Consider the following 115,343-nt stretch of genomic DNA (forward strand, 5'->3'; position numbering starts at 1 on the left):
AGCACGTCGCGCAGGCCCACCAGCCGGGACTCGGCGTCCTTGCGGACCCCGAACACGGCGTCCACCTCGCGCCGGATGTCGTCGAGGGTGCGGGCGGCCGTGTCATAGCGGGTGGTGTCGGGGCGGCCACCGCCGGGGGCACTGGAGCCGCCGGCCGGCAGCCAGAACGCCAGCGGGTCGGCGATCACCTCGGCGCGCAGCGCGGTCAGTTCGCCGGTGACCCGCTCCAGGTCGTCGCCGGCCGGGTGGGTGCCGGGGCGCACTCCGGCGGAGTGGGCCAGCTCGCTGACCCGGCGCAGCTCGGCGGCCAGCAGATCTATCCGGGCGGGCAGTGCGGACCATACGGAGTCGGCGGCGGCGACCACGTCGAGGACTTCGGCGTAGCCGCGGTTCATCCGGGCCACCAGCTGCTGCCAGCTGGTGTGTTCGGCGAGGAGTTCGCCGCCGGAGATCACCAGGTTGCGGCCTTCCAGCAGCAGGCTGAGCCGGGTCAGCTCCTCGCGGCCGGGGAAGCGTCGCCGGCCGCGCAGCTCGCGGGCGGTGGTGAGGGTTTCGGTGCAGGTCTCGAACCAGGACCACAGGTCGGTGACGGTGGCCTCGGCGTGCCGCCAGCGTTCGAGGGTGAGCCCGGTGAGCTGCGCGCCTTCGAGCAGCCGGCGGCCCGCGTGGTCCTGGAGCGTCAGCAGGGAGGATTCGATCGCCTCGTGCTCGGCGGCGAGCCGCGTCAGGGCGCGGTCCACTTCCTCCCGGCTCAGCACCCGTTGACCGGAGTCCGGGGCCATCGCTCTCCCCTCTGTCCTCGCCTGTGGCTCTGCCTTCGCTGCATGTGCGCTCGTTGATCCTTCCCCCGTACGGATGCGGTTCACCGCTCAGTCCCGGTACCGGGGTGCCGCCGGCTCGGGGGACTGGTCCGGCGGGAAGTAGTCGGCGAGCCAGGCCCGGTACGAGAGCCGCCAGTCGCTGCTGTCGCCGCCGGCCCGGTAGTCCTCCAGTATGGCGTTGACCCGGCGGACGAGGTCCTCGTCCGCCAGATTCATCGCGATGCCGTAGGACTCTTCCTTGATGGGATCGCCGACCAGCCGCATGGTGGGGTCCTGGGCGGCGTGGGCGGCGGCCAGTGCGCCGTCGGTCATCAGGGCGTCTGCCTCGCCGAGCTGGATCCGTACCAGGCAGTCCAGATGGCCGCCTGCCTCGACCAGTTCGGCGCCGTGCGGCTCGCTCTCCAACAGGGCCCGGGCGGTGGTGTCGTTGCCGCTGCACACCCGCATACCGGCGAGCGAGGAGTCGAATCCGGTGATGGTGGACCAGCGGGGCGCCAGCAACTGCTGGCCGGTGTCGAAGTAGGGGGCGGAGAACGCCACCGAGTCCCAGCGCGCGCAGGTGATGGACATGCTGCGGATCACCATGTCCACCTCCCGGTTCTCCAGGAGCGGGATCCGCTGGTCGGTGGGGATGGGGCGCAGGGTGACCAGCTCGGGGTCGCCGAGGAGGTCGGCGGCCACCGCGCGGGCCAGATCGATGTCGAAGCCGATGACCGTCTGCGGGTCGTCGGGGGCCCGGTAGCCCCACAGGTAGCTGTTCTGGTCGACGCCCACGATCAGTCGGCCGCGGTCGATGATCCGGCGCACCGCCTCGCCCTGGTCGCGGGACGGGGACCAGCTGTTCGCCGCCGGGTCGAGGCCGCTCGCGCAGGTCTCGCGGGCGGCGAGCGAGCCGATCCCGTCGGTGTCGGTGCCGGTGCCGTCGTCGCCGTCATCCACCTGGATGACCTGTCCGCCCGCCACCGGGGGCGGTGGGGCCGCGTCGTCGTCCGCGGCGGGCAGGGAGCCGGCCAGCATCCAGCCGGCCAGCGCCAGGCCGCACACCGCCGCGAGCAGCGGGCGCCCGCCCCGCCGTGTCATCGCTGCCATCGCTCCCATCGCCGCACCTTCTGCCCTCGTCCTCACCCGTACTCCGCCAGCCTGCGGTTGATGCCCAGCACGGTGCCTGCGGCGGCCAGCACCGCCAGGGCCGGTGCCCCGGCGGGCAGCCCGGTGCGCGCGGTGGCGGCCCGCTCGGCGGCGCGGGTGAACTGGCCCTGCTCGTGCGCGACGGCCGCCGCCAGCGCCTCGTCGACCCGGTCGAAGGACTCCCCGGTGGAGGTGTCGCCGATGACCAGCTCCACCGCCTCCTGGTAGGCCCCGGCGTTCTCCTGCTGCCGGGCTTCCTCGTGCAGGCTCCGCCACTCGCCGATCGCCGTGTGGGCCGCCTCGATCGGGGCCCGTCCGTCCTCGTCGTCGGCGAGCCGCCAGGCCGCGCCGACCCTGCCCCGCGGATCCGCTCCGCCGTCCGTACCGCCGTCCGTACCGCCGTCCGTACCGCCGTCCGTACCGCCGTCCGTACCGTCGTCCGTACCGTCGTCCGCCTCGCCCTCCGCTCCATCGGCGGGCGGCCCGGCCAGCTCGGTCATCCGTTCCTGGTAGCTCTCCTCGAACCCGGTGCCGGAACCACGCGCCACCAGCGTCATGCTCTCCGCACCCCGGGCCTGGAGCGCCGCGATCCAGGCGTCGTTGAGCGCGCTCAGCGACTGCGCCCCGCCCCGGTCGGCGTCGTCCAGCGCCGTACGGGCGACGGTGTGGGCGCCCACCAGCCACAGCAGCAGCACCAGTGCCGCCCCGGTGGCCGCCAGCAGCCCCTGGTTGAACACCCGGTGGGTGCGCAGCCAGTGCCGCCGCTGGACCCAGGCCAGCACGGCGAGCGCCAGCGCGGCGGCGGCCAGTGAGAACCACGGCCACTCCCCGGCCCGCCGGGCGTCGCCCTGGAAGCGCTCGGTCTCCAGCGCGTACAGCGATTCGGCGGCCGGCAGCAGTACCTCCTGCATCCGGCCGTCGGCGTAGCGCAGATAGGCGCCGCCCAGCGGCAAGCCCTGCCGGTCATTGGCCCGCGCGGTCTCCACCAGGCCCGTGTACACCGGCAGTTCGGCGTTGAGCAACGCGATCAGCTGCTGGGCGCGCGCGGAGTTGCCGGTGTGGGCGGCGGCCCGGGTGAGGAGCGCGGCGGCGGTGGCGATCCGCTCCTCGTAGCGCTCGCGCACCTGCGGATCGGAGCCGGTGCCGGTCAGAAAGGCCACGGCCGCCGTGGTGTTGGCGTCGGCCAGTGAGCGGTAGATGTCGGCCGCCTCCGCGCTGAGCGGCTGGCTGCTGTTGATGAGGGTGTCGGCCGCCTCCGAACGGTCGGCGATCTGCCAGGCCGTGGCCGCCCCGAACAGCAGCAGCGCCGCGACCACCGCGGCTCCGATGATCCGCAGCCGGCCGGGCTCGGTACGTGCCGCGGCGCGCAGCGAGCGCGCGCCCTTCGCCCAGTCCGACAGCCTCGGCTGCCGGGACGCCCGGGACGCCCGGGGTGACGGCTCCGGGGCCGGCGGCGCGGGCAGCACCGGCGGCACCACGGGCAGCGGCGGAGGCGTGGGCGGTGACGGTACCGAGGCCGGCGGAGTGTCCGGGGGCAGGCCGGGCGGTGCCGGGGTGTGCGGTGGCTGCGTCACGGTCGGGCCCTCCCCCCTCGTGTGTGGCCACGGCCAGCAGTATGGCCGCTGGGCCGGGATCCAGACAGTCTTTGCGGGGATCTTGTCGCGATCGCGATGTTGCCCGCGGCGCTTCGCGGGGCTGGCCCCGCTTTGCCTCCCCTCCTCAACTCTTCCCTTCGCGTCCTTGCGTCCCCTTCACTGTCTGACACGCATTGACCGCCCGTCAGGTTGCACCTACCGTCGCATCGATCTTTTGTCCGTCCCCCCACCACGAATGCGAGAGATCCGATGAGTCGCTCCTTACCCCGTCACACCCGCCGCCCCCGCCCCATCCGCGCGCTGGCCTCGATCGCCGCGCTGCTCACCGCCACCGGCGCGGCTGCCGCGCTCTGGCTCGGCGGCGGCACCGCCACCGCCACCGGCCCCGAGTCCGACGCCGAGGCCGCGCCGCCCCCCACCACCGAGGCCGTCACCCCGTACCAGCAGTACGGCGCCCTGGAGATCTGCGGCCTCAGGCTGTGCGGCGAGAACGGCACCCCCGTACAGCTGCGCGGCATGAGCAGCCACGGCACCCAATGGTTCGAACACTGCCTGACCGATGGTTCGCTGGACGCCCTCGCCTACGACTGGGGCGCGAGCGTGCTGCGGGTGTCCACCTATGTGCAGGAGGGCGGCTACGAGACCAATCCGGCGTACTTCACCAACCTCGCCAGCCGCGTCATCAACCAGGCCACCGCGCGCGGCCTGTACGTCATTGTCGACTGGCACATGCTCAGCCCCGGCGACCCCAACGTCAACACCGCCCGGGCCAAGCAGTTCTTCACCGACATCACCGCCCGCCACGGCCACCAGGACAATATCCTCTACGAGATCGCCAACGAGCCCAACGGCGTCAGCTGGCAGAGCATCAAGAGCTACGCCGAGGAGCTCATCCCGGTGGTACGCGCCGGTGACCCCGACGCCGTCGTCCTGGTCGGCACCCGCGGCTGGTCCTCCCTCGGCGTCTCCGAGGGCTCCGACGAGCGCGAGATCATCAACAACCCGGTCAACGCCACCAATATCGCTTACACGTTCCACTTCTACGCCGCCTCGCACCGCGACGCCTATCTGAACGCCCTGGACCGGGCCTCGGACCGGCTGCCGATCTTCGTCACCGAGTGGGGCACCCAGGACTACTCGGGCGAGGGCCCCAACGACTTCGCCAACTCCCAGCGCTACCTCGATCTGATGGCCGCCAAGGGCATCAGCTGGACCAACTGGAACTTCTCCGACGACTGGCGCACCGGCGCCGTCTTCCGGACCGGCGCCTGCGCCGCCGGCCAGTGGACCGGCACCGGCGCCCTGAAGGAAGCGGGTATCTGGGTCCGCGACCGGGTCTGACACACCGCGGCACGGCGGTCGGCCGGGAGCGTACGGCACGCGCCGTTCTCCCCGGCCGGCCGCCACGCCATGTTCCGTGATGCGATCGACCGCTTCCAAGATCAGTGATCACCGGGCAAGATCACCAGCATGAGCGGCGACGAACCCGTATATGTGCTGCCCCTGGCCCCGCTGCTGCTGGCCGGCCACGGCGTGCGGCTGCGCGAGTGGACGGTGGCCGACGGGGCCGCCATGGTGGCGCTGTTCGACGATCCGGCGATCGCCCGCTGGACCCCGCTGCGTTCTCCGTTCGACCTCGACGCGGCCCACGACTACCTCGCCAAGGCGTTCGACTCCCGCTCGGCGGGCCGCCGCGTGCAACTGGCCATCACCCTCGACGGCGCCACCCCGCTCGGCGAGGTGGTGCTCTTCCCCAACGCCGACGCCGAACGCGAGGCCGAACTCGGCTACACCGTGGGCCCCGCCCACCGCGGCCGGGGCCTGGCCGCCCGTGCCGTGCGGGTGCTGGCCGAGTACGCGCTGCGTGAGCTGCGCCCCACCCGGGTGATCCTGCGGATCGAGCCGGAGAACGCCGCCTCCAACGCCGTCGCCCGCGCCGCCGGCTTCGCCCCGGCCCCCGACGAGCCGCTGCACCGCGAGATCCGGGGCCGCGCGGTCACCCTGCTGACCTGGGAACGCCACCCCGCCTGACCGAGCGCCTGACCGAGCGCCTGACCGAGCTGGAGGGGGCCGCGCCGGCCTCGCTGCCCGTCAAAGCCGCAGCCCCAGGTACAGCACCTGCGCGTCCTTCGTCGGCTCGCGCAGCGTGCCGAAGCCCAGCCGGGTGTAGAAGGCGTGGGCGGCGGTGTTCTCCGGGTTCATGCCCAGGTGCACCCCGGGGACGCCGCGCTCGCGCAGCGCGTCGCAGAACGCCGTCATCAGCCGGGTGCCGAGCCCGCGCCGCTGCCCGCGCGGCAGCAGGTCGATGTGCAGATGGGCGGGGTGGTCGCGGACCACCTCCGGGCTGATCATCCGCTCCGGCGCGTGCAGCAGTCCGCGCAGTTCGACGTCCAGGTCCCGCGTACCGCCGTCCAGCACCGGGAAGCGGTCGCGCACCCGGGGCAGCCAGTCGGCCCGGAAGGCGCGGTAGTACGCCTCGGTGTCGGCCGCGCCGACGATGTAGCCGATCGGCCCGTCCCCCTCGCCCTCGTCCGCGACGAAGACCAGCTCCGGGGCCAGTTCGGCGTACGGGGTGGCGAAGAGCGCGGGCAGGACGCCCGGATCGCGGTAGTGCCCCCGGGCATCCCCGCCGTTGTACCCGGTGCGCACACAGATCCGCCGCAGGGCGGCTGCGTCGGCGGCGTCCCCCGGCCGGTAGCGGCGGATCTGAACGTCGGTTCCTGTCATGCGGGCCATTGTGGAGCCGGGGCCCGCCCGGCCACCAGACGCCGGCCACCCCGCCCACGGCCGGCCGCGTCCGTCCGCCCCGGTCCGCCCCCGTCCGCCCTCCGTCCGTCTGTCTACAGCGTCAGCACGATCTTTCCGCGCACATGGCCGCCCTCGCTGCGCTCGTGCGCCTTCGCGCCCGATTCCAGCGGGTACTCCGAATCGATCGCCACCGTGAACCGTCCCTCCCGCGCGAGGTCGGCGGCCTGTGGCAGCGCGTCGTACGCCGGTTCGTCCGACATCGCGGAAGTGACCCGCGCCCCGTACTGCGGCGCCGAGAAGTCCGCGATGCTCACCACCCGGCCCGGATCGCCGGCGATCTCGATCAACTCCGGCAGCGACCCGGAGCCCGCCGTGTCGAACACCGCGTCCACGCCCTGTGGCGCCAGCGCCGCCACCCGCTCCTTCAGGCCCGCCCCGTACGTGGTGGCCAGCACCCCCAGCGAGCGCAGATAGTCCTGGTTGCGGTCGCTCGCGGTGCCGACCACCGTGATGCCGTCGGCCACCGCGAACTGCGCCGCCGCGCTGCCCACCCCGCCGGCCGCGCCCTCGATCAGCAGCGTCTGCCCGGCCGACACGCCCAGCAGCCGCAGCGCCCGGCGCGCGGTCTCCGAGATCACCGGCAGCCCGGACGCCTGCTCCCAGGTCAGCTCGGCCGGCTTCACGGTGAAGTGGTCAAGCACCGCGTACTGCGCGGACGCGCTCTGCCCCGAGCCGAAGACCTCGTCGCCGACCGACACCCCGCCCACCCCCGAGCCGACCTCGTCGACCACCCCGGAGGCGTCCGAGCCCGGGATCGCCGGGAAGGCGAGCGGCGAGGTCTCGTCGAAGAGCCCGCGCCGGATCTTCCAGTCGATCGGGTTCACGGCCGCGGCGCGGACCGCGATCCGGACCTGGCCCGGCCCCGCGTGCGGCTCCGGCTGTTCGGTCACCCGCAGCACCGAAGGGTCGCCGTAATCCGTGTACGTCAGTGCGCGCATCGTGAGATCGCCTCCCAGGTCGCTTCGCTCCTCACCCCTCAGTGTTACGGAGCGTCCCGCTCGGCGCAGCTCGGAGCTTTTCCAGCACCACCCCGGCCGCGTCCACCTGCGCGATTCCGGCCCCGTCAAGCGCCTCCTTGACGCGGCGGCGCAGCTCGCGCTCGACGGCGACGGCCCGGCCGGGGGCGGTCTTCGCCCGCACCCTCACCACCATGGAGTCCAGCGACACCGACTCCAGGCCCAGCACCTCCAGCGGCTCCCACAGCTGGTCGCGCAGCCCCGGGTCCTCGCCGGCGGCGGTGATCAGCTTGCGGACCCGCTCGTAGTCGGCGTCCGCCCGCACCTCGATGTCCAGCTGGGCGGTGGCCCAGCCCTGGCTGAGATTGGCGACCCGCTTGATCTCGCCGTTGCGCACGTACCACAGCTCGCCGCTGTCGGCGCGCAGCGTGGTGACCCGCAGCCCCATCTCGACCACGGTGCCGGTGGCCTCGCCGGCATCGATCCGGTCGCCGACGCCGTACTGGTCCTCCAGCAGCATGAACATGCCGCTGAGCACATCGGTGACGAGATTGCGGGCGCCGAAGCCGATCGCCACACCGAGGAAGCCGGCGCTGGCGATGAGGGGGCCCAGCTCTATGTCCAGCTGGGCGAGGATCATGAGCGCGGCCGTGCCCAGCACGAGAACGGAGGCGGCGCTGCGCAGCACCGAACCGATGGCGGCGGCCCGCTGGACGCGCCGCTCGGGGTGCGCCCGGTTCTCCCTGGCGCCCCGGCGCTTGTCGTCGCGGTGCAGGCGCTTGAGCAGCCGGGTGATGGACCGGCGTACGACCGCGCGCACCGCGAAGGCGATCACCACGATCAGCGCGATCTTCACCCCGGTACCCAGCCAGGCATCCCAGTGCTCCCGTATCACCCGTCCACCGTAATCGCCGGACGGCACCCGGGATGACCGGGAAATCTGAGCGATACGGGGCAGGTGTGGCGAAAGACACCATCGGTACATTGCCTGTTCGTGGTGGCGCTTTCGGCCGCGCCCGGGACACACTGTGGGAGATCGTCCCGGCGCGAGCCACGCGCCGCCGACGGAACTGGAGGGCATCCGTGCCGCACGTTCTGGTCCTCAACGCCTCGTACGAACCCCTGGGCGTCGTTCCCATCCGCCGCGCGCTCATCCTGCTGCTGAACGACAAGGCCGTGTCTCTTGAGGACTCGGACGCCCTGATGCGCAGCGCCACCCATGCCATCCCCGCCCCCAGTGTGGTGCGGCTCAAACGGTTCGTCCGGGTGCCGTACCGCGGCTCGGTGCCGCTGACCCGGCGGGCGCTGTTCGCCCGTGACGGCGGCCGGTGCGCGTACTGCGGGGCCGTGGCCACCAGCGTCGACCATGTGATCCCGCGCAGCCGGGGCGGCGCGCACGCCTGGGAGAACGTGGTCGCCGCCTGCCGCAGCTGCAACCACATCAAGGCCGACCGGCAGGTCGCCGAGCTGGGCTGGCGGCTGCGGCACAAGCCGGGGCCACCGTCGGGGCTCGCCTGGCGCATCATCGGCACCGGCCACCGCGATCCGCGGTGGCTGCCGTATCTCCAGCCGTACGGCGCGGACGACGCGCTGGCCAGGGTGGAGGGGCGGTCGTCCGCCTGAGTGAACGACGGGCCGTAAATCTTTTCGCCGATCACGGGTGATATCGATCGCTTTCCCGTGATTCCGGTCGCGGGGACGGATGGGGTGGCGTTCACTGGGTAGGGCAACGAGGGCATCGACGTCCGCGTTACCGCCCGTGAACGGAGTGAGGCCCGTGGCCGCACCCAGCAAACCCGCTCCCACCGTCCATCCGCCGGCCCTGATCGGCGCCCCCGCGCTGTCGCAGGACGAACTGCCCGCCGTGCCCTGGGACGAGACCGGCGAGTTCGACCTGTCCCAGCTCACCGACCCCGACGCCGCCGCGCGCGCCCTGGACCCGCCGCTGACCAGCGAGCCGGCCCCGGCCGACATCGCGCCGCTCACCTCCGAGCAGCCGCTGGCCGCCGCCGAACTGCCGCTGACCAGCGAGCCGACGGGGAGCAGCCCGCACTGAACGCACCGATCGGTGACGAAACGGCGGGGGCGTGGGAGAAGCCTCCGGAGGGGTTCGTTACTGTGGGGGCGTGGTCAACGCGAACAAGAACGCCCGTGAGCAGAAGCGACTGAGCAGGCGCGGCCTGCGAGCGGGAGCCCTCACGGCCGGCACGCTGCTGATGCTGCTCATGACGTCCCCGGCGGCGCACGCGCTGCACCGGGAGGACGGCGACGACCCGGGCACCGGCCTGAGCGTCATCGAGACCCTCGGCCTGTTCGTGGTGACCCCGATCGTGCTGTTCGCGGTCATCGCGGGCCTGGTCATCCTGGGCGAGAAGAAGAAGCCGAGCAAGCAGCGGGGCTGAACGCCTCCCGCTTCCCGCTTCCCGCGAAGGGCCCCGGGCCGGGGCCCCGTTCGCGGGGACGGCGAGTGAACACGGGGCCAGTGCCGGTGCCGGTGTGCCGTCCCGTCGGTGAGACGCGGCCCGAACCGGCCGCGTCCGCCGTGCGCGGGCCCCGATGGGGCCCGTTTCGTCCGTACGGGGCCGGGCGCCCTGTGCCACGCGGGCCGGTGCCGCCGCCCGCGCCACAGTCCGGTGACCGCCGCCGGGTGGTGTGTCGGCTCTGTCGGGCGGTTGACTCGCGCGGCTCGGTCCGGGTACCCCTGCGGCATTGCGCCTACCGCGCCGCCGTCTTGTCGCCCGTCGGAGTGTGCGGGCCGGTGCCGCCGCCGGGTGGTTCGTGGGCCCTGTCGGGCGGTTGACTCGCGCGGCTCGGCGAGGGGTGCCCGGGCCCGCAGGTCCGGGCACCCCCCTTCGGCGTTACGCCTGCGCCGCCGCGGCGGCCTTGTCGGCCGCCTGGGCGTTCAGGGCACGCTCCACGCCCGCACGGGACTCCGTCACCAGCCGGCGCAGCGCCGGCGACGGCTTCGCCGCCTCCAGCCAGGCGTCCGTCTCCGTCAGCGTCGCCTCGCTCACCTGGATGCCCGGGTACAGGCCCACCACGATCTGCTGCGCCATCTCATGGCTGCGGGACTCCCACACGCCCTTGAGCGCCGCGAAGAACTCCGGCGTGTACGAGGCCAGCAGCTCGCGCTGATCCGTCTGGACGAAGCCGCCGATGACGGCCTCCTGCATGGCGTTGGGCAGCTTGTCGCCCTCCACCACCAGCGCCCACGCCTCGGCCTTCGCCTCCCGCGTCGGCCGCGCGGCCCGCGCGTACGCCGCGTGCCGCTCGCCCGCCGAGGTGCGGTCCCGCTCCAGCTCCGCCGCGATCTCCTTCTCGTCGGCGCGCCCGGTCGCCGCCAGCCGCTGGAGCAGCGACCAGCGCAGCTCGGTGTCCACGGCGAGCCCGTCCACGCTCCGCGAGCCGTCCAGCAGCCCGGCCAGCAGCGCCAGCTGCTCATCCGTGCGGGCCACCGAGGTCAGCGCCCGCGCCCACGCCAGCTGGTGGTCGCTGCCCGGCTCGGCAGCCGCCAACTGCCGCTGCGCGGCCTCGCTCCAGCGCAGCAGCCCGCTCTCGCGCCACTCGGGGTCGGCGTACAGGTCGAGCGCCAGCGCCACCTGACGGTGCAGCGACTGCACCACGCCGATGTCGGTCTCCTTGCCGATGCCGGACAGCACCAGGGACAGATAGTCGCGGGCGGCCAGCTCGCCGTCGCGGGTCATGTCCCAGGCCGAGGCCCAGCTCAGCGCGCGCGGCAGCGACTCGGTGAAGTCGCCCAGGTGCCGCCGCACCACGGCCAGCGACTCCGGGTCGAGCCGCACCTTCGCGTACGACAGGTCGTCGTCGTTCAGCAGGACGACGGCCGGCCGCTGCTGACCCACCAGCTGCGGCACCTCCGTCAGTTCGCCGTCGATGTCCAGCTCGATCCGGTCCCGGCGCACCAGCGCGCCGTCGGTCAGCTCGTACAGGCCGATCGCGATCCGGTGCGGGCGCAGCGTCGGGGCGCCGGTGGCGCCGGCCGGCAGCGCCGGTGCCTCCTGCCGTACCGCGAACGAGGTGAACGCCCCGTCCCCGTCCACCTCGATCTCCGGGCGCAGCACATTGATGCCGGCCGTCTGGAGCCACGCCTTCGACCAGGCGCCCAGATCCCGGCCGCTGGTCTCCTCCAGCGCGCTGAGCAGATCACTCAGCCGGGTGTTGCCCCACGCGTGCCGCTTGAAGTACGCCTGCACGCCCGAGAAGAACGCGTCCTGGCCGACGTACGCCACCAGCTGCTTGAGCACGGACGCGCCCTTGGCGTACGTGATGCCGTCGAAGTTGACCAGCACATCGTCGAGATCGCGGATCTCGGCCATGATCGGGTGGGTGGAGGGCAGCTGGTCCTGCCGGTAGGCCCAGGTCTTCATCGAGTTGGCGAAGCTGGTCCAGGCGTGCGGCCAGCGGCTGCCGGGGGCGTGTGCCTGGCAGGCGATGGAGGTGTACGTGGCGAACGACTCGTTCAGCCACAGGTCGTTCCACCACTCCATGGTGACCAGGTCGCCGAACCACATGTGCGCCAGCTCGTGCAGGATGGTCTCGGCCCGCATCTCGTACGCCGCGTCCGTCACCTTGGAGCGGAAGACGTACTGGTCGCGGATGGTGACCGCGCCCGCGTTCTCCATCGCGCCGGCGTTGAACTCCGGGACGAACAGCTGGTCGTACTTGGCGAAGGGGTAGGGGAAGTCGAACTTCTCCTCGAACCAGTCGAAGCCCTGCCGGGTGACCGCGAAGATCGCCTCGGCGTCCAGGTGTTCGGCGAGCGAGGGCCGGCAGTAGATGCCCAGCGGCACCGACCGGCCCTCGCCGCCCTCCCAGCTGCTGTGCACCGAGTGGTACGGGCCGGCGATCAGCGCGGTGATGTAGCTGGAGATGCGCGGGGTCGGCTCGAACGTCCAGATGTTGTCGGCCGGCCGCGGGGTGGGCGAGTTGGAGATCACCGTCCAGCCCTCGGGGGCCCGTACGGTGAACTGGAACGCCGCCTTCAGGTCGGGCTGTTCGAAGCAGGCGAACACCCGCCGCGCGTCCGGCACCTCGAACTGTGTGTACAGATACGCCTGCTCGTCCACCGGGTCCACGAACCGGTGCAGGCCCTCACCGGAGTTGGTGTAGGCGCAGTCGGCGACGACCACCAGCTCGTTGTGGCCGTGCACCACGTGGGGCAGCGCGATCCGCGAGTCGGCGAAGACGTCCGAGGCCGGCAGCACCTCCCCGTTGAGCGCCACATGGCTGACCGAGGGGGCCACCAGATCGATGAAGGTCGCCCCGGCCTCGCGCGCCGTGAAGTGCACGGTGGTCTCGGAGCGGAAGGTGCCGCCCTCCTGGGCACCGGAGAGATCGAGCGCGATCGTGTAGCTCTCCACGCTCAGCAGCCGGGCCCGCTCCTGGGCCTCTTCGCGGGTCAGATTCGTGCCAGGCACCAGTTCTCCTTAGCGTGATGTACTCCGTCCGGTCATCCTTCCACGCGTCACGCACACCGGGGCGGTGCGCGAGTCGTGCCGCGCCCCGCCCCGGTGCCGTTGATCCGGTGGGTGACCGGTTTACGCGCCGCTCACCCGCTCGATGATGATGCCGCCGCTGCCGGTGACCGTACCGGAGGCGTTCAGCAGCTTCACCTCGCCGAAGAACTCGCGCCCGGCGGAGGCGTCGTCGGCCGCCGAGACGACGGTGACCTCGGCGTCGACCGCCGCGGTCGCGCCGTTCGCCAGCGAGATGACCTTGCCCTCGTCCACGGCGACCGAGCCGAGGTCGGGGGAGAGGTACGCGTCGCGGTAGTCGTAGGAGGTGGACCCGGACGGGACGGCGTAGGCGTGCACCTCGATGGTGTACGTGCCGGCCGCCGGGTTGGTCAGCACCACGGCCTCCTCGGAGCCGCCGGAGGCCGACTGGCCGACCAGCGTGCCGTCCCGGTAGACGTACAGGTCGAGGTCGGCGGCCGGGTCCGAGGTGGAGCCGATGACGGCCTCGAAGCGGGTGACGCCCGCGGCCAGCTCCACGGTGCTGGTCTGGTAGGCGCCATTGGCGATGGTGGGCCGGTCGATGGCCACCGAGCCCAGCTCACCGGCGGCCAGGGTGCCCTCGATCGGCGCCAGCGTGTTGGAGACCTGCCAGTTCACCGGGACCGGGGTGCCGATGACGGCCTCCTCGACGGTGACGGTCGCCGGGTTGAAGGCGGTGCCCAGCGCGGTCGCGGTGAGGGTGTACGGGTTGTTGAGCTGCGGCGAGGTGCGCCGGGCCTCGACCTCGAACTCCCACACGCCCGGGGTCGGGTTCTCGTAGGAGCGCAGATCGGGGCGGCAGGTGTTCGCCGGGTTGGTGTAGTTGGGGTAGCAGTTGACGGTGGAGGAGGAGTCCGCCAGCGTGCCCCACGGGGTGATGGCGATCCACCGGGTCTGGCTGCCGTCGGTCAGACCGGTCAGCTTCACCTCAAGGGTCTTGGTGCCCTCGGGGACCTTCACGAAGTACGAGGTGCTGGAGTTGCGCTGCACCGTCGAGGTCTTCGTCACCGCGTAGGAGGGGGCGGCGAGCTTCTCGGTCACCAGGATGGTGCTGAGCACCTGGAGGTCGACGCCCTGGGTGGAGCGGTCGTCGACGCCGAGCAGCACGCTGTGCGCCCCGGTCGAGCGCGGCTTGGCCTGCACCTTGACGGTCACCGGCTTGTTCAGCGGCAGCGCCACGGTGCTGTTGCCGACCAGCGAGAAGGTGTTGTCGTGGTTGTTGTCCAGGGTCAGCTTGTGCTGGACGTTGCGGTTGGGGCCGCTGGTACGGGTGAGGGTGATGTCGTACGTCTTGCGCTCGCCGACCTTGGGGGCCGACTCGCGGTCGTACACGCCGGTGCCGAAGCCCGGGGTGGCCAGGAACTCGGCCAGGTCGCTGCTCACCGGCGCCTTGACGGTGTACTGGTGCGCGGTGGCGCCCTTGGTGATCAGCTTCCAGGCGGCGACGGTGTCCACCAGGCCCGCGCCCTGCTCGTGCGCCTGCACCCCGGAGATGGGCTTGGCGGAGGAGGTCAGCGCGGTGCGCAGATCGGCGGCCGACAGGTCCAGGCCGCGCTGCTTGGCGCCGGACAGCAGCAGCGCCGCGGCGCCCGCGACCTGCGGGGAGGACATCGAGGTGCCCTGGAGCATGCCGTAGCCGGGGGGCAGGCTGTAGCCGGCCTCGGCGACCGGCGCGCCGGGCTGCCAGGTGGGGATGGCGTTGATGGAGGCGCCGGGCCCGGTGATGGTGGGCTTGAAGCCGCCGTCCGCGCGCGGTCCCGAGGAGGAGAACGGCAGCATGGCGTACTTCTTGGTCACGCCGGAGCCGTAGTTGGCGGCCCAGGTGTCCTTGGAGATGGCGGCGCCGACGCTGACGACCTTCTCGGCGACCGAGGGGTCGGAGACGGTGTTGACGCCGGGGCCGTCGTTGCCGGCCGAGATGAACAGCTGGACGTCGTAGGTGTCGATCAGCTCGCTGTACACCCGGGCGCGGGCGTTGTTGCCGTCGTTGAGCGCGGGCAGGCCGCCGATGGAGACGTTGACCACGTCCACCTTGCGGTTGACGACGAGGTCGATCATGCCCTCGAACATGGCGGTCGCGGTGCAGCCGCCGCTGAACCGGCAGGCGCGCGAGGAGACGATCTGCGCGCCGGGGGCGGCGCCGTTCATCTGGCCGCCGAACAGGCTGTTGGCGGCGGTGATGCCGGCCACGTGGGTGCCGTGCCGCCCGGAGACGATGCCGATGTTGACGAAGTCGCGCCGCTGCCCGATCCAGCTGCCGCCATAGGGGTCCATGGGGACGTCCTTGCGGATCTCCACCACGAACGGGACGGCCTCGGCGATCTCGGTGTCCGGGTTGTCGGTGCCGAAGTAGCCGACGTCGTGGTTTTCGCGGTACGGCTTCATGACGGCCTCGTCGGTGAAGTCGCCGTCGTCGTCGAGGTCCACGCGTACGGTGCCGGCCGCCGGGTCGTACAGCACGGCCCAGGAGCCGTCGGTGCGGCCGTCGCGGTTGAGGTCGCCGCCCAGTTCGCCGGTGGCGATGTTCTCCCGGAAGATGGAGATGTAGTAATCGCCCTGGGGGGCCTTGTAGTCGCGGCCGTTGTAGCTGAACGTTTCGCCGGAGACCGCGGTGGTCATCGGGCGCCACGAGCCGTCGTTGTCGATGATCGGGTCGGTGGCGGTGACCCAGTCGGTGATCTTGGGCTCACCGGTGGTGGTCTCCTGGAGCGACGGGTGCGCGATGTCGACGCCGGTGTCCAGGATGCCGATGGTGATGCCGCGGCCGTCGTACTTCTTGTTCTGCTTGACGAAGTCGACGGCGCCCGTCTCGTGGGCGGGCTGGTACGGGTTGACGGCCTTGGTGTTCTTGTCGGGCGCCGGGTAGGGGGTGGCGTTCCCGTTGCCGCCGTTGCCGTGGCCCTGGCCGGTGTCGGGCAGCGGGTCCGGTACCTGGATCTCCTCGTTGAGGTCGATCGCGTACACGGAGGACAGCGCCCGCGCCTCGTCGATGGCCTCGTCGGCGGCGCCGGTGCGCACGGTGGCCCGGACGTAGCCGATCTCGTCGAGGGTGTAGCCGACGGAGGCACCGGGGATCGCGTCGAGCGCGTCGCTGACCTCGTCGGTCTGGCCGGGCTCGGTGGCGATCAGCAGCGTCACATGCGGCTCGCCGGCGGCCTTGGCCTCGGCGAGCAGGGTGGCGTCGTGGGTGCCGAACTTGTCGTCGATCGGCTTGTCGACCGTGGGAGTGACGGTGTCACTCTCCGCGGCGAAGGCGGGCAGCGCCCCGGTGACGGAGAGGGCGCTCACCAGCCCGGCGGCGAGCGCGACCCGGGCCACGCGGGCCGAGCGTCTCCTGCCGGTGGCAGTCGGGAACAGGGGGGAAGTATGAGACATGGGCATCCTTGTTCGGATTCCGGAACCGGATGACCGGTCATCATACGTAAATGATCACTTGATGTAATGGCTTTAGAAGATAGTTGTCGCATTCCTGTCACGAGCGATTGAATGAAACATGCGTGGGGTATCTACGCGCGAGGATCGCTACAAAAGCGGGCATAACGCTGGCGGGATAGCTGAACGCCCGCAACGGCCGCAGCCGCCACGGGCGTTCATCCGCCAACCGGCGCGGCTACCCTCCGTCGTCCCGCTGCGCCCGCAGCGCCCGGCGCAGATCGTCCCGCTCCTCAAGCACCAGCCGGCGCAGCGCCGGGGCCGCGTCCTGATGCGCGCTCAGCCAGGCATCCGTCGCCTCCAGGGTGGCCCGGTCCTGCTGAAGACCGGGGAACAGGCCGCGTACCACCGCCATGCCGATCTCGATGGACCGCTCCTGCCACACCCGCTCGATCGCCTCGAAGTACCGGTCGGTGAACGGCGCCAGCAGCCCCTGCTGCCCCGCCCGCGCGAAGCCGTCGATGGTCGCCTCCACCAGCGCGTTCGACAGCCGCTCCGACTCCACCACCTCCGCCCAGGCGGCCTCCTTGACGGCGGCGGACGGCCGCGCCGCCAGCGCCCGTACCTGGTGGCGGCGGCCCGAGGCGGTGTCGTCCCGGGTCAGCTCCTCCGCCAGCTCCGTCTCGCCGATCCGGCCGTGCGCGGCCAGCGGCAGCAGCATCGTCCAGCGCAGCTCCTGATCCACCACCAGGCCCTCGATCCGCTCCTTGCCGGCCAGCAGCGCCTCCAGCAGCCGGAAGTCGGCGTCGGAGACCGCCCGGCCGGCGAAGAACCGGGCCCAGGCCAGCTGATGGTCGCTGCCCGGCTCGGCGCGCCGCAGCTCACCGAGCGCGGTGGTGGCCAGCTGCCCGGCCGCCGCCTCGCGCGCCGGGCGCGGCAGGTACCACTCCAGCGCCGCGTCGGCCCAGCTGAGCACCATCTGGAGCACGCCGATCGAGGTCTCGGCGCCGGCGTGCCGCCGTACCAGGGTGAGGAAGTCGGCGGCCGGCAGCAGCGCGTCGCGGGTGAGGTTCCACAGCGCCGACCAGCACAGCGCGCGGGCCAGCGGATCCTCGACGTCCCCCAGATGGTCCATCAAGGTGGCGAGGGAGAGCGGATCGAACCTGGTCTTGCAGTACGTCAGATCCTCGTCGTTGACGAGGATCAGATCGGCCCGCTCGGCGCCGGCCAGCGCCTCCACCACGGTGCGGGCGTCGCTCACATCGGCGCCGGCCTTCGCGTACCGGACGAGCCGCCCGCCGTCCTCGATCCGGTAGAGGCCGACCTGCACCCGGTGCGGGCGCAGCGTGGGGTGGTCCTCGGGCGCGTCCTGCTCGATGGCCAGCTCGGCGATCCGGCCGTCCGCGTCGTGCCGTACCCGTGGGGTGAGGGAGTTGAGCCCGGCGGTCTGGAGCCAGGCGCGTGACCACTGCGCCATGTCGCGGCCGGAGGTCTCGGCGAGCACGGCCAGCAGGTCGGACAGCCGGGTGTTGCCGTACGCGTGCCGTTTGAAGTAGCGGCGGGCGCCCTCCAGGAACGCGTCCTCGCCGGCATAGGCCACCAGCTGCTTGAGGACGGAGGCGCCCTTGGCGTAGGTGATGCCGTCGAAGTTGAGCTTGGCGTCCTGGAGGTCGCGGATGTCGGCGGTGATGGGGTGGGTGGAGGGCAGCTGGTCGGCGCGGTAGGCCCATGCCTTGCGGCGGTTGGCGAAGGTGATCCACGCCTCGTCGAAGCGGGTGGCGCCCTTGGAGGCGAAGGCGCCCATGAAGTCGGCGAAGGACTCCTTGAGCCACAGGTCGTCCCACCACTCCATGGTGACGAGGTCGCCGAACCACATGTGGGCCATCTCGTGCAGCAGGGTGTTGGCCCGGCCCTGGTAGGCGGCGCGGGTGGTCCGGCCGCGGAAGACGTACTCCTCGCGGAAGGTCACCAGGCCCGGGTTCTCCATGGCGCCGAGGTTGTACTCGGGGACGAACGCCTGGTCGTACTTCCCGAAGGGGTAGGGGAAGTCGAAGTGATCGTGGAAGAAGTCCAGCCCCGCCTTGGTGGTGGCGAAGATCTCGTCCGGGTCGAAGTGCTTGGCCAGCCCCTTGCGGCAGAGCGCGCCGAGCGGGATGTCGAGGGTGGTGCCGTCCGCGAACGTGCGGGAGTAGTGGTCGCGCACCTGGTGGTACGGGCCGGCCACGATCGCCGTGATGTAGGTGGAGATGGGCTTGGTGGTGGCGAACGTGCGGCGGATTCCGTCGTTGCCGACCTCGGCGCCGTTGCTGAGCACCACCCAGTCGGCGGGGGCGAGCACGGTGATGTCGTACGGGGCCTTGAGGTCGGGCTGCTCGAAGTTGGCGAACACCCGGCGGGCGTCGGCCGGCTCGTACTGGGTGTAGAGGTAGGTCTCGCCGTCCTCGGGGTCGGTGAAGTGGTGCAGGCCCTCGCCGGTGCGGCTGTACGCGCAGCGGGCGTCGACGATCAGCTCGTTGTCACCGGCCGGCAGCCCGTCGAGGCGCACGCGGGTCCCGTCGAAGACCCGGTCGACGTTGAGTGACTCCCCATTGAGGGTGACCGAGTGCGCGTGCGGGGCGATGAGGTCGGCGAAGGTGCTCGCGCCCTCCTCGGCGCAGGAGAACCGGATGGTGGTGGTGGAGCGGAAGGTACGCGGCCCGGTGGCCGGCGCCGGCCCGGCCGCGTCGCGGACGTCCAGCACCACCTCGTACCCGTGCACGGTGAGCAGCCGGGACCGTGCTCCCGCCTCGTCGCGGGTCAGGTTCTCTCCGGGCACGGCGTTTCTCCTTGGGTGTGGCGTGCGGAAGGGGCGCGGCCAGCATGTCATGGGCGGGAGGGATCACCGGTGACGCCCGGGAATGCCCGGGGGGATGCCACTGTTGTGGTCTGGAGCATCGCTGTCCCCGTGTGGAGGAGCCGAGACCATGCCGGAGAAGACCCCCGCCGATTTCTGGTTCGACCCGCTGTGCCCGTGGGCGTGGCTGACGTCGCGCTGGATGCTGGAGGTGGAGAAGGTACGGCCGGTGGAAGTGCGCTGGCACGTGATGAGCCTGTCGGTGCTCAACGAGCCGAAGATCGACGAGCTGCCGGAGCAGTACCGGGAGATGCTCACCCGTGGCTGGGGCCCGGTACGGGTGCTGATCGCGGCGGAGGAACGGTTCGGCGGCGAGGTGCTGGGGCCGCTGTACACGGCGATAGGCACCCGCTTCCACCTGGAGGACAAGCCGCGCACCAAGGAGACGCTGATCGAGGCGCTGGCGGAGGTCGGCCTCCCGGCGGAGCTGGCGGACGCGGCGGACACCGACGCGTACGACACGAAGCTGCGGGCCTCGCACAAGGCGGGCATCGACCTGGTGGGCCAGGACGTCGGCACCCCGGTGATCGCGGTGCCGGGCTCGGACGGTGAGCAGATCGCGTTCTTCGGCCCGGTGGTCACCCCGGCCCCCAAGGGCGAGGCGGCGGCCCGGCTGTGGGACGGCACCCTGCTGGTGGCGAGCACTCCGGGCTTCTACGAGATCAAGCGCACCCGCGACGCCAAGCCCCAGTTCGACTGATCCCGCGCCCCGAAACCGGGCCGGCCCCCGCGGATACCTGACGCGGGGGCCGGCCCTTTTTCACCTGCCCGGTGAAACGGTGAGAAGACGATCACCCGAGCAGGAGCTTTCCGCCGCCGGCCTTGGCGGCGGCGTACCGGGCCGAGACATCCTGCCAGTTGATCACCCGCCACATGGCTTCGACGAAGTCCACCTTCTGGTTGCGGTACTGGAGATAGAAGGCGTGCTCCCAGGCGTCGAAGACCAGGATCGGGATGGACCCCTGCCCGATGTTCCCCTGGTGGTCGTACACCTGCTCGACCACCAGCCGCCCGGACAGCGGCTCATGGGCGAGCACGCCCCACCCCGAGCCCTGGGTGGTGGCGGACGCCTTGGACAGCTGCGCCTTGAACCGGGCGAACGACCCGAACGACTCGGCGATGGCATCGGCCAGCTCACCGGTCCCGTCCTTCTCCAGCGGCTCCCCGCCCCCGTCGCCGGTCATGTTGCGCCAGTAGATCGAGTGCAGGATGTGGCCGGAGAGATGGAACGCGAGGTTCTTCTCCAGGCCGGTGACATTCCCCCACTGATCCTTCTCCCGCGCCTCGGCGAGCTGTTCGAGGGTGTCATTGGCGCCCTTGACGTAGGCGGCGTGGTGCTTGTCGTGGTGCAGCTCGATGATCTCGCCGCTGATGACCGGCTCCAGGGCGGAGTAGTCGTACGGCAGCTCAGGAAGCGTGTAGGTGGCCATGCCGGTTGCCCTGTCCATCTCGCTCGGCTTATTGCGACTCACTTGCAATAACAACCTAGCAGCAAGTGCGGCCCGCTGTGCGTCAGATCGCCGAACCGAGCCGTTCACGCAGGGCCACCGCCCGGCGGTCCGCAAAACCACCGAGCAGCCCCAGCGCCGCCCGGCGATGCTCCACGGCACGGCCAGGATCAGCCGCCGCCACCGCCTCGGCGAGACGCTCCAGGGCCAGCGCCTCGTACCAGGCATCGCCAAGCTCCCGGTGCACAACAGCCGCCCGCCGGAAGAAGTCGGCCGCCTCCTTCTCCCGCCCCAGCCGCCGATAGCTCTCCCCGGCCCCCACCCAGGCCATCGCCTCCCGACTCCGGTCACCCAGCCGCCGGTGCAGCGCGGCGGACCGGTGATACGAAGCCAGCGCCTCGTCCGACTCCCCGCTCTCCCGCTGGGCGTCGCCCAAGGCGATCAGCCAGAAACCCTCAAGACTGTCACTCCGGAGATCGAGCGCCAGATCCACCGCCTCCTGGGCAGTCAGCAGCGCGGCCTCCGTCTCACCGCGCTCGCCGTGGATCTCGCTCAGCTGCCGCAAGGCGTTTCCCACGCTGCGCCGGGCGCCGAGCTCGCGGTGGATCGTGAGGGCCCGCCGGGCGTCCGCCTCCGCCTCTTCGAGCTTTCCCGCGTCGTAACGGGCGCTCGACAGGTTCGACAGGGCCATCGCCGCCCGGTGCCGCTCGCCCAGTTCCTCGAACACCGCGCCCGCTCGGGCGAAGTGATCCTCCGCCGCGCCGAGCTGCCGACCGCGGAGCTCGCCGATGCCCAGCAGATTCAGTGAGGATGCCTCGCCACGCCGGTCTCCCAGCTCATGGCGGATCCCCAGCGCCTGCTCGTGACAGTGCCGGGCCTCCGCCAGCCGGTTGATCCGGGTGTGGCCCATGCCGTAGTACTCAAGCAATTGGGCCTCACCTGCCCGGTCGTCGAGCCGGCGGACAGCGCGGAGGCCGATCTCCGCGATGATCAGCCAGGCATGCACGGTCGCGGACGGCGCCTTGGCGTGCCACAGCACCACGGCCAGCTGCCACGCGCGACGGTCCTCACCGGCTGCCCCGGCGGCTCGTACGGCGGGCAGAAAATTGTCGTGTTCGCGCTCCGCCCAGTTCACAGCCGAGTCGTAGTCGGGGAAAAGGGCCGGAGGGGTCCGCGTGACCGGGCCGGGCCTGAGCCACTCCCGGGCTGCCTCGGCGGACTCCAGGTACCAGTCGAGTACCCGGCGCAGCGCCTCCGTGCGGCCCTGCGCCGGCTCGTCCTGCTGGGCCTGGTTGGTGGCGTACGCCCGCAGCAGGTCGTGGAATTGGTAGCGGTCGGGCGCGGTCTGTTCCAGCAGATGTGCGCTGACCAGGACATCCAGTAACTGCCGCGTTCGCCGGACGCTGATCTCGCCGAGCGCGGCGACCGACTTGACGCCGAACTCGCGCGCCGGATGCAACCCCAGCAACCGGAACAGCCGAGCGGCCTCGGCGGACAGGGCCCGATAGGACCAGGCGAAGACCGTCCGTACGGCCTCGGCCTCCTCCTCGTCCTCGGTGCTCAGGGCATCCCACAACGCGGACTCGTCCCGCAGATCCGCGATCAGGTCATCCAGGCTCATATGAGGGTGGCCGGCGGCCCGCTCTGCGGCAATCCGCAGGGCCAGTGGCAGATGCGCGCACAGCCGGGCCAGTTCGGCGAGTTTGTCCGCGTCGTCCGCCGGGCGGTAGCCGGCGGTGACCGCGCGCAGCAGGGCGACGGCCTCGGGCTGGGGAAGGGTACCCAGAGTGAGACGGCGCGCGCCGTCCCGTATGGCGAGGCCGGACAGCCTGCCCCGGCTCGTGACGATGACCAGGGACTGTGAATGGCCGGGAAGCAGTGGTCGTACCTGGGCGGCGGAGGCCGCGTTGTCGAGCACGATGAGGATGCGGCGATCGGCCAGTCGGGACCGGAAGAGTGCCGAGGCGGCCTCGGTGTCGTCCGGGATCGTGCCCGGCGGAACCCCCAGCGCGGTGAGGAAGCGGTGCAGCGCCTCGTGGGCGGCGACCGGCTCGCCCGCGTCGTAGCCGCGCAGATTGATGTAGAGCTGCCCGTCCGGGAACCGCTCCCTGATCCGGTGTGCCCAGTGCAGGGCCAGCGAGGTCTTTCCGCCACCGGCGGTGCCGGCGATGAGGCACACGGAGACCACGAGCGGAGCACCGTCCTCGCCGGGCAGCACGGCGTTGAGCTCCGCCAGCTCATCCACCCGGTTGACGAAACCGCGTACATCGGCCAGCAGTTGCCGGGGCACGCCCTCCTCCGGCTGCTGCCGGGTCGCGCCGTGTTCGTGGAAGTGCACACCCCCGCTGATCCGTCCGGCCTGGACGGCGTCGCGGGTGGTGCCCGACAGCTCGGAGTGCGTACTGCCGGGCGCCACGCTGTTCCCCTCGTTCCCCTCTTCTTTGTGCATGGCGAACGTTTACCCCGATTCGGGTTCCGCTGTCAGGGTCGGGGGTGGCAGTGGAGCCACCTCGCGGGCCATGTACGAGGAGATGTCCTCGCCCTCGGAGAACAGTGCCCGGATCAGCCGCTGCCAGGCGGCAACCAGATCCGGCTCGGTGAAGCGGGTCGCGGAGTGGAAGACACCGGCCGGGGTGTAGTTGATCAGATAGAGCGTTCCGTCGGCGAGTACCACGACCTCGGGGAGCGGACCGGCACGCTCCAGATCCCGCACCGCCTCCGCTCCGATCACCCGGACCGGCGTGCCGTACTCCGCTCCGAGAGACAGCGCATGAAGCTCCCAATGCACATACGGAGTCAGCGGCTGCTCGACCACTCGGACCCGCTGGAAGACATAGCCGCGAGACTGCCGCTCACGCTGGGTCCTGGCCAAGCCCTCCCTGCGGTCCTCCAGCAGGTTCAGGGCGCTCTCCCAATCCCCCTGTCGCAGGGCCTCACGGCTGGCGCTGGTCTCCTCGAAGTGCTGGAGACGTTCGAGTTTCCACGACAATCCGTCGTGGATTCCCGCCGCCCGCTGCCGGAAGTCCCGCACATAGTCGTCGTCGTCGAGCCAGGTGCCCAGGGCCGGGTCGAGGGCGGGGGGCTGGAGGTCAAGCATCGGGGATGTCCGGCTTCGCCGCGCTGAGCATGCTGCCGGGAATGATCACCAGGCGCTCATCAGGGCCGAGTTGTACCCCGGCCGGCAGCCGGGAGCCGTAGGCAGTTGTCAGATCGCGGCCGATCACCGCCACATCCCCGTTGTCGAGCTGCCAGATGTCCGGGCACTTCTCTTCGTCCTCAGAGGCGCCGAGCTCCTGGGCCGTCTTGCCTAACCGCCGGGCGAATGAGGCGGACGGGTCCGCCTCCCATGGCCGTGCCATGGTTCCTCCACTCATCGTGGGTGAGCTGTGCTGGGGGTCACACTCAGCGTAGTGCCCTCGGTCACTCGTCAACAACGGATGGTGGGGGCGCATCGCACCAAGTCAGGGCGCTACGGCGCGACCTGTTCGCGGCTTGTTGTGGGGTGTCGATAAGGGGGGAGGGGTTCGGGCGGTGGGTTGGGCTCTTGTTCGGGGTGGGTGGGGTGAGGTCGGATAGGGGTAGGGGGAAAACGTTCTTTGGAGGATGTGTATGAGCACCGCTGTACTCGCGGATCTGTTGCCCGCTCCGACCCTGTCCCGGGCCCGGGTGCGGGATGTGGCGCTGGTTGTGGGTGGCGCCGCGTTGACCGGGGTGGCCGCGCAGATAGCGCTGCCCGTGCCGGGGTCGCCCGTGCCGGTGACCGGGCAGACCTTCGCCGCCCTGCTCGTCGGTGCCTCGCTCGGCCCCGCCCGGGCCCTGCTGTCCATGCTGCTGTACGCGCTGGCCGGCATGGCCGGGATGCCCTGGTTCGCCGAGGCGTCCTCCGGGTTCGGCATGCCGTCCTTCGGCTACATCATCGGGATGACCGTCGCCGCCGGCCTCGTCGGTGAGCTGGCGCGGCGCGGCGGGGACCGTACCGTGCTGCGCACCGCCGGCACCATGGTGGCCGGGATGGCCGTCACGTACGCCATCGGTGTGCCCTACCTGGCGCTGGCCACCGGCATGTCGGCGAGTGAGGCGATGGCGGCCGGTCTGGTGCCGTTCCTCATCGGTGACGCCCTCAAGGCCGCGCTCGCCATGGGCGCGCTGCCCACCGCGTGGCGGATCGCCGGGCGGCGGGGGCACGCGTAACCGGGCCGCTGCGCGCATGTCAGACTCAGTCCCATGCGCGTCTATCTCGGCTCCGACCACGCCGGCTATGAACTGAAGAACCACCTCGTCGACTGGCTCACGGCACACGGCCATGAGCCGGTCGACTGCGGTCCGCACGCGTACGACGCGCAGGACGACTATCCGCCGTTCTGTCTGCGCGCCGCCGAGGCCGCCGCCGCCGACCCCGACGCGCTGGGCGTCGTCATCGGCGGCAGCGGCAACGGTGAGGCGATCGCCGCCAACAAGGTCAAGGGCGTACGGTGCGCCCTCGCCTGGAGCGAGGAGACCGCCCGGCTCGGGCGGCAGCACAACAACGCCAACGTGGTGAGCGTCGGCGCCCGTATGCACACCACCAACGAGGCCACCACCTTCGTGGAGGTCTTCCTCGCCACCCCCTACTCGGGCGAGGACCGGCACACCCGCCGCATCGACATGCTCAGCGCGTACGAGACGGACGGCACGCTGCCGCCGCTGCCCGCCGGCGCCTGATGCCGGAGGGGCACACCATCCACCGGCTGGCCGCCGACTACCGCGAGCGGTTCGGCGGCCGGGCGGTGCGGGTGGATTCGCCGCAGGGGAAGTTCTCCGACGGGGCCGCCCTTGTCGACGGTCAGGTTCTTGAACGCTCCGACGCTCATGGGAAGCATCTGTTCCTCGGGTTCGGGGCCGCCCAGCAGTGGGTGCACATCCATCTCGGCCTGTACGGCAAGGTCGCGTTCGGCGACGGGCCGCCACCGCCGCCCGTCGGGCAGATCCGGCTGCGGCTGGCCACCGCCGACGCGTACGCCGAACTGCGCGGGCCCACCACCTGCGCGCTGATCTCGGACGAGGAGAAGCGCGCCGTACGGCAGCGGCTCGGGGCCGATCCGCTGCGCGCGGACGCCGAGCCCGGCCTGGCCTGGCGGCGGATCTCCCGCAGCCGCACCACCGTCGCCGCGCTGCTCATGGATCAGCGGATCATCGCGGGGGTCGGCAATGTGTACCGGGCCGAGGTGCTGTTCCGGCACGGCATCGATCCCTACCTGCCGGGGCTGCGGCTGACGCCCGCGCAGTGGAACGGCATCTGGGCGGATCTCGTCGCGCTGATGCGGGAGGGGGTCCGCACCAACCGGATCGACACGGTGCGCCCCGAGCACACCCCGGAGGCGATGGGCCGCCCGCCGCGCGTGGACGATCACGGGGGAGAGGTGTACGTGTACCGGCGGGCCGGCCAGGCGTGTCTGGTGTGCGGCGGCGGGATCCGGTACGCGGAGCTCGCCGCCCGCAATCTGTTCTGGTGCCCGTCCTGTCAGCCGGCCGCCGCCGCGACCGGCTGACCCTCGGCGACCAGTTCCCGCACCGCGCGCACCAGCCGCTCCAGATGTTCGGCCGGGGTGCCCACCCCGAAGCTCACCCGGATCGCCTTCAGCGGCCCCTCGCAGCCGGCCGCCCCGGCGCCGTCCTCCGCCGCGCCGAGGAGCGTACGCACCAGGGGGTGCGCGCAGAACAGCCCGTCCCGTACCCCGATCCCGTACCGCTGCGACAGCGCCGTGGCGAACTCCGCGCTCTGCCACCCGTCCACCACGAAGGACAGCACCGCCACCCGGGGCGCGTCCGCGCCGAACAGCGACAGCTGCCGTACCCCGGGGATGGTGGCGAGCCCGGCCCGCAGCCCGGCCAGCAGTTCCTCCTCGCGCGCCACCAGTCGCGCGAACCCGGCGTCGGTCAGCGCCCGGCAGGCCGCCGCGATGGCGTACGCGCCGATCACGTTGGGCGAGCCGGCCTCGTGCCGGGCGACGCTGTCCTGCCACTCCACATCGACCGTGCCGTCCGCCCCGGCCGTGACGGTACGGCTGGCCCCGCCGCCCGCCAGGTACGGTGCGGCGCGGCGCAGCCAGTCGGCGCGCCCGGCGAGCACGCCGGAGCCGAACGGCGCGTACAGCTTGTGCCCGGAGAAGGCCACCCAGTCGACGCCGAGGGCGGTGATGTCCACCGGGCGGTGCGGGGCGAGCTGGGCGGCGTCCAGGACGGTGCGGGCGCCGGAGCGGCGGGCGACGGTGGCGAGTTCGGCGATGGGCCACAGTTCGCCGGTGACGTTGGAGGCGCCGGTGACGCACAGCAGCTTGGGCCCGGGGGCGGCGTCGGCGAGGGCGTTGACCAGGGTGGCGACGGCCTGCCCGGGGGTACGGGGGGCGGGCAGGTACGTCACTGGGTGGCCGTGCCGGGCCCAGGGGAGCAGCGCGGCGTGGTGTTCGGTCTCGTAGACGAACACCTGGGTGCCGGTGGGCAGCGCGCCGGCCAGCAGGTTGAGGGAGTCGGTGGTGGAGCGGGTGAAGATCAGCTGATCGTCGGGGCGGCAGCCGAGAAATTCGGCCACCGTGGCGCGGCTCTCCTCGTACAGGTCGGTGGACAGCTGGGAGAGATAGCCGGCGCCGCGGTGCACGCTGCCGTAGTACGGGGCGTACGCGGCGACGTCGTCCCACACCGCGCGCAGGGCGGGGGCGCTGGCGGCGTAGTCCAGGGCGGCGTACGCGATGTCGCCGGCCCCGTCGCCGCCGGCCAGCGGGGCGCGGACCTCGTCGCCGAGGACGGGGAGCGGGAGGGGACAGCTGTGGGCCGTGGGGTTCTGGGCAGGGGTGATCAGCGTCGCGGGCATGGCGTAGCTCCGGGAAGGGGTGAAGGCAGGCAGGGGCAGGCTGAGTTGGGGGCGTGCGCCCTAACGCATTCGCTTGCTCATCGGAGGACTCCCTCAAAGAACCGTGCTTGCCGCAGACCTCGCTGCCTGCGGCCCGGTCATCACCCGGGGCACCCCGCCGACGGTTGGAGGGTTGCCGGACAGCGGGCCGGGGCCTTGATCGCTGTCACTCGTGACCTGTTCGCAGACTATGCCATTCCGATCGGTGGTGAACAGGTTGTGTCCGGATCGCGAGATCCGGCGGCGCGAGAGTGCCGCTTGACAGCCCGCCGAGCGGTGGCCGATATTTGCCGCATGCCAGCCCTGCCGCTTTTGACATCGCGCCGACACGTGGACCTGCTCCGCGTCACGTCGGCGTCCTGTGCGGGCTGCTGACTCTCCTCACCGCGCGGCGGTGAGCGCCGCCGCCGGCCTCGGCCCGGCCGGCCCGTAACCGCCCCCCGTTCAACGGGATTTCCGCGCGCCGTTGCTCCGTAGCACCTCCTCATCTCAGTCCGCCCTGCCGCCTCGCGCGCCCACGCGCGCCGCCGGCCGGGGGAATCGTCCTGAAAGGACCCCTTCGTCGTGGCCTCCACGCCCGTGCCCAGACGGCTCAGCAGCCGCCGCACACCCCGCCCCGCCCACGCCACCGCGCTGCTCGCCGCGCTCGCCGTCACCCTCAGCGCCTGCGGCACCGGCGACAACACCAGCGGCGACGGCGGCTCCGGCAACGGCGGCGCGGGCGGCGCCACCGGCGAACCGGTGGCCGGCGGCACCCTCAAGTACGCCTTCGCCAACCCCATCGACTGCGTCGACCCCCGCCAGCGCCCCCAGCTCACCTCCCGCAACGTCGGCCGCCAGCTCGGCGACCAGCTCACCGAACAGGACCCCGAGACCAAGGAGATCAAGCCCTGGCTCGCCACCTCCTGGGAGATCAGCGATGACGTGAGCTCGTTCACCTTCCACCTGCGCGAGGACGTCACCTTCTCCGACGGCGCGCCCTTCAACGCCGAAGCCGTCAAGGCCAACTTCGACGCCATCATCGACCTCGGCGCCCGCGCCCCGCAGGCCGGCAGCTTCCTCGCCGGCTACCGGGAAGCCACCGTCCTCGACGAGCACACCGTGCGCGTCGACTTCGAAGGACCCAACGCCCAGTTCCTCCAGGCCACCGCCACCGCCTCCTTCGTCCAGCTCTCCCCGGCCTCCCTCGGCAACGACCCCGCCGACCTGTGCCTCGGCGACTTCGCCGCCTCAGGCCCCTTCACCCTCGGCGCCTTCACCCCCGACAAGTCCGTCGAACTCCTCAAGCGCGAGGACTACGCCTGGGCCTCCCCGATCGCCGCCAACCAGGGCGCCGCCTACCTGGACAAGATCACCCTCGAAGTCGTCCCCGAGGGCGGCGTCCGCTACGGCTCCATCACCAGCGACCAGATCGACCTCGCCGACGGCATCCCCTTCACCAACCAGGCCGAGCTGACCAACCTCCCCGGCTACGGCCTGGCCACCGGCGCCTCGCCCGGCATCGCCATCCCCTACATCCCGCTCGCCTCCAGCCCCAAGCTCCAGGACCCGGAGGTACGCCGCGCGCTCAGCCTCGGCATCGACCGGCAGGCCATCGTCGACGCCATCTTCCAGGGCACCCAGCAGCCCGCCACCGGCGTCCTGACCGCCGCCACCCCGGGCTGGACCGACCAGTCCGACGACATCCGCTACGACCCCGACGCCGCCATCGCCCTCCTGGAGGGCGCCGGCTACGACACCGTCGGCAGCGACGGCATCCGCGCCAACGCCGCCGGCGACCGGCTCTCCCTCTCCATCACCTACCAGTCCGGCAGCACCGACGCCGAGGCACAGCACCAGCTGGTGCAGCAGGAGTGGAAGGAGATCGGCGTCGAACTCGTCCTCAACCCGGTCGCCACCCTCCCCGACGTCCCGATCGACGAGTTCCCCGGCGACCTCACCACCTGGAGCCAGGGCCGCGCCGACGTCGACGTCATCCGCCTGGTCTACGGCTCGTCCCACCCCGAGATGAGCATGCTCTACAACCACCCCGACGAGGAGCTCGACACCCTCCTCAACTCCCTCCAGGGAACGGTGGATCCGGCCGAGCGGCAGGCCATCGGCGACCAGGCCCAGCAGCGCATCGTCGAGCAGGGCTACACCATCCCCGTCTACGACCGCTACTGGTCCTACGGCTACGGCCCCAAGGTCGGCGGCTTCCACGCCGACATCGAGGGCAAGCCGCTGCTGAACGAGGTGTGGATCGCCAAGTGAGGCGTTACGTCCTGGTCCGGCTCGGCAACGGACTGATCGTCCTGTGGGCGGCGCTGAGCCTGTCCTTCCTGGTGCTGCATCTCGTCCCCGGCGACCCGGTGTCGATCATGCTGCGCTCCGCGGGCGGCGGCGACCCGGTCGGCGTCGACGCGGCGCAGGCGGACGCGCTCCGTACCGAACTGGGCCTGGACCGCCCGCTGTTCCAGCAGTACGCGGACTTCGCCTTCCGCGCCCTGACCCTGGACTTCGGCAACTCCTTCGGAACCGGCGACGCGGTCAGCGCCATGCTCGGCCGCGCCCTGCCCTCCACCCTGGAGCTGGCCACCGCCTCGCTCCTCATCTCCGCGGTGCTGGGGGTGGCCGCCGCGCTGGCGGCCACCCTGGCGCCCTGGGGGCCGCTGCGCAACACCATCCTGTCCACCACCGTCGCCGGGATCTCACTGCCCAGCTTCTGGACCGCGATCCTGCTGATCCAGGTGTTCTCCTTCGGGCTGGGCTGGTTCCCGGCGTACGGCGACAGCGACACCTCCCGGCTGGTGCTGCCCGCCGTCGCGCTGGCCCTGCCCAACGCCGGGGTGCTCGCCCAACTGCTCGCCAAGGGGCTGCGCACGGCGCTGGCCGAACCGTACGTACGCACCGCCCGCGCCAAGGGGGCCGGGCGGCTGCGCACCGTGTGGCACCACGCCTTCCGCAACGCCTCGATCCCGGCGCTCACCATGCTGGGCATGATGATCGGCAACATCCTGGCCGGCGCCATCATCACCGAGACCGTGTTCGCCCGGGCCGGCGTCGGCCGGCTGACCGCCGACGCCATCGCGGCCCAGGACTTCCCGGTGATCCGCGCGATCATCTTCCTGGCCGGCGCCATGTACGTGGTGGTCAATCTCGCCGTCGATCTCATCTACCCCAAGGTCGATCCCCGGATCGTCCTCCAGGCCGGAGCGACCTCATGACGACGACGACCACCGAGGACCGGGACCACGCCCAGGACCGGGACCACGCCCAGGACCGGGACCACGCCCAGGACGGGGACCAGGACCAGGAGCACACGCACACCCGGGCCGCCCGGCTGCGCGCCGCGCTCGGCACGGTCGCCGCCCACCCCGGGCTGGCGCTCGCCGTCCTCTACCTTGCGGTCATCCTGGCCTGGACCCTGCTGCCCGCGCTGTTCGCCGGCGAGGACCCGCTGCGCGTCAACCCGGCCGCCTCCCTCACCCCACCCGGTGCCGAACACTGGTTCGGCACCGACAACCTGGGCCGCGACCTGTTCACCCGCGTCGTGCACGGCACCCGTACCTCCATCACCGCCGCCCTCATCGCCGTCTCGCTGTCGCTGATCGCCGGCACCGTCCTCGGCGTGCTCTCCGGCTACCTCGGCGGCTGGGTCGACCAGACCCTGATGCGGTTCGTGGAGGTGCTGATCGTCATCCCCGGGCTGCTGCTCTCCCTCGCCGTGGTCTCCATCCTCGGCTTCGGCGTCACCAACGTCGCCATCGCGGTGGGCATTTCGGGGGTGCCCAGCTTCGCCCGGGTGATCCGCGCCGAAGTCCTGCGCATCAAGTCCAGCGTCTACTTCCAGGCCGCCGTCACCAGCGGCACCCGCACCCCGGTGATCCTGGCCCGGCACGTCCTGCCCAACGCCTCCCAGCCGGTCCTGGTGCTGGCCGCCCTGGAGATCGGCGGCGCGGTGCTGTCGGTGTCCGCGCTCAGCTTCCTGGGGTACGGGGCCCCGCCGCCCGCGCCCGAACTGGGCGCCATGGTCTCCCAGGGCCGCGACTACATCTCCACCGCCTGGTGGCTGACCACCTTCCCCGGCCTGGCCATCGCGCTGATCGTGCTCTCCGCCAACCGCATCGGACGGGCCCTGGAAAGGACGGGAGCACGCTGATGCTCACCATCAAGGACCTGCGGGTCACCTTCCGCTCCCGCCGCGCCACCGTGCGGGCGGTGCGCGGCGTGGACCTCGACCTCGCCCCCGGCCGAACCCTCGCCCTGGTCGGGGAGTCCGGCTCCGGCAAGTCCACCACCGGTCTCGCCGCACTGGGCCTGCTGCCACCCGGGGCGCGGGTGGAGGGCGGTTCGGTACGGCTGGCCGGCCGCGAACTGACCACCCTGCGCGAGCGGGAGTGGCGTACCGTACGGGGCCGGGAGATCGGCTTCGTACCCCAGGACCCGATGGTCTCGCTCAACCCCGTGCAGCGGGTGGGCGATCAGGTCGCCGAAGTCCTGCGGATCCACGGCCTCGCGGAGAACCGGAAGGCCGCCGCGGAGCGGGCCGTCGACCTCCTCGCCGACGCCGGCCTCCCCCAACCCGCCCACGTGGCACGCCAACTGCCGCACGAGCTGTCCGGCGGGATGTGCCAGCGGGTGCTGATCGCCATCGCGCTGGCCGGCGAACCCAAGCTGCTCATCGCCGACGAGCCGACCAGCGCCCTCGATGTGACCGTACAGCGGCGCATCCTGGACCACCTGGAAACCGTCACCGAACGCCGTGGCACCGCCCTCCTGCTGATCACCCACGACCTCGCCGTGGCGGCCGACCGCGCGGACGAGATCGCCGTCATGTCCCGCGGCCGGATCGTCGAACGCGGCCCCGGCCGCCAGGTACTGACGGCGCCCACGCACCCCTACACCCGGGAACTGGTGTCGTCCGTCCCCGACATGACGGCGGAACCCGCCGCGCCGGCACCCGGAAACCACCCACTCCTGGAAGTGCGGAACCTGCGCCGCACGTTCGACGGCGGCCGGACCGTCGCCGTCGACGACGTGAGTTTCACGCTCCCGGCCGGCGGCTCGCTCGGCATCGTCGGCGAATCCGGCTCCGGCAAGTCCACCACCGCCCAGCTCGTCCTGCGCCTGGACCGGCCGGACAGCGGCACCATCACCCTGGCCGGCCAGGACCTCGCCACCGTCGGCCCGGCCGCGCTGCGCCGGCTGCGGCGCGACATCCAGCCGGTGTTCCAGGACCCGTACGGCTCACTCGACCCGCACTTCACCGTCGCCGACTCCATCGCCGAACCACTGCGCGCCTTCCGTACGACGGGCCGCCGCGCCCGGCAGCAGCGGATCGCCGAACTCCTCGACCTGGTACGGCTGCCCGCCACCGCCGCCCGCCGCCGCCCCACCGAACTCTCCGGCGGCCAGCGACAACGCGTCTCCATCGCCCGCGCCCTGGCCCTCACCCCCAGACTCCTGGTGCTGGACGAACCGGTCTCGGCCCTGGACGTCTCCGTACAGGCCAGCGTCCTGGACCTGCTGACCGAACTGCGCGCCGAGTTCGGCCTCAGCTACCTCTTCATCTCGCACGACCTGGCGGTGGTCCGCCACATCTGCGACCGGGTCGCGGTGATGCGCCGGGGCAGCATCGTGGAAACCGGCCCGGTGGCCCAGGTCTTCGACCACCCCGAGCACCCCTACACCCAGGAACTCCTCACCGCCATCCCCGGCCGCCGCATCCGCACCACCGCCACCACCACGTCGGATTCCCGCCAGCCGGCGGCCGACCGGCCGCCCAAGCTGGTGACATGACCGCCTACCGGCCACTGGCCATCCCGCCCACCGCGCTCCAAGAGCTCCGCACCACCGACGACAGCGGCCGGCCGACCCGCGCCCGCACCGCCGACGAGCACAGCGTGGGCAGCCCGCTGCGCTGCTGCCTGCGCCCCATCGACCCCGGTGAGCGGATCGCCCTCGTCTCCTACGCGCCGCTCCGCCGCTGGGCGGCGGCGACGGGAGCCGAACCCGGCGCGTACAACGAAGCGGGCCCGGTCTTCATCCACGCCGACCCCTGCCCGGGCCCACCGGACACCCCCCACCACCCCTGCGCCCACCCGGGCGCCCTGCGCACCCTGCGCCGCTACAACGCGCAGGGCCACATCGTCGGCGGCCGGCTCCTCGGCCTCCCGGACCACGACCTCCCGGACCACGACCTCCCGGACCACGACCACGCGGACGCCGTCTTCGACAAGGCGCTCGCGGAGGCGTTCACCGACCCCGACGTCGCCCTGGTGCACGTACGAGCGGTGGAATACGGCTGCTTCCAGTACGAAATCCGCCGCTGACCCGCGAACCCGTTCAGAAGTTGTGCGGCAGCCACGGTGCCACCGGGGAGGCGAAGGCCAGGCCGGCCCGCGACAGGGCCCCGGCGCGCAACTCCTGGACGCGGCCGGCCGCCGCCAAGGCCGGTACCGTGGTGCCGCCCAGATACACGGCCCCCAACTCCCGCACCGACAGAGCGAGATCAGCCGGATCGGTGGTGCGCTCGCACACCGCCCCGCCCGGGCCGGCCGACAGCCGCCAGCGGCCCTCGTTCCACGGGCAGAACGGGTCCGTCACCGCCAGCACCACATCCACCTCCGTGGCGTACCGCCGCGCCGCCAGGGCCGCGCCCACCTCCACCGGCCGCAGATACATGCCGTCCAGCAACCGGGGCGCGCACCGGCGTACGTCCGACAGCACATGCAGCAGCGGATCATCAACCGGCCGATTCGCGAGCCGTACCGTCGACATCAGGTCGATCTCCAGCAGATAGCGCAGCAGCGCCGCGTACCCCGCCGGCTCGCTCGCCTCCAGATCCTGGACGATCACGGCCCCGTCCGGACCGGCCTCCGTCCAGGCCGGCCGGGTCACGTAACGGGCGTAGCCGAGCAGTTCGCCGGCGCGTTCCGCCAGCACGCACAACTGCCGCGAAGCCCCCGCCTGCTGGTGCCCGGGGACCACCAGCGGCGCCCGCTCCCAGCCCGGGCGGCGTTCCAGCATTCCTGGCCTGCGGAGCACTTGACGGGCGTACAGTTCCTCACACGCATCGGCCACATCCGCCGGTGCCGCCACCCGGATCTCCACAGCATCGATGCCGGCCGGCGGTGAAAGCCGCACATCACGCGTCCGGATCTCGGCCGACAGCTTCCAGGTCGCGGTACCGTAACCGAAGCGGCCGTAGATCGAGGGTTCGGAGGCCGTCAATACCGCCAGGGGTTCCCCGGCGGCCCGCACATCGTCCAGTTGCTGCCGCATCATCCGCCGCAGAATGCCCCGCCGCCTGTGCGTGGGGGCCACTCCCACCATCGTCAGCCCACCGGCCGGCACCACCGTGCCGCCCGGTACCGAAAGGCCAAACGAGAAGGTGCCCGCCGTTGCCACGATCCGATCGCTGTCCCACGCCGCGATCGACCGTTCCACCTCGGTCAGCGACCGCCACAGCCCGCGTTCCTCATCGCTCTGGATCATGCCGCCGAACGCCCAGTTCAGGGTGCGGAACCAGATGTCCCAGTCTTCCTCGGCCAGCACGCGCAGTTCAACGGTCATACCCCCATCCCTATCAGTGCTGTTGGACACAGGGCGAAGAGATTTCCGCCGATTCGGCACCCCGCACGCAGGTACGGGAGCGTGGGAGGTTCGACGCACCCCCGAATGGGTGGATAAGGTCCTAGGACATGGCACGCGGTAGCGACAATCCACCCCCGACGACCTGGAGACACCGGGTCCACAAGGCACTCCACCGCCTGCGCACCACCGTCCGCCGCGCCGCCGTCGACTCCTTCCGGGGCGGCGGCTCGGACTCCGGGGCGCTCACCGTGCTGCTGTGCTCCGTACCGCTGCTCGCCGCCGGCACCCTCATCAGCTCCGAATGGTGCCCGCCCGAAGCCCTCGCCCTTCCCCTCGTCGCCGGCGGGCTGCTGCTGCGCCCCGCCAGCCTGCTCGGCCTGTACGGGGTCGCCGCCACCGCGCTGGTCGCCGAAACCGCCCTCATAGACAACAGCCGGGCCAACATCGACCCGGTCACCCCCGGCACCATCCTGGTGGTCGCGGCCGTGGCGCTGGCCGGGCTGCTGATCGCCCAGTTCCGCAGCCGGGTCGGGGTGCCCTGGCGGCGCGGCGGCACCATGCTGTTCGACCTGCGCGAACGCATCAAGGCCCAGAGCACGCTGCCGAAGCTGCCGGCCGGCTGGTACCACGACATGGCGCTGCGCCCGGCCGGCGGCCAGTCCTTCTCCGGCGACTTCGTGGTGGCCGCCCGCACCGGTCCCGGCGGGCGGACCCTGGAGGCGGTGCTCACCGATGTCTCCGGCAAGGGCATGGACGCCGCTTCCCGGTCCCTGCTGCTGTCCGGCGCGTTCGGCGGGCTGCTCGGCTCGCTGCCGCCGCACTCCTTCCTGCCCGCCGCCAACGGCTATCTGCTGCGCCAGAACTGGGACGAGGGCTTCGCCACCTCCATCCATCTCGTGCTCGATCTCGACACCGGGGACTACGAACTGCTCTCGGCCGGTCACGTGCCCGGCCTGCACCTGAACGCCGGCACCGGCCGCTGGACGGAGACCGCCGCGGACGGGCCGCTGCTCGGCGTGTACGACGGCGCCGAGTTCCACCCGGCCAAGGGCACCCTGCGGCGCGGCGACGTCCTGATGCTGTTCACCGACGGCCTGGTGGAACGGCCCGCCCGCGATCTGTCCGAGGGCATCGACCGGCTCACCGGCGAGGCCGACCGCTATGTGCCACTCGGCTTCCGGGACGCGGCCTGGCATCTGATCGAGGCGGTCGCCAAGGACGTCAACGACGACCGCGCCCTGCTGCTCATCACCAGAGAGTAACCGTACGGTCACCCGCGCAGGTGATCGTGGCGGCGGGCCGTACGGCGTGCCGACAGGCCGCACCCACCAGCGCCGACGCCTCGTACGGGGCCCGGTCCGCCGTGCGCCGAACGGCGGTGCCGGGGCCGCGCGGGGGGATGCGAAGCGCCGGGCGCTGATCTTGGCTCGACCCATGAGCACCGAGCGAGCCACCGCCGCCCCCGCCCCTGCCGCCGCCCCCCGTACGCTGCGCCGCGCCCTGGCCGGCACCCTCCTCGGCGGGCTGGTGATAGCGGGACCGTGGTCCGTACCGGCGGCGGCGGCCCGCGGCGAGGTGCCGCAGCCGTACCCGGCGACCGGTGCGTACGGCCCAGCCGCCTTCGGCGCGGCCCACGGCCCGCCCTCCCACGCCCAGCGGTCCGCCATGGTCGCCCCCGCAGCGCCCGAGGAGGCCGAGGCGCCCCGCGCCGCCGTCGCCGACATCGCCGCGCTGCGCGCGAGCTGGCCGGCCGCCGTCTCCGCCGCCGCGAACGCCGAGATCTGGATGATGCCGGTCAGCGGCTTCCCGATCAGCGCCGCGTACGGCATCCCCGGCGGCTGGGCGGCCGGCCGCCACACCGGCACCGACTTCGCCGTCCCCACCGGCACCCCGGTGTACGCGGTCGGCCCCGGCACCGTGGTCTTCGCCGGCGACTGGGGCGACTACGGCAAGGCCGTGCTGATCGAGATGACCGACGGGCACTACAGCCTGTACGCCCATCTGTCGGAGATCCAGGTCAAGGACGGCCAGACCGTCAACGGCGGGGTACGGGCCGGGCTGTCGGGAAACACCGGCCGCAGCACGGGGCCGCACCTGCACTTCGAGGTGCGCACCTCCCGCGCGTACGGCAGCGACGTGGACCCGCTGGCGTACCTGGCCGCCCACGGCGTCGCCACCGGCTGACCCCGTACGGCCCGTACGCCACCAGTACGAGCCCGTACGAGCCCGTACGAGCGCGGCAAAGGGGGGTGGTCACCGGGACCACCCCCCTTTCGGACGTTGTGGGGTCGGTTACTTGGCCGCCGGAACCCGGGCGGCCGGGTCGTCCTTCTTGAACGCCCAGTTCAGCGGGGGCTCCACCACCCAGCGGAACAGCCGCTGCACGGGGCCGGTGCACAGCAGTGTCACCACCGCCACCCCGATGAGGGTGATCGCCACATAACCGGCCGGGGTCTGCACCCAGTCCAGGTCGTACCAGCCCCACCAGCGCGAGCCCTTGGCCAGGAACCCGTGCAGCAGATAGCCGTAGATGGAGCCGGCGCCCAGCGCCGTGAACCACATGTGGCGGCGCGGCACCCAGGCCAGGAAACAGGCGGTCAGCAGCAGTCCGCAGCCGAACAGCGCCAGCGACATGATCACGCCGTAGTCCCAGGTGAAGCCGAGACCCTGGGCGCTGTGGCTGCGGTAGAACCAGTGGTAGTCCATCCGCGGCGCCACCCAGTACGCGAACCCCAGCGCGATCGGGGCGACCACCGCCGCCGCGATCCGGGCCTCACGCCGTACCAGCAGGTCGAAGTGCTCACGCCGCAGCAGCATCCCGAGCACGAAGAACGGCAGGAACTGCAACACCCGCATGATGTTGAAGTCATTGCCCAGATCGGGGGAGACGGAGGCGATCGCGGCGACCGCCAGCGAGACCGGCAGCGGCCAGCGCAGCACCCGCCACAGCGGGGCGGACAACCGCCAGCAGAACAGCGCGATCAGGAACCAGGTGAGGTAGTACGGGTCGAGCAGGCTGAACGGCTCGAACAGCGGCTTGTCGCTGTCGTTCACCCAGCGGTCGAAGAGGGTGTACGCGACGACGAAGATCAGATAGGGCACCAGCACACCGGAGATCAGCCGCCCTATCTGGGCGGGCTTCCCGGTGAAACTGCGCGAGAAGTAGCCGGCCAGCATGATGAACGCCGGCATGTGGAAGGCATAGACGAACATGTACAGCGCGGTGGCGGCCCGGGAGTCGGGCATCAGCGGGGCCCAGACATGGCCCATCGCCACCAGCACGATCGCCAGATACTTGGCGTTGTCGAAATAGGGGTCGCGGGGCTTGCCCTTCGGTGGGCCGTCCGTGGCCTCCGGTGGGGGATCAGCCGTCCGCGCCCGGGCGGCGGGCAGGGGGGCTCGTCGATTACGGACGTGCAACATTGACCGCACGATAGTGCCTCGCGGCCGGTGCTGTCCGGCAGGGGGTGCGGTTCCGGCCCGGGCCGTACGCCCGCGTGCACCACGCCATACCGGGCGAACACGTCAACGGCCGGATCCCGTCACCCATCAACCCCCATGTGTCACCCGGTTGATGGCACGATAGGTGCCCAGCGGGGGTAGGACAGCCGTGGTCAGGCTCCCGCTGGAGCGCAGGCGTACCGTCCGAAGGTGATGTGATCTGTCGTGGTTATCTCGTTCTCCCTGACGCTGCTGCTGGGCGTCGTGCTGTTCTTTCTCGCCCGCAGCGGCAACCTCAAGTGGGGGCCGGCCATCGTGGCCATCCTCTTCGGCTTCTCGCTCGCCTCCACCGGCGCGGCCGACCCCATACGGGACTTCCTGGAGTCGATCTCCAACTCCGTCAGCTCCGTGGACGATTCCATCAATTCGAGCGGTCCCTGAGCAAAGCGGCGGCCCGGCCCCCGAGGGAGCCGGGCCGGGGCCTGACGGAGCGGGCGACGGGAATCGAACCCGCGTAGCTGGTTTGGAAGACCAGGGCTCTACCATTGAGCTACGCCCGCGTACCGGGGATCGCGCTGGACGACGATCACCGTGCGGACAGCATCGTACCAGCGCCGCGCTGCCCGGAGGCGGGGGAGCCGGGGGGCGAGCGGGCCTGTACGCTACGTGTCGCGTCAAGAGCCATCACGGGGTGTGGCGCAGCTTGGTAGCGCGTCCGCTTTGGGAGCGGAAGGCCGTCGGTTCGAATCCGGCCACCCCGACCACGTACTATGAAGAGATCGTGCGCCTGTGGCGTGCCCGGGGTCCGGGTCCCGGGTACCAACGGCCAAGCCGGCACCCGTAGGCTCGGCCACGGAGCAGCACCGCAGCACGAGACAGCACAGCGTTACCCCGGAACAAAGCCAGCACAGCACAGCACAGACCGCACAGCATTGCCTCCCAGAAGTCAGCCCCAAGGAGACCGACCGTGAAGAGCGCCGTGGAGACCCTGAACCCCACCCGGGTTCGGCTCACTGTCGAGGTGCCCTTCGAGGAGCTCAAGCCCAGCCTCGACGCGGCGTACCGGAAGATCAACCAGCAGGTCACGGTGCCCGGATTCCGTAAGGGCAAGATCCCGTCCCGCATCATCGACCAGCGCTTCGGCCGTGGCGCCGTGCTGGAAGAGGCCGTCAACGACGCGCTGCCGAAGTTCTACAACGAGGCCGTGTCCGAGGGCGAGCTGAACCCGCTGGGTCAGCCCGAGGTGGACATCACCGAGCTGAAGGACAACGAGCTGCTGACGTTCACCGCCGAGGTGGACATCCGGCCCGAGATCACGATCCCCGACTACTCCGGGATCGAGGTCACCGTCGAGGCCGCCGAGGTCACCGACGAGGACGTGGCCGAGGCCGTCGAGCAGCTGCGCGACCGCTTCGCCTCCACCTCCGTGGTGGAGCGCGCCGCCGCCGAGGGCGATGTCGTCAAGCTCGACCTGGAGGCCAAGGTCGATGGCGAGGTGCTGGAGGACGGCGTCGCCGAGGGCCTGGACTACACCGTGGGCTCCGGTCAGCTGCTGGAGGGCATCGACGAGGCCGTCACCGGCCTGGAGGCGGGTGGCACCGCCACCTTCACCAGCACCCTCAAGGGCGGCTCCGCGGCCGGCCAGGACGCCGAGGTCACCGTGAAGGTGATCACCGTCTCGGCCCGTGAGCTGCCGGCCGAGGACGACGAGTTCGCGCAGCTGGCGAGCGAGTTCGACACCCTGGAGGAGCTGCGCGCGGACAGCCGCCGTCGGCTCGCCGACCAGAAGAAGTACCAGCAGGCCACCGAGGCGCAGGAGAAGGTCCTCGACGCGCTGCTGGAGCTGGTCGAGGTCCCGATGCCCGAGAAGCTGCTGAAGGACGAGGTCGAGACCCGCAAGCACAACCTGGAGCACCACCAGCTCCAGCAGCTCGGGATGGACCTGGACGCGTACCTGAAGCTTCAGGACAAGACCGCCGAGGAGTTCGAGGCCGAGCTCAAGGAGCAGGCCGAGAAGGGCATCCGCACCCAGTTCGTGCTGGACCAGATCGCCAAGACGGAGAATCTCACCGTCAGCCAGGAAGAGCTCACCGAGCACCTGGTGCGCCGGGCCCGGTCCTCCGGCATGTCCCCCGACCAGTTCGCGCAGGCGGTCGTCGAGGGCGGCCAGGTGCCGATGCTGGTCGGCGAGGTCAGCCGCGGCAAGGCGCTGGCCACCGTGGTGGAGTCGGTGAAGGTGACCGACACCAACGGTGCGCCCGTCCACCTCGACGAGGAGGACGAGGAGAGCGCCGCCGAGGCCGCCGTGGAGACCACCGGGGGCACCGAGGGCGCCGAGGAGCAGGCCGACAAGGCGGACAAGGGCGACAAGGCCGAGAACGCCTGATTCACCCCCACCGCGCGGGCGAGCGCGGAAGCGTCAGGGACGGGGCCGGATATGACAATGTCCGGCCCCGTCGCGCATCCTGGCCGCCCCCGGCTGCCCGCCGGCCGCCCGCCGCCGGCCCTACCCCGCGGGCACCCTGCGCTCACAGCGAACAGTTCCCTGGCCGGGACGGGTCCGGCGGTGCCGCGCGTTAGGGTCCGTAAGAAGTACAACGCTAAAGCCATGCGACGGCCTGGCGACAGTGCCGCCGTCCGACAACGAGCAGGTGGATACGTGACGCTCCCGATGCCTTCCGCCGCCGCTGAACCCTCCAACGGCGGTCTCGGCGACCAGGTCTACAACCGGCTGCTCAACGAGCGCATCATCTTCCTCGGCCAGCCGGTCGATGACGACATCGCCAACAAGATCACCGCGCAGCTGCTGCTGCTCGCCGCGGATCCCGACAAGGACATCTTCCTTTACATCAACAGCCCCGGCGGCTCGATCACGGCGGGCATGGCGATCTACGACACCATGCAGTACGTGAAGAACGACGTGGTCACCATCGCCATGGGCATGGCCGCCTCGATGGGTCAGTTCCTGCTGACCGCCGGCGCCCCCGGCAAGCGGTTCGCGCTGCCGAACGCGGAGATCCTGATCCACCAGCCGTCCGCGGGCCTGGCCGGCTCGGCCTCGGACATCAAGATCCACGCCGAGCAGCTGCTGCGCACCAAGCGCAAGATGGCGAAGCTCTCGGCCCTGCACTCGGGCCAGTCCGAGGAGCAGTGGGACCGCGACGCCGACCGCGACCGCTGGTTCAACGCGGAGGAGGCCCGCGACTACGGTCTGCTGGACCGGGTCATCACCAGCGCGGCCGACATCGAGGGCGGCGGCGGTACGGGCGCCTGAGCCCCGTTCCCCGTACCCCCCTCCCAGCAGGCCCTTCCTTAAGGCAAGGCGGTAGACATCAGATGACTTCTTCCCAGCGCTTCCCGGGCTCCGGCATTTACGACCGTCTCCCGGCCGAGTCCCGTTACATCGTCCCGCGCTTCGTCGAGCGCACCTCGCAGGGTGTGCGCGAGTACGACCCGTACGCCAAGCTCTTCGAGGAGCGGGTGATCTTCCTCGGGGTGCAGATCGACGACGCCTCCGCCAACGACGTCATGGCGCAGCTGCTGTGCCTGGAGTCGATGGACCCGGACCGGGACATCCAGATCTACATCAACAGCCCCGGTGGCTCCTTCACCGCGCTGACCGCCATCTACGACACGATGGACTTCGTCAAGCCGGAGATCCAGACCGTGTGCATGGGCCAGGCGGCCTCGGCGGCGGCCGTGCTGCTGGCGGCGGGCACCCCCGGCAAGCGGCTCGCGCTGCCGAACGCCCGGGTGCTGATCCACCAGCCGTACTCCGAGACCGGTCGCGGTCAGGTCTCCGACCTGGAGATCGCGGCCCGCGAGGTGCAGCGGATGCGTGATCAGCTGGAGGAGATGCTGGCCAAGCACTCCACCCGGCCGATCGAGCAGATCCGGGACGACATCGAGCGGGACAAGATCCTCACCGCCAAGGAGGCCGTCGACTACGGCCTCATCGACCAGATCGTCACCACCCGTTCCACCGTCTCGGTCTGAGCAAGCAAGAGGCAGTGCAAGGCAAGGCTGTAACTGGCCGCCCCTTTTGGACGGGAAGGCCCCCGCGGTGGGGGATTCCCGCCAAGGGGGGCCATTCCGTCGGGGCGACAGGGTACCGTCGTCTAAGCAAGCTCCAGGCACCGTCTCCCCGGCGGTGCGCAGGCGAAGGGGAAGCACCTCGTGGCACGCATCGGTGATGGCGGCGATCTGCTCAAGTGCTCGTTCTGCGGCAAGAGCCAAAAACAGGTGAAGAAGCTCATCGCGGGTCCGGGGGTCTATATCTGCGATGAATGCATCGACCTGTGCAACGAGATCATCGAGGAAGAGCTGGCGGAGTCGCCCGGTTCCGAGCTGAGTGAGCTGCCGAAGCCGCGCGAGATCTATGACTTCCTGGAAAGCTATGTGGTCGGCCAGGACGACGCCAAGCGGGCGCTGTCGGTCGCCGTCTACAACCATTACAAGCGGGTCCGGGCGAGCGAGACCGAGGCGGGCGCGGCGCGCGACGAGGAGATCGAGCTCGGCAAGTCCAACATCCTGCTGCTGGGCCCGACCGGCTCCGGAAAGACACTGCTGGCGCAGACGCTGGCCCGGATGCTGAATGTGCCGTTCGCCATCACCGACGCCACGGCGCTCACGGAGGCGGGATATGTCGGCGAAGATGTCGAGAACATCCTGCTGAAGCTCATCCAGGCCGCCGACTACGACATCAAGAAGGCCGAACAGGGCATCATCTACATCGACGAGATCGACAAGGTCGCCCGGAAGAGCGAGAATCCGTCGATCACCCGGGATGTGTCCGGCGAGGGTGTGCAGCAGGCGCTGCTGAAAATCCTGGAGGGCACGACCGCGGCGGTGCCGCCGCAGGGCGGGCGGAAACATCCGCATCAGGAGTTCCTTCAGATCGACACCTCGAATGTGCTGTTTATCGTGGGCGGCGCGTTCGCGGGTCTGGACGAGATCATCCGGGCCCGTTCCGGCGGCCGGGGCATTGGCTTCGGGGCCGATATCCGTTCCAAGCGGGAGCGGGATCAGGCGGAGCTGCTGTCGGACGCGCTCCCGGAGGACCTGGTGAAGTACGGGATGATCCCGGAATTCATCGGCCGGCTGCCGATCATCACCTCGGTGCACAATCTCGACCGCGAGGCGCTGCTGCGGATTCTGGTGGAGCCGCGCAACGCGCTCGTCAAGCAGTATCAGCGGCTGTTCGAACTGGACGGCGTGGAGCTGGAGTTCGACCTTCCGGCGCTGGAGGCGATCGCCGACCAGGCGATTCTGCGCGGCACCGGGGCGCGCGGGCTGCGCGCCATCATGGAAGAGGTCCTGATGTCGGTGATGTACGAGGTGCCGTCGCGGCAGGACGTGGGCCAGGTGGTGATCACCGAGGACGTGGTCCGCTCCAACGTCAATCCGACGCTGGTGCCCCGGTCCCGGCTGGCGAAGCAGCGCGGCAGCAGCGGGGTTCCGCCGCAGGAGAAGACCGCCTGAGCACGTAACGGCGCATGTAACGGCGCATGTAACGGCGGGGCCCGGACACCGATGCGGATGGTGTCCGGGCCCCGCCGTTCGTGCCGTTGCCGCTGGTGGGTGACCGCTCTCAGCTGTCGGCGCTGTCGCCGGCCGCGTCACCGCTGGGAGCCACGAGCGCGTCGGCGCGCAGCCGCGCCGTCGCGGCGGCGGCCTCGTCGATGGACATCTCGATGCCGCTGACGATGCCCTGCTGCCGCTGGAAGGCGGCGAAGCCCATGGTGCTGTTGTCCGCCCAGACACAGATCGGGACCTGCACGGTCTCGTTCAGGGTGGCGTCCTCGGTCTCGGCGTACTGGCACTTCATGGTCGCGCCGTTCAGCCCGCTGGGCTTCACCGACTGCGGGCTGCCGAGCAGTTCGCCGCCCTCGCTGTCGTCCGCCTGGGTGGCGGCGTAGGCGAGGAGCGCGTCCACGGTGGCCTCGGGGTCGTCGATCTCGCCCCAGATCCCCATGCCCATCATCGAGGTGAGGACCGTGTCCGCGAGTTCCGAGGGATCGTTCATCGCGTCCAGCTCGGCGGGATCGATCCCGGCCAGATAGGTGGCGGTGGCACCGTCGGCGTCGGGGCCGAGCCCGAACTGGGCCAGCTCCTCGGCGGTCATGTCACTGCTGTCCTGGGAATCCACCAGGACGAACTCGCCGGACTGCTCGGGGAAGTCCAGCGCGTAGCCGACGAGCGTCTCCTTCTTCTCGTCACCGCCCAGCACCACCACCAGGCCGACGGCCAGCGCGGCGACCACGGCCAGGGCGCCCACGGCGATGCCGATCTTCTTGCCGTTGCCGCCACCGGCGGGCGGGGGCGGCAGGTGGCCGTAGGCCGGCTGCCCCGGGTACTGCCCGGGGGGACCCTGCGGCGGGCCACCGTACGGGCCGGGCGGCTGCGGCGGTCCGTACGGGCCGCCCTGCGGCTGGCCGGGGACACCCGGCTGGCCCGGCTGACCCGGCTGACCCGGGTAGGCACCGGGAGCCGGGGGCGGCGGCGGGGGCGGGCCGGGCTGACCCGGCTGCTGCGGATAACCGTAGCCCGGGCCGGCCGGTGCTCCCGGTGCGCCGCCTTGCGCGTACGGGTTGGGCGCGCCGGGCGGCGGCCCCTGCGGCGGCGGTGCCCCGTACGGGCCGGGCTGGCCGGGCTGGCCCTGCGGGGGCTGCTGCCCGTAGGGGCCCGGCTGGTACTGACTCATGCTCTTCCCCTCATCACTGCTGATCACTGTTGATCGAGGTGCATCAATGCGATATGGCGTCTACCGCTCATCCTGTCCGACGAAATGCCCCCGTGTACATCCGGCCCCCGGGCCGTGCTAGCCGGCGCCGCCGGTGGTGATCTCCGTCAGCGCGGCGTTGCGCAGGTCGGAGGTGATCTGGGCGGTCTGCTCCATGGACAGCTCGGAGTTGCCCTCGGGCGGGATCGCGTACACGACGCCGATGGTGCTGTAGTCGCTCCAGATGCAGACGAAGGCCATGTCGGGGAAGCCGGGTTCGGGGTCGGTCGGGTTCATCTCCTGGCAGGACAGGTGGGCGTTGTCCAGCCCGGCGGGGCGCATGGCCTGCGGTTCGCCGGCGAGCGTGAGTTCGTTGTCCTCCTCGATCAGCATGGCGAGCAGCTCGTCGGCGACCAGGGCGGGATCTTCCACGGTGCCCCAGGCGCCCTGGAAGAAGAGGCCGTCGTCGTCCTCCGTGGCGCCGCTGTAGACGGCCATGACCGCGCCGTCCTCGGTGAAGCCGGCCCGGGCCGCCTCCTCGGAGGTGAAGGCGGAATCGCTGTCGTCGCTGTAGTCCTGGGTGAACTCGCCGACGGTCTGGGGGGCGACCAGCGTGTACTTCTTGCCGTCGTCCGCGACCGTGGTGCCGCCACCGTTGCCGTCGCCGGTGCCGTTGAGCACCAGCACCAGACCGACACCGAGCGCGGCGGCGGCCGTCAGGACGCCGATGGCGATGCCGATCTTCTTGCCGTTGCCGCCCCCGGCGGGCGGGGGCGGGGTGGGCTGCGGCTGCTGACCGTACGGGGGCTGCTGGCCGTACGGGGTGCCGATGTGCGTCGGGTTCCCGTACGCGGGGCTCCCGTACGCCGGGCTCCCGTACGGGGTTCCCGCGGGCTGCTGGCCGGGCGGCGGTGGCTGGGTCATCGAAGGTCCCCCTTGTGGTCCGAAGTCCGGGTGAGCATCTCATCGGAAGGGATGTCTCCCGTGCCTGCGCATTGTGCACCACCGAACCGACGAACCCGTACGTGCCGCCGGGGCGGCGGGGGCGGCCCAGGCCCCCGTAACCGATTCGAGGGGAACACCACCCCGCCCGTAGACTGAGCGCCGTGACCGACAACACTCAGCCGCCCGCCACCCCCGGGCACCACAGCGCCGCCACCGAACTCCCGACGCAGTACGCGCCGGCCGAGGTAGAGGGGCCGCTGTACGAGCGCTGGGTAGAACGGGGCTACTTCGAAGCCGACGCGTCCAGCGACAAGCCCCCGTACACCATCGTCATCCCGCCGCCCAACGTCACTGGCAGCCTTCACCTTGGCCACGCACTGGAACATACCCTCATCGACGGCATCACCCGCCGTAAGCGCATGCAGGGCTACGAAACCCTGTGGCAGCCGGGCATGGACCACGCCGGCATCGCCACCCAGAACGTGGTCGAGCGCGAGCTGGCCAAGGAGGGCAAGTCCCGCCACGACCTGGGCCGCGAGGCGTTCGTGGACCGCGTGTGGCAGTGGAAGGCCGAGTCCGGCGGCAAGATCAGCGGCCAGATGCGGCGGCTCGGCGATGGTGTCGACTGGCAGCGCGAGCGGTTCACCATGGACGAGGGCCTGTCCCAGGCCGTCCAGACCATCTTCAAGCGGCTGTACGACGACGAACTGATCTACCGCGCCGAGCGCATCATCAACTGGTGCCCGCGCTGCCTGACCGCGATCTCCGACATCGAGGTCGAGTACCAGGACGACGACGGCGAGCTCGTCTCCATCCGCTACGGGGACAGCGACGACTCCATCGTCGTCGCCACCACCCGCGCCGAGACGATGCTGGGCGACACCGCCGTGGCCGTCCACCCGGACGACGAGCGGTACGCCCACCTCATCGGCAAGCAGATCACCCTGCCGCTGACCGACCGCACCATCCCGGTGGTCGCCGACACCCACGTGGACCCGGAGTTCGGCACCGGTGCGGTGAAGGTCACCCCGGCGCACGACCCGAACGACTTCGCCATCGGCCAGCGCCACAACCTGCCGCAGCTCACGATCATGGACGAGCACGCGGTGATCACCGTGCACGGCCCGTTCCAGGGTCTCGACCGGCTGGAAGCCCGCTCCGCCGTGGTCGCCGCACTGCGTGCCGAGGGCCGAATCGTCGCTGAGAAGCGCCCGTACCAGCATTCGGTCGGTCACTGCTCGCGCTGCAAGACCACCATCGAGCCACGGCTCTCCATGCAGTGGTGGGTCAAGGTCGGACCGCTCGCCCAGGCCGCCGGCGACGCGGTCCGTGACGGCCGGGTCACCATCCACCCCAAGGAGATGTCCGGCCGCTACTTCGAGTGGGTCGACAACCTCCACGACTGGTGCATCTCGCGGCAGCTGTGGTGGGGACACCGCATCCCCGTCTGGTACGGCCCGGACGGCGAAGTCGTCTGCGTCGGCCCCGACGAGGAGCCGCCGAGCGGCGACGGCTGGACCCAGGACACGGACGTCCTGGATACCTGGTTCTCCTCCGGTCTCTGGCCCTTTTCCACCCTCGGCTGGCCCGAACAGACCCCGAGCGTCACGAAGTTCTATCCGAACTCGGTGCTGGTCACCGGCTACGACATCCTCTTCTTCTGGGTCGCCCGGATGATGATGTTCGGCTTGTACGCGATGGACGGCACCCCGCCGTTCCATTCGATCGCGCTGCACGGCATGGTCCGGGACGAGTTCGGCAAGAAGATGTCGAAGTCCTTCGGCAACGCGGTCGATCCGCTGGACTGGATGGACGCCTACGGCTCCGACGCCGTCCGCTTCACCCTGGCCCGGGGCGCCAACCCCGGCGTGGACATCCCGATCGGCGAATCGTGGGTGCAGGCGTCCCGCAACTTCGCCAACAAGATCTGGAACGCCACCCGGTTCGCCCTCATCAACGGTGCCACGGTGGAGGGCCCGCTGCCGGACGCCGCCGAACTGTCGGCCACCGACCGCTGGATCCTCTCCCGGCTCAACTCGGTTGTCGCCGAGGTCGACGCCTACTACGAGGACTACCAGTTTGCCAAGCTCAGCGACACCCTCTTCCACTTCGCGTGGGACGAGGTCTTCGACTGGTACGTCGAACTGTCCAAGACCGTCTTCGCGGCCGGCGGCCGACCGGCCGAGGTCGCCCAGCGGGTGCTCGGCGAGGTCCTCGACGTGACGTTGAAGCTGCTCCACCCGGTCATCCCCTTCGTCACCGAGAAGCTGTGGACCACGCTGACCGGCGGTGAGTCGGTTGTCGTCGCGGCGTGGCCGGAGGACTCCGGCTTCCGTGACGCGGCTGCCGAACGCGAGATCGCCGCTCTACAGGACCTGGTCACCGAGGTCCGCCGATTCCGCGCCGACCAGGGCCTCCAGCCCGGCCAGCGGGTGCCGGCCACCCTGGAGCTGGACGGTACGGGGCTGGCCGCGCACGAGGACGCGATGCGTTCGCTGCTGCGCCTCAACCCGGCCGGCGACGGCTTCACGGCCACTGCCTCCCTGCCGGTGGCGGGGGCGGTGGTCGCTCTCGACCTGTCGGGTGCCATTGACTTCGAGGCCGAGCGGAAGCGGCTGACGAAGGACCTGGGCGCGGCGGAGAAGGAACTCAAGCAGGCCACGGCCAAGCTCGGCAACGAGGGCTTCCTGGCCAAGGCGCCGGCGGAGGTCGTCGACAAGATCAAGGCCCGCAAGGAAACGGCGGAATCGGACATCACCCGCCTGACGGCGCAGCTGGCGAGCCTCCCCGGCTGAGCCCGACCCGCCACACCACCCGCCCCAGCAACTCCGCCAGGGGGACCGGGCCTACGGCCCGCGAGTCGATACTGGCCGCCGGGTTGTCGCCGAGCAGTACGGCGACACCCGGCGGCACGGTGCCGCCGCCGTAGCCCGCGTCCACCATCCCCGGCGGCATCGCGTCCCCGGGGAGTGCGGCCAGCCGCTTCACCCAGAGACGGGGGTGGGTCTCCCCGTCCACCGGAAACAGCCGGGCCCCACCCGCCAACTGCACGGGACACACCACCAGTTCCCCCACCCGCAACCGCCCGGCCGGCACCCGCCGTACGAGCAGCCGGTCCCCGTCGTACAGGGTCGGCTCCATGCTCCGACCACTGACCGAGCTGTACAGAAACCCCCGCCGCCCCCAGGCGATGATTCCCGCCCCAACGGCCAACGCCGTCAATGCCATTGCCCCGCCACGCGCCGTCATGCCGGGAGCCTAGTCAGCCACCCCGCCCGGTGACGACCCGGTGCCACATCCGTCCGAGTACGGTACGGGGCTGCCGGTAGCGCCCGCGCCGGTAGCGAATGGGCGGGGGCCGGGCCGGATCGAGGGGCGCAACATACAGCGGCACCCGAACGCCCATGCCATCAACGGGCGCATCACACATGGCCTCGCTGTAATCAACGATGGTGTGATGCAACCGCCCGACGCATGACTGGCAGGCATACACCTGGGCGTAGTGCCCGGTGGTCTGGGCGGGTCCGAGCCACACCACCCAGGTGTGCCGGTTGCCGCACCACAGCCAGCAGCGTCCGAGGACCCACTCGTTGCCGTCCCCGATCCTGGGTGGCCTTGGGCGGAAGCTCACCGTCGCCTGCGGCGGTACGGTCCGGACCGTGTCGCGGTCAGCCGTGAGTGGTGGTGCAGCATGAGCACTTCCCCACTGGCGAAGCGCAGCCGCCGCCCACCGGGCACGGACACCATGTCCGCCACCATGAGTTGTCTGCCACCCACGGTGATGACATCCCCCACCATGACCGTGTCAGCGCTGATCTCCACCGCCCGCACCCACACCCCGTTCACCACTCCACCATCCGAATCCCCGGCCGCCCACCCACCGGATGCTCAACAGCCGGCAGCAACCGATACCGCTCCACACAGGCCCGACACGCATAGACGAGCCGATTCCCCCCTATGTCGGCGACGATCACGAGCCGCCCGTCTACCGGCTCACACCGCTGCGCCCCCAACCCACACGACGGCCCCGGCGCCGAAACCAACGCCGCATACAGCGCCTCACCATCGGTCAGACAATCCCCCCGAGGCGCCACCACCCACCGCACCCCGTGCCCCGACCCCGGCACCCACGAGACCGGCGGAACCTCCACCACCTGCCCGGCCCCCAACACGGCTACATCGGCAAGCCGCCACCCATCCGCAACCCCCGGAAACACCAACCAGATCATCGAGTTGCGCGCGAAGTCCCCCACCACCCCACGGGAAGCCGCCCCGAGCACGGCAACAGCCCGGCTCCCCAACCCCTCCGGCACCCGCACCGCATCAAACCACCTCCCACACGGCACGGTATGAACCCCGACGTCAACTGTCGGTAGCCACATCGGACTCTGCTCACCCATCATGGGTATCTCCTCACGGTTCCAATCCCATGCGGAACGTAAGCGCGGTACAACGTTCTGCGAGCACGCAAAGTGCGTGCCCTAACGGAGGAGATCACTTGCAGACTGGCCGTATCGGGCGCCGCATTGCCTACTGGCGCGAGAGGCGAGGGTTCACCCAGGCTGACTTTGGACGGCTCATGAGTCAGTCACGCCGCTGGGTACAGGATCTTGAGGGTGGGCATCGACAGGCTGACCCAAGGCTCTCTCTGCTTGAGCGAGCGGCCGAAGTCCTTCGTATCCCACTGGAGGCACTGTTGACCGATTCACCTCACCCATCGGTGGAGGGGATGAGGCCGCCGGAAATCGTCAGCGTTGTCGATGTGATGCAGCGCCATGACGTTCTCACTGGCGAGTTCAATGATCCGTCGGCAGTACCGTCGCTCCTGGACCTCAAACGCGATCTGGACTACTGCTGTCAGGCATTCCAGGTCAGTCATTACTCAGCTGTCGGGCGACACCTGCCGCCGTTGATTGTGTCCGCTCAGCGAGTCGCCTCCCACTGTCCGCCCGGAACGGGTGAGGAGAGTCAAGCGGTGCTCTCTCGCGTTTACCAGCTCGCGGCAAGTTTCCTGCACAAGTACGGCGAGACGAGCCGTATTGCTGCCGCTGTCGCCGCAGACCGGGGGCTCACAGCGGCCGAGAGATCGGGAGATGCGATTGCTATCGGCGCGGCCTCGCGTCGGGTGGCAAAGAGCCTGCTGTACCAAGGCCAACCGGTCACGGCTGTGAACTTCGCACTCGCGGCGGCCGAGCGCCTGACAGGAGATCTCACCACGCGTGGTCCTCTCGGGCTGTCTACTCTGGGCATGCTCTATCTCAACGCGGCCATTTCAGCTTCAGGGCGGGACAAGTCGAGCGATGCGGTCCGTCAGGCACAGGAAGCGTTGGACATGGCTGAGGAGACCGCCCAGCGTCAGGGAACGGACCGAAACGAGGACTGGACAGCCTTTGGCCCCACCAATGTGGCGCTACATCGCTGCGATGTGCTCACCAGGTTTGAAGATGGTTGGTCCGCACTTGAGATGGCCAAGAAGATCGACACTGGAGCCCTCGCCGAGTTGGCCAGGGAACGGCGGGCCCAGCACCTGATCTCGCTGGCCCGAGCTTCGCTTCTTGCCCGCCGTAAGGAAGAAGCCGTTGTTCGGCTCCTTGAAGCCGAACGCCTTGCCCCCGAAGAGGTACGTGGCCGCCCGGCCACGCGTGGCTTGGTGAAGGATCTCCTCGGTGCCACGGCGACAGTGAGCGGGGACTTGCGCATGATGGCGCAACGTTGTGGACTGCGTGTATGACGCGGGTGCTGTATTTGATCGGGTGTGCCGCTGGGCCGGCTCAGTACATGGATCGGGGGGTTCGTGTCGCGCAGGCGGCGGGGTGGGATGTGTGTCTTGTGCTGACGCCGTCCGCCGCCCGGTGGTGGGAGGAGCGGGTGGGGGAGTTGGTGGAGTTGACGGGGCATCCGGTGCGGTCGCAGTACAAGCTTCCCGGCCAGCCGGATGCCCTGCCGCCCGCCGACGCCATGCTGGTGGCGCCGTTGAGTTGTGCCAGTCTCAACAAGTGGGGGCATGGCATCGCGGACACCCTCGCCATCGGGCTGGTGTCGGAAGGCGTCCATCTGGGCGTACCGGTGGTCGCCGTGCCCTACTTCAACCAGGCCCAGGCCGCCCAACCCGCCGTGCCGCACAGCATCGCCGCGCTGCGACAGCAGGGCGTCCAGGTCCTGACCGGCCCGGATCTCGACGATTACACCCCCCATCCACCCAAGCAGGGCCACCCGACCGCCTTCCCGTGGGACAGGGCCCTCGCCGCACTGAGGCCCGCGAGCTGAGCGGTTGTTCCCCCGGGCGACGGTGATCAGGAGGATACGCGTGACGGATGGTGAGCGGTTCATCAGCGAGGACGTGAGGTGGCGGGCGGGGCTGATCTGGGAGTACCACCAGATGGGGCACGAGGTGCGGCCCTGTGATGTGGCGATCGGGCTCGGTAGTCATGACCTGGGAGTTGCCGGGTTTGCCGCTGAGTTGTACCGGGCCGGGTTGTTCCCCGCGCTCGTGTTCAGCGGGGGTAACAGTCCGACTACCCGGGCGCGTTTTCCCCGTGGTGAGGCAGTGCACTTTCGGGAGCACGCGTTGGGGCTCGGGGTTCCGGCCGAGGCGATTCTGCTGGAGACCAAGGCCGGTAACACCGGGCAGAACATTGCCTTCTCCCGTGAGGTGCTGGGCGAGGCCGGGATCTCGCCGGCGAGGGTGCTGCTGATCTCCAAGCCCTACATGGAGCGCCGCGCCTACGCCACGGCGCGTAAGGTCTGGCCCGAGGTCGAGATTGCCTGCGCCTCCGAACCGCTGGAGTTCGACGACTATCTCAAGAGCATCGGCGACGAGAAGTTGGTCATCGACATGCTGGTCGGTGATCTCCAGCGGGTGATCGAGTACCCGGGCATGGGGTTCGCCGCAGCGCAGGACGTGCCGGGCGACGTACATGCCGCCTATGTCGCCCTGGTCCGTGAGGGTTTCACCAGTCGGCTCATCCGGTCCTGACCCTCGCCGGGCGTGAGGTCACTCGCCGCTCAGCTGGAAGCCCGCCGCCTGGCTGCGGAATGCCTCCGCGTAGTGGCCGTCCGCCGTCAGGAGTTCGGTGTGGGTGCCCTGTTCCGTGATGCGGCCGTCCGTCAGGACGGCTATGCGGTCGGCGGTGCGGATTTCGCTCAGGCGGTGGGAGACCAGGATGCGGGTGCGGCCGGTGCCGTGGGTGTGGATCAGGTGGCTGACCTCGGCCTGGGCCAGGGGGTCCAGGCCGGAGGTGGGTTCGTCCAGGATGAACAGGTCGCGGTCCTCCCGCATCATGGAGCGGGCCAGGGCCAGGCGCTGGAACTGGCCGCCGGACAGGACGACTCCGTTGTCCTCGCCGCTCTCGCCGAAGTAGCCGCGGCTGAGCATGGTGCGGTAGCCGGCCGGGAGGGCGGTCAGGACGTCGTGGATGCCCGCCCGGCGGGCCGCCTCCTCGATGCGGGGCTGGTCGGCCGCACGGGACGGGTCGCCCAGGGCGATGTTGTCGGCCGCCGTCATCTCGTAGCTCATGAAGTCCTGGTAGACGACGCTCAGCCGCTCCCGCAGCTCCTCGGGGCGGATGTGCCGCAGATCGGTACCGTCCCAGCGGACGCTGCCGCGTTCCGGGTCGTAGAACCGGCACAGCAGCTTGATCAGCGTGCTCTTGCCGGCGCCGTTCATGCCGACCAGGCCCAGGGATTCGCCCGCTTCGATGCGGAGGGTCACGCCTTTCAGGATCCAGGGGTGGTCCTTGCCGTAGCGGAACCACACATCTTCCAGCTCTATTGATCCGCGGAGTGCCCCCACCTGGTGAGGGGGTTCGCGGGTGGTCAGGATGGGGGGCGCGTTCACCAGTTCCGTGTAGGCGGCGAAGATCAGCAGGTGCTGGTGGCCGTTGGCCAGCGCGCCCACCAGGGCGCCGAGGGTGGTCTGGACGGAGGCGATCGCCGCCACCACCAGGGTGAGTTCGCCGACGCTCAGCGCCCCGTCCCGTACCCGGCCCACCGCCCACAGCAGGCCGCCCGCCGCCACGCCCGCCGTGATCAGGGTGGGGAGGCCGTTCACCAGGAGGTCGCGGACGTCCAGGCGGAGGCGTTCGCGGTCGGCCGCGCGGCGTTCGGTCATCATGCGGCGGCGCAGCAGGTCGCCGATGCCGAAGAGCCGTACCTCCTTGGCGCCGGGGGTGTCCGCCATCAGCACCGTGTAGAACACCTCGCGCCGCTGGTGCGCGGTGAGCCCGTGGACGGCGCCGGCCCGGGCGCGGGCCACCCGGAGTTCGGCGATCAGTTTCGGTACGGTGCCCACCGCCACCAGCGCGGCCAGCACCGGGTGGATCCCGATCAGCACGGCGGCGAACCCCAGCAGGGTGAGCGCCGAACGCACCAGTGCCAGCGCGCAGTCCAGCAGATCGGTCGGCGTGTGCTGGCCGCAGTCCTGGGCCTGGCGCAGCTGGGTGAGCCGGTCGGGGTTCTCGTACCAGGCCAGGCCGGGCTGGGCGGTGACGGCGCGGAAGAGGTGGTTCTGGGCCCGGCGGGCGACCGCGCGGGAGAGTTCGCCGCCGGCCAGGCGCTGGAGGTAGGGGAGCAGGGCCGTGCCGATGCCGCAGCCGGCGAGGGCGCTCGCGTACCCGGTGAGTGGCCCCGTACCGCCGCCCGCCAGGCCGTCCACCAGGCGGGCGGTGAGCCAGGCGGCGGCCACCGGCAGCAGCGCCTCGACGACCGTGAGGGCGAGGGTGGCGGCGAGTACCGCCGGGCGGGCGCGCAGCGCGAGCGCGAACGCCGTGCGGGCGGTCTCCCTCACCCCGCGAGCCGTCGTTCGAGGTCGGTCGGGCCCAGCGCCGACCAGCGCAGCGCGCCGTCCTCGGTGAGGGCGTGCACCTGCGGGAAGCCGTCCACCGAGAAGGCGCTGACCCAGGGGGAGTCCAGCGGCACCCGCAGCACCTCGGCGACCGGGGAGAGCGCGTCGAGGTAGGTCTGGCTGTCGGCGTCCGCGTCCACGTCCACGACCAGCGCCGTGACCCGCTCGGTGCCGCCCGGGTGCGCCTTGGCGGCGTCGGTGAACGCGGGCAGCAGGTCCTTGCAGGCGCCGCAGCCGGGGGAGAAGAAGCCCACCAGGGTGGGGGTGCCGGCTCCGGCGGGCAGCGGGATCGTGGTGCCCACGGTGAGGCCGGTCACGGTGCGGTCGCCCGGCGTCGGCGGCTGCGGCACGGACTCCGCGCGCAGTCGTCTGATGATGCCGTAGCACAGCAGCAGGTTGAGCGCGGTGACGCACAGCGCGAGGACGGACAGCACCAGCGCGATCATTTCGGGCTCCTGACCGTGGACGTCGACGGGGACGGGAAGAACAACTCCGTGATCTCGTCCAGGCCGATGAGCACCAGCGCCGCCACCGAGCCGACCGCGATCGACACCGCCAGCACCTCGGCGTGGGCGGGCCCGGCGGCCGGCAGCAGCGCCAGGCCGCAGCCGGCGGCGAGCAGCAGCAGGCCGTTGCGGACCAGGTGCACCCCGCGCAGTGGCCGGACGCTGGGTCCGAAGCAGGCGCAGCTGACCGGGCGCCGGCCGATGACGACGCGGGCCACTCCGGCGGTGAGCGCGGCCAGCAGCGCGGCGGCGAGCGTCAGGCCGTACGGGGCGGTCGGGGTGGGCAGCACCAGCAGTCCGGCGGCGGCCTCGGCGCCGATGGTGGCGAGGGCGGTGACCGGGATCAGCGGGGCGGGCAGGCCGAGTTCGCGCAGGGTGCGGCGCAGGGCGCGGACCCCGGCCGGGCGGAGCTTGCCGGTGGCGGACACCAGGAAGACCACGGCCAGCAGCACCTGGCAGCTCAGCAGGACATACGACATCGGCCCGCCCCCTCACGTCGGCCTCCGGCCTGTTGGCTGGACGGCCCCGTACGTTAGGACGCCCCCGCATATGGCCGATACATCAACCGTTCGCGGAGCTGCGCCAGTTCGATGTCCGGATCGCGGCCGAGTGCGGAGCGGAAGGCGGTGCGGGCCATTTCGTACGATTCGGTGAGTCGTCCTGGCTCGCCGAGCCGGTGGTGGGCGTGGAGGACGAACTGCCAGCCGCGGGTGCGCAGTGGGTCGGCGGACACCGCTTGCCAGGCGGTGTCCAGGGCTTGGCGCGGTTCGTCGAGATCCAGCCAGGCGCCGGCCAGGTCCTCCAGGGCGCGCAGCCGCTCGATGTCGAGATGGGCGAGTTCGGGGGCGAGCAGGCCGCGCCGTTCCAGGCCGGCGGCGGACTGCTCGGCGCGCCACAGCTCCAGGGCCCGCCGCAGGGCGACCGCGCCCCCGCGCGGGTCGCCGAGTGCGAGCAGGTCGCGGCCCCGGTGGAGGAGTTGTCCGAAGACGAGATGGTCGCTGTCGTGCGGGCCCAGGCGCAGTTCGTAGCCGCCGCCCGGGTGGCTGAGCAGGATGCCGGCGCCCGCGTCGGGTAACGCCTTGCGCAGCCGATGGATGTAGGTGCGCAGGTTGGACAGCGCGGAGTGCGGTGGTTCGCCGTCCCACAGCACTTCGCTGAGAGTGCCTACGGATACGGCCCGGTTGGGGCGCAGCAGCAGTGCGGCGAGTACGGATTGCGGCTTGCCGGCGCGGTGCGGCTGGGGGCGGTCGCCGGTACATATCTCCACGGGCCCCAGCAGCCGGAACATGGGTCGTGGTTCGGGCATCATCGAAGACTTCTCCCACACCTGTGGAACGACAGAACAGTTGTTCACGATGGCGCAGCTTCCGACCCTAGAGGTGAAGCGCTTCACATGGGAACCGGTATGCGGTGGCGGTGCGGGGGTGGCCGGCCGGTGCGGTTTCCGGCCCGGCCGTCGAAGCGTATCGACACCGCGCGGCCACGGTCCGTGTATCGACTGTATGCGCGGGTGTTCTACCGTCGCCGCCACTGCAAGCAGGCTCAACGAAAGGTGAGAACAATGAAGTTCCTCAACCAGCTCGCCGACGCCGCCCTGCGCCGCGTACTCCCCACCCCCACCGCCGAGGCCGCCACCGTCGTCTACGACTGCCAGGTCGGCACGGCCTGCCCCGGCTACCCGGGAACGAACATCTGGAACAACCGCAGCCGCGAATGCACCTCGCTCGGCTGCACGCCGTGGGCCAACTCGGGCTGCTGCGTCAGGTAACCCCGGCAGCACGCACACGGCAACGATGAACGGAACCCCATGCTCGCCCTGATCACCCAGCAACTGCGCCGCCGCTCCGCGCGGGCGGTGACGCTGCTCGCCGGAGTGCTCGTGGCGAGCATGGGGTTCATCCTGCTCACCGGCTCGGTGGACACCTCCCGGCTGCGCGTGGCGGCCACCGCCGACGCCAACTTCCGCGCCGCGTACGACATCCTGGTCCGCCCGGTGGACGCGATCAGCGAGCTGGAGCGGGAAGCGGGTGAGGTGCGGCCGAACTTCCTGTCCGGCCAGTACGGCGGCATCACGCTGGAGGAGTGGGAGCGGATCGCCGCCCTGGACGGGGTGGAGGTGGCGGCGCCCATCGCCATGCTCGGCTATCAGCGCGCCGAGGTCGCGGCGGAACTCGACATCACAGACCTGCTGGACCCGTCCCTGGACCGGCAGTTGCTGCGCATCGACCGCACCTGGCTGAGCGACCGCGGGCTGACCGAGGCCCGCGACCCCGGCGTCGACTACGTGTACGTCACCACCCATGAGGTGCTGCGCCCCGACGTCCAGCGGATCGACGACACCGACGCGTACCACCTGCTCGACACGTACCACCGCGACGACGGGCGGCTGTCCCTGGACACCAGCCACTGCAACTCCCACCGCCCCGCCCTGGAGATCCAGGACGACGGCACGGCCCGCACCCTGTGCATGCTCGACGACGAGCCCAGCCCGGACGAACTGTCCGCCGAGGGGCGCGACCGGCTGATCGTGGTGGAGTGGCTGCCCGGCGGGGAGTTCACCACCACCGGCCACGGCGGCGTCGACTTCCCCACAACCGGTGACCGGGCGATCATCCGGATGCCCTGGCCCACCACGTTGCTGACCGCCGCCATCGACCCGGCCGCCGAGGCCCGTCTGGTCGGCCTGGACGCGGCGGTCGCCTCCGGGGAGTACTTCCCGCCCGGGGCGGCGGAATCCACCGGGTCCCGGCTGACGTACATTCCGCTGCTGGTCTCCGAGCAGCCGCAGTCCGACGAAGCGGTCCGGTACGACATCAGCCGGGTCGTCACCGACCCCACCGCCACCGTCCACGGCGCCTCCTCGACCGGCATCGCCCAGCACCTGCTCGCCGCGCCCCACGAGGAACTGGCCACCGAGGAAAGGGAGTTCGCCGACAGCTACCGGGCGCTGACCGCCCAGGACGAGTTCACCCCCGTCTCCTACAACCGCACCATGCGGGCCGACCCGCCCGCGTACGAAGAGGGCCGACTCCCGCTGCGCCCCGAGCCGACCGGCCAGGACACCGGGGAGGTCTGGAGCCAGGCCCGGGAGAGCGGCGGCGCCCCGCCCACCTGGCTGACCATGGACACCGGCTTCCGCACCCTGCACGGCAACAGCGAGATCAACCGCAGCGACCTCACCGTGTGGCCCCGGCAGATCGGCACCTTCGACCCGGCCGCCATCCAGGAGTTCTCCGGACTCTCCGAGGTCCCCCTGGAGTCCTACCGGCCCGCCGCCGCCTCCGGCGCCGACAACCGGTCCCGGGAACTGCTCGGCGACCAGCCGTGGCTGCCCAACAGCAACCCCACCGGGTATCTCGCCACCCCGCCCCAACTCCTCACCGACCTCGGCTCCCTCGCATACCTCCTGCACCCCGGAGACCCGCAGGCCGCCGCCCCGCTGTCCGCCGTACGGGTGCGGGTCGCCGGCATCACCGGGCTCGACGACGCCTCCCGGGAACAGGTCCGGCAGGTCGCCGAGCGGATCGCCACCACCACCGGGCTCACCGTCGACATCACCGTCGGCTCCTCACCCGCGCCCCGCGAGGTGGAGATCGCCGCCGGGCAGTTCGGCCGGCCCCCGCTGCTCATCGAGGAGCACTGGACCCGCAAGGGCGCCGCCGTCACCCTCGTGCAGGAGGCGGACCGCAAGAGCGTGCTGCTGTCCGGCCTCGTGCTGCTGGTGTCCGCCCTGTTCACCGGCAACCTCGTCGCCGCCTCCGTCCGCACCCGGCGCGCCGAACTCGGCACGCTCGCCTGCCTGGGCTGGTCCGGACGCCGGCTGGCCGCCGTCGTCCTCGGCGAGGTCGCCGTCGTCACCGGCGCCGCCGCCCTGCTGGCCGCCGCCCTCGCCCTCCCGCTCGCCCGCCTCGCCGGGCTGACCGTACGGCCCGCCGCCGTCCTGCTCACCGTCCCGCTGGTGCTCGCCCTCGCGCTGCTGGCCGCCGCCACCCCGGCCGCCCGCGCCGCCCGGATCGGCCCGGCCGGGGTGCTGCGCCCGCCGGTGCTGGCCGCGCGCGGGGCCCGCGCCCGGCGCTCGGTCCTCGCGCTGGCCGCCGCCAACGTGACCCGGGTCCCGGTACGCGGCGCCCTCGCCGTGCTCTCCCTCGCCATCGGCATCGCCGCCGTCACCTTCGTCACGGCCGTGTTGTGGCACTTCCGGGGCTCCGCCGCCGGCACCCTGCTCGGCGCCGAGGTGTCCCTCCAGATCCGCGCCGTGGACCTGGCCGCCGTCGCCCTCACCGTGCTGCTCGGCGCGTTCGCGCTCGCCGACGTGCTGTACGTCGGGCTGCGCGAGCGCGACGCCGAACTCGCCGTGCTGCGCGCCACCGGCTGGAGCGACCGCGCGCTCACCCGGCTGGTGGTCGCCGAGGGCGCGCTGCTCGGGGTGGCGGGCGCGGTGCTCGGCGCCGCCGCCGGGGCGCTGCTGGTGGCCCGGACGGTGGGCGCGCTGCCCACCGGGGTGCTCGGCACCGCGCTGCTCACCGCCGCCGGCGGGGTGGCGCTGGCGGTGGCCGCCTCGCTCTTCCCGGTCCGGCTGGTACGGGGGCTGCCGCTGGCCGCCCTGCTCAGCCGGCAGTGACCCGACCTCAGCGACCCGACCCCGGCGACCCGACCTCAGCGACCCGGCTTCCCCGTCTTCGAAAGGTGGCTCGACCCGATGAGCAGCAGTCCCGGGGTCCCGGTGACCGTCAAGGATCTGCACCGTACGTTCGGCCGTGGCGAGGGCCGGATCACCGCCCTGGACGGAGTGAACCTCGACATACCCGCCGGGCAGTCCGTCGCGCTGACCGGCCCGTCCGGCTCGGGCAAGTCCACCCTCCTCCACCTCATCGGCGCCGTCGAGCACGCCGACTCCGGGATCATCCGGGTCGGCGAGGAGGAGATCACCGGCCTTCGCCGCCGCGAACTGGCCCGCTACCGGGGCCGGATCGGCTTCGTCTTCCAGCGCTTCCACCTGCTGCCCGCGCTCACCGCGTTCGACAACGTGCTCGCCCCGCTGCTGCCCCGCAAACCGGCCGGCCTCGGCTTCGACCGGATCGAGCGCGCCACCGGGCTGCTGGCGGCGGTCGGCCTGGCCGGCCGGGAGCGGGCGCTGCCCTCCCAGCTGTCGGGTGGCCAGCAGCAGCGGGTGGCGATCGCCCGCGCGCTGATCGCCGGGCCCCGGCTGCTGCTCGCCGACGAACCCACCGGCAATCTCGACTCCGCCACCAGCGCCCGCATCATGGACCTCATCGAACGCCTCGCCGCCGAACACGGCTGCACCCTCCTGATCGCCACCCACGAGGACGCCGTCGCGGAGCGCTGCGAGCGGGTGCTGACCCTGCGCGACGGCCGGCTGGCCGGCGACACCAGCACCCCGCCCCGTACCTCTCACCTGGATACCGATCCGGACAAGGGGCGCTGACTGTCAGCGGGGGTTCGTAGACTGGCACCGTGACTGAGCACTCCCGCCCCGAGCCCCCCGACTCCGGCGATTCCGGCGACTCCGACGAGACCGGCACCCCCGACGGCCTCGACGCCGCCGCCTTCGAGGAGCTGATCGGTGCCGAGACGCAGCGGGACCCCGATCTCGCGGTGATCGAGGCCGGCAGCCGTACGCTGCGCACCCAGGCGGGCCCGCCCGCCGGGGACGGCGTGCCGGACCGGCCCGCCGATCCGGACCTCGACCGGGCACTGCGCGAGGTCGAGACGGAGCTGGCCAAGCGCTGGGGCGAGACCAAGCTCGACCCGTCCGTCGCCCGGATCAAGGCGCTGATGGATGTGCTGGGCGAGCCCCAGCGCTCGTACCCCGCGATCCACATCACCGGCACCAACGGCAAGACCAGCACCGCCCGGATGATCGAGGCGCTGCTGGGCGGCTTCGAGCTGCGCACCGGCCGGTACAGCAGCCCGCACGTGCAGTCCATCACCGAGCGGATCAGCCTGGACGGGGCCCCGCTGTCCGCCGAGCGGTTCATCGCCGCCTACGAGGACATCAAGCCGTACGTGGAGCTGGTGGACGCCCGCCAGGAGTACCGGCTGTCGTTCTTCGAGGTGCTCACCGCGATGGCGTACGCGGCGTTCGCCGACGCCCCGGTGGATGTGGCCGTGGTCGAGGTCGGGATGGGCGGCACCTGGGACGCCACCAATGTGCTGGACGCCGGGGTCGCCGTCATCACCCCGATCAGCCTGGACCACACCGACCGCCTCGGCAGCACGCCCGAGCAGATCGCGGTGGAGAAGTCCGGGATCGTCAAGCAGGACGCCACCGTGGTGCTGGCCCAGCAGCAGATCGAGGCCGCCTCGGTGATTCTGCGCCGCGCCGTGGAGGTGGACGCCACCGTGGCCCGCGAGGGCATGGAGTTCGGCGTGGTCTCCCGGGAGATCGCGGTCGGCGGCCAGCTGCTGACGCTGCGCGGCCTGGGCGGTGAGTACCCGGACATCTTCCTGCCGCTGCACGGCGAGCACATGGCGCACAACGCGGTGGTGGCGCTGGCGGCGGTGGAGGCGTTCTTCGGCATCGGCGCCACCCAGGCGTCCCGCACCCTGGACATCGACGTGGTGCGCGCCGCGTTCGCGGCCGTCTCCTCGCCCGGGCGGCTTGAGGTGGTGCGCTCCAGCCCCACCGTGCTGCTGGACGCGGCGCACAACCCGGGCGGCGCGCAGGCGGCTGCGGCGGCGGTGACCGAGGCGTTCGGGTTCAGCCGGCTGATCGGCGTGGTCGGCCCCAGCGCCGACAAGGACGTCACCGGGCTGCTGGAAGCCTTCGAGCCGATCTTCACCGAGGTCGTCGTGACCCGGAACGCCAGCCATCGCGCGATGGACGTCGACGCGCTGGCGGCGGTGGCGGTGGAGGTCTTCGGGGAGGACCGGGTGGTGGTCGAGCCACGCCTGGATGACGCCCTGGAGGCGGCCATCTCGCTGGCCGAGGAGGAGGACGAGTACGCGGGCGCCGGGGTGCTGATCACCGGCTCCGTCATCACGGTCGGCGAGGCCAGGGTGCTGCTGCGCGGTCCGGGCCGGCGCGGTCGCGGCCGGGAAGCGGGGGAGGGCTGATGCGTACCCTGTGTGCCTCCACGCTGATCTCCGAGGTGCTGGTCATCGGGCTGGCGGCGCTGGTCGCGGTGCGGCTGACCGACATCTCCGCCGGCACCGTCTGGGCGGTGTCCGGTACGGCGATGGTGCTGTGCGTGCTGCTGTGCGGGTTCGTCACCCGGCCCGGCGGGGTGCAGTTCGGCTGGGCGCTGCACATCGCGCTGATCGCCAGCGGGATCGTCGTTCCGGCGATGTTCGTCCTGGGGGCGATCTTCGCCGGGCTGTGGTGGGCATCGGTCCATTTCGGCCGGAAGGTGGACGAGATCAAGGCCGCCCGTGAGGCGGCGGTCACCGTCCCCGCCCAGTAGCCCCGGGGCGGGTGCGGGGCGGGGTCGATATCCCGGGTAAGGTGCCGGTCAGACTTCCCCGGATTCGTTTCCCCAGGAGCCACCCACCATGTCCCAGCGCACCCTTGTCCTTCTGAAGCCGGATGCGGTCAGGAGGGGTCTGATCGGCGAGATCATCGGCCGCATCGAGAAGAAGGCGGGCTGGACCGTTACCGCGCTCGAACTGCGCACTTTGGACCGGGCCACGCTGGAGAACCATTACGCGGAGCACAAGGGCCGGCCGTTCTACGAGCCGCTGCTGGAGTTCATGACGTCCGGCCCGTCCGTGGTGCTGACCGTGGAGGGTGAGCGGGTGATCGAGGGGCTGCGGACGCTGTCCGGGCCGACCGATCCGATCGCCGCCGCGCCCGGTTCCATTCGGGGCGACTTCGGGACGATCGTCCGGGAGAACCTGATCCATGCGTCGGACTCCGAAAAATCCGCTGAACGCGAGCTGAAAATCTTCTTCCCCGGGCGCTTCTGATTCGGCGCGGCGGTCCCGCCGCGCCCCCCGCTGAATCCCTGTCAGTCCGACACGGGGTCCGACCAGCGGCATCAGCCTGAACGCATTCCGCCTTTGTGGTATGTACAGTCGAACGAGGGAACCCGTCACCCGAACACGACGTCACCATGATGGAGGGCGGGCACGGTTCCCGCGACAATGGCGAAAGCGGCGCTCCGGCGCTCCGTGTTCGACCGGCCGTGGATACGATGGGACCAGCCGCCACACTTGCTGGGCGCGCATCGTTCATCGCACCCCCGTGCCGACCTCCCCGCCCACATCGCTCCAGCTGGAAGGCCAGATGTATCCCTATGGCGAACAATATGTCGTTCATCGGACGTGACATGGCAGTCGACCTCGGGACGGCCAATACGCTGGTGTACGTCAGGGGTCGCGGGATCGTACTCAATGAGCCATCGGTCGTCGCCATCAACACCAACACCGGTGGCATTCTCGCGGTCGGCGCCGAGGCGAAGAAGATGATCGGCCGGACCCCCGGCAACATCGTCGCGGTCCGCCCCCTGAAAGACGGGGTCATCGCCGATTTCGAGATCACGGAGCGAATGCTCCGCTACTTCATTCTCAAGATCCACAAGCGGCGTTATCTCGCCCGCCCCCGGGTCGTGGTCTGTGTGCCTTCCGGTATCACCGGAGTCGAGCGGCGCGCGGTCATCGAGGCGTCCACCCAGGCCGGCGCCCGTCAGGTGCACATCATCGAGGAGCCGATGGCCGCCGCGATCGGCTCCGGGCTCCCGGTCCACGAGGCCACCGGCAACATGGTGGTGGACATCGGCGGCGGCACCACCGAGGTCGCCGTCATCTCGCTGGGCGGCATCGTCACCGCGCAGTCCATCCGGGTGGCCGGCGACGAGCTGGACAACGCGATCATCCAGCACATCAAGAAGGAGTACAGCCTGCTGCTCGGCGAGCGCACCGCCGAGAGCATCAAGATCACCATCGGCTCGGCCTACGAGATGGACGAGGACGAGCACACCGAGATCCGGGGCCGCGACCTGGTCAGCGGGCTGCCCAAGACCGTGGTGATCTCCTCGGCCGAGGTCCGCAAGGCCATAGAGGAGCCGGTCAACTCCATCGTCGACGCGGTCAAGACGACGTTGGACAAGTGCCCCCCCGAGCTGTCCGGCGATGTCATGGACCGCGGCATCGTCCTCACCGGCGGCGGCGCGCTGCTGCGCGGCCTGGACGAGCGGCTGCGCCGCGAGACCGGTATGCCGATCCACATCGCCGAGGACCCGCTGGACTCGGTGGCGCTGGGCTCCGGCAAGTGCGTCGAGGAGTTCGAGGCGCTTCAGCAGGTGCTGGACGCCCAGCCCCGCCGCTGACCGCCGCGCCGGGCAGCGGCGGTCACCGCCCCGGCTGACACGCCGTCAGATCCGCCGCGTGGAAGGGACACCAATCCACGCGGCGGATCGTTGACGGTGGAGACGTGAAAATCGATTTCCTGTTCCAGAAAGGCACGGCCGCCGCACGTGAGGGACACACGAGAGAGCCGACTGCTTCTCGTTCTGCTGGTATCCATCGCGTTCGCGCTGATCACGATGGACATCCGGGGCGGGGACGAGTCCCCGCTCAACGGGCCCCGGGAGGCCGCCGCGGCCTTCTTCGGACCGGTGGAGAACGGCGTCGCCTCGGCGGTCGACCCGGTCGGCAACGCGATCTCCGCCGTCCGCGAATCCGGCGGCCGGCACGACCGCATCGGCGAACTCGAACGGGAGAACGCCGAACTGCGCCAGCAACTGGGCAGCGAGGCGCACCGTGATTCGCGCATACAGCAGTTGGACGACCTGCTCCAGACCGCCGGCGCCGGCCAGTACGGCATTGTCGGCGCGCAGGTCATCGCCATCGGCGCCACCCAGGGCTTCTCCTGGACCGTGACCATCGACGCCGGCACCCGGGACGGCATCGCCCGCGACATGACGGTGCTCAACGGCGACGGCCTGGTGGGCCGCGTCACCACCGTGGGCCCCAGCACCTCCACCGTGCTGCTGGCCAACGACCCCGGCTTCACCGTCGGCACCCGGCTGGAGGGCAGCGACGAACTCGGCTTCGCCACCGGCCGCGGCGACAACGCGCTCGATGTGCAACTGCTCAACCAGGCCGCCCAGGTGAAGAAGGGCGACCGGCTCGTCACCTTCGGCTCGGCCGACGACAAGCCGTTCGTGCCCGGCGTCCCGGTCGGCGAGGTCATCAACGTGGACCGCGCGGTGGGCGACCTGACCCGTACCGTGCAGGTCCGCCCCTATGTGGCCTTCACCCGGCTCGACCTGGTCGGCGTCGTGGTCGAACCGCCGCGCGACAACCCGCGCGACGCGGTGCTGCCGCCCCGGCCCGAGGACGAGGAGCCCGACAAGAGCGACAGGACCGAGGACAAGAAGACCGAGCGGGGCGAGGAAGGCGAGGGCACCGGCGGCGGCGAGGACGGCGGCGTGCAGAACCGCAGCACCCCGGGCGAGTCGCCGGGCACCCGCGACAACCGAGACAACCGCGACGACGACGACGGCGACGGCAGCGGCGACAACGACAGCGGCGACGACCGTGACGCCCGCCGCGAGCGGGACGCCGACCAGGACGACGACGACCCCGCCATCAGGAGCTGACCCATGCGCGTCTCCCGCACGATCCTCGCGGTGATCCTCGTCGTCGTGGCCCTGATCCTCCAGGTCACGGTCCTCGCCCGGCTCCAACTCCCCGGCGCCGTCCCCGATCTGCTGCTGCTCACCGTGCTCGGCCTGGCCCTGGTGTACGGCCATGTCGGCGGCGCCCTCGTCGGCTTCGGCGCCGGCCTGCTCGCCGACCTGGCCCCGCCCGCCGACCACGCGGTCGGCCGCTACGCCCTGGTGCTGTGCGTCATCGGCTACGCGGCCGGGCTCACCAAGCCCGAGACCGGCCAGCACCGTTCGGCGACCGTGCCGATGCTGGTGGTGGCCGGCGGCGCGCTTTCCTCCACCCTGCTGTACGCGGGCGTCGGCGCCCTCGTCGGCGACACCGCCGCCCGGCACGTGGGGCTCAGCGGGCTGTTGTTCACCGCCACCCTCTACGACCTGCTGCTCGCCCCGTTCACCGTGCCACTGGTGATGGCGATGGCCCGCCGGCTGGAGAACGACCCGCTCAAGGGCGACGGCTCCGGCGGCTCCTCGGCCGGCGCCGACGCCCTGTCCACCAGCTGGTTCTCGGGCGGCACCGGGCTCAGCACCCGAGGCGGGGGCCGCCGTACCCGCTACGGCAAGGCCGCCCGCATCGGCGGCCAGCGCAGCACGTTGCTCAGCCGCTCCGCCCGCAACCGGGCCGGGCGCATCAAGGGGGTCAAGCGACTGTGAGTAACATCCCGGAGACCGGACGGACCTCACGGGTCACCATCCGGCTGATCATCATCCAGATACTGGTCTTCTCCCTGCTGCTGACGCTCGGCGGCCGGCTGTGGTACCTCCAGATCCGGCAGGGCGACGAGTTCGCCGCAGCCGCCGCGGGCAACCACGTCCAGCAGGTCGTGCAGCCCGCCGTGCGCGGCGCCATCCTCGACGCCCGCGGCGTGCCGATCGCCGACAACGAGACCCGGCTCGTGGTCTCCGCCGACCGCTCCAAACTCACCCGGATGAAGGACAACGGCCAGGCCGTCCTCACCGATCTCGCCGAACTCCTCGGCATGGAGTACGAGGAGATCGCCCAGCGGGTGCGGCTGTGCGACGCGCAGACCCCGCAGCCCTGCTGGAACGGCTCCCCCTACCAGCCCATCCCCATCACGGACGAGGCCACCCCGCAGCAGGCGCTCCAGATCCGCGAGCGCGCCGAGGACTTCCCCGGCGTCAGCGCCGAACCCACCGCCGTACGCCGCTACCCCGCCCCGTACGGCTCGCACTCCGCGCAGGTGCTCGGCTATCTCTCCCCGGTCACCGACGACGAGGTCGCCGACGCCAAGGACACCGAGGCGCCACTGCTGCGCTCCGACCAGATCGGCCGGGCCGGGCTCGAACGCTCATACGACAGCTATCTGCGGGGCCAGCCAGGCGTCACCCGCTACGAGGTCGACAAGTTCGGCCGGGTGATCGGCGAAGCCGAGGGCGAGGCCGCCGCGGCCGGCGCCAACGTGGTCACCAGCATCGACTCCCGGGTGCAGGCCGTCGCCGAGCAGGAGCTGCTCGGCGCCATGGAGGCGGCCCGCGCCCAGACGGACGAGATCACCGGCCGCAAGTACGAGGCCGACTCCGGCGCCGTGGTGGTGCTGGAGAACGCCACCGGCCGCGTCGTCGCCATGGCCTCCGCCCCCGACTACGACCCCAATGTGTGGGTCGGCGGCATCTCCACCGACAACTACCAGGCGCTGACCGGCGAGGACTCCAACTACCCGCTGCTCAACCGGGCCATCCAGGGCCAGAGCCCGCCCGGTTCGACGTTCAAGGTGGTCACCTCCACCGCCGCCGTCAACGCCGGCTACGACTTCGGCGGCCGCTACGACTGCGGCTCCTCGTACAGCATCGGCAACCAGACGTTCAAGAACTTCGAGTCGCAGGGCTACGGCATGATCAGCCTTTACCGCGCCATCGAAGTGTCCTGCAACACCGTCTTCTACGGCATCGCGCACCGCGAGTGGGAGCGGGACGGCGGCATCAACCCCAAGGACGACCCCAACGACTTCCTCTTCACCACCGCGCACGGCTTCGGCCTCGGCGCCCGCACCGGCATCGACCTGCCGGACGAGGCCAGCGGCCGGATCCCCGACCGGCAGTGGAAGCAGGACTACTGGGAGGCCAACCAGGAGAACTGGTGCGAGGTCGCCGCCACCGACCGCCAGGACTACCCGGCCCGGATCGCCCGCGAGAACTGCACCGAGGGCATGAAGATGCGCGCCGGTGACATGCTGAACTTCTCCATCGGACAGGGTGACGTCCTGGTCACCCCGATCCAGATGGCCACCGTCTACGCGGCCATCGCCAACGGCGGCACCCTGTACGAGCCGTCCGTGGGCAAGGCCATCATCGGCGCGGACGGCACCGTGCTGGAGGAGATCGCCCCCGTCGTCGCCGGGCAGCTGCCCGCCGACGCGCAGACCGTCGCCGACCTCCAGACCGCCACCGAGTCCGTGATCACCACCGGCAGCGCCAGCTGGCGCTTCATGGGCTGGCCGCAGGGCACCATCCCGCTGCACGCCAAGACCGGTACGGCGGAGGCGTCCGGCGACAAGCAGACCACCTCCTGGCTGGCCACCTTCTCGCCCGACTACACCGTGGTGATGACCATCTCCCAGGCGGGCACCGGCTCCGGGGCGTCCGGCCCCGCGGTGCGCAACATCTACGAGGCGATCTACGGCGTCGGCGAGGACGGCTCCGTCAACGAGGAGCTGGCGCTGCTGCCCACCCCGCAGACCGCGCTGCCGGAGATCGACGAGAACGGCACCATCGTCGCCCAGCGCGACGAGCCGAAGTCCGACCGCGCCGAGGACGGCGAAGAGGGCGAAGGGGCCGGCGAGGGCGAAGAAGGCGCGGACGGCGACCGGGACGGCGAGGAAGGCCAGGAGCAGGACCCGGGCGACCGGCAACTGCCCGACAACCTGGACCCCGGCGGCGACCGCGACGGCCGGCAGCAGCCGCCGGGCGACGACCCGGCCGGCGAGCAGTGGAACGTCGGCAATGTGGCGGGACGGGACGAGCGGGACGAGAGGTCGAACGGCTGACGTGGGCGATTACTCCCTGAGCATCGGGCGGTTCGCACCCCGCAAGAGCGCCTGGCGGCGGCTGGCCGCCCGCGATTCGCTCGCCCGCCGGGTCGACTGGATCATGCTGCTGGCGGCCGGCGCGCTGTCCGTCATCGGCTGCGTGCTGGTGTGGTCCGCCACCCGCAACCGCACCGAGATCAACAACGACGACCCGCAGTACTTCCTGGTGCGGCAGTCCATCAACCTCGCCGTCGGCATAGCCCTGGCGGTGGCCGTGATGTGGCTGGGACACCACCGGCTGCGCAGCGCGGTCCCCGTCTACTTCGGATTCACCCTCGTGGTGATGCTGCTGGTGTTCACCCCGCTGGGCACCGAGATCAACGGCCAGCGCAACTGGCTGTCGGTCGGCAGCTACACGATCCAGCCCGGCGAGTTCGCCAAGGTCGCCGTGGTGCTGGTGATGGCGATGGTCCTCGCCGCCCAGGTCGACGCCGGTGACAGCGACCATCCGCGCCGCCGGGCCGTCCTCCAGGCGCTGGCCCTGGCCATGGTGCCGGTGACCATCGTGCTCATCGACGACATGGGCACCGCGATGGTGCTGTGCGTGATCATCCTCGGGGTGCTGCTGGCCTCCGGCGCCTCCCTGTGGTGGACCTCGGGGCTGCTGGCCGCGGCCGTCGTCGGCGGCGTGCTGGTGTGGCTGCTGGACATCCTCGACGAGTACCAGATCAACCGCTTCGCGGCCTTCGCCAACCCGGCGCTCGACCCCTCCGGCGTCGGCTACAACACCAACCAGGCCCGGATCGCCATCGGCGGCGGCGGACTCTACGGCAAGGGCCTGTTCGAGGGCACCCAGACCACCGGCCAGTTCGTGCCCGAGCAGCAGACCGACTTCATCTTCACGGTCGCGGGCGAGGAACTCGGCTTCGTCGGCGCCGGCGGGATAATCCTGCTGATCGGGATCGTGCTGTGGCGGGCGCTGCGCATCGCCAAGGAAGCCACCGACCTGTACAGCACGCTGATCGCGGCCGGCGTGGTCGCCTGGTTCGCGTTCCAGTCCTTCGAGAACATCGGCATGGCGCTGGGCATCATGCCGGTCGCCGGCATCCCGCTGCCGTTCCTGTCGTACGGCGGCACCTCCATGTTCGTCGGCTGGATCGCCATAGGGCTGCTCCAGTCCATCCGCATGAAGCGCCCGCTGTCGGCCTGAGCGGTCAGCCCCTACCGTGGAAGGGAGGGGCTTATGGCTGTCACCAGCGCGACCGAGACGGAGCGGAAGTACGAGGCCACCGGGCCGCTGCCGGAACTGACCGGCACCGGACCGGTGGCGGCCGTGCGCGGGCCGCAGGGCGCCGAGATCGTCCTGGAAGCCCGCTACTACGACACCACCGACCGGCGGCTGGCGGCCGACGGCATCACGCTGCGCCGCCGCACCGGGGGCGATGACCCCGGCTGGCAGCTGAAACTGCCGATCGACCGCGACCGGCGCGAGGAGATCCACGCCCCGCACAGCGCGGAGCTGCCCGCCGAGCTGGCCGCCCTGGTGCGGTCCAGGACCCGCGGCGCCGCCCTCGTACCCCTGCTGGAGCTGCGCACCGAGCGCGAGCCGCGGCTGCTCCTCGACGCCGGCGGGGAGCCGCTGGCGGAGGTGGTACGGGACCGGGTCGGCGCGCTGCGCGGGCGGCTGTCGGCGCACTGGGTGGAGTACGAGGTGGAGCTGCGGCCGGCCGCCCCCGCCGGGCTGCTGGACCAGATCGAGGAGCGGCTGGCGGCGGCCGGGCTGCGCCGCAGCGACGCCCCCTCCAAGGCGGCCCGCGCGCTGGCCGCCACCGGAGCCCCGCCGCCCGCGCCACCGACGGGTCCCGAGCTGCCGGCCGGCAGCGCCGGGGCGGCGGTCATGGCGTACGTACGGCGGCAGGCGCGGCTGATCGTCACGCTGGACCCGGCGGTACGGCGCGGGGTGCCCGACTCCGTGCACCGGATGCGGGTGGCGACCCGGCGGCTGCGCAGCGCGCTGCGCTCGCAGCGGGCGGTGCTCGACCCGCGGCGGACCGGGCCGATCGCCGGCGAGCTGCGCCGGCTGGCGGGCGAGCTGGGCGTGGACCGGGACCGTGAGGTACTGGCCGGGCGGCTCGCGGCGCGGCTGGCGGAGCTGCCCGAGGAGCTGCGGCGCGGCCCGCTGGAGCGGCGGGTGGCCGCGTACCTGGGCGAGCCCGGCGGCACCGGCGCCTCGGTGCGGGCCCTGGACAGTGAGCGGCACCGGGCGCTGCTGGCCGCGCTGGACGGGCTGCTGGCCGAGCCCCCGCTGCTGCCGGACGCGCACCGGCCGGCCGGGCCGGTGCTGGCGGCGGCGCTGCGGCGTGACGTACGGCGGCTGGAGCGGCGGCTGACGACGGCTGGCCGTACCCCGCCGGGCGCGGCGCGGGACGCCGCCTGGCACGGTGCGCGCAAGGCGGCCAAGCGGGCCCGCTACGCGGCCGAGACGGCCGGCAAGCGCAAGCGGGCCAAGGAGCTGGCCCGGGTGCAGCGACTGCTGGGGGCGCACCAGGACAGCGTGCTGGTGCGGGCCGCGCTGCCCGCGATCGCGGCGGCGGCGGAGGCGGCCGGGGAGCCGTCGTTCAGCTACGGGGTGCTGTACGGGCGGGAGGCGGAGCTGGCGATGGGCTATGAGCGGGAGCTGTAATCTGGGCAGCCGGTTCAGCCCCCTTCCGAAAGACACGAGTTCATGCCTGTCGAGTCGGTGTTCCCGCGCCTGGAGGCCCTGCTTCCGCATGTTCAGAAGCCGATCCAGTACGTGGGCGGTGAGCTGAACTCCACCGTCAAGGACTGGGACGCCTGCGATGTGCGCTGGGCGCTCATGTACCCGGACGCCTACGAGGTGGGGCTGCCCAACCAGGGCGTCATGATCCTCTACGAGGTGCTGAACGAGCGCGAGGGCGTGCTCGCGGAGCGCACGTACAGCGTGTGGCCGGATCTGGAGGAGCTCATGCGCAAGCATGAGGTGCCGCAGTTCACGGTGGACGCGCACCGGCCGGTGGGCGCCTTCGATCTGTTCGGGGTGTCCTTCTCCACCGAGCTGGGATACACGAATCTGCTGACCGCGCTGGATCTGGCGGGCGTTCCGCTGCGCGCGGCCGACCGCACCGTCGACCACCCGGTGGTGGTGGCGGGCGGGCACGCGGCGTTCAACCCGGAGCCGATCGCGGAGTTCATCGACTGCGCGGTGATCGGGGATGGCGAGCAGGCCGTGCTGGAGATCAGCGAGATCACACGCGGCTGGAAGGCGGCGGGCCGCCCCGGCGGGCGCGAGGAGTTGCTGCTGCGGCTGGCGAGGACCGGCGGGGTGTACGTGCCGGGCTTCTACGACGTGGAGTATCTGCCGGACGGCCGGATCGGGCGGGTCGTGCCGAACCGCTCGGGGGTGCCGTGGCGGGTGTCCAAGCACACCGTGATGGACCTCGACGAGTGGCCGTACCCCAAGCAGCCGCTGGTGCCGCTGGCCGAGACGGTGCACGAGCGGATGTCGGTGGAGATCTTCCGGGGCTGCACGCGCGGCTGCCGGTTCTGCCAGGCCGGGATGATCACCCGGCCGGTGCGGGAGCGGTCGATCACCGGCATCGGCGAGATGGTGGACAAGGGGCTGAAGGCGACCGGCTTCGAGGAGGTCGGGCTGCTGTCGCTGTCGTCCGCCGACCACAGTGAGATCGCGGATGTCGCGGGCGGGCTCGCGGACCGCTACGAAGAGGACAAGATCGGTCTGTCGCTGCCCTCGACCCGGGTGGACGCGTTCAACATCGATCTGGCGAACGAACTGACGCGCAACGGCCGCCGCTCCGGGCTGACGTTCGCGCCGGAGGGCGGCAGCGAGCGGATCCGGAAGGTCATCAACAAGATGGTCTCCGAGGAGGACCTGATCCGCACCGTGTCGACCGCGTACGGCAACGGCTGGCGGCAGGTCAAGCTGTACTTCATGTGCGGGCTGCCGACCGAGACGGACGAGGACGTGCTCCAGATCGCCGACATGGCGACCCGGGTCATCGCCGAGGGGCGCCGGGTCTCCGGCTCCAACGACATCCGCTGCACCGTGTCGATCGGCGGCTTCGTACCCAAGCCGCACACCCCCTTCCAGTGGGCGCCGCAGCTGTCGGCGCAGGAGACGGACGAGCGGCTGGCGAAGCTGCGCGAGAAGATCCGCGGCGACAAGAAGTACGGCCGCTCGATCGGCTTCCGCTACCACGACGGCAAGCCCGGCATCGTGGAGGGCCTGCTGTCGCGCGGCGACCGGCGGATCGGGGCGGTGATCCGCGCCGTGTACGAGGCGGGAGGCCGGTTCGACGGCTGGCGCGAGTACTTCTCCTACGACCAGTGGATGGAGTGCGCCGAGCGGGCGCTGCCGCAGTTCGGGGTGGATGTCGCCTGGTACACGACGCGCGAGCGCTCCTACGAGGAGGTCCTGCCCTGGGACCACCTGGACTCGGGCCTGGACAAGGACTGGCTCTGGGAGGACTGGCAGGACGCGCTGGACGAGACCGAGGTCGAGGACTGCCGCTGGACTCCGTGCTTCGATTGCGGGGTGTGCCCTCAGATGCAGACCGAAATCCAGATCGGCCCGACCGGCAAGAAGCTGCTGCCCCTGACCGTGGTCGGGAAGTAGCCGGGTGTCCTCGCCCGCGCTGGTCCGGCCGACCGAGACCGTACGCGCGTCGTTTCTGGCGGCGGTCGAGGAGTTCCGGGGGGAGGGGCGGGGCGCGGTCGGCGACAACTCGATGCTGGGGCGCGACATCGCGCAGTGGGCGCCGCGCTGGCAGGAAGCTGCCGTGTTCGCCGCCTATGTCGAGGAGACGCTGGCCGATGCCCGGGACGACGCCCGGCGGCCCGAGGGGTTCGTGCCGTCCACCGTGCTGTGGTGGGTGGACGGCGCCGAGTTCCTGGGCCGGCTGTCGATCCGGCACCGGATGACCCCCAGGCTGCTGGAGTGGGGCGGACTGATCGGCTACGACGTACGGCCCTCGGCGCGGCGGCGCGGGCACGGCACGGCGATACTGCGGGCGGCGCTGCCGAGGGCGCGCGCGCTGGGCCTGGATGAGGTGCTGGTGACCTGCGATTTCGACAATGTCGGCTCGAAGAAGGTGATCGAGGCGGCCGGCGGAGTCTTCGAGGACCGGCGGGCCGAGAAGCTGCGCTACTGGATCGCGACGGGGGCGCGCGCGGGCGGCGCGTAACCTGGAAGCGGACAACGGACGAACCGAACCACCGACCGAGGGACTGACGACACTGGGCAAGCGACAGCCCGTAGGCCCGCCGCCGGCGCCCGCCGTGCAGCGTGTACGACTGCGCTACACCAAGCGTGGCCGCCTGCGGTTCACCAGCCACCGTGACTTCCAGCGGGCTTTCGAGCGCGCACTGCGCCGGGCCGGGGTGCCCATGGCGTACTCCGCAGGATTCACCCCCCACCCTAAGGTCAGCTACGCGAACGCGGCGCCGACCGGGACGGCCAGCGAGGCCGAATATCTGGAGATCGCGCTGGCCGCGCCGCGCGAGGTGGCATGGTTGAAGGAGCGGCTCGACGAGTCGCTGCCGGCCGGCCTGGACATCGTGGACGCGGTGGAGGCGCGGGTCCCGGGGTTCGCGGAACGGCTGGAGGCTTCGCGCTGGGAGCTGCGCCTGGACGGCGTGGAGCCGGCGGAAGCGGAACGGGCCGTAAAACTTTTTCTCGCCGCTTCGACAATTGAGGTGTCGAGAGAAACAAAGAAGGGCATCAGAACGTTTGACGCCAGAGCCGCGGTGACCGCACTGGAAGCCACGGACGCGTACGCCTCCCCTTCGCCCTCCGGCGGGTCCGATGCGCTCGCGTCCGTCCCTTGTGCGATACTGCGCCTGGTAGTACGGCATCTCACACCTGCCGTACGACCCGATGACGTCCTGTCCGGTCTCCGTATTGTGGCCGACCTGGCGCCGCCGGTCCCCGCTGGGGTGACCAGGCTGGCGCAGGGGCCGCTCGATGAGGCGACCGGGACGGTGATCGATCCGTTTGCGCCTGACCGCGACGCTGCCTCGGCCGCCCTACCCACGGCCGCCGGACAGCAGGCCGCGGCGGTGCCGGAGATCACCGGACAGTGACGTTGTCACCGCGCCGCCCAACCGCATGGTGCCAGGGAGCCACTCGGGCCCGGCTGTTACCGGCAGGCGCACCGACCAGCAGACTTTCGCCGTAGCCGGACCGCAGGGAACGGATCGGAACCGGCGAGCGACACGACAGCTCCTGAGCGGCGCTGCCCGCCGCCCATCGGCGAGGCGCCCGGGAGCGTGACGGGAGAACCGCCCGCATGCACGAATCAAACGAGTCCGCCGAAGCGGACGTGACAACACACCGCGACCAGAACACACCCAGCGACACGCTGCCTCCGCGCCGGCGGCGCCGGGCAGCGAGCCGGCCGGCGGGACCGCCGGCCGCTACGAACAACGAGGGACAGGCCCCACAGGTGGCGCCCTCTACGAGTGAGAGTGCCGAACGTACGTCCGAGCGTGGCGTCGGCGGTGCCGACGCCACGAGCGATGTGACGCGCGTGGAGGCGACAGCCGGGGGTGCGGCCGGCGCGGAGGCGCCGAAGGCGCCACGCCGCCGCCGCGCCACCCGGGCGACGGCCGCCCCGGCCACCGGTGCCGGTGACGCCGCCGGGACGGCCGACACGAGCGGTACGTCGGTCACGTCGGCGGAGACCACTCCTGCCGTGGCTGAGGGTGAGGAGGCTTCGGCGCCGCGTGGGCGGCGTCGGGCGACTCGTGCGGCGTCCGCGCCGGCCGAGGCGGAGGCCGCGCCGGCCCCGGCTTCGCGTCGGCGGGCGAGTCGTGCCGCCGATAACGAGGACACCAGCAAGCCGGGTGCGGGCGGCGCCGAGCCGACCGTGGCGGTTGCGGCGGAGGCTGATTCCGCCGCCGCGCCGCGTGGGCGTCGTAGGGCGACCCGTGCCGCGTCCGCGCCGGCCGAGGCCGGTTCGGGCTCCGCCGCCGGCGAGCCCACCGCATCGGGTGCGGGTGCCGCCGGGACGGCCGACAGGGAGCCGATGGCCGCCCGCCGGGGCGCGAGCGGTACGTCGGCCTCGCCGGCGGAGACCACTTCCGCCGTGGCTGAGGGTGAGGAGGCTTCGGCGCCGCGTGGGCGGCGTCGGGCGACTCGTGCGGCGTCCGCGCCGGCTGAGGCGGAGGCCGCGCCGGCCCCGGCTTCGCGTCGGCGGGCGAGTCGTGCCGCCGATAACGAGGAGACGAGCAAGCCGGGTGCGGGCGGCGCCGAGTCGGCGCCCGCTGAGAACACCGTGGCGGAGGCTGATTCCGGCTCCGCCGCCGCGCCGCGTGGGCGTCGCAGGGCGACCCGTGCCGCGTCCGCGCCGGCCGAGGCCGGTTCGGGCTCCGCCGCCGGCGAGACCACCGCATCGGGTGCCGAGTCCGGCTCCGCCGAGACGACTGCCGGCGAGGTCACCGCGCCGCGTGGGCGGCGTCGCGCCGGCCGGGCCGCGTCGGCGCCCGCTGCGAGCGTGAGCGCTTCTGAGGCCGAATCCGGCCCCGCGTCGGACGCGAGCCGTGGGGAGTCGGTGCCCGCCGAGGCCGAGGCCGAGGCCGGCGTCGCGCCGCGACGGCGTCGTGCGACGCGCGTGGCGTCCGCGCCCGCGGTGAGTGAGGCAGGCAGCGCCAACAGCACGGACGAGCCCACGGTGGCGGCGGCCGATTCGGGCGACACCGCTGATGAGCGCGGCCGTGCGGATCGCGATGAGAAGACTTCCGCGCCGCGGCAGCGGCGTCGTGCGACGCGCGTCGAGTCCGCGCCCGCGCCCGAGGTGAGTGAGACCGCCGCCGCCGGCGAGCAGGCTTCCGAGGCGGACGCCTCGGTGCCGCGTAGGCGGCGTCGTGCGACGCGTTCCGCGTCGGCGCCCGAGCCGCAGGCCGTGGCGGCCGGTGCCGATGGCGTCGATGAGGACGCCGCTCCGCGTGGGCGTCGGCGGAGCGAGAGCGTGGCGCAGGATCAGGATGTGCGAGAGGCCGTGGAGGCTGATGTGAACCGTTCCGGTGAAGACGCCGCCGCGCCGCGTCGGCGTCGCCGGGCCACGCGGGGCGGTTCCGCGCCCTTCGAGGTGGCCGGCTCCGAGTCGGAGCCGCTGCCGCCCGCCGTGCCGGTGCCGGCGACCGCGGTGTTCCAGCCGCCGGTGTTCCAGGCGCCGATGTTCCAGACGCCCGAGCGGGCCGCCGCCGAGGCGGCTGCCGCGCTGGCCGAGTCCGAGCCGGAGCTGGAGCCGGAGGACGATCTCGACCTCGACGTCGATGTCGACGCCGTGGAGGAGAGCGACGAGGCGGAGTCCTCCGACGAGAGTGAGCGGCCCTCGCGCCGGCGGCGCCGCGGTGGGCGTCGGCGTCGGCGGGGAGAGACCGCCGAGCGGGCCGCCGAGAGCGACAGCGACGGCGAGGAGCCCGCTGGCGAGCCCGCCGAGGCCGAGCAGGACGCCGAGCCGGAGGCACCCGAGGACACCGATGGCGAGGAGTCCGGGTCCGGGTCCTCCCGGCGGCGGCGCCGGCGCCGGCGTCGCAATGACGACGCCGATGAGAGCGGTGGCACGGGCGCGAGCGACCCCGAGCGCACGGTGATCAAGGTTCGGGAGCCCCGTAAAAAGAAGGACAGCGAGTCGGCCGAGAGTGGCGACGGCGTGCAGTCCATCAAGGGCTCGACCCGGCTGGAGGCCAAGAAGCAGCGCCGTCGTGAGGGCCGTGAGCAGGGCCGGCGGCGGGTGCCGATCATCACCGAGGCCGAGTTCCTCGCCCGCCGTGAGGCGGTCGAGCGGGTCATGGTGGTGCGGCAGCAGGGCGACCGTACGCAGATCGGGGTGCTGGAGGACAACGTCCTCGTCGAGCACTTCGTGAACAAGGAGCAGTCCTCCAGCTACGTCGGCAACGTCTACCTCGGCAAGGTGCAGAACGTGCTGCCGTCGATGGAGGCGGCGTTCGTCGACATCGGCAAGGGCCGCAACGCGGTGCTGTACGCCGGTGAGGTCAACTTCGAGTCGCTGGGGCAGGGCAACGGCCCGCGCCGGATCGAGGCGGCGCTCAAGTCGGGCCAGCCCGTGCTCGTCCAGGTCACCAAGGATCCGATCGGGCACAAGGGAGCCCGGCTGACCAGCCAGATCTCCCTGCCGGGCCGGTATCTGGTGTATGTGCCCGAGGGTTCGATGACCGGGATCAGCCGCAAGCTGCCGGACACCGAGCGGGCGCGGCTGAAGCAGATCCTCAAGAAGATCCTCCCCGAGGACGCGGGCGTCATCGTGCGGACCGCCGCCGAGGGCGCCAGCGAGGAGGAGCTGACCCGCGACGTCGAGCGGCTCCAGGCGCAGTGGGAGGAGATCCAGAAGCGCGCGAAGAAGGGCAACGCCCCGACGCTGCTGTACGGCGAGCCCGACATGACCGTGCGGGTGGTCCGGGACATCTTCAACGAGGACTTCTCGAAGGTGATCGTCAGCGGTGACGAGGCGTGGCAGACCATCCACGGCTATGTCTCGCAGGTGGCGCCCGATCTGTCGGAGCGGCTCCAGCGGTGGACCTCGGAGGTGGATGTCTTCGCCACCTACCGGATCGACGAGCAGTTGATGAAGGCGCTGGACCGCAAGGTGTGGCTGCCCAGTGGTGGTTCGCTGGTGATCGACCGCACCGAGGCCATGGTGGTCATCGATGTGAACACCGGCCGGTTCACCGGTCAGGGCGGCAACCTTGAGGAGACCGTCACCAGGAACAACCTGGAGGCGGCCGAGGAGATCGTGCGCCAGCTGCGGCTGCGGGACCTCGGCGGCATCATCGTGATCGACTTCATCGACATGGTGCTGGAGTCGAACCGGGATCTGGTGTTGCGGCGGTTGCTGGAGTGCCTGGGCCGGGACCGCACCAAGCACCAGGTGGCCGAGGTCACCTCGCTGGGTCTGGTGCAGATGACCCGCAAGCGGGTCGGGCAGGGGCTGCTGGAGTCGTTCTCCGAGCAGTGCGTGCACTGCAACGGCCGGGGCGTCATCGTCCACATGGAGCAGCCGCACACGCACGCGGCTGCCGTTGGGGGCGGCGGCAAGAAGGGCAAGGGCGGCAAGGCGGCCGGGCGGAAGGAGAAGGCGGCTGCGGCTGCCGCTCCGGAGGCCGGGGCCGAGGCCGAGGCCGCGCCCGAGGCCGTGTCCGCGCCCGAGGCCGTGCCGGCGCTGCTGCCGGAGGCGGGGGAGGAGCGCGAGGCCGAGGTGGTACCGGTGCGGGAGCCGGCGGCCGTGTTCACCCCGGACGAGGAGTTGTACGGGAGTGTGGCCGAGGCCGAGGAGGCGGCGCGGCGTGGTCCGCGTGGCCGGCGCCGGGCCGGTCGCAAGGCGAGCGCTCCGGCCGGGTCGCCGAAGCCGGTGCGGGAGGCCAAGGAGGAGGCGGTGACCGTCCTTCCGGTGGCCGAGGCGCAGCCGGAGCAGGAGCCGCAGGCCGAGCCGGTGGCACCCGCCCCGGTGGCCGAGGAGCCCGCGCCGCGGCGGCGTACCCGTAAGGCGTCGGCTCCGGCCGGGTCGCCGAAGGCGGCGGCCGACGAGGCGCCGGCCCTGGTGGTCGTGCCGTCCGAGCCGGTGACGGTCCCGGAGCCGGCCCCGGCGCCGGTGGCCGAGGCCGCGGAGCCCGCGCCGAAGCGGCGGCGGGCGGTGCGGCGGGTGTCCGCGCCGGCCGGGTCGCCCGACGGTGGTACGGAGGCGGCGGTGACGGTGATCCCGTCGGCGGCCACGTCCCAGGAGCCGCAGCAGCAGGCCCCGCAGGAGCAGGAGCAGGAGCAGGAGCCGGCGCCGGCGAAGAAGGCCACCAGGAAGACGGCCGCCAAGAAGACGGCCACGGCGAAGAAGACCACCGCCAAGAAGACCGCGGCGAAGAAGGCGACGGCGAAGAAGACCGCCACGGCCAAGAAGACCGCGGCGAAGAAGAGTGGTACGGCGAAGAAGTCCACCGCCAAGAAGACGGCGGCGGCGGAGCAGCAGGCACCGCCGTCGGTGTCGGCTTCGGCCGAGGACTGATCCCGTACGGACCGGCTGCCCCGTGTCCCTCCCCCGCGGAGGGATGCGGGGCAGCCGTACGTCGGGCGGTCCGGGATTTGACCCGGTCGTCGGGTGAAAACTAGAGTTGATCCTCGGCGTGTCAGCAGACCCGTCATTGCTTCTGAGCATCCACCTCCCGCGTTGTGCGCGTCAGCGCCCCGGGAGAGGCCGGGCAGGCCGCTTGTCGTCCGCCGTCCGGCTGGCATCAGGGGTTCCGAATCGAGCGAGAGAGAGTTCCGCGTGTACGCGATCGTGCGCACCGGCGGTCGTCAGCAGAAGGTTGCTGTCGGCGATGTCATCGAGGTTGACCGTCTTTCCAGCAGCAAGGTCGGCGACACCGTCGAGCTCTCCACGCTGCTCGTCGTCGATGGTGAGACCGTCACCAGCGACCCGTGGGTGCTGGCCGGCGTCAAGGTGACGGCCGAGGTTGTCGACCACCACAAGGGCGACAAGATCCGGATCCAGAAGTTTAAGAACAAGACCGGCTACAAGCGGCGCATCGGTCACCGTCAGCTGCACACCCAGCTGAAGATCACCGGCATCCCCGCCCCGGCTGCGAAGTAAGGGACTGAGCTGACATGGCACACAAGAAGGGCGCGTCGTCCACTCGGAACGGCCGCGATTCGAATCCCCAGTTTCTCGGCGTGAAGCGCTTCGGCGGCCAGGTCGTGAGCGCCGGCGAGATCCTGGTCCGCCAGCGTGGCACCCACTTCCACCCCGGTAAGGGTGTTGGCCGTGGCAAGGACGACACGCTGTTCGCGCTGGAGGCCGGCTCGGTGGAGTTCGGCCGCTACCGTGACCGCAAGGTCGTGAACATCGTTCCGGTCGCGGTCGCCGAGTAATCACGGGGACGCTTCAGCAACCCCCGAGGGCGGATCAGCTTTCCCAGCGGACAGCGGGGGAAGCGGATCCGCCCTCGTCGTTGTTGCATCTGTTGACATAGCCACGTTTTCATTCGCCGGGAGGCATCCGTCATGACCACCTTCGTGGACCGCGTCGAACTGCACATCGCCGCGGGTAACGGGGGCCACGGCTGCGCCTCCGTGCACCGGGAGAAGTTCAAGCCGCTGGGCGGCCCGGACGGCGGTGACGGCGGGCATGGTGGAGATGTGGTGCTGGTTGTCGACACCGAGGTCACCACACTCCTGGAGTATCACTACAGTCCGCACCGCAAGGCCACCAACGGCAAGCCGGGCGGGGGCGGCAACCGTACCGGGGCGAACGGCCAGGATCTGGTGCTGCGGGTACCGGACGGCACGGTGGTGCTGGACCGCAGCGGTGCGGTGCTGGCCGACCTGGTCGGCGAGGGCACCACGTTCGTGGCGGGGGCCGGCGGGCGGGGCGGGCTCGGGAACGCGGCGCTGGCGTCGGCACGGCGCAAGGCGCCCGGGTTCGCGCTGCTGGGGGAGCCCGGGGAGGCCCGGGACATCGTCCTGGAATTGAAGTCGGTGGCGGACGTGGCGCTGGTGGGATATCCCAGCGCCGGTAAATCGTCGCTGATCTCGGTGCTTTCGGCGGCGAAGCCGAAGATCGCGGATTATCCGTTCACCACGCTGGTGCCGAATCTGGGGGTGGTGACCGCCGGATCGACCGTGTACACGATCGCGGACGTGCCGGGGCTTATCCCGGGCGCGAGCGAGGGCAAGGGCCTTGGCCTGGAGTTTCTTCGGCATGTGGAGCGCTGTTCGGTGCTGGTGCATGTGCTGGACTGCGCCACGCTGGAGTCCGACCGGGAGCCGCTGTCCGATCTCGATGTGATCGAGGCGGAGCTGGCCAGCTACGGGGGTCTGGCGGACCGGCCGCGGGTGGTCGTGCTCAATAAGACCGATATTCCTGATGGTCAGGATCTCGCGGACATCGTGCGGCCGGATCTTGAGGCGCGCGGGCTCGCGGTGTTCGAGGTGTCGGCGGTGTCGCGCAAGGGGCTGCGGGAGCTGTCGTTCGCGCTGGCCGAGCTGGTGGCGCGGGCCCGGGCGGCGCGGCCGAAGGAGGAGTCGACGCGGATCGTCATCCGGCCCAAGGCGGTGGACGACGCGGGGTTCACCGTACGGCAGGAGGGCGAGGGCCTGTACCGGGTGCGGGGCGAGAAGCCGGAGCGCTGGGTGCGGCAGACGGACTTCAGCAACGACGAGGCGGTCGGCTATCTCGCGGACCGGCTGAACCGGCTGGGGGTGGAGAACGAGCTGCTCAAGGCCGGTGCCCAGGAAGGCGACGGGGTGGCGATCGGGCCCGAGGAGAACGCGGTGGTGTTCGACTGGGAACCCACCATGGCGGGTGGCGCCGAGCTGCTGGGCCGGCGTGGTGAGGACCGGCGGATGGAGGACCCGCAGCGGCCGGCGGTGCAGCGGCGCCGGGACCGGGAGGCGGAGCGTGAGGAGCAGGAAGCCAAGAACGCCGGGGACATTCAGCGTGAATACGATGAATTCCGTCCCTTTGGCTGATATTGGCGAAGTGACGCTCGCTTGAGTTGCCGCTTGCGGAGGGCCGGTTTCGCTGAGCCGATGGGGCTCGGCGAAGCCGGTCAGAGTACCTGATAGTTATCACAAGGCGGTAACGGGCGACAACGATTCATCCGTATGACAAGTCAGTCTTCCGCAGGGGTTAACCTTCTACTCGCGTACGCGACACTTCTTCAAACCGGCGGGAGCGGTTTTGTCTATGCATGCCAAGGGGGCTCGCCCTCGTACCACCGCGGTCGTTCTTGCGGGTGGCACCGGTCAGCGGGTGGGTCTTTCCATACCCAAGCAGCTCATCAAGATCGCCGGTAAGGCCGTCATCGAGCACACCCTGGCCATCTTCGAGGAGTCGTCGGACATCGACGACATCATCGTGCTGATGACCCCGGGGTATGTCGCGGACGTCGAGAAGATCGTCGCCAAGGCGGGGCTGACCAAGGTGACGCAGGTCATCGAGGGCGGCGCCACCCGTAACGAGACCACCGAGCGCGCCATCGCCGCCGTGGGCGCCGCGCTGGCGGACGGCGAGAGCGAGGAGGACCGCAACCTCCTCTTCCACGACGCCGTGCGCCCGCTGCTGTCGCAGCGCGTCATCAGCGACTGCGTGACCGCCCTGGAGCGCTACCGCGCGGTGGACGTGGCCATTCCGTCCGCCGACACCATCATCGTGACGCGTACGCACGGCGAGGACGGTGAGTTCATCACCGAGGTCCCCGACCGCTCCCGGCTGCGCCGCGGGCAGACGCCGCAGGCGTTCAAGCTCGCCACCATCCGCCGCGCGTACGAGATAGCCGCCGGCGACCCGAATTTCCAGGCCACCGACGACTGCTCGGTGGTGCTGAAGTATCTGCCGGACGTGCCGATCCATGTGGTGCCCGGTGACGAATTCAACATGAAGGTCACCCAGCCGGTCGACGTCTTCATCGCCGACAAGCTGTTCCAGCTGGCCACCACCGCCGTACCGCAGGTCGCGGACGAGGCGGCGTACCGGGAGCGGCTGACCGGCAAGACGGTGGTGATCTTCGGGGGCTCGTACGGCATCGGCAAGGACATCGCCGATCTGGCGGCCGGGTACGGGGCCACCGTCTATCCGCTGGGGCGGTCGACGACCGGTACGCACGTGGAGAACCCGGCGGACATCGAGGCGGCGCTGGCGAAGGCGCACGCCGAGACCGGGCGGATCGACTATGTGGTCAACACCGCCGGGGTGCTGCGGATCGGGAAGCTCGCCGAGACCGAGGATTCGGTGATCGAGGAAGCGCTCACCGTCAACTATCTGGCGCCGGTGCGGATCGCGCGGGCCGCGCACCAGTATCTGGAGCGGACCGGCGGGCAGCTGTTGCTGTACACCTCCAGCAGTTACACGCGCGGGCGTGCGGAGTACAGCCTGTACTCGTCGACGAAGGCCGCCATGGTGAATCTCACCCAGGCGCTGGCCGACGAGTGGGCGGGCGACGGGGTGCGGGTGAACTGCGTCAACCCGGAGCGCACGGCCACCCCGATGCGTACCAAGGCGTTCGGACAGGAGCCGGCCGGTACGCTGCTGTCCTCCGAGGCGGTGGCCCGTACCTCGCTGGATGTGCTCCTTTCGGGCCTGACCGGGCATGTGATTGATGTGCGGCAGCAGGACCCCACGGCGGACGCGACGCAGGCGGGGTCGTTCGACCGGGCGCTGGCCGCCGCGTTGCAGGGCGGCGGCGCCGCGTGAGCGGACGCCTCCACTGATCACACCATCTATACCGAGGTGATAACCCGAATGCTGGCCGGACTGATCGGGCGCGGTGGCCGTTGGCCAAGCATCCTGCTCGTGGTCTACGTGGTGAGCGCGGCAGCGCTCTCCGCGACCGTTGTCGACGGCAACGAGGCGGTCTTCTTCACCGCGCTGGTGCTCAACTACGTGGCCGACTGGGCCCTGCGCAAGCGCGGGCGGTACATCAACCGTCTGATGCGGCGGTTCGGGTTCGGCGAGCGGATACGGGAGCTGTACCGGCTGCTGCTGCTGGTCGCGCTGGCGCTCTCGCAGGAACTGGCGGGGGTGCGGATCCTGGCGGTGTGCGCGGCGGTGCTGTTCCTGGCGAACAGCTGCCAGCAGCCGCTGGTCACCTTCCGGGTGCGGCGGCGCAATCTGCCGGTGGCCGCGCTGAACATGGACATGAGCGCGCTGGGCCGGCGGATACCCGACCTGCCGAGCGCCGCGCTGCTGAGCCCGCGCGGGCTGAGCCGGATACCGGGGCCCGAGCTGGTGCTGGGGGCGGCGGTGGCCGCGGTGGTCGCGGGCGCGGACAAGAACTGGATGCTGGTGGCGGTGCTGGCGCCGCTGCCGGTGCTGATCTCGCTGGTGCACGCGGCGTGGCACGCGTTCCGCAATCTGCGGCTGCCGGAGCCCGCCGAGGTGCTGGAGGTCGTGAACCGCAATCTGGCGGAGTACCGGCCGGAGGTGGCGCTGTACTTCACCTTCGCGGCGGGCGGCCAGGACTTCATGTACCAGGTCAACATGTGGGTCGACGCGATGGAGAAGATGGACCGTCGCGGTGTGATCATCCTGCGGGAGACGGCGGCGATGCGAGGTCTTGAGCAGACCCGGCTGCCGGTGGTGTGTGTGCGCAGGGCGGACGATCTGGCGCAGCTGGATCTGTCGGACGTGCGGGTGGCGTTCTACCCGGGGAACGCCGGCAAGAACGTGCACATGTTGCAGCGAGCCGAGATCCAGCATGTGTTCATCGGGCACGGCGACAGCGACAAGCTGGCGAGCAGCAACCGGGTCAGCCGGGTGTTCGACGAGATATGGGTCGCGGGCCAGGCGGGCCGGGACCGTTATCAGCGGGTGCGGCACGCGATCAGCGACGCGTCGATCGTGGAGGTCGGGCGCCCGCAGCTGTCGGAGGTCAGGCCGGCGGGGGAGCGGCTGGTCGGGGAGCGCGGTACGGGCCAGGGCCTGACCGTGCTGTACGGGCCGACGTGGGAGGGCTGGACGGATGACGCCTGCCACACGTCGCTGATCCCGATGGGTGAGGCGATCATCGGTGGGCTGCTGGAGCAGGGCGATGTGCGGGTCATCTACAAGCCGCACCCGCTGACGGGCAAGCGCTCGGCGGCTGCCGCGGCGGCGGACGCGCTGGTGCAGCGGCTGCTGACCCAGGACAACGCCCGGCGGGCGGCGCGGCGTGATCCGGCGCGGGTGGCCGAGACCGAGCGGGAGCTGGCCCGGCTGGAAGCGCGGATGGATGAGCTGTCGGGGGCCGTGGAGAGCGGTGACCGGTTGCAGAAGACCCGGGACGCGCGGGTGCCGGACCGGGATCTGCGGGCCGAGATCGAGGTGCTTCGGCGGGCGTGGAGCGAGCTGTTCTGGGCCGATGAGTATCAGGGCGGACAGCATCTGATCGTGACCAGCCGGCTTCCGTCGCTGTATGACTGCTTCAATCACTCGGATGTGCTGATCAGCGATATGTCGAGTGTGATCTCGGACTTCGTGGCGAGCCGCAAGCCGTATGTGGTGACCAACGCGGAGGACGTGGACCCGCAGGAGTACCGGCTCCAGAACCCGACGGCGGGCGCGGCGTATCTGCTGGGCAGCGACTGCGAGGAACTGTCGGAGATCCTGGGGCGGATACGCGGGCCGGTCGGCGCCGATCCGATGGCGCGGCGGCGTACTCAGCTGAAGGAGTACCTGCTGGGCGCGGACGAGCCGTCGTCCATGGTGCGGTTCAACGGGGCGGTCGAGGAGCTGTACCGCAAGGGCCTGCGGGCGTTCCCGCTGGGGACGACGGCGGAGCCGGTGCCGGCGTCGCCGGACTACTCGGACGCGATGCCTGCGCCACGGGTGGGGACCACGCGCTAGCGGCGACGCGTTGAACGAGGACGGGCCCGGATCGGAGACGATCCGGGCCCGTCCGTATGCGTGGGCGTGTGGGTGGGTGTGTGGGCGTGCGGGCGTGCGGGTGTGTTACTTGCGGAGCAGGGCCTTGACGATGCTCTTGCGCCCCACCCGGACGGTGAGGGTCTTGGTCTTGGCGGCCGGCAGTGGCTTGGCGTACCAGAACTGGAGCAGCCGGCGGCGCCATTGGGCGACGGGAAGCTCCTTGGGCACGGAGACGGGGTGGGTGGCGCGGCGTGGGGTGGCGCCGGGGACGTCGAGCAGCCACTGCACGCGCCAGTCCCCGGGCGCGGTGAGAGGTACGGCCTGCTCGAAGCGGCCGGAGGCGGCGTCGACGTCGACGGTGTACTCCTGCCGGCTGCCGGTGGCGTCGGTGAGCCGGATCAGCAGCCGCTCGCCGGCGCCGAGGCTGCGCAGCGTACCGCCGAGGAGCAGCCGGGAGGAGTCGCCGGGGGACCAGCGGGCGTCGCCCGCCTTGAGTTCGCGCTTGAGGCGGGAGACGGGGGCGCTGATCTTGAGGCTGAGGTTGCCGCGCGCGGTGAAGTAGGCGCGCAGCGGGCGGAGCTGGGTGCCGTCGCGCGGCTCGTGGCTGACCGGCGCGGTGTCGAGGTCTTCGGAACGGCTGCCGAGCCGGGCTTCCTTGGTGAGGCCGGCGGTGGTGACGGCGACGAACACGTCCCAGGTGCCGGCCGGGAGCGGCTGCCCGTCGGCGGCGGTGCGGAGGGGGATGTCGAGGGCGGTGGGGGAGTCGAGGGGGATTCGGTGCTCCTCACCGCCGTCGCGCTCCCGGAGGAGGAGGGCGGCCTGCTGCTCGTGGCCGACAACGCGGTGCAACTGGACTTTCCCCTCGACGCGCAGGGTGCCGGCGGTCTCGTCGAGGCGGAGGCGGGCGAGGTCCTGGCGGACGGTGAGCTGGTCGGTGTAGTCGTAGACGCTGTCCGGGATCTTGACGGCGTCGTCGCGGAAGTAGGGATAGTGGGCGTAGGCCCGGCCACCCTCTTCGACGGTGACGTCGAAGAGGCGTTCGGCGGCCGGGGTTTCGTTGAAGCGGCGGACGGCGAGCAGTTCGTCGAGCATGCGGTGCTGGACGAGGTGGCACTGGAGCCGCAGCATGGCGGGCAGCCGCGCGGCGAGGGCGTCGGTGTGGTAGGCGTCGAGGAGCGGGCTCAGGTCGGCGAGGAGCTGTTCCTGCTGGGCGCGGGTCTCGACCTGGGGCAGCCGGCGCAGTATCCAGGGGAGTTCGGTGTCGAGGTGGCGGTGCAGCAGGTGGTCGCGCTGCGGTCCGGCCGGGACCTCGTCGGCGACCAGCGGCATCATGTGCTGGAGGACGCGGACGCGCGAGTCGAGATCGGTGACCGTCTTGGTGCTGTTGCCGCCGTCCTCGCGGTGGACCCAGTAGACGCAGTCGTAATCGGCGACGACGGATATTCCGGCGGCGCGCAGATAGGCGAGTGCGGTGAAGGGCTGGTCCTCGCCGACTTTCAGATCGTGGCCGAAGCGCAGCTGGTGTTTTTCGATGAGTTCGCGGCGGTAGAGCTTCATCGGGTTGAGCGTCCAGTAGACGCGGGAGGAGAAGACGTCGGTGTTCTCCTCGTTCTTCTTGTACATGGTCGGGGATTTGCGTCCGCCGACTCCTATGGTTTTGCCGAGGACGACGTCGGTGCTGTTGTGGTCGGCGGTGCCGACCATGCGTTCCAGGGCTTCGGCGCCGAGGTAGTCGTCGGCGTCCAGGAAGAAGACGTACCGGCCGCGGGCCTGGTCGAGGGCCCGGTTGCGGGGGCCGGCGGCACTGCCGGAGTTCTCCTGATGGATGACGCTGACGGTGGCGGGGTGTTCGGCCGCCAGCCGGTCGAGCTCCGCACCGGTGCTGTCGGTGGAGCCGTCGTTGACAGCGATGATCTCCAGCCGTTCGCGGCCGATGCTCTGCTCAAGGGCGGAGGTGACGCTCTTGGTGAGGTACGGCATCGCGTTGTAGGCGGCGATGATGACGCTGACGTCCGGCGTGTGACCGGTTTGTGTGCTCATCGTAGGCCCATCAGGATTTGAATGAATAACGTCTGAAAATAAGAAGGCTGTTCGGTGAAACATTACCGGGCGGGCTCACCCCGAGACACCCCGAACGCCTGAATCAGCCGGAGTCCGACGGGACTCGGGCGCAGACTGAACAGCATGATCGAGACAGTGCACACCCCGGTCGGAGAGGCCCGTATCACCTGGCACCGGGCGGCGGAGCCCCGTACGGTCCTCGCGCTCGGACACGGCGCGGGCGGCGGCATCGAGGCCCAGGACCTGGCGGCCCTCGCGGCGGCGCTGCCGGCCCGGGGGGTGACGGTCGCGCTGGTGGAACAGCCGTGGCGGGTGGCGGGCAAGCGGGTCGCACCGGCCCCCAAGACCCTGGACGCGGCCTGGCGGGCGCTGTGGCCGGCGCTGGAAGGCATGGAACTCCCGGTCATCGCCGGCGGACGCAGCGCGGGCGCCCGGGTGGCCTGCCGCACGGCGGCCGAACTGGGCGCACCCGCGGTCCTCGCCCTGGCTTTCCCCCTCCACCCGCCGGGCCGCCCGGAACGCTCCCGGGCGGAGGAACTCGCGGCGGTGAAGGCGCCGATGCTGATCATCCAGGGCGAGAACGACCCCTTCGGCACCCCCGACGAGTTCCCGGCCAAACTCAGACCGACCCCCGTCCCACACGCCAACCACACGTTCACCACCCCGAAATCGTCCCCGGTGACCCAGGCCGAGACGCTGCGCCTGCTGACGGCAGAAGCTATGGGGTGGCTGAGTGGCCTTCAGCTCGACTGAGGTCCACTGGCCCCTGACATGACCTTGTAAACGTGCACGTCATCACGTGATCACTTCACTCCCTTCATGAAGCCTTGCGCTATTTGCTCATCTCCGACGAGCGCTACGCGTATGACGGTGGGAACTACGGCGCCGCTCCCACTCTGGGCGATCTCACCCGGAGCGCGGTGCTGAAGGAGCACGACGGCACGACGGCGACCTACCTGGAATCCGCCAGGACACATGACGACTATGGTCGCGAACCGACCCTTACGGATCTTGCCGCCGATGTGACCGTCACCGGAGCGGACATCACCCGGCGGGCCCGTACGGACGGGCGGGTGAACACCACCTCCTTCAGCCCGGCGACGGGTTTCCCGACCCGCATGACGGAGACCACACCGCCGGCGACAGCGGGAGACACCGCTCCCGCTCAGCGCACGATCACGGAAGTCGAGCAGCGGCGCGGACTGCCGGTCAAGGTCACCGACACCAACGGCAAGGTGACAGATCTGGCCTACGACGCCTTCGGCCGCTCCACCAAGGTATGGCTGCCCGACCGGACAACCTCCGCCACCCCGAACTACGAATTCACCTACCGGTTCGCGGAGAACCAGCCTGTCGTGGTCGGTACGAGGACACTCGGCAATCGGGGCGTGCAGGACGCCTCGTATGTGCTGTACGACGGATTCCTGCGGGCTCGCCAGACCCAGGCCCCGGGGCCGAGGGGCGGCCGACTGCTGACTGACACGTTCTATGACGAACGCGGTCTGGTAGATAAGACCTTCGCTCCCTACTACAACATCAGTGCGCCCGCACAGAGCTTCTTCCTCCCCGGCCAAGACGCATCCGGGGTGGAGAGCCAGGTTCGTTACCGATACGACGGTCTTGGCCGGGAGATCCGACTGCGGGAAACCAACTCTCAGGGGCCCGTGCGCGCCGAATGGGAGTACGACACGGTGTCCGGTGCCCAGGGGGTTCTGGCGTCATCCACCCGCTACCAGAACGGCGACACCTACACCAACCGGGTTCTTGAGGTTGACGCCCTGTACCGGCCACTACGTACAGAGACAGAGATCCCCGAGAGCGAAGGTGCACTTGCCGGACGCTATGAGATGGCTACGAAATATGCCGCGTCCGGTAAACCGGAGGAGATCCGCTATCCGGCGGCGGGCCGGCTACCGGCGATGACCCTCCAGCCGACGTACGAGAACGGCACGCTCCGCCAGACGGATCTGCGGACGCCGCAGCGGCTGCATGTGGAGAGCAGCTATACCAACTCGGGGAAACCCCAGTTCTTCCAACTGTGGGTGGACTATGCCTTCGACGAAAGCGTCACCGTAGCCAACACCTATGAATGGGGGACGCAACGGCTCAAGGCGGTCCAAGCGACTGCATTCATGGTTCCGGGCCGGTTGCGGAACGAGGTGTACGAATACGACCAGGCGGGTAACGTCCTCTCGGTCTCCAACGCCACGGGAACGGGTTCCGAGATCCAGTGCTTCCAGTACGACTACCTTCGTCGGCTGACCGAGGCATGGACGCAGGGCGGCAGTACGAACTGCGCCGCGTCACCGACACGGAATACTCTGGCCGGCCCCGCTCCTTACTGGCACTCCTACACGTACGACAAGGTAGGCAACCGGCTCACCGAGACGCTCCACGAGCAGAGTGTCGAGCGTTCCTACCAGTACCCGGAGGCGGGTGAATCACAACCGCACACGGTGACCTCGGTCATCGAGGAGGCCCCGGGCATTCGCGCGCTGGAGGAATATGGCTACGACGAGGCCGGCAACACTGTCTCCCGGCAGATCGGCGGCGATACCCAGGAGTTGACCTGGAGCGCTGAGGGCGGCCTTGAACGGGTTGAGGAAGCCGATGGTTCGGTCACCGAATACCTCTACGACGCGGCTGGTCAACGCCTGATCGGGCGGACGTCAACCGAGACTGCGCTCTACCTCGGGCACACCGAAGTCACGGTGGCCAAGGGGTCGTCGACGGCTCGCGGTACCCGTTATGTTGATGCCGGTGGTGGGCACATGGTCATCTTCGAGGACAACGGTGACATCTCCTTCAGCCTCGCCGACCACCACGGAACGGGCCAGGTGGCGGTGGACGGCTTCACGATGGAGGTCAACCACCGCCGTACTCTCCCCTGCGGAGAGGATCGCGGTACTTCGCCGGCCTACTGGCCGGGTACAAGGGGTTTCGTCGGCGGCACGACGGACACCTCCACCGGCCTGACGCACTTGGGGGCCCGCGAATACGACCCATCCCTGGGCCGCTTCATCTCCCTTGACCCAGTGATGGACCTGACAGACCCCCAACAACTTCACGGGTACACCTACGGCAACAGCAATCCCCTCACCTATAGCGACCCGACCGGCCTCCTTCCGAAAGGTGCGAAATCCGGAAAAGGGATAGGTGGCAGTAAGCAATCCATGGGTAAGTCGGTTGCTTTGTCCAGAGGAAAAGGAAATGCCACAGGAGTGGTTCGGAGTGCGTCAACAGCACGCCAGGCTGTATCAAAATCTGGCCGCAGGGGGGTCTCCCTGGGTCGATCTGTGGCAAGATCTCCTCAGCAGTGGCGTGTTGACACCAACTGCAATGCGGCCTGCCAGGCGGTATTGAGTACCAACCGGCGTGGATTGCAGTATACGAGTACGGAGGTATATGGCCGAAATGTTGTCCTTCTCTGGCTGGTCGGTGCCTCGCCGAGTAGCTGGCACTTCACCAAATCCGACGCATTCACTTCAGAAGTTCGTGCACAGCGCCATATCGCCAACGTAAAGTCCAGGCTGAGTGAAGTGGCCTCTTCTCTGAGTGTTGGAGATCTGCTCGATGGCAGCGAGTGGGATTATCGCCTCTCTGATCTATCTCGGGCGGAGCGGGAAATTCTGAAGGCGCGCGACAAGCGCGCACTGCTCGGGGAAGGGAATTCGTCACACGTTGCCCTCGGGTCCTATAAGTTGAATGTTCGCATTGACGGAATCAATAGAGATGCTGGATATATGGACGTCACATTCCGGGTCATTGATACGATGAATATCGAGTCCGCAATAAGGTCGACCGCAGATGAAGGCTATTCTGATGGCGCGGCCGACAGAGATCTAGAGCTCTACTCGAATAGGGCTCGCGAGATTTTCCCTGACGGGGGTCAGCAGGATGTTGATATCGAAATGATCTGGATGGATCGGATCAATATTGCGAGAATGGACAAGTTTTAATGAGGCCTTTCTCGGTGAGCCGAGGTTGCATCGCTATCGCGCTGGTGGTTGCTGGTTCTTCTGCCTGTGCTCCTGATGGGGAAGGCGTCAACAGCGCGGGAAAGTCGGACAGGGTGACCTTGCGGGCTGCTGATGTGGCGGGTGATTGGCGCGCGGTAAAGGGGGATGGCGGGATCTCATTCCTGGAAGATGGGAGCTTCCTTGTCCATGGCCGCATGTGCGGGATACTTGTGCAAGGGCTGGATGGAGAAAGAGGTGGGAGTGAATCGGAAATAGTCGGGAGATGGAATATTGAGACCATTGGCGAAAGGAGAAATGATTGGGTTGCATTGGAATTTCCTCGGGGTGCTTGCGTAGAGGGGGTCCTGACGACCGGCCTGGACTCTCGTAATATTGATGACGAGATAGAGCTCTATATCTGGAGGGACGCGAGAATTCCCGAGGAACAAGTGTTTCTCAAAGAGAGCTCGGAAAGCGCTGACGATTAAAACGCGACAAGATTTCCGGGTCATCTGGTGCGTGCCCTACTGAAAATTCCGACAGGGTTGCGAATTGTCGTTCTCCTGCTCACGGTTCAAGGTGTCTTTATCATCGTCCGCCTGTCGCCATTCTGGAAGCCGCATGGCTTTTTGATAATCTCGTCGGTAAGTTTCTTTTTCGTCGGCCTTGTCGGAGGCTCGCTTCGCCTGGAGCGAGAGATGCGGCGTGCGCGAGACGGTAAGGCGTTGGACGGGGAGAAGCCTGGCGGTGAGTGACCCGGCCGGTGGCGTAGGTTGCTGGGGTACGTGGGTTTTGGGCTAGTGGCAAGGTGCGGTCGGTGGGTGTGGTGCGGCAGGGGGTTGTGGGGGCTCGGCGGGTGGTGGTCAAGGTGGGGTCTTCGTCCTTGACCACGGCGGCGGGGGGGCTCGATGCCGATCGGGTGGACGCTCTCGTCGATGTGCTGGTGAAGCAGGAGGACCGGCAGATCGTGCTGGTGTCCTCCGGCGCCATCGCCGCCGGGCTCGCGCCGCTCGGGTTCGCCCGGCGGCCGGCCGATCTGGCGCGGCAGCAGGCCGCCGCCAGCGTGGGGCAGGGGCTGCTGCTCGCCCGGTACACCGCCTCGTTCGCGCGGTACGGGCGGCGGGTCGGGCAGGTGCTGCTCACCTCCGACGACACCAGCCGGCGGGCGCACTACCGCAACGCCTACCGGACGCTCGACCAGCTGCTGGAGCTGGGGGTGGTGCCCGTGGTCAATGAGAACGACACGGTCGCCACCGATGAGATCCGGTTCGGGGACAATGACCGGCTCGCGGCGCTTGTGGCGCATCTGGTCCGGGCTGATCTGCTGGTTCTTCTTTCCGATGTCGACGGTCTCTATGACGGGGACCCCCGGCGGCCCGGGGCCCGGCGGATCGAGGAGGTGGCCGGGCCCGAGGATCTGGTGGGGGTCGAGATCGGGAAGGCCGGGAAGTCGGGGGTGGGGACCGGGGGGATGGTCACCAAGGTGGAGGCCGCCTCCATCGCCACCGAGGCCGGCATTCCTGTCGTGCTGACCTCGGCCGGGCACGCCGGTGAAGCGCTCGCGGGCCTTGACACCGGCACCTTCTTCCATGCCACCGGGCGGCGCTCCGCCGGGCGGCTGCTCTGGCTGGCGCACGCCTCCGTGCCCCGGGGGGCCGTCTTTCTGGACGAGGGTGCCGTGCGCGCCATCACCGAGCGGGGCAGTTCACTGCTGCCCGCCGGCATCACCGCGGTCGAAGGGGAGTTCACCGCGGGAGAACCGATCGAACTGCGGGACGGTGCCGGGCAGGCCGTCGCGCGCGGGCTGGTCAACTTCGACGCGCGGGAGATTCCCCAGCTCATCGGGCGGTCCACGCACGAGCTGGCCCGCGAACTGGGCCCCGCGTACGAAAGAGAGGTCGTCCACCGTGATGACCTTGTGCTGATGCGGGCATAAGCCTTTCCGGCAAGGATCCAGGAAACGGCCCCACGGCCGCGCATGAGCTGGTCAACTTTGAGACGCGGTCCTTGCGCGTCGGACCGGCACCATGTCAGTACCACGTCAGGAGGCTGCCGGTGAGACGACTGGCCAGCGTCGGAGAGCAGCGCCAGCAGGCCACCACCCGCACCATCGCCGGCGAGCGGGAGGCCGCCCGGCTGTGGCACATCACCCTCAGCGTCGCCGGGAGCACGGTCGCGCTGAGCGAGGTGCGCCGGGGGCTTGAGCGGCTGGCGCACGATCATCCGTTTCTGCTCACCAGCCGCTACGCCTGCGATCACGCCGAGATCCGGTACTGGGAGGAGGCCCGCGATCTGCACGACGCCGCAGCCGTGGCGCTGCGGCTGTGGGGCGAGCACCGGCGGACCGCACAGCTGCCGCCGTGGGAGATCGTCGGGCTTGAGGTCATCGGGCGCGAGACGTACCACCAGCGCATCGCCGAGGGGAGCGGGCCGCCCCGGGCCGTTCCGGTGGGGGTGCACCCCTTCTGACCGGCGGCGCGGTCGCCCGGTCCCGCGCGGTTACGCTGGTGGCATGAGCAGTGTCGTGGATTCTCCTGTCATCGCTACCGCCCGGCGGGCCCGGGAAGCCGCCGCCGAGCTGGCTCCGCTGCCGCGTGCCGTACGGGACGCGGCGCTGCTGGCCATCGCCGACGCGCTGGAGGCCAGGAGCGCGGAGATTGTCGCCGCCAACTCTGTTGATGTGGAGCGGGCCCGGGAGAACGGGACGGCGGCCGGCATCGTCGACCGGCTGACGCTCACCCCGCAGCGGGTCGCCGCCATCGCCGCCGATGTGCGGGACGTGGTGGCGCTCCCGGATCCGGTGGGGGAGGTCGTCCGCGGTTCCACGCTGCCGAACGGCCTGGAGCTGCGGCAGGTGCGGGTGCCGCTCGGGGTGGTCGGGATCATTTACGAGGCCAGGCCGAATGTCACCGTGGACGCCGCCGCGCTGTGTCTGAAATCGGGGAACGCTGTGCTGCTGCGGGGGTCTTCCTCCGCCTACGCGTCCAACGCGGCCATCGTCGGGGTGCTGCGGGATGCGGTGGCCTCGGTGGGGGTGCCCGCCGACGCCGTGCAGCTGGTGCCGGGGGAGAGCCGGGATTCCGTGCGGGAGTTGATGACGGCGCGGGGGCTCGTCGATGTGCTCATTCCGCGCGGTGGGGCCTCGCTCATCCAGACCGTGGTGAATGAGTCCACGGTTCCGGTGATCGAGACCGGTGTGGGCAATTGTCACGTCTATGTCGATGAGAGCGCCGATCTTGAGATGGCGCTCAGGATTCTGGTGAACTCCAAGGCGCAGCGGCCCTCCGTGTGCAACTCCGCCGAGACCGTCCTCGTACACTCCGCGATCGCCGAGCGGTTCGTGCCGCTCGCGCTGGCCGCGCTCGCCGAGGCCGGGGTCACCGTGCACGGGGACGAGCAGTGGGCCAAGGCCGGGGAGCAGGCGGGTGTTCCGGTGCGTGAGGTCACCGATGAGGACTGGGGGAGTGAATATCTCAGTCTCGACATCGCCGCCGGTGTCGTGGACGACCTGGACGCGGCGGTGGCCCACATCCGGCGCTGGACCAGCGGGCACACCGAGGCCATCGTGGCGCGGGACGCGGGCGCCATCCGGCGGTTCACCGCGCGGATGGACTCGGCGGCCGTCATGGTCAACGCCTCGACCCGGTTCACGGATGGCGGACAGTTCGGCTTCGGGGCCGAGATCGGCATCTCCACCCAGAAGTTGCACTCCAGGGGCCCGATGGGGCTGCCCGAGCTGACCTCGACCACCTATGTCGTCACCGGAGACGGTCACACCCGCGAGTGAATTCCCGGCGACCCTCCCCCCGCGCCGCCAATCCGCCTACGCTGGACAGCGTGCCGGATGACGTGGGGGGCCTGCCGTTCCCGGACGGAGACAGGCCAGACAGCCAGGACCGCGGTGCCGCCGATGAGGTCTTCGCCTCGGTGGTGCTCGACGACGACTTTGTCCAAGCCGCCGAGATCCATGAACCGACCGCCGCCGAGCGGATTCTGTACGCCGCCCTGGAACGGGCCGAATCCGAGGCCGCCGAGGCCCAGGGGCTGTACTGCGAGCAGGACGACGACGAGGGGCGGTTCGACCGCTCCGACTACTTGCGCTATCTCCCGCCCGAGGAGGAGGACGAGGAGGAGGCGCCCCTCGGCGCTGACTTCTCCGTCGCGCCGCCCCCGCCCGGCCCCGCGATAGCCGGGCCCGCGCACAGCGCTCCGCCGCCGGTGTGGCGGCCGGTGCGCTGGCAGCGGCCGGTGGCCTGTGTGCTGGCCGTGGTCATGGGGATCAGTGTGATCGCCTTCGCCCTCATAGCCGTTCAGCGGTCGGGCGATCAGGACGGTATGCCGCCGGCCAGCGAGCAGGACGGGCCCGAGGACGGCTCGTAAGGGGTGTCGGCGCCCTGCCGGTGACCGTACTCTGGTCGGGTGGCCGGGCGTTCGGACCCCGGGGGTGTCCCGGGCAGTGGCGACGAGGAGTACGCGTCGACCGTCTTCGACGAGTCGTTTGTCAACGCTGCCCGCTTGCAGGAGTTCTCGGCGCGGGAACGGCTTGAGGACCACGGTACGGCCGTACGCAGCCGCAAGCCGGAGCGCACGGTGCCCCGGCAGGGGCTGGCGCTCGGCGTCATCATTCTGCTGGCGTTCGCCGCCGCCGTCTATCTGGGGAACGGCAACCCCTATGGCGAGGACGGGGTGCACGCCATTCAGCCCCCGCTGACCACGCTGGTGCCGCTGGCGCCCGCCGAGGTGGTGCCCGGCTCGGTGGACACGGCGAAGCTGTTCGAGAGCAGCCCGGCCGAGGGGTTCGGCTCGGGCGCGGCCGGGGTGCTGCTGCCCGACGCGCGGGCCACCGCGCACTTCTCCCGCGACCAGGTGCTGACCGCGCTGATCCTGGCCAAGGAGTACGTCGTGGCCAGCGCCCTCACCCACGACGTGCTCACCGGGGCCACGGTGGCGCCCGTACGGGAGCTGCTGGATCCGCAGCAACGGCGGCAGCTGGACCGGGCGGTCAGCGGCGGGGTGGCGGTGTCGCCCCTCACGGCGTGGCTGGTGAGCTTCGATCCGCTGGAGGTGGAGCTGGCCGATCCGCAGGTGCGGATCCAGGGCACCTTCGCCTTCGCCGAGAGCGCCGACGATGTGCTTCAGGTGACCGCGCACCATGTCGCGGTGTACGCGGTGCGCCCGGTCGGCGGGACGCTGCTGGAGCCGGAGCCGGCCACGCTGTTCACGGTGCGGCGGGAGGTGGTGATGCTGTTCGCCGAGGACGGTCTTGAGGAACGCACCGTCATTCTGCGGCAGACGGATCTGCTGGCCGGGCCGATGGACTGCGGGGTGGATCCGGATGTGCCGCTGCGGCCGTTGCTGGCGGGGGAGCGGGCGGGGGACTCGCGGCCGGCCGGCACCGATCCGTACACCGCCGATGCCGACCACATTCCGTTGTGCGGGGCGCTTGACCCTACGGCGTTGCCGAGCCCGGGTCCGGATCCGGAGCCTGCGGCCCGGGACCTTTAGGGCTGTTGCCGTTGCCGCCGCTGGTGTTGTTGCTGTTGCGGCCGGTCGCGAAGTCGCGGATCCTGCCGCCGAGATCGCTCGCCCCGCCGGCCACGTCCGAGACCAGCTTCATGAGCGGGTCCTTGCTGGACTTCACCGACTGGGTGTAGTGGCCCGCCGATTCGCGGAACGAACCGCTGACGGACGCGTCCGCGTCGGTGTCGCGCCGCTGATAGTGGCCGTCCATGATGCGCTGGTAGTCGCGGCTCGCGGCCCACTTGTGCAGTTCGGCGGCGCGGACGGCGGCGAAGGGGTGGGTGCGCGGCAGCACGTTGAGGATCTTCAGCACCGAGTCGCGCAGATCGCCGCCCGCCTCGTACTCCTTGGCCTGCTCCAGGAACGCGTCGACGTTCATGTGGTGCAGATGGTTGCCACCCGCCAGCTTCATCAGCCCGCGCAGTGACGCCTGCGGGTCCTGGCCGACCAGCAGTCCGGCCCGGTCGGCGGAGAGTTCGGACTTGCGGAACCACTCGCGCAGCGCCGTGACGATGCCCATGATCGCGATGTTGCCGAGCGGGATCCAGGCGACGCGGACGGCGATGCTGGTGAGGAAGAGCAGAATGGTGCGGTAGACGGCGTGGCCGGAGAGGGCGTGGCCCACCTCGTGGCCGATGACGGCCCGCATCTCGTCCTCGTCGAGGAGTTCGACGAGCCCGGTGGTGAGCACGATGATGGGCTGCTCCAGGCCGATGCACATGGCGTTCGGCTTGGGGTCCTGGGTGACGTACATCGGCGGGACCGTTTCCAGGTCCAGGATGTCGCAGGCTTCCACGAGGAGTTGGTGGAGGTGTGCGAACTGCCGCTCGTCCACCCGGACCGAGTCGGACAGGAACATCAGGCGCAGGCTGCGCTCGGGGAGCATGCCGCTGAGCGCTTTGAAGACGGTGTCGAAGCCGGTCAGCTTGCGGAGCGCGACCAGGGCGGATCGGTCGGCGGGGTGTTCGTAGGTGCGGGAGGATATGCCGGGGAAGCGGCGGCGGTTGCGGCCGGGGAGCCGCTCGTGACCGACGTCCGCCGGGTCGGGGTCGGGTGTGTGGTCCGCTCCGGCGGTTGATCCGTTGTCGTCGCTCATCGGGCCCCCTGGTGAAGTCTGCTCTCGTCGGCGCCGGGCGCGGCTTTCCCCACTGCATCGCACTCCAGCGGTGGGGGCAAGAGGCCGTGACGGACGCGTCCGCTTACGATGAGCCTACGTCTCCGTCGTCTCGTTCCGGATAGGTCCGCCCATGAGCCTGCCCAGCAGCACCGCCGAAGCCCTGATCACGCTCGCCAACGAGGGGGGCGGACACGACAGCCTCAATCCGTACGCGATCGGCGGCGGCGCGCTCGGCGCGCTGCTCCTGCTGCTGTGGATCACCACGCGCCTCAACCGGGACCGCTAGGCCGCAGGGCCTCTCCAGCAGTCAGGGATCCGCTTATGGGAGACGGGATAACCGCCAGGAGGCGGCGGCTCGGTGTGATGGGCGGGACGTTCGACCCGGTCCATCACGGCCACCTGGTCGCCGCCAGTGAGGTGGCGGCCCGGTTCCACCTCGACGAGGTCATCTTCGTGCCGACCGGGCAGCCGTGGCAGAAGGAACACCGGCAGGTCTCGGCCGCCGAGGACCGGTATCTGATGACGGTCATCGCGACCGCGTCCAATCCGCAGTTCTCGGTCAGCCGGATCGACATCGACCGCGGCGGCAAGACGTACACCATCGACACGCTGCGGGATCTGCGGGAGCTCCACAAGGACGCGGATCTGTTCTTCATCACCGGCGCGGACGCGCTCGCCCAGATCCTCAGCTGGCGGGACGCGCCGGAGCTGTTCTCGCTGGCCCATTTCATCGGGGTCACCCGGCCGGGGCACACCCTCGCCGACCCGGGGCTGCCCAACGGCGGGGTCTCCCTGGTGGAGGTGCCCGCGCTGGCGATCTCCTCCACCGATTGCCGGGAGCGGGTCGCCCGCGGGGACCCGGTCTGGTATCTGGTGCCGGACGGGGTGGTGCGCTACATCAACAAGCGCGCCCTCTACCGGGACGGGGACCTTGATCTTCCGGAGCGGACAGGCTGAACCGGCTGAGGGGCTGAAGGGGCGGCACGGGTGAACGACCGACAAGATCCGTACGGGCAGATCTACGGCTATGACGAGTACGGGCGCCCGCTGTACCAGCAGGGGGCCGGGGGCGGTTCGGGGCAGCAGCAGGAGCAGTACTACCAGCAGCAGCCGCAGTTCCAGGAACCGCAGCCGTACGACCAGCCGTACGACCAGTCGGGGTACGCGTACGACCCCTATCAGCAGCAACAGCAACAGCAACAGCCGTCGCAGCAACCGCAGCAGCACCAGTACCCGGGGTACGAGGGCTATCAGCAGGGCTCGTACGACTGGGGGAGCGGGCAGCAGCCGCAGGTTGTCGAGGACCCCTACCAGGGGTACGGGACCGGGGAGCAGCAGGTCGTCGCCGAGCCGGTGGACGCGACGCCGGCCGCGGGCGTACCGCAGCAGCGGCAGCCGGAGCCGGGACCGGAGTCCGGGACCGGGATCGGGACCGGGACCGAACCCGAGGCCGGCCGGGAGCCTGAGCCGGGCGCGAAGGACTACGCCACCGAGCAGTTCGCCTTCATCGAGGAGGAGAACACCGACTCGGAAGACGTCATCGACTGGCTGAAGTTCAGCGAGAGCCGCACCGAGCGCCGCGAGGAGGCCAAGCGGCGCGGCCGGGGCCGGGTACGGCTGCTGGTCATCGCTCTGGTGCTGGCCCTGGTCGGCTCGGTGGGCGCGCTGTGGGCGACCGACCGGCTGCCGTTCCTGTCCGGGCCGGGCGGGGACGAGGAGGGGTCGGTGGAGGCCCAGAAGCGCGATGTGATCATCGTGCACCTGCGGGAGCTGGACGGGGAGACCGCCTCCACCGCGCTGCTCGTCGCCAATGAGACCACCGGCGGCGGCTACACCGTCCTGCTTCCCGGCGATCTGACCATCACCCCGGACGGCGGCACCACCACCCTCGGCCAGGCCGTCACCCAGGAGGCGGCCGGGTCCGTACGGGAGGCGGCGGGCTATCTGCTCGGCGCCGACATCAAGGGGACCTGGCGGCTCGGCAGCCCCTACCTGGAGACCCTGGTCGATCTGCTCGGCGGCATCACCGTCAGCACCGACACCGAGGTGCCCGGCAAGAAGGACGGGGACGATCCGCTGGTGCCGCTGGGCGAGAAGGTGTCGCTGAACGGGGAGGCGGCGGTCGCCTACGTGACGTACCGGGCGCCGGAGGAGCCGGAGAACGCCCGCCTTGAGCGGTTCGGGCAGGTGCTGGCCGGGATGCTGGCGAAGATGCCCACCGGCGCGGAGGGCGCGACCCGCACCATCCACGCGGTCGGGCTGATCGCCGACCCCTCGCTCTCCGAGGAGGAGCTGGCGCTGAGCCTGGCCCAGCTGGGCGGCTACGCGCAGGACGACGCGTACGAGACGGTGCTGCTGCCGGTGGAGAGCGACGGGACGCTGAGCACCGAGACCGCCGAGGGCCTGGTGCTTGACGTGCTGGGCGGCACGGTCGTGAACGCCGACCCGGGGGCCGCGCTGCGGATCTCGGTCACCGACGCGACCGGCAGCGAGGCGGGCGGCGAGACCGCCCGGGTGGCGCTGATCAACGGCGGATTCTCGGTCGTGGACAGCCGCACGGCGGGGGAGACCGCCGAGACCTCGCGGGTGATGTACGCGGCGGAGGAGCACCGGGACACGGCGCTGGAGGCCGCCAGGACGCTGGGCCTTCCGGAGGACGTGGTGCAGGCGGGCGACGGCGCGCCGAACGCCGATGTGACCATCGTGCTGGGCGAGGACTACGGGGAGTAGCGGTGGCGGGCGGGCTCAGGGGTAAACCGGGCTGAGCCTGTCAGTGGGGCGTGAGATCCTGGGGTGGACATCGCCGGAGAAACGCGCCGGCGCTGCCGGACCACCACCACCGCCGCCGTAATGATGGAGAAGCTTCGCCTGTGACCGCAACGGATCGCGCCACCGAGCTGATCGAGGCCGCCGCCCAGGCCGCGGCCGACAAGCTGGCGCACGACATCATCGCCTACGACGTCAGCGACGTCCTCGCCATCACCGACGCCTTCCTGCTCGCGTCGGCGCCCAACGACCGGCAGGTCAAGGCCATCGTCGAGGGCATCGAGGAGACGCTCAACAAGGAGCTGGGCGCCAAGCCGGTACGCCGCGAGGGCGAGCGGGACGGCCGCTGGGTGCTGCTGGACTACGTGGACATCGTGGTGCATGTGCAGCACGCCGAGGAGCGGGTGTTCTACGCGCTGGAGCGGCTGTGGAAGGACTGCCCGCAGCTGGAGCTGCCCGAGGACGCCAAGGCGACCCGCGGCAAGGCGGCGGCGCACGCCGGCGAGGGCACCGAGCCGGGCGGTGAGTTCAGCTGAGCCCGGCGCGCGGCCCCGGCCGGCGGATCGTGCTGTGGCGGCACGGCCAGACCGCCTGGAATCTGGAGAACCGCTTCCAGGGCTCCCTGGACATCGAACTCACCGAGACCGGCGTCGCCCAGGCCAGGCGGGCCGCGCGGCTGCTGGCCGGGCTTTCCCCGCACGCGATCATCGCCTCCGACCTGAGCCGGACCCGCGCCACCGCGGCCGAGCTGTCGGCCGTCACCGGGCTGCCGGTCAGCCATGACGAGGCGCTGCGCGAGACCTATGCGGGCGAGTGGCAGGGGCTGACGCACGAGGAGATCAAGGCGCGCTTCGGCGAGCAGTACGCGGCGTGGAAGCGCGGCGAGCCGGTGCGGCGGGGCGGTGGCGAGCTGGAGACGGAGGTCGCCGACCGGGCGGCGCCGCTGGTGGAGCGCACGGTGGAGAAGCTGCCGCCGGGCGGGGTGCTGGTGGTGGTCAGCCACGGCGGGACGATCCGTACCACCATCGGCCGGCTGATCGGGCTGGCGCCGCCCACCTGGGAGGCGCTGGGCGGGCTCTCCAACTGCTGCTGGTCGGTGCTGGGCGAGAGCGTACGGGGCTGGCGGCTGCTGGAGCACAACGCGGGCTCCCTGCCGGAGCCGGTCATCGGCGACGACGTCTGAGCGGCGTCCGGGGCGGCGGTCTCAGCGGGTGAGCGCCGCCACCCGGCGGCGGCTGGTCTCGTCGAGCGGCGTGTAGACGACCATGCGCGCCTCGGGCAGCCCGTCGACGCTCAGCGACACCGAGTTCATCCGGATCTCGCCGTCCAGCGGATGCCGGAACGTCTTCAGCCGCGGTCCCGGCGGCAGCACCGCGCCGTCCGCCCACATCGTGGCGAAGTCCTCGCTCGCCGCGCTCAGTTCCCGGATGAACCGCTCCCACGCCGGCTCCCCGACGTGGCGGCCGTACGCCTCCCGGAAGGTCGCCACCATCAGGCGCAGCTCCTCCTCGGGGAACATCGCCGGAGTGCGGCTCAGGGGAGCGGTGAACAGCCGCCACAGCGCGTTCCTCGGGCCCTCGCACGGCGCGGGGGACGCCACCCCGAACAGGGCGGTGTACACGGAATTGCTCGCCAGGACGTCGAAGCGGGCGCTGTAGATCACGGCGGGCAGCGGCTCCAGCGCGGCCAGCACGATCCGCACCCCGTCGCCGACCGGCGCGCCCGCCTCGTCGGCCGCCCCGGGGCCCGGCGCGTACGGGGTGCCGGCCAGCCCGTACAGATGGCGACGCTCCGCCTCGTCCAGCCGCAGGGTGCGGGCCACCGCGTCCAGCACCTGGCCGCTGGCGTTGATCCGGCGGCCCTGCTCAAGCCACGTGTACCAGGTGACCCCGACCCCGGCCAGCAGCGCGACCTCCTCGCGGCGCAGCCCGGGGGTGCGGCGGCGCGGGCCGGGCGGCATGCCGACGTCGGCGGGGGTGATCCGTGCCCGCCGGCCGCGCAGAAAGGCCGCCAGCTCGGTTCGGCGCCCGGGTGGTGTCGCCACGGTCATGCTCCCCACTGTGCGGCAGGGCGCCGCCCGTTGCCAGGTGCTGTCAGTACCAGTATCGACGGGCTCTCGGAACCCGTATCCGGGCGGGCGCAGGCTCGGCGGCATGACGCACACTTCCTACGCCGCCGCCGGCGCGCGGGCGGCCGCCAGGGGTGGCGGCGGGCGGCCCGGCCTGCTGCTGACCGTGGTGCTCGGCGGGCTGTTCATGAACCTGCTCGACATCTTCATCGTCAATGTCGCCGCGCCCACCCTGCGCGCCGACCTGGGGGCCTCCGGCGCCGAACTCCAGCTGATCATCGCCGGATACACCATCGCGTACGCCGTACTGCTCATCACCGGGGCCCGTCTTGGCGGCCGGTACGGGCCCGGGCGGCTGTTTCTGACCGGGCTCACGGTGTTCACGGCCGCCTCACTGGCCTGTGGCCTGGCCGGGAACGCCGGACAGCTGATCGGCTTCCGGATCGTCCAGGGCACCGGCGCGGCCCTGATGCTGCCGCAGGTGCTGAGCCTGATCCAGCGCAGCTTCAGCGGCCCGGGGCGGGCCCGCGCGCTGACGCTGTACACCGTGGTGCTCGCCTCGGGCGCGGCGGCCGGGCAGATCGTGGGCGGGGCGCTGGTCAGCGCGGATCTGTTCGGGCTCGGCTGGCGGCCGGTGTTCCTGGTGAACGTGCCGGTCGGTCTGGCGCTGCTGGCGCTGGGCGCCCGGATACTGCCGCTGGGCCGGCCGGCGGCGGGGGCGGGGGCCCGGCCGCTGGACCTGCCGGGGCTCGGGCTGCTGACGGCGGCGGTGCTGGCGGTGACGGTGCCGCTGGTGCTGGGGCAGGAGGAGGACTGGCCGCTGTGGTGCTGGCTGTGCCTGGCGGCGGCCCCGCTGCTGCTGGCGGCGTTCGCGGCGCAACAGAGCCGCTCGGCGCGGCGCGGCGGGGCGCCGCTGCTGTCGCCCCGGGTGCTGCGGGCGCCCGGGATGGCGCGGGCGGCGTGGCAGATCGCGCTGTCGATGGGGCTGAACGCCGGGGTGCTGTTCGCGCAGTCGCTGCACTTCCAGGGGCCGGCGGCGGCCGGCGGTCTCGGCTACGGGGCGCTGCGGACCGGGCTGCTGTTCCTGCCGGCGGCACTGGCGTTCGGCGTCGCCTCGATGCTGTGGCGCGGGATCCCGCGGCGCGGCTTGCCGTGGCTGGCGCCCGGCGGCTTCGCGCTGTCGGGTCTGGCGGTGCTGGCGATGGGGCTCGCGCTGCGGAACGGGGCCGCCCCCGGGGTGTGGGTGGTGGCGGCGTTCGCCGTCAACGGGGCCGCGCTCTCCCTGGTGTACGCGCCGGTGCTGACGGGGACGCTGGCCCGGGTGGCGACCGAGGACGCGGCGGATGCCAGCGGCGTACTGGGGATGATGACGCAGCTCGGGATGCTGAGCGGTACGGCGGTGTTCGGCACGGTGTTCCTCGGCCGTGCCGAGGGCGGGCACCCGTTGGCGGACGGGGTGTGGGTGACCAGTTGCGCCCTGGCCGCGGCGGCGGCGATCGGCGCGCTGGGGTCGTCCGTACGGCGTGGGTGAGCCGCGATCTCGAAAGCGTCTCCCTTCGCTCACGACGTGTGACGCGGGGCTTATTGTGCCGGGGCCCCGCGTGGCACAATCGGAAAGCCGGGCTAGGGGGTGTCTTCAAAGTTGCGCCGTCCACCCGAAGGGCGGGCCGGGCGGCGTCTGGTGCGGTGCATCGCAAGGCGACGGGGCGTCCTCGTAGTGGGCGACCCGGACGTCTCGGCAGCTCTGCTTCCCAGGTCTCTCCCCAGAGCGGAGAGGGAGCGAAGCGGAGTGCGGCGAGCGTGCGTGCCGGGCGTCGTGCGGCGGGCGGGACTTCGAAGACACCCCCTGGGGGTCCCCGGCTGGCCTGTCCGGCGTTGACGGAGGCGTTTCCCTTGGGTGCCCACAGCAGGAAGTGCGACTGGTGCGGCTGCGGTACGCCCATCGTCCGCGATCTTCAGCCGGTGAACGGGGACTACCAGTACTGGTGCGTGGAGTGCGCGCGGGCGCTCATCATCAAGGGCGATCCGATCGAGGTGTACCGCGAGCTGGAGGGCGAGCCGATCTACGGCCGGCTGCTGGACGAGCACTGCGCGCTGAAGCGGTTCTACTCCTTCGCGAGCGCCTGACGGGGGTGCGGACGGAGCGCGCGCGGGGCGCGGACGGAACGCGGACGGAGCGCGGACGGCGGGCCACCGGAGCCGATTTGGCAAACCACCGGGGTGCGTGTGTAAAGTAAGGGCATCGCCGCAAGGGGCCGGAAGGGAAACCGGAAGGAAGCCCGGCGGGGAACAACAGAACAAGGGGCTATAGCTCAGTTGGTAGAGCGCCTGCATGGCATGCAGGAGGTCAGGAGTTCAATTCTCCTTAGCTCCACAATCACCGAGCGGGTCATCCGGTTTACCGGATGACCCGCTTTCGGTTTGGCCCTGTGCGGTAGTCTGGGGCCATGCGTGCCGTACGCCTTCTGCTTAGCCGGCCGCGCTGATCGAGCACCGGTCGTTGGACCGGAATCGGCGCGGCGACCCCCTCCTGTGCGAGGGGTTTTTTCATGGCGTGGCAGAGACGATCCGATGGAGCTTCGAGGACCATGAGCGAGACACAGAAGTACGACGCCGCCCTGGCAGCGGACATCGAGGCACGCTGGCAGGACTACTGGGAGCGGCACGGCACGTACCGCACCCCGAACCCGTCCGGTGACATGGCGGACGACGCGGCGCTGGCGGCCAGGCCGAAGAAGTTCATCATGGACATGTTCCCGTACCCCTCGGGTGCCGGGCTCCATGTGGGGCACCCGCTGGGCTACATCGCCACCGATGTGTACGCCCGCTTCCTGCGGATGAGCGGCCACAATGTGCTGCACACGCTGGGCTACGACGCGTTCGGGCTGCCCGCCGAGCAGTACGCCGTACAGACCGGCACCCACCCGCGGATCTCCACCGAGGGGAACATCGAGAAGTACGAGGGGCAGCTGCGGCGGCTGGGCCTGGGGTACGACAAGCGGCGCACCATCGCCACCATCGACCCGGAGTACTACCGCTGGACCCAGTGGATCTTCCTCCAGATCTTCAACTCCTGGTACGACGCGGACGCCGGGCGGGCCCGGCCCATCGCCGAGCTGGTCGCCGAGTTCGAGGCCGGCACCCGGGCCACCCCGGACGGGCGGCCGTGGGGCGAGCTGAGCGCGGAGCGGCGGGCGGCGGTGCTGGGCGAGTACCGGCTGGCGTACTCCTCCGAGGCGCCCGTCAACTGGTGCCCTGGCCTGGGCACGGTGCTGGCCAACGAGGAGGTGACCGCCGACGGGCGGTCCGAGCGCGGCAACTTCCCGGTCTTCAAGTCCAAGCTGCGCCAGTGGAACATGCGGATCACCGCGTACGCGGACCGGCTGGCCGATGATCTGGACACGGTCGACTGGCCCGAGGCCATCAAGCTCCAGCAGCGCAACTGGATCGGCCGCTCCGAAGGGGCGCGGGTCGACTTCCGGGTCGGCGAGGCGGGCGACGGTGGCACCGTCACGGTGTTCACGACGCGTCAGGACACGCTCTTCGGCGCCACCTACATGGTGCTGGCGCCCGAGCACCAGCTGATCGACGCGATCGTGCCGGGCGCCTGGCCGGCCGGTACGCACGAGGTGTGGACGGGCGGGCACGCCACGCCGGGTGCCGCGGTGGCCGCGTACCGCAAGCAGGCGGCGGCCAAGTCGGATGTGGAGCGGCAGGCGGACGCCAAGGTCAAGACCGGGGTGTTCACGGGGGCGTACGCCACCAACCCGGTCAACGGCGAGCGGATTCCGGTCTTCATCGCCGACTATGTGCTGATGGGGTACGGCACCGGCGCGATCATGGCGGTGCCGGCGCACGACGTGCGGGACTTCGCGTTCGCGCGGGCCTTCGAGCTGCCGATGCGGTGCGTGGTGGAGCCCACGGACGGCCGGGGCACGGACCCGGCCCAGTGGGACGAGGCGTTCAACGCCAAGGACGCGCGGCTGGTCAACTCGGCGGGCGCGGAGGTGTCGCTGGACGGGCTGCCGGTCGAGGAGGCCAAGGCGGCGATGACGGCGTGGCTGGCAGCTCGCGGTCTGGGCGAGGGCACCGTCAACTACCGGCTGCGGGACTGGCTGTTCAGCCGGCAGCGGTACTGGGGGGAGCCGTTCCCCATCGTGTACGACGAGGACGGCGTCGCGCACCCGCTGCCCGACTCGCAGCTGCCGCTGGAACTGCCGGAGGTGGACGACTACTCGCCGCGTACCTTCGACCCGCAGGACGCGGACAGCCGGCCGGAGACGCCGCTGTCCCGCAACCAGGAGTGGGTCAACGTCACCCTGGACCTGGGCGACGGGCGCGGCCCGCGGCCGTACCGGCGCGAGACCAACACCATGCCGAACTGGGCCGGCTCCTGCTGGTACCACCTGCGCTACCTGGACCCGCACAACAGCGAGCGGCTGGTGGACCCGGAGATCGAGCGGTACTGGATGGGCCCGCGCGAGGGCATGTCCACGGGCGGCGTGGACCTGTATGTGGGCGGCGCGGAGCACGCGGTGCTGCACCTGCTGTATGCGCGGTTCTGGCACAAGGTGCTCTTCGACCTGGGCCATGTGTCGTCGGCCGAGCCGTACCACAAGCTGTTCAACCAGGGCATGATCCAGGCGTACGTCTACCGTGACGCGCGCGGCTTCCCGGTGCCGGCCGCCGAGGTCGAGGAGCGCGAGGGCGGCACGTTCTGGTGGGGCGGCGAGCAGGTCGGCCGGGAGCTGGGCAAGATCGGCAAGTCGCTGAAGAACGCGATCTCGCCGGACGACATCGCCGCGCAGTACGGGGCGGACACGCTGCGGCTGTACGAGATGGCGATGGGTCCGCTGGATGTGTCGCGGCCGTGGGAGACGCGCGCGGTGGTCGGGCAGTACCGGCTGCTCCAGCGGCTGTGGCGCAATATGCTGGACGAGACCACCGGCGCCGTGACCGTGACGGAGGACGCGCCGGACGAGGAACTGCTGCGGGCCACGCACCGGGCGATCGACGGGGTGACGCGCGATCTGGAGGGGCTGCGGTTCAACACCGCGATCGCCAAGATCACCGAGCTGAACAACTTTGTGACGAAGCGGGGCGGGGCCGCCCCGCGCCAGGTCGCCGAGACGCTGGTGCTGCTGACGGCTCCGCTGGCTCCGCACATCGCGGAGGAGCTGTGGCACCGGCTGGGGCACGAGGGTGGCAGCGTCGCGCACGCGGACTTCCCGGTCGCGGACCCGGCCTATGTGGTCGAGGAGACCGTCACCTGCGTGGTGCAGGTGAAGGGGAAGGTGAAGGCGCGGCTTGAGGTGCCGCCGGGGATCGACGCGGCCGAGCTGGAGGCGCTGGCGCTGGGCGATCCGGGGGTGGTCGCGGCGCTGGGCGGCGGCGCGGTGCGCAAGGTGATCGTGCGGGCGCCGAAGCTGGTGAACATCGTCACCGGGTGAGTGGTGGGGTGGGGGAGCGGGGCCGGATCCGGGTTTCTTCCGGGTTCGGCCCCGTCCCCATTCGGAGGTGGTCGGCCTAGGCTGGTGGTCCGGAGTGTGTGTGGCGCGGCTGCTCGGTGCGGATGCGGATGCGGATGCGGATGCGGATAGGTGGAGGGCGGGATGGAGATCGCTATCGCGGTGATGGTGCTGACCTCCCTGGTGTTCGTGGCGCTGGTGGTACGCACGGCGCGGGCCGTCAAGCGGCGGGCCGAGCGGGCGGGGCGGGAGCTGCGGCGCAAGGTGGACCGTACGGTCTCGGAGGCCACGCTGGTGGCGCGGTCGGTGCAGCCCGGGGTGATCGGGGAGGTGGCCAGGACCCGCAGGGAGCTGCGGGCCGCGCTGGACGGCACCCGGGGCGTGCTGCGGGCGGGAGCGGCAGACGATGCGGCGCTGCGGGAGTCGCTGGGGCTGCTGGATCAGCTGTACGGGCACGGGCGGCAGCTGGACGGGGAGCTGGGCGCGCTGATGGCGGGCGACCCGGACCGGCGGCGGGTGGCGGCGCGGCTGCCGGCGCTGCGGGAGCGGGCGGAGCGGATCGTACGGTCTGCGGACTCGCTGCGGCAGGCGGCGCTGGAGCGGGCGCACCGGCATGACGCGGACGCGCTGAACGCGTTGCACGAGCAGATCGCGGTGGAGGCGAGCGCGCTGCGGCACTGGGCGCCGGCGGAGCGGCCGGAGTCCTCGGGGACCGAAAGAGGGATCGACGGCGGTAGTGGCAGCGGCGGGGGCAAGGGGGCGGGGGAGCGCGGGTAGAGCGGTCCGCTACCCTCCGGACCATGCCCCGCTCTGTCGCCATCGTCACGGATTCCACCGCCTATCTGCCGTCGTCGGAGGTGGAGCGGCATGCGATCACCTCGGTGCCGCTGACGGTGGTGCTGGGCGGTGAGGCGGTGCCGGACGGTACGCAGGACGCGGCGCGGCGGCTGGCGCGGGCGCTGCGGGAGCGGCTGCCGGTGACCACCTCCCGGCCCAGCCCGGAGACGTTCGCGGCGGCCTATCGGCGGGCGGCGGAGGCGGGCGCGGAGTCGGTGGTGTCGCTGCATCTGTCGGCGGAGATCTCCGGGACGTACGACGCGGCGGTGCTGGCGGGGCGGGACGCGCCGGTGCCGGTGCGGGTGGTGGACAGCGGGATGGTCGCGATGGCGCTGGGGTTCAGTGTGCTGGCGGCGGCGGAGACGGTGGAGGCGGGCGGCTCGGCGGACGAGGCGGTGGCGGCGGCGGTCAAACGGGCGCAGTCGACGCGGGCGTACTTCTACGTGGACACCCTGGAGCATCTGCGGCGCGGCGGGCGGATCGGCGCGGCGCAGGCGCTGCTGGGATCGGCGCTGGCGGTGAAGCCGCTGCTGGAGCTGGTGGACGGGCGGATCGAGCCGCTGGAGAAGGTGCGCACGGCGGGCAAGGCGATCGCCCGGCTGGAGGAACTGGCCGCCGGGCATGCCGGATTGGGGCCGGTGGAGGTGGCGGTGCATCATCTGGCGGCGGAGGAGCGGGCGGTGGCGCTCGCGGAGCGGCTGCGGGAGCGGATTCCGGGGGTGGACGCGGTGCGGGTGAGCGAGGTCGGCGCGGTGATCGGGGCGCACACCGGGCCGGGGCTGCTGGGCGCGGTGATCGCCCCGAAGTAGGGCGCGTATCACTCGTGTGAGTGACGAAGTTATCCACAGGTGCCGGGTTATCCACAGAATTTGGCGCTGTTTCCCGCTGGGGTGGGAATGTCCGTACGGTTCGGCGCATGAGAACCAGGACCGTTTCCAAGACCCGTCCCGCCGGCCCCAGTCGGCCGCCGACCGTACGTGCGGTCACGCTGTTTCCGCCGGGAACCACCCGGGGCACCGGGACCTTGACGCCACTGACGCCACTGACGCCACTGACGCCACTGACGCCACTGACGCCACTGACGCCACTGACGCCACCGTCACCGGCGACCGATCCCGATCCGCCTCCGCAGGAGCCGCAGCCGCAGCCGCAGCCGCAGCCGCTGCCGTGGTGGCAGCGGCTGCGGCTGGGCCTGCTCGACCGGTGCGGGGTGGAGCCACGGACGCTGGCTGCGCTGGCCGTGGTGCTGGTGGTGGCGGCCGGGTTCGCCGTCCACCACTACTGGGCGGGACGGCCACGTGCCGTCACCGCCGGCGCGGAACTGGTGGCGCTGCCGTCGCCCGTGGCCACCGCGTCGGCGCTGCCCGAGGCCGGGGCCGAGGCGGAACCGAGCAGGCTGGTGGTCGATGTCGCGGGTGAGGTACGGCGCCCGGGCTTGCACACGCTGGCCGGCGACGCGCGGGTGGCGGACGCGGTCGAGGCCGCCGGCGGGGTGCTGCCTGGCACGGACACCGACGGCCTGAACCGGGCCCGGCCGCTGAGCGACGGGGAACAGATCCTGGTGGGCGTCACCCCCGAGCCGATGGCGGGCGAGGGCGCGGCCGGAGATCTCGGGCTCGGGGGCCCGGTACGGCTGAACTCGGCGACGGCCGAGCAGTTGCAGACCCTGCCCGGGGTCGGCCCCGTACTGGCCGGCAACATCATCGACTACCGCGAGCGGAACGGCGGCTTCACCTCCATCGACCAACTGCTCGACGTGTCCGGCATCGGCGAACGCCGGCTGAGCGATGTGCAGTCCCGTGTCACGCTCTGACGTCCCGTCCGGCGGGCGGGCCCGTGGTCGCTCGGCTCTCCCGGGAAAGGCCGCCGGCCCCGCGCGGGCCCCGGCCGGCCGGGCGGGCGAGCCGCCGTCGGCGCCGGACGTCGGGGTCCCCGACCCCGGAGCGCACCGCGCCATCCCGCGAAGCGGTCCGGCGGATCCGGCGCACCGGACGGTGGACGGACGGCTGATGACTCCAGCGGTCCCCGCCCGGCCGGCAACCGCGGCAGGTTCCCGGCGGGTCCGGCTGGGGAAGGGCGCCCGGGCCGCACAGGTGCCGTCCGATCGGCTGGACGGTCTTCCGCCGGCGTCCTCGGCCGGGACCGGGGGCGGAGCTGGGGCCGGGGCCGGCGATCCGGCGGACCGGGTGGCGGATTTGCGGCTGGTGGGTCCGGCGGTCGCGGTGTGGGGGGCGGCTGCGCTGGCCCTGGACGGGCCGGTGGCGGTGGCGCTGGGTGGGGCGCTGGGCGCCGTGCTGCTTGCGCTTGCGGTGTTGTGCTGTTCCCGCTCGGGGGTGTGGGTGGCCGTGGCCATGGCGCTGGTCTCGGCCGCCGCCGGGGCGGTGGTGGCCGCGTTGCACGGGGCGGCGGTCCGGGGCAGCCCGCTCGCGCAGTCGGTCGGGGAGCGGGCCACGGTCGAGGTGGAGATCAGCGGTGACCCCAAGGTGGCCGCCACGAAGCGGGGGGAGGTGATCGTGATGACCGGTGAAGCCGAACGGGGCGGACCAGTCGTGGTGGTGGCCCGGCCGGCGGCGGAACACCGGGCGGAGTGGGCCGGGTTGCTGCCCTCCACCCGGTTGCTGGTGGAGGGCAGGCTCGGCGAGCCGATGCCGGGACGCGGGAGCGAGTTCGCCGCCGTACTGCGGGTGCTGGGCGAGGGGCCGCCACGGCTCATCGCCGGGCCCGGCGGGGCGCAGCGGTTCGCCGGGCTGCTGCGCCAGTCGCTGCGCGATGCCACCGAGGGGCTGCCGCCGGATGCCCGCGCGCTGGTGCCCGCGCTGGTCATCGGGGACGCCTCCCGGATCACCCCCGAGCTGCGGGCGGCGGTCCAGGCCACCGACCTGACCCACATCATTGTGGTGAGCGGGGCGCATCTGGCGATCGTGCTGTTCGTGCTGATCGGCCCGGCCGGTTCGGCGGGGCGCGCCGAGCGGGGCGGGCTGGCCGGGCGGCTGGGGATCGGGCTGCGCACCACCGCCGTGCTGGGCGGTGGACTGCTGGTGGTGTTCGTCCTCATCTGCCGGCCGGGCCCCAGCGTGCTGCGGGCCGCCGTGTGCGGCGGGATCGCGCTGCTGGCCATCGCCACCGGCCGGCGCCGCTCGCTGCTGCCCGCGCTGGCGGCTGCCGCCCTGCTGCTGATCCTCTACGATCCGGCGCTCTCCCGGTCGTTCGGGTTTCTGCTGTCGGTGCTGGCCACCGGTGCGCTGCTTACCCTCGCCCCACGGTGGAGCGCGGCGCTGCGGCGGCGGGGGGTGCCGGGGCGGCTGGCCGAGGGGCTTGCGGCGGCCGGGGCCGCCCAGGCGGTGTGTGCTCCGGTGGTGGCGGTGTTCACCGAGCGGATCAGCCTGGTCGCCGTCCCGGCGAATCTGCTGGCCGAACTCGCCTTCGCCCCGGCCCTGGTGGCGGGCTGGGCCGCGCTGGTGTGCGCTCCGGTGGCCATGCCGCTCGCCGAGGGGCTCGGCCGGCTGGCGGGCTGGCCGGCCGGGGCGATCGCGCTGATCGCCCGCACGGGTGCCACGCTGCCGGGGGCGGAACTGGGCTGGCCGGGCGGCTGGGCCGGGGCGGCGCTGCTGGCGGTGCTCACGGTCGCGGTGGTGGCGCTGCTGCGCCGGGCGCTGCGCCGGCCGGTGCTGGGCGCCGGTTGTGTGCTGCTGTTGCTGGCGGCGGTGTTGCGGCCCGCTCCGGTGGAGCGGCTGGGCCGGGCGCTGACCGGCTGGCCGCCGGCGGGGTGGCGGCTGGTGGTGTGCGACGTGGGGCAGGGTGACGCCCTGGCTCTCGCGGCCGGGGCCGGGGCGGCCGTGGTGGTGGATGCCGGGCCCGACCCGGTGGCGGTGGACCGCTGTCTGCGGGAGCTGGGGGTGACGCACATTCCGCTGCTGGTGCTCAGCCATTTCCACGCCGACCATGTCGCCGGGCTGCCGGGGGTGTTGCGGGGCCGGACGGTGGGTGCGATCCACACCTCGCCGGTGTGGCGGGACCCCGATCAGGCGGAATTCGTGGCGCGGATCGCCGCCGGGGAGGGTGTGCCGGTGGCCCCGGTGAGCGCGGGCTGCCGGGGCGCGGTGGGGGAGGAGCTGAGCTGGGAGGTGCTGTGGCCGCCGGCGGACGCGGCCGAGGCCGGATACGGCGCCAACGACGCGAGTGTGACGCTGCTGGTGCGGGCCGGGGCGCTGACCGTACTGCTGCCGGGCGATCTGGAGCCGCCGGCGCAGCGGCGGCTGCTCACCGGGCAGCCGGGGCTGGGTGAGGTGGCGGTGCTGAAGGTGGCCCACCACGGTTCGGGCGAGCAGTACCGGCCGCTGCTGGAGCGGTTGCGGCCCGACCTGGCGCTGATCCCGGTCGGCGCGGACAACAGCTACGGACATCCGGCGGAGCGGACCCTCGACGCGCTGGCGGAGGTGGGCGCCACGGTGCTGCGCACGGATCTGCACGGTGCCCTGGCCGTTGTCGAGGGCCCCGCCGGGGCCCACGGCATCGTCCGGCGCGGGAGGCTCAGCGGTCGGTGTCCCTGGGGTGCCGGGGCGAGGCGTACACGAGATGCACGGTGCGGCGGGCCTCGTCCACCAGATAGCGGACCCGGCCGCCGGAGGTCACCTCGTACTCCCATTGGGGGAATTCCCGGCCACCCAGCACACCGGTGGCCAGTCTCCCGCGCAGCGGATGCTGGCGATCGGGGTCATGATGCGAGAGCGGACGGAGCCGGAGGCTCTCGTAGCAGCGCCGGGAGTTGCCCGGGGCTTCGGCGCACAGCTCGCCCCAGCCTTTCGCGGCCTCGTTGGTGGCGAACCGTAACCGCCATTCGTCGCCGATGGCGGGCGGGGCGACCTCGTCGCCGCGCTTGGGTGTCACGGGGCAGGCACCTCGCCGTGGTCCTCGTCGGGCAGCGGGCGGGTGAGCTGGGCGGTCAGCTCCGGATCCGCCAGGATTCGTGCCGTGGCCCGCCACTCCACGATGACCCGGTGCAGATTGACGTGCACGTCCAGTTCGGCGACATCACTCGTGGCGGCGATGAGTTCGGTGGCGAACTCCCGGGTCTCCGCCACCGACA

Annotated in this window: 94 protein-coding genes, 3 tRNA genes, 1 pseudogene and 1 riboswitch (2 of these 99 running past the window's edge); of the genes and pseudogenes, 68 read left to right on the forward strand and 30 right to left on the reverse strand. The window is 71.1% G+C overall.

Annotation, left to right across the window (positions count from 1 at the left end; all coding sequences use genetic code 11):
- The 3 genes from AC5WRL_RS15065 to AC5WRL_RS15075 form a co-directional block, all read right to left on the reverse strand.
- Positions 1-782, reverse strand: the 5' portion of a protein-coding gene (locus tag AC5WRL_RS15065) for a hypothetical protein (protein ID WP_496089011.1). Its footprint begins 466 nt before the window's first position; 782 of the gene's 1,248 nt are visible here — the first part of the coding sequence; it begins with the start codon at positions 780-782; the stop codon falls past the left edge of the window.
- A gap of 87 nt (positions 783-869) precedes the next feature.
- Positions 870-1,910, reverse strand: a complete 1,041-nt coding sequence (locus AC5WRL_RS15070; RefSeq protein ID WP_496089012.1) for a glutamate ABC transporter substrate-binding protein — start codon at positions 1,908-1,910, stop codon at positions 870-872.
- A gap of 32 nt (positions 1,911-1,942) precedes the next feature.
- Positions 1,943-3,523: a GlnX family signal transduction membrane protein gene (locus tag AC5WRL_RS15075; RefSeq protein WP_496089013.1), complete on the reverse strand. Its 1,581-nt coding sequence runs from the start codon at positions 3,521-3,523 to the stop codon at positions 1,943-1,945.
- 270 nt (positions 3,524-3,793) lie between these two features.
- Here AC5WRL_RS15075 and AC5WRL_RS15080 point away from each other — a divergent pair, with 270 nt between their 5' ends.
- Both AC5WRL_RS15080 and AC5WRL_RS15085 read left to right on the forward strand, forming a co-directional pair.
- Positions 3,794-4,885 (forward strand): glycoside hydrolase family 5 protein, encoded by a 1,092-nt coding sequence (locus tag AC5WRL_RS15080; protein WP_496089014.1) that lies wholly within the window; start codon positions 3,794-3,796, stop codon positions 4,883-4,885.
- Between the two features lie 129 nt (positions 4,886-5,014).
- The gene (locus AC5WRL_RS15085; RefSeq protein ID WP_496089015.1) at positions 5,015-5,575 is read left to right on the forward strand and encodes a GNAT family N-acetyltransferase; all 561 of its coding nucleotides are present in this window, start codon (positions 5,015-5,017) and stop codon (positions 5,573-5,575) included.
- A gap of 60 nt (positions 5,576-5,635) precedes the next feature.
- Here the strand turns inward: AC5WRL_RS15085 and AC5WRL_RS15090 are convergent, their stop codons facing one another.
- The 3 genes from AC5WRL_RS15090 to AC5WRL_RS15100 all read right to left on the reverse strand — a co-directional run bounded on the left by AC5WRL_RS15090 (position 5,636) and on the right by AC5WRL_RS15100 (position 8,203).
- Positions 5,636-6,271 (reverse strand): GNAT family N-acetyltransferase, encoded by a 636-nt coding sequence (locus AC5WRL_RS15090; protein WP_496089016.1) that lies wholly within the window; start codon positions 6,269-6,271, stop codon positions 5,636-5,638.
- Between the two features lie 113 nt (positions 6,272-6,384).
- The gene (locus AC5WRL_RS15095; protein WP_496089017.1) at positions 6,385-7,290 is read right to left on the reverse strand and encodes an NADP-dependent oxidoreductase; all 906 of its coding nucleotides are present in this window, start codon (positions 7,288-7,290) and stop codon (positions 6,385-6,387) included.
- Between the two features lie 31 nt (positions 7,291-7,321).
- Entirely contained in the window at positions 7,322-8,203 is an 882-nt protein-coding gene (locus AC5WRL_RS15100; protein ID WP_496089018.1) for a mechanosensitive ion channel family protein, read from the reverse strand.
- A gap of 188 nt (positions 8,204-8,391) precedes the next feature.
- On the opposite strand from AC5WRL_RS15100, the gene AC5WRL_RS15105 reads away from it, so the two are divergent.
- The 3 genes from AC5WRL_RS15105 (at position 8,392) to AC5WRL_RS15115 (ending at position 9,710) form a co-directional block, all read left to right on the forward strand.
- Positions 8,392-8,931: an HNH endonuclease gene (locus AC5WRL_RS15105; RefSeq protein WP_496089019.1), complete on the forward strand. Its 540-nt coding sequence runs from the start codon at positions 8,392-8,394 to the stop codon at positions 8,929-8,931.
- A 154-nt stretch (positions 8,932-9,085) separates the two neighbouring features.
- A complete protein-coding gene (locus tag AC5WRL_RS15110; protein WP_496089020.1) occupies positions 9,086-9,364 on the forward strand; it encodes a hypothetical protein in 279 nt (92 codons plus the stop codon).
- A gap of 160 nt (positions 9,365-9,524) precedes the next feature.
- Positions 9,525-9,710, forward strand: a complete 186-nt coding sequence (locus AC5WRL_RS15115) for a hypothetical protein (RefSeq protein ID WP_496089162.1) — start codon at positions 9,525-9,527, stop codon at positions 9,708-9,710.
- A 456-nt stretch (positions 9,711-10,166) separates the two neighbouring features.
- Here the strand turns inward: AC5WRL_RS15115 and pepN (AC5WRL_RS15120) are convergent, their stop codons facing one another.
- The 3 genes from pepN (AC5WRL_RS15120) to pepN (AC5WRL_RS15130) form a co-directional block, all read right to left on the reverse strand.
- Positions 10,167-12,746, reverse strand: a complete 2,580-nt coding sequence (gene pepN, locus AC5WRL_RS15120; protein ID WP_496089021.1) for an aminopeptidase N — start codon at positions 12,744-12,746, stop codon at positions 10,167-10,169.
- 120 nt (positions 12,747-12,866) lie between these two features.
- Complete coding sequence (locus AC5WRL_RS15125) at positions 12,867-16,199, reverse strand: S8 family serine peptidase (RefSeq protein ID WP_496089022.1); 3,333 nt, start codon at positions 16,197-16,199, stop codon at positions 12,867-12,869.
- Between the two features lie 235 nt (positions 16,200-16,434).
- Positions 16,435-19,011 (reverse strand): aminopeptidase N, encoded by a 2,577-nt coding sequence (gene pepN / locus AC5WRL_RS15130; RefSeq protein ID WP_496089023.1) that lies wholly within the window; start codon positions 19,009-19,011, stop codon positions 16,435-16,437.
- Positions 19,012-19,159: 148 nt separating this feature from the next.
- Here pepN (AC5WRL_RS15130) and AC5WRL_RS15135 point away from each other — a divergent pair, with 148 nt between their 5' ends.
- Positions 19,160-19,789 carry a mycothiol-dependent nitroreductase Rv2466c family protein gene (locus tag AC5WRL_RS15135; protein ID WP_496089024.1) on the forward strand — a complete coding sequence of 210 codons (630 nt, stop codon included), beginning with the start codon at positions 19,160-19,162 and terminating at the stop codon, positions 19,787-19,789.
- A gap of 91 nt (positions 19,790-19,880) precedes the next feature.
- Here the strand turns inward: AC5WRL_RS15135 and AC5WRL_RS15140 are convergent, their stop codons facing one another.
- From AC5WRL_RS15140 to AC5WRL_RS15155, 4 genes are all read right to left on the reverse strand, one after another.
- Entirely contained in the window at positions 19,881-20,519 is a 639-nt protein-coding gene (locus tag AC5WRL_RS15140) for a superoxide dismutase (RefSeq protein WP_496089163.1), read from the reverse strand.
- An 82-nt stretch (positions 20,520-20,601) separates the two neighbouring features.
- Positions 20,602-22,986 (reverse strand): ATP-binding protein, encoded by a 2,385-nt coding sequence (locus AC5WRL_RS15145; protein WP_496089025.1) that lies wholly within the window; start codon positions 22,984-22,986, stop codon positions 20,602-20,604.
- A gap of 9 nt (positions 22,987-22,995) precedes the next feature.
- Positions 22,996-23,634 (reverse strand): DUF6879 family protein, encoded by a 639-nt coding sequence (locus AC5WRL_RS15150; protein ID WP_496089026.1) that lies wholly within the window; start codon positions 23,632-23,634, stop codon positions 22,996-22,998.
- A complete protein-coding gene (locus AC5WRL_RS15155) occupies positions 23,627-23,896 on the reverse strand; it encodes a hypothetical protein (RefSeq protein ID WP_496089027.1) in 270 nt (89 codons plus the stop codon). The genes AC5WRL_RS15150 and AC5WRL_RS15155 overlap by 8 nt, the downstream gene beginning before the upstream one ends.
- A 250-nt stretch (positions 23,897-24,146) precedes the next feature.
- Here AC5WRL_RS15155 and AC5WRL_RS15160 point away from each other — a divergent pair, with 250 nt between their 5' ends.
- Genes AC5WRL_RS15160 through AC5WRL_RS15170 form a run of 3 tightly spaced genes read left to right on the forward strand, consistent with a single transcriptional unit; the run spans position 24,147 to position 26,065 of the window.
- Positions 24,147-24,728, forward strand: coding sequence for a biotin transporter BioY (locus AC5WRL_RS15160; RefSeq protein ID WP_496089028.1), 582 nt, complete (start codon positions 24,147-24,149; stop codon positions 24,726-24,728).
- Between the two features lie 33 nt (positions 24,729-24,761).
- Positions 24,762-25,238 carry a ribose-5-phosphate isomerase gene (locus AC5WRL_RS15165; RefSeq protein WP_496089029.1) on the forward strand — a complete coding sequence of 159 codons (477 nt, stop codon included), beginning with the start codon at positions 24,762-24,764 and terminating at the stop codon, positions 25,236-25,238.
- Positions 25,238-26,065, forward strand: coding sequence for an Fpg/Nei family DNA glycosylase (locus tag AC5WRL_RS15170; RefSeq protein ID WP_496089030.1), 828 nt, complete (start codon positions 25,238-25,240; stop codon positions 26,063-26,065). Before AC5WRL_RS15165 ends, AC5WRL_RS15170 begins: the two co-directional genes overlap by 1 nt.
- Here AC5WRL_RS15170 and AC5WRL_RS15175 read toward each other — a convergent pair.
- Positions 26,038-27,384, reverse strand: coding sequence for an aminotransferase class V-fold PLP-dependent enzyme (locus AC5WRL_RS15175; protein ID WP_496089031.1), 1,347 nt, complete (start codon positions 27,382-27,384; stop codon positions 26,038-26,040). The two genes, AC5WRL_RS15170 and AC5WRL_RS15175, sit on opposite strands and share 28 nt — an antisense overlap.
- 98 nt (positions 27,385-27,482) lie before the next feature.
- Positions 27,483-27,601, reverse strand: a riboswitch (SAM riboswitch).
- A gap of 116 nt (positions 27,602-27,717) precedes the next feature.
- On the opposite strand from AC5WRL_RS15175, the gene AC5WRL_RS15180 reads away from it, so the two are divergent.
- The 6 genes from AC5WRL_RS15180 (at position 27,718) to AC5WRL_RS15205 (ending at position 33,737) form a co-directional block, all read left to right on the forward strand.
- Positions 27,718-27,798, forward strand: coding sequence for a putative leader peptide (locus tag AC5WRL_RS15180; RefSeq protein ID WP_324604801.1), 81 nt, complete (start codon positions 27,718-27,720; stop codon positions 27,796-27,798).
- 189 nt (positions 27,799-27,987) lie between these two features.
- Positions 27,988-29,676, forward strand: coding sequence for an ABC transporter substrate-binding protein (locus AC5WRL_RS15185; protein WP_496089032.1), 1,689 nt, complete (start codon positions 27,988-27,990; stop codon positions 29,674-29,676).
- The gene (locus tag AC5WRL_RS15190) at positions 29,673-30,629 is read left to right on the forward strand and encodes an ABC transporter permease (RefSeq protein WP_496089033.1); all 957 of its coding nucleotides are present in this window, start codon (positions 29,673-29,675) and stop codon (positions 30,627-30,629) included. Before AC5WRL_RS15185 ends, AC5WRL_RS15190 begins: the two co-directional genes overlap by 4 nt.
- Complete coding sequence (locus AC5WRL_RS15195) at positions 30,626-31,564, forward strand: ABC transporter permease (protein WP_496089034.1); 939 nt, start codon at positions 30,626-30,628, stop codon at positions 31,562-31,564. The genes AC5WRL_RS15190 and AC5WRL_RS15195 overlap by 4 nt, the downstream gene beginning before the upstream one ends.
- Positions 31,564-33,204, forward strand: coding sequence for a dipeptide ABC transporter ATP-binding protein (locus AC5WRL_RS15200; RefSeq protein ID WP_496089035.1), 1,641 nt, complete (start codon positions 31,564-31,566; stop codon positions 33,202-33,204). Before AC5WRL_RS15195 ends, AC5WRL_RS15200 begins: the two co-directional genes overlap by 1 nt.
- Positions 33,201-33,737: a DUF1203 domain-containing protein gene (locus tag AC5WRL_RS15205; RefSeq protein WP_496089036.1), complete on the forward strand. Its 537-nt coding sequence runs from the start codon at positions 33,201-33,203 to the stop codon at positions 33,735-33,737. The genes AC5WRL_RS15200 and AC5WRL_RS15205 overlap by 4 nt, the downstream gene beginning before the upstream one ends.
- A gap of 13 nt (positions 33,738-33,750) precedes the next feature.
- Here AC5WRL_RS15205 and AC5WRL_RS15210 read toward each other — a convergent pair whose 3' ends face one another.
- Positions 33,751-34,980 (reverse strand): GNAT family N-acetyltransferase, encoded by a 1,230-nt coding sequence (locus tag AC5WRL_RS15210; protein WP_496089037.1) that lies wholly within the window; start codon positions 34,978-34,980, stop codon positions 33,751-33,753.
- A 128-nt stretch (positions 34,981-35,108) separates the two neighbouring features.
- Here AC5WRL_RS15210 and AC5WRL_RS15215 point away from each other — a divergent pair, with 128 nt between their 5' ends.
- Positions 35,109-36,263, forward strand: coding sequence for a PP2C family protein-serine/threonine phosphatase (locus tag AC5WRL_RS15215; RefSeq protein WP_496089038.1), 1,155 nt, complete (start codon positions 35,109-35,111; stop codon positions 36,261-36,263).
- Positions 36,264-36,435: 172 nt separating this feature from the next.
- Positions 36,436-37,185, forward strand: coding sequence for a M23 family metallopeptidase (locus AC5WRL_RS15220; RefSeq protein WP_496089039.1), 750 nt, complete (start codon positions 36,436-36,438; stop codon positions 37,183-37,185).
- A gap of 108 nt (positions 37,186-37,293) precedes the next feature.
- On the opposite strand, the gene AC5WRL_RS15225 is transcribed toward AC5WRL_RS15220, so the two are convergent.
- Positions 37,294-38,424 (reverse strand): acyltransferase family protein, encoded by a 1,131-nt coding sequence (locus tag AC5WRL_RS15225; protein WP_496089040.1) that lies wholly within the window; start codon positions 38,422-38,424, stop codon positions 37,294-37,296.
- A gap of 243 nt (positions 38,425-38,667) precedes the next feature.
- On the opposite strand from AC5WRL_RS15225, the gene AC5WRL_RS15230 reads away from it, so the two are divergent.
- Positions 38,668-38,883, forward strand: a complete 216-nt coding sequence (locus AC5WRL_RS15230) for a hypothetical protein (protein ID WP_030725579.1) — start codon at positions 38,668-38,670, stop codon at positions 38,881-38,883.
- 48 nt (positions 38,884-38,931) lie between these two features.
- Here AC5WRL_RS15230 and AC5WRL_RS15235 read toward each other — a convergent pair.
- A tRNA-Gly gene (locus AC5WRL_RS15235) sits at positions 38,932-39,002 on the reverse strand.
- Between the two features lie 127 nt (positions 39,003-39,129).
- Between AC5WRL_RS15235 and AC5WRL_RS15240 the strand changes: the two genes are divergently transcribed.
- From AC5WRL_RS15240 to clpX, 5 genes are all read left to right on the forward strand, one after another.
- Positions 39,130-39,206: transfer RNA gene (locus tag AC5WRL_RS15240), tRNA-Pro, on the forward strand.
- A gap of 203 nt (positions 39,207-39,409) precedes the next feature.
- Positions 39,410-40,828 (forward strand): trigger factor, encoded by a 1,419-nt coding sequence (gene tig / locus AC5WRL_RS15245; RefSeq protein WP_496089041.1) that lies wholly within the window; start codon positions 39,410-39,412, stop codon positions 40,826-40,828.
- A 285-nt stretch (positions 40,829-41,113) separates the two neighbouring features.
- Complete coding sequence (locus AC5WRL_RS15250) at positions 41,114-41,716, forward strand: ATP-dependent Clp protease proteolytic subunit (protein WP_030725585.1); 603 nt, start codon at positions 41,114-41,116, stop codon at positions 41,714-41,716.
- A gap of 62 nt (positions 41,717-41,778) precedes the next feature.
- Complete coding sequence (locus AC5WRL_RS15255) at positions 41,779-42,438, forward strand: ATP-dependent Clp protease proteolytic subunit (protein WP_030725588.1); 660 nt, start codon at positions 41,779-41,781, stop codon at positions 42,436-42,438.
- Positions 42,439-42,618: 180 nt separating this feature from the next.
- On the forward strand, positions 42,619-43,923 hold the full coding sequence (gene clpX, locus AC5WRL_RS15260; RefSeq protein ID WP_496089042.1) for an ATP-dependent Clp protease ATP-binding subunit ClpX: 1,305 nt from the start codon (positions 42,619-42,621) through the stop codon (positions 43,921-43,923).
- Between the two features lie 109 nt (positions 43,924-44,032).
- Here clpX and AC5WRL_RS15265 read toward each other — a convergent pair whose 3' ends face one another.
- Entirely contained in the window at positions 44,033-45,145 is a 1,113-nt protein-coding gene (locus AC5WRL_RS15265; RefSeq protein ID WP_496089043.1) for a hypothetical protein, read from the reverse strand.
- A gap of 117 nt (positions 45,146-45,262) precedes the next feature.
- Positions 45,263-46,087 (reverse strand): hypothetical protein, encoded by an 825-nt coding sequence (locus AC5WRL_RS15270; protein WP_496089044.1) that lies wholly within the window; start codon positions 46,085-46,087, stop codon positions 45,263-45,265.
- A 182-nt stretch (positions 46,088-46,269) separates the two neighbouring features.
- On the opposite strand from AC5WRL_RS15270, the gene AC5WRL_RS15275 reads away from it, so the two are divergent.
- The gene (locus AC5WRL_RS15275; RefSeq protein ID WP_496089045.1) at positions 46,270-48,903 is read left to right on the forward strand and encodes a valine--tRNA ligase; all 2,634 of its coding nucleotides are present in this window, start codon (positions 46,270-46,272) and stop codon (positions 48,901-48,903) included.
- Here AC5WRL_RS15275 and AC5WRL_RS15280 read toward each other — a convergent pair.
- Complete coding sequence (locus tag AC5WRL_RS15280) at positions 48,863-49,357, reverse strand: S26 family signal peptidase (RefSeq protein ID WP_496089046.1); 495 nt, start codon at positions 49,355-49,357, stop codon at positions 48,863-48,865. The genes AC5WRL_RS15275 and AC5WRL_RS15280 overlap by 41 nt on opposite strands.
- Positions 49,358-49,735: 378 nt before the next feature.
- Positions 49,736-49,954, reverse strand: coding sequence for a hypothetical protein (locus AC5WRL_RS15285; RefSeq protein WP_496089047.1), 219 nt, complete (start codon positions 49,952-49,954; stop codon positions 49,736-49,738).
- Between the two features lie 733 nt (positions 49,955-50,687).
- Between AC5WRL_RS15285 and AC5WRL_RS15290 the strand changes: the two genes are divergently transcribed.
- From AC5WRL_RS15290 to AC5WRL_RS15300, 3 genes are read left to right on the forward strand one after another with little or no spacing between them, the layout of a single operon-like run.
- A complete protein-coding gene (locus AC5WRL_RS15290; RefSeq protein WP_496089048.1) occupies positions 50,688-51,839 on the forward strand; it encodes a DNA-binding protein in 1,152 nt (383 codons plus the stop codon).
- Positions 51,836-52,375, forward strand: a complete 540-nt coding sequence (locus AC5WRL_RS15295; protein ID WP_496089049.1) for a flavoprotein — start codon at positions 51,836-51,838, stop codon at positions 52,373-52,375. Before AC5WRL_RS15290 ends, AC5WRL_RS15295 begins: the two co-directional genes overlap by 4 nt.
- Positions 52,376-52,415: 40 nt before the next feature.
- Positions 52,416-53,084, forward strand: a complete 669-nt coding sequence (locus tag AC5WRL_RS15300) for a YdcF family protein (RefSeq protein ID WP_496089050.1) — start codon at positions 52,416-52,418, stop codon at positions 53,082-53,084.
- A gap of 18 nt (positions 53,085-53,102) precedes the next feature.
- Here AC5WRL_RS15300 and AC5WRL_RS15305 read toward each other — a convergent pair whose 3' ends face one another.
- The 4 genes from AC5WRL_RS15305 to AC5WRL_RS15320 are packed head-to-tail and all read right to left on the reverse strand — an operon-like array spanning position 53,103 to position 56,762.
- Positions 53,103-54,893, reverse strand: coding sequence for an ABC transporter ATP-binding protein (locus AC5WRL_RS15305; protein WP_496089051.1), 1,791 nt, complete (start codon positions 54,891-54,893; stop codon positions 53,103-53,105).
- A complete protein-coding gene (locus tag AC5WRL_RS15310; protein WP_496089052.1) occupies positions 54,890-55,396 on the reverse strand; it encodes a TlpA family protein disulfide reductase in 507 nt (168 codons plus the stop codon). Before AC5WRL_RS15310 ends, AC5WRL_RS15305 begins: the two co-directional genes overlap by 4 nt.
- Positions 55,393-55,935, reverse strand: coding sequence for a MauE/DoxX family redox-associated membrane protein (locus tag AC5WRL_RS15315; protein WP_496089053.1), 543 nt, complete (start codon positions 55,933-55,935; stop codon positions 55,393-55,395). Before AC5WRL_RS15315 ends, AC5WRL_RS15310 begins: the two co-directional genes overlap by 4 nt.
- Before the next feature lie 53 nt (positions 55,936-55,988).
- Positions 55,989-56,762 carry an AfsR/SARP family transcriptional regulator gene (locus AC5WRL_RS15320; protein WP_496089054.1) on the reverse strand — a complete coding sequence of 258 codons (774 nt, stop codon included), beginning with the start codon at positions 56,760-56,762 and terminating at the stop codon, positions 55,989-55,991.
- A 255-nt stretch (positions 56,763-57,017) separates the two neighbouring features.
- On the opposite strand from AC5WRL_RS15320, the gene AC5WRL_RS15325 reads away from it, so the two are divergent.
- The 21 genes from AC5WRL_RS15325 to AC5WRL_RS15425 all read left to right on the forward strand — a co-directional run bounded on the left by AC5WRL_RS15325 (position 57,018) and on the right by AC5WRL_RS15425 (position 86,440).
- Positions 57,018-57,224 carry a hypothetical protein gene (locus AC5WRL_RS15325; RefSeq protein WP_496089055.1) on the forward strand — a complete coding sequence of 69 codons (207 nt, stop codon included), beginning with the start codon at positions 57,018-57,020 and terminating at the stop codon, positions 57,222-57,224.
- 39 nt (positions 57,225-57,263) lie between these two features.
- Positions 57,264-60,077, forward strand: coding sequence for an FtsX-like permease family protein (locus AC5WRL_RS15330; protein ID WP_496089056.1), 2,814 nt, complete (start codon positions 57,264-57,266; stop codon positions 60,075-60,077).
- Between the two features lie 78 nt (positions 60,078-60,155).
- Positions 60,156-60,902, forward strand: a complete 747-nt coding sequence (locus tag AC5WRL_RS15335) for an ABC transporter ATP-binding protein (RefSeq protein ID WP_496089057.1) — start codon at positions 60,156-60,158, stop codon at positions 60,900-60,902.
- A 131-nt stretch (positions 60,903-61,033) separates the two neighbouring features.
- On the forward strand, positions 61,034-62,533 hold the full coding sequence (folC, locus tag AC5WRL_RS15340) for a bifunctional tetrahydrofolate synthase/dihydrofolate synthase (protein WP_496089164.1): 1,500 nt from the start codon (positions 61,034-61,036) through the stop codon (positions 62,531-62,533).
- Positions 62,533-62,880, forward strand: a complete 348-nt coding sequence (locus tag AC5WRL_RS15345; protein ID WP_496089058.1) for a DUF4233 domain-containing protein — start codon at positions 62,533-62,535, stop codon at positions 62,878-62,880. The genes folC and AC5WRL_RS15345 overlap by 1 nt, the downstream gene beginning before the upstream one ends.
- Positions 62,881-62,968: 88 nt before the next feature.
- The gene (gene ndk / locus AC5WRL_RS15350) at positions 62,969-63,382 is read left to right on the forward strand and encodes a nucleoside-diphosphate kinase (RefSeq protein ID WP_496089059.1); all 414 of its coding nucleotides are present in this window, start codon (positions 62,969-62,971) and stop codon (positions 63,380-63,382) included.
- A gap of 341 nt (positions 63,383-63,723) precedes the next feature.
- On the forward strand, positions 63,724-64,743 hold the full coding sequence (locus AC5WRL_RS15355; protein WP_030725649.1) for a rod shape-determining protein: 1,020 nt from the start codon (positions 63,724-63,726) through the stop codon (positions 64,741-64,743).
- Positions 64,744-64,890: 147 nt separating this feature from the next.
- Positions 64,891-66,018: a rod shape-determining protein MreC gene (mreC, locus tag AC5WRL_RS15360; protein ID WP_496089060.1), complete on the forward strand. Its 1,128-nt coding sequence runs from the start codon at positions 64,891-64,893 to the stop codon at positions 66,016-66,018.
- Positions 66,019-66,021: 3 nt separating this feature from the next.
- Positions 66,022-66,738: a rod shape-determining protein MreD gene (gene mreD, locus AC5WRL_RS15365; protein ID WP_496089061.1), complete on the forward strand. Its 717-nt coding sequence runs from the start codon at positions 66,022-66,024 to the stop codon at positions 66,736-66,738.
- Positions 66,735-69,089 carry a penicillin-binding protein 2 gene (mrdA, locus tag AC5WRL_RS15370; protein WP_496089062.1) on the forward strand — a complete coding sequence of 785 codons (2,355 nt, stop codon included), beginning with the start codon at positions 66,735-66,737 and terminating at the stop codon, positions 69,087-69,089. Before mreD ends, mrdA begins: the two co-directional genes overlap by 4 nt.
- The gene (gene rodA / locus AC5WRL_RS15375; RefSeq protein WP_496089063.1) at positions 69,046-70,281 is read left to right on the forward strand and encodes a rod shape-determining protein RodA; all 1,236 of its coding nucleotides are present in this window, start codon (positions 69,046-69,048) and stop codon (positions 70,279-70,281) included. Before mrdA ends, rodA begins: the two co-directional genes overlap by 44 nt.
- Before the next feature lie 33 nt (positions 70,282-70,314).
- Entirely contained in the window at positions 70,315-71,754 is a 1,440-nt protein-coding gene (locus AC5WRL_RS15380; RefSeq protein WP_496089064.1) for a CHAD domain-containing protein, read from the forward strand.
- A gap of 42 nt (positions 71,755-71,796) precedes the next feature.
- On the forward strand, positions 71,797-73,725 hold the full coding sequence (locus tag AC5WRL_RS15385) for a TIGR03960 family B12-binding radical SAM protein (protein WP_496089065.1): 1,929 nt from the start codon (positions 71,797-71,799) through the stop codon (positions 73,723-73,725).
- Positions 73,726-73,729: 4 nt separating this feature from the next.
- A complete protein-coding gene (locus AC5WRL_RS15390) occupies positions 73,730-74,293 on the forward strand; it encodes a GNAT family N-acetyltransferase (RefSeq protein WP_496089066.1) in 564 nt (187 codons plus the stop codon).
- A gap of 94 nt (positions 74,294-74,387) precedes the next feature.
- Entirely contained in the window at positions 74,388-75,191 is an 804-nt protein-coding gene (locus AC5WRL_RS15395) for a TIGR03936 family radical SAM-associated protein (RefSeq protein ID WP_496089067.1), read from the forward strand.
- A 1,928-nt stretch (positions 75,192-77,119) separates the two neighbouring features.
- The gene (locus AC5WRL_RS15400; protein ID WP_496089068.1) at positions 77,120-80,125 is read left to right on the forward strand and encodes an Rne/Rng family ribonuclease; all 3,006 of its coding nucleotides are present in this window, start codon (positions 77,120-77,122) and stop codon (positions 80,123-80,125) included.
- A 261-nt stretch (positions 80,126-80,386) separates the two neighbouring features.
- On the forward strand, positions 80,387-80,710 hold the full coding sequence (rplU, locus tag AC5WRL_RS15405; protein WP_496089069.1) for a 50S ribosomal protein L21: 324 nt from the start codon (positions 80,387-80,389) through the stop codon (positions 80,708-80,710).
- A gap of 14 nt (positions 80,711-80,724) precedes the next feature.
- The gene (gene rpmA, locus AC5WRL_RS15410) at positions 80,725-80,988 is read left to right on the forward strand and encodes a 50S ribosomal protein L27 (protein ID WP_385602860.1); all 264 of its coding nucleotides are present in this window, start codon (positions 80,725-80,727) and stop codon (positions 80,986-80,988) included.
- A 132-nt stretch (positions 80,989-81,120) separates the two neighbouring features.
- Positions 81,121-82,587 (forward strand): GTPase ObgE, encoded by a 1,467-nt coding sequence (obgE, locus tag AC5WRL_RS15415; protein WP_496089070.1) that lies wholly within the window; start codon positions 81,121-81,123, stop codon positions 82,585-82,587.
- A 217-nt stretch (positions 82,588-82,804) separates the two neighbouring features.
- Positions 82,805-84,310, forward strand: a complete 1,506-nt coding sequence (locus AC5WRL_RS15420; protein ID WP_496089071.1) for an SDR family NAD(P)-dependent oxidoreductase — start codon at positions 82,805-82,807, stop codon at positions 84,308-84,310.
- 48 nt (positions 84,311-84,358) lie between these two features.
- Positions 84,359-86,440, forward strand: a complete 2,082-nt coding sequence (locus tag AC5WRL_RS15425) for a hypothetical protein (RefSeq protein WP_496089072.1) — start codon at positions 84,359-84,361, stop codon at positions 86,438-86,440.
- Between the two features lie 105 nt (positions 86,441-86,545).
- Here the strand turns inward: AC5WRL_RS15425 and AC5WRL_RS15430 are convergent, their stop codons facing one another.
- Positions 86,546-88,501 carry a glycosyltransferase family 2 protein gene (locus tag AC5WRL_RS15430; RefSeq protein WP_496089073.1) on the reverse strand — a complete coding sequence of 652 codons (1,956 nt, stop codon included), beginning with the start codon at positions 88,499-88,501 and terminating at the stop codon, positions 86,546-86,548.
- A gap of 144 nt (positions 88,502-88,645) precedes the next feature.
- Here AC5WRL_RS15430 and AC5WRL_RS15435 point away from each other — a divergent pair, with 144 nt between their 5' ends.
- From AC5WRL_RS15435 to AC5WRL_RS15465, 7 genes are all read left to right on the forward strand, one after another.
- On the forward strand, positions 88,646-89,275 hold the full coding sequence (locus tag AC5WRL_RS15435; protein WP_496089074.1) for an alpha/beta hydrolase family protein: 630 nt from the start codon (positions 88,646-88,648) through the stop codon (positions 89,273-89,275).
- 83 nt (positions 89,276-89,358) lie between these two features.
- Positions 89,359-92,481: an RHS repeat domain-containing protein gene (locus AC5WRL_RS15440; protein ID WP_496089075.1), complete on the forward strand. Its 3,123-nt coding sequence runs from the start codon at positions 89,359-89,361 to the stop codon at positions 92,479-92,481.
- Positions 92,482-93,298: 817 nt separating this feature from the next.
- Positions 93,299-94,417, forward strand: a complete 1,119-nt coding sequence (gene proB / locus AC5WRL_RS15445; protein ID WP_496089076.1) for a glutamate 5-kinase — start codon at positions 93,299-93,301, stop codon at positions 94,415-94,417.
- A gap of 173 nt (positions 94,418-94,590) precedes the next feature.
- Complete coding sequence (locus AC5WRL_RS15450; protein WP_496089165.1) at positions 94,591-94,950, forward strand: DUF8830 family protein; 360 nt, start codon at positions 94,591-94,593, stop codon at positions 94,948-94,950.
- 43 nt (positions 94,951-94,993) lie between these two features.
- On the forward strand, positions 94,994-96,268 hold the full coding sequence (locus AC5WRL_RS15455) for a glutamate-5-semialdehyde dehydrogenase (protein ID WP_496089077.1): 1,275 nt from the start codon (positions 94,994-94,996) through the stop codon (positions 96,266-96,268).
- A 50-nt stretch (positions 96,269-96,318) separates the two neighbouring features.
- Entirely contained in the window at positions 96,319-96,861 is a 543-nt protein-coding gene (locus tag AC5WRL_RS15460) for an SCO2584 family spore wall biosynthesis protein (RefSeq protein ID WP_496089078.1), read from the forward strand.
- Positions 96,862-96,900: 39 nt separating this feature from the next.
- On the forward strand, positions 96,901-97,986 hold the full coding sequence (locus AC5WRL_RS15465; RefSeq protein ID WP_496089079.1) for an SCO2583 family membrane protein: 1,086 nt from the start codon (positions 96,901-96,903) through the stop codon (positions 97,984-97,986).
- Here the strand turns inward: AC5WRL_RS15465 and AC5WRL_RS15470 are convergent.
- The gene (locus tag AC5WRL_RS15470) at positions 97,931-99,097 is read right to left on the reverse strand and encodes a M48 family metallopeptidase (RefSeq protein ID WP_496089080.1); all 1,167 of its coding nucleotides are present in this window, start codon (positions 99,095-99,097) and stop codon (positions 97,931-97,933) included. The genes AC5WRL_RS15465 and AC5WRL_RS15470 overlap by 56 nt on opposite strands.
- A 151-nt stretch (positions 99,098-99,248) precedes the next feature.
- On the opposite strand from AC5WRL_RS15470, the gene AC5WRL_RS15475 reads away from it, so the two are divergent.
- The 5 genes from AC5WRL_RS15475 (at position 99,249) to AC5WRL_RS15495 (ending at position 103,067) form a co-directional block, all read left to right on the forward strand.
- Entirely contained in the window at positions 99,249-99,404 is a 156-nt protein-coding gene (locus AC5WRL_RS15475) for a hypothetical protein (protein WP_496089081.1), read from the forward strand.
- A gap of 35 nt (positions 99,405-99,439) precedes the next feature.
- A complete protein-coding gene (nadD, locus tag AC5WRL_RS15480) occupies positions 99,440-100,075 on the forward strand; it encodes a nicotinate-nucleotide adenylyltransferase (protein WP_496089082.1) in 636 nt (211 codons plus the stop codon).
- 30 nt (positions 100,076-100,105) lie between these two features.
- Positions 100,106-101,848 carry an LCP family protein gene (locus AC5WRL_RS15485; RefSeq protein ID WP_496089083.1) on the forward strand — a complete coding sequence of 581 codons (1,743 nt, stop codon included), beginning with the start codon at positions 100,106-100,108 and terminating at the stop codon, positions 101,846-101,848.
- A gap of 140 nt (positions 101,849-101,988) precedes the next feature.
- Entirely contained in the window at positions 101,989-102,420 is a 432-nt protein-coding gene (gene rsfS / locus AC5WRL_RS15490) for a ribosome silencing factor (RefSeq protein WP_496089084.1), read from the forward strand.
- 29 nt (positions 102,421-102,449) lie between these two features.
- Positions 102,450-103,067 (forward strand): histidine phosphatase family protein, encoded by a 618-nt coding sequence (locus AC5WRL_RS15495; RefSeq protein WP_496089085.1) that lies wholly within the window; start codon positions 102,450-102,452, stop codon positions 103,065-103,067.
- A gap of 21 nt (positions 103,068-103,088) precedes the next feature.
- On the opposite strand, the gene AC5WRL_RS15500 is transcribed toward AC5WRL_RS15495, so the two are convergent.
- A complete protein-coding gene (locus AC5WRL_RS15500; protein ID WP_496089086.1) occupies positions 103,089-103,934 on the reverse strand; it encodes a helix-turn-helix transcriptional regulator in 846 nt (281 codons plus the stop codon).
- A gap of 103 nt (positions 103,935-104,037) precedes the next feature.
- On the opposite strand from AC5WRL_RS15500, the gene AC5WRL_RS15505 reads away from it, so the two are divergent.
- The 8 genes and pseudogenes from AC5WRL_RS15505 to AC5WRL_RS15540 all read left to right on the forward strand — a co-directional run.
- Positions 104,038-105,483, forward strand: a complete 1,446-nt coding sequence (locus AC5WRL_RS15505) for an MFS transporter (RefSeq protein ID WP_496089087.1) — start codon at positions 104,038-104,040, stop codon at positions 105,481-105,483.
- 362 nt (positions 105,484-105,845) lie between these two features.
- Complete coding sequence (locus tag AC5WRL_RS15510; protein ID WP_496089088.1) at positions 105,846-106,079, forward strand: hypothetical protein; 234 nt, start codon at positions 105,846-105,848, stop codon at positions 106,077-106,079.
- A 174-nt stretch (positions 106,080-106,253) separates the two neighbouring features.
- Positions 106,254-106,326 (forward strand) — tRNA-Ala (locus AC5WRL_RS15515).
- Positions 106,327-106,540: 214 nt separating this feature from the next.
- The gene (gene leuS, locus AC5WRL_RS15520; RefSeq protein ID WP_496089089.1) at positions 106,541-109,402 is read left to right on the forward strand and encodes a leucine--tRNA ligase; all 2,862 of its coding nucleotides are present in this window, start codon (positions 106,541-106,543) and stop codon (positions 109,400-109,402) included.
- A 162-nt stretch (positions 109,403-109,564) separates the two neighbouring features.
- Positions 109,565-110,197, forward strand: coding sequence for a hypothetical protein (locus AC5WRL_RS15525; protein ID WP_496089090.1), 633 nt, complete (start codon positions 109,565-109,567; stop codon positions 110,195-110,197).
- A 23-nt stretch (positions 110,198-110,220) separates the two neighbouring features.
- Positions 110,221-111,066, forward strand: coding sequence for a DegV family protein (locus AC5WRL_RS15530; RefSeq protein WP_496089091.1), 846 nt, complete (start codon positions 110,221-110,223; stop codon positions 111,064-111,066).
- A gap of 107 nt (positions 111,067-111,173) precedes the next feature.
- Positions 111,174-112,070, forward strand: coding sequence for a ComEA family DNA-binding protein (locus AC5WRL_RS15535; RefSeq protein ID WP_496089092.1), 897 nt, complete (start codon positions 111,174-111,176; stop codon positions 112,068-112,070).
- A gap of 538 nt (positions 112,071-112,608) precedes the next feature.
- Positions 112,609-114,780, forward strand: a pseudogene (locus AC5WRL_RS15540) (ComEC/Rec2 family competence protein); the annotation flags it as partial.
- 7 nt (positions 114,781-114,787) lie between these two features.
- Here AC5WRL_RS15540 and AC5WRL_RS15545 read toward each other — a convergent pair.
- Complete coding sequence (locus AC5WRL_RS15545) at positions 114,788-115,144, reverse strand: hypothetical protein (protein WP_496089093.1); 357 nt, start codon at positions 115,142-115,144, stop codon at positions 114,788-114,790.
- Positions 115,141-115,343 carry the 3' portion of a prevent-host-death family protein gene (locus tag AC5WRL_RS15550; protein ID WP_496089094.1) on the reverse strand. The gene runs 259 nt beyond the window's last position, so 203 of the gene's 462 nt are visible here — the last part of the coding sequence; its start codon lies beyond the right edge, outside the window — the gene reads right to left on this strand; the stop codon is at positions 115,141-115,143. The genes AC5WRL_RS15545 and AC5WRL_RS15550 overlap by 4 nt, the downstream gene beginning before the upstream one ends.

Source organism: Streptomyces sp. NTD107, from assembly GCF_059510435.1.

What these genes read in the sequence shown, in the direction of transcription:
- AC5WRL_RS15255 (WP_030725588.1), top strand. Translation starts at nt 41,779, where the DNA reads ATGACTTCTTCCCAGCGCTTCCCGGGCTCCGGCATTTACGACCGTCTC.
- nadD (WP_496089082.1), top strand. Translation starts at nt 99,440, where the DNA reads ATGGGAGACGGGATAACCGCCAGGAGGCGGCGGCTCGGTGTGATGGGC.
- AC5WRL_RS15180 (WP_324604801.1), top strand. Translation starts at nt 27,718, where the DNA reads ATGCCAGCCCTGCCGCTTTTGACATCGCGCCGACACGTGGACCTGCTC.
- AC5WRL_RS15330 (WP_496089056.1), top strand. Translation starts at nt 57,264, where the DNA reads ATGCTCGCCCTGATCACCCAGCAACTGCGCCGCCGCTCCGCGCGGGCG.
- AC5WRL_RS15090 (WP_496089016.1), bottom strand. Translation starts at nt 6,271, where the DNA reads ATGACAGGAACCGACGTTCAGATCCGCCGCTACCGGCCGGGGGACGCC.
- AC5WRL_RS15080 (WP_496089014.1), top strand. Translation starts at nt 3,794, where the DNA reads ATGAGTCGCTCCTTACCCCGTCACACCCGCCGCCCCCGCCCCATCCGC.
- AC5WRL_RS15225 (WP_496089040.1), bottom strand. Translation starts at nt 38,424, where the DNA reads ATGTTGCACGTCCGTAATCGACGAGCCCCCCTGCCCGCCGCCCGGGCG.
- AC5WRL_RS15355 (WP_030725649.1), top strand. Translation starts at nt 63,724, where the DNA reads ATGTCGTTCATCGGACGTGACATGGCAGTCGACCTCGGGACGGCCAAT.
- AC5WRL_RS15160 (WP_496089028.1), top strand. Translation starts at nt 24,147, where the DNA reads ATGAGCACCGCTGTACTCGCGGATCTGTTGCCCGCTCCGACCCTGTCC.
- AC5WRL_RS15290 (WP_496089048.1), top strand. Translation starts at nt 50,688, where the DNA reads ATGAGTCAGTCACGCCGCTGGGTACAGGATCTTGAGGGTGGGCATCGA.
- ndk (WP_496089059.1), top strand. Translation starts at nt 62,969, where the DNA reads ATGTCCCAGCGCACCCTTGTCCTTCTGAAGCCGGATGCGGTCAGGAGG.
- AC5WRL_RS15210 (WP_496089037.1), bottom strand. Translation starts at nt 34,980, where the DNA reads ATGACCGTTGAACTGCGCGTGCTGGCCGAGGAAGACTGGGACATCTGG.
- AC5WRL_RS15430 (WP_496089073.1), bottom strand. Translation starts at nt 88,501, where the DNA reads ATGAGCACACAAACCGGTCACACGCCGGACGTCAGCGTCATCATCGCC.
- AC5WRL_RS15250 (WP_030725585.1), top strand. Translation starts at nt 41,114, where the DNA reads ATGCCTTCCGCCGCCGCTGAACCCTCCAACGGCGGTCTCGGCGACCAG.
- AC5WRL_RS15345 (WP_496089058.1), top strand. Translation starts at nt 62,533, where the DNA reads ATGCGTACCCTGTGTGCCTCCACGCTGATCTCCGAGGTGCTGGTCATC.
- AC5WRL_RS15530 (WP_496089091.1), top strand. Translation starts at nt 110,221, where the DNA reads ATGCCCCGCTCTGTCGCCATCGTCACGGATTCCACCGCCTATCTGCCG.
- AC5WRL_RS15525 (WP_496089090.1), top strand. Translation starts at nt 109,565, where the DNA reads ATGGAGATCGCTATCGCGGTGATGGTGCTGACCTCCCTGGTGTTCGTG.
- AC5WRL_RS15215 (WP_496089038.1), top strand. Translation starts at nt 35,109, where the DNA reads ATGGCACGCGGTAGCGACAATCCACCCCCGACGACCTGGAGACACCGG.
- AC5WRL_RS15315 (WP_496089053.1), bottom strand. Translation starts at nt 55,935, where the DNA reads ATGTCGTATGTCCTGCTGAGCTGCCAGGTGCTGCTGGCCGTGGTCTTC.
- AC5WRL_RS15220 (WP_496089039.1), top strand. Translation starts at nt 36,436, where the DNA reads ATGAGCACCGAGCGAGCCACCGCCGCCCCCGCCCCTGCCGCCGCCCCC.
- AC5WRL_RS15280 (WP_496089046.1), bottom strand. Translation starts at nt 49,357, where the DNA reads ATGACGGCGCGTGGCGGGGCAATGGCATTGACGGCGTTGGCCGTTGGG.
- AC5WRL_RS15085 (WP_496089015.1), top strand. Translation starts at nt 5,015, where the DNA reads ATGAGCGGCGACGAACCCGTATATGTGCTGCCCCTGGCCCCGCTGCTG.
- AC5WRL_RS15140 (WP_496089163.1), bottom strand. Translation starts at nt 20,519, where the DNA reads ATGGCCACCTACACGCTTCCTGAGCTGCCGTACGACTACTCCGCCCTG.
- AC5WRL_RS15265 (WP_496089043.1), bottom strand. Translation starts at nt 45,145, where the DNA reads ATGAGTCAGTACCAGCCGGGCCCCTACGGGCAGCAGCCCCCGCAGGGC.
- AC5WRL_RS15505 (WP_496089087.1), top strand. Translation starts at nt 104,038, where the DNA reads ATGACGCACACTTCCTACGCCGCCGCCGGCGCGCGGGCGGCCGCCAGG.
- AC5WRL_RS15195 (WP_496089034.1), top strand. Translation starts at nt 30,626, where the DNA reads ATGACGACGACGACCACCGAGGACCGGGACCACGCCCAGGACCGGGAC.
- AC5WRL_RS15335 (WP_496089057.1), top strand. Translation starts at nt 60,156, where the DNA reads ATGAGCAGCAGTCCCGGGGTCCCGGTGACCGTCAAGGATCTGCACCGT.
- obgE (WP_496089070.1), top strand. Translation starts at nt 81,121, where the DNA reads ATGACCACCTTCGTGGACCGCGTCGAACTGCACATCGCCGCGGGTAAC.
- AC5WRL_RS15125 (WP_496089022.1), bottom strand. Translation starts at nt 16,199, where the DNA reads ATGTCTCATACTTCCCCCCTGTTCCCGACTGCCACCGGCAGGAGACGC.
- AC5WRL_RS15095 (WP_496089017.1), bottom strand. Translation starts at nt 7,290, where the DNA reads ATGCGCGCACTGACGTACACGGATTACGGCGACCCTTCGGTGCTGCGG.
- AC5WRL_RS15500 (WP_496089086.1), bottom strand. Translation starts at nt 103,934, where the DNA reads ATGACCGTGGCGACACCACCCGGGCGCCGAACCGAGCTGGCGGCCTTT.
- AC5WRL_RS15455 (WP_496089077.1), top strand. Translation starts at nt 94,994, where the DNA reads ATGAGCAGTGTCGTGGATTCTCCTGTCATCGCTACCGCCCGGCGGGCC.
- AC5WRL_RS15470 (WP_496089080.1), bottom strand. Translation starts at nt 99,097, where the DNA reads ATGAGCGACGACAACGGATCAACCGCCGGAGCGGACCACACACCCGAC.
- AC5WRL_RS15145 (WP_496089025.1), bottom strand. Translation starts at nt 22,986, where the DNA reads ATGCACAAAGAAGAGGGGAACGAGGGGAACAGCGTGGCGCCCGGCAGT.
- AC5WRL_RS15320 (WP_496089054.1), bottom strand. Translation starts at nt 56,762, where the DNA reads ATGCCCGAACCACGACCCATGTTCCGGCTGCTGGGGCCCGTGGAGATA.
- AC5WRL_RS15385 (WP_496089065.1), top strand. Translation starts at nt 71,797, where the DNA reads ATGCCTGTCGAGTCGGTGTTCCCGCGCCTGGAGGCCCTGCTTCCGCAT.
- AC5WRL_RS15200 (WP_496089035.1), top strand. Translation starts at nt 31,564, where the DNA reads ATGCTCACCATCAAGGACCTGCGGGTCACCTTCCGCTCCCGCCGCGCC.
- leuS (WP_496089089.1), top strand. Translation starts at nt 106,541, where the DNA reads ATGAGCGAGACACAGAAGTACGACGCCGCCCTGGCAGCGGACATCGAG.
- AC5WRL_RS15170 (WP_496089030.1), top strand. Translation starts at nt 25,238, where the DNA reads ATGCCGGAGGGGCACACCATCCACCGGCTGGCCGCCGACTACCGCGAG.
- AC5WRL_RS15175 (WP_496089031.1), bottom strand. Translation starts at nt 27,384, where the DNA reads ATGCCCGCGACGCTGATCACCCCTGCCCAGAACCCCACGGCCCACAGC.
- AC5WRL_RS15535 (WP_496089092.1), top strand. Translation starts at nt 111,174, where the DNA reads ATGAGAACCAGGACCGTTTCCAAGACCCGTCCCGCCGGCCCCAGTCGG.
- rpmA (WP_385602860.1), top strand. Translation starts at nt 80,725, where the DNA reads ATGGCACACAAGAAGGGCGCGTCGTCCACTCGGAACGGCCGCGATTCG.
- AC5WRL_RS15475 (WP_496089081.1), top strand. Translation starts at nt 99,249, where the DNA reads ATGAGCCTGCCCAGCAGCACCGCCGAAGCCCTGATCACGCTCGCCAAC.
- AC5WRL_RS15310 (WP_496089052.1), bottom strand. Translation starts at nt 55,396, where the DNA reads ATGATCGCGCTGGTGCTGTCCGTCCTCGCGCTGTGCGTCACCGCGCTC.
- AC5WRL_RS15435 (WP_496089074.1), top strand. Translation starts at nt 88,646, where the DNA reads ATGATCGAGACAGTGCACACCCCGGTCGGAGAGGCCCGTATCACCTGG.
- AC5WRL_RS15270 (WP_496089044.1), bottom strand. Translation starts at nt 46,087, where the DNA reads ATGACCCAGCCACCGCCGCCCGGCCAGCAGCCCGCGGGAACCCCGTAC.
- AC5WRL_RS15295 (WP_496089049.1), top strand. Translation starts at nt 51,836, where the DNA reads ATGACGCGGGTGCTGTATTTGATCGGGTGTGCCGCTGGGCCGGCTCAG.
- AC5WRL_RS15135 (WP_496089024.1), top strand. Translation starts at nt 19,160, where the DNA reads ATGCCGGAGAAGACCCCCGCCGATTTCTGGTTCGACCCGCTGTGCCCG.
- AC5WRL_RS15165 (WP_496089029.1), top strand. Translation starts at nt 24,762, where the DNA reads ATGCGCGTCTATCTCGGCTCCGACCACGCCGGCTATGAACTGAAGAAC.
- AC5WRL_RS15325 (WP_496089055.1), top strand. Translation starts at nt 57,018, where the DNA reads ATGAAGTTCCTCAACCAGCTCGCCGACGCCGCCCTGCGCCGCGTACTC.
- AC5WRL_RS15115 (WP_496089162.1), top strand. Translation starts at nt 9,525, where the DNA reads ATGCTGCTCATGACGTCCCCGGCGGCGCACGCGCTGCACCGGGAGGAC.
- AC5WRL_RS15155 (WP_496089027.1), bottom strand. Translation starts at nt 23,896, where the DNA reads ATGGCACGGCCATGGGAGGCGGACCCGTCCGCCTCATTCGCCCGGCGG.
- AC5WRL_RS15425 (WP_496089072.1), top strand. Translation starts at nt 84,359, where the DNA reads ATGCTGGCCGGACTGATCGGGCGCGGTGGCCGTTGGCCAAGCATCCTG.
- AC5WRL_RS15205 (WP_496089036.1), top strand. Translation starts at nt 33,201, where the DNA reads ATGACCGCCTACCGGCCACTGGCCATCCCGCCCACCGCGCTCCAAGAG.
- rodA (WP_496089063.1), top strand. Translation starts at nt 69,046, where the DNA reads ATGTGGCGGGACGGGACGAGCGGGACGAGAGGTCGAACGGCTGACGTG.
- AC5WRL_RS15070 (WP_496089012.1), bottom strand. Translation starts at nt 1,910, where the DNA reads ATGGCAGCGATGACACGGCGGGGCGGGCGCCCGCTGCTCGCGGCGGTG.
- AC5WRL_RS15420 (WP_496089071.1), top strand. Translation starts at nt 82,805, where the DNA reads ATGCATGCCAAGGGGGCTCGCCCTCGTACCACCGCGGTCGTTCTTGCG.
- AC5WRL_RS15380 (WP_496089064.1), top strand. Translation starts at nt 70,315, where the DNA reads ATGGCTGTCACCAGCGCGACCGAGACGGAGCGGAAGTACGAGGCCACC.
- mreD (WP_496089061.1), top strand. Translation starts at nt 66,022, where the DNA reads ATGCGCGTCTCCCGCACGATCCTCGCGGTGATCCTCGTCGTCGTGGCC.
- AC5WRL_RS15150 (WP_496089026.1), bottom strand. Translation starts at nt 23,634, where the DNA reads ATGCTTGACCTCCAGCCCCCCGCCCTCGACCCGGCCCTGGGCACCTGG.